Annotated in this window: 90 protein-coding genes, 1 tRNA gene and 1 pseudogene (1 of these 92 only partly in view); 55 read left to right on the top strand and 37 right to left on the bottom strand. The window is 71.5% G+C overall.

Annotation, left to right across the window (positions count from 1 at the left end; all coding sequences use genetic code 11):
* The coding region (locus tag Aau02nite_RS01770; RefSeq protein ID WP_369076746.1) for an SAP domain-containing protein at positions 1-252 on the bottom strand (252 nt) is incomplete at its 3' end.
* 260 nt (positions 253-512) lie between these two features.
* Positions 513-1,850, bottom strand: coding sequence for an MDR family MFS transporter (locus tag Aau02nite_RS01765; protein WP_212986500.1), 1,338 nt, complete (start codon positions 1,848-1,850; stop codon positions 513-515).
* 135 nt (positions 1,851-1,985) lie between these two features.
* Here Aau02nite_RS01765 and Aau02nite_RS01760 point away from each other — a divergent pair, with 135 nt between their 5' ends.
* A complete protein-coding gene (locus Aau02nite_RS01760) occupies positions 1,986-2,744 on the top strand; it encodes a phosphoglyceromutase (RefSeq protein ID WP_246594817.1) in 759 nt (252 codons plus the stop codon).
* Between the two features lie 64 nt (positions 2,745-2,808).
* On the opposite strand, the gene phoU is transcribed toward Aau02nite_RS01760, so the two are convergent.
* On the bottom strand, positions 2,809-3,456 hold the full coding sequence (gene phoU / locus Aau02nite_RS01755) for a phosphate signaling complex protein PhoU (RefSeq protein WP_212986498.1): 648 nt from the start codon (positions 3,454-3,456) through the stop codon (positions 2,809-2,811).
* Between the two features lie 315 nt (positions 3,457-3,771).
* Between phoU and Aau02nite_RS01750 the strand changes: the two genes are divergently transcribed.
* The 3 genes from Aau02nite_RS01750 to Aau02nite_RS01740 all read left to right on the top strand — a co-directional run bounded on the left by Aau02nite_RS01750 (position 3,772) and on the right by Aau02nite_RS01740 (position 6,195).
* Positions 3,772-4,971: a sensor histidine kinase gene (locus Aau02nite_RS01750; protein WP_438841089.1), complete on the top strand. Its 1,200-nt coding sequence runs from the start codon at positions 3,772-3,774 to the stop codon at positions 4,969-4,971.
* 30 nt (positions 4,972-5,001) lie between these two features.
* Positions 5,002-5,685 (top strand): response regulator, encoded by a 684-nt coding sequence (locus tag Aau02nite_RS01745; RefSeq protein WP_212986497.1) that lies wholly within the window; start codon positions 5,002-5,004, stop codon positions 5,683-5,685.
* A 102-nt stretch (positions 5,686-5,787) separates the two neighbouring features.
* Positions 5,788-6,195 carry a hypothetical protein gene (locus Aau02nite_RS01740; protein ID WP_212986496.1) on the top strand — a complete coding sequence of 136 codons (408 nt, stop codon included), beginning with the start codon at positions 5,788-5,790 and terminating at the stop codon, positions 6,193-6,195.
* Positions 6,196-6,235: 40 nt separating this feature from the next.
* Here Aau02nite_RS01740 and Aau02nite_RS01735 read toward each other — a convergent pair whose 3' ends face one another.
* Positions 6,236-7,303, bottom strand: a complete 1,068-nt coding sequence (locus tag Aau02nite_RS01735) for a right-handed parallel beta-helix repeat-containing protein (RefSeq protein WP_212986495.1) — start codon at positions 7,301-7,303, stop codon at positions 6,236-6,238.
* Positions 7,304-7,341: 38 nt separating this feature from the next.
* On the bottom strand, positions 7,342-8,187 hold the full coding sequence (locus tag Aau02nite_RS01730; RefSeq protein ID WP_212986510.1) for a DUF3109 family protein: 846 nt from the start codon (positions 8,185-8,187) through the stop codon (positions 7,342-7,344).
* 141 nt (positions 8,188-8,328) lie between these two features.
* Here Aau02nite_RS01730 and Aau02nite_RS01725 point away from each other — a divergent pair, with 141 nt between their 5' ends.
* Entirely contained in the window at positions 8,329-9,150 is an 822-nt protein-coding gene (locus Aau02nite_RS01725) for a sugar phosphate isomerase/epimerase family protein (RefSeq protein WP_212986494.1), read from the top strand.
* Here Aau02nite_RS01725 and Aau02nite_RS01720 read toward each other — a convergent pair.
* A complete protein-coding gene (locus Aau02nite_RS01720; protein WP_212986493.1) occupies positions 9,137-9,673 on the bottom strand; it encodes a CGNR zinc finger domain-containing protein in 537 nt (178 codons plus the stop codon). The two genes, Aau02nite_RS01725 and Aau02nite_RS01720, sit on opposite strands and share 14 nt — an antisense overlap.
* 79 nt (positions 9,674-9,752) lie before the next feature.
* Here Aau02nite_RS01720 and Aau02nite_RS01715 point away from each other — a divergent pair, with 79 nt between their 5' ends.
* From Aau02nite_RS01715 to Aau02nite_RS01695, 5 genes are all read left to right on the top strand, one after another.
* Positions 9,753-10,673 (top strand): proline dehydrogenase family protein, encoded by a 921-nt coding sequence (locus tag Aau02nite_RS01715; protein WP_212986492.1) that lies wholly within the window; start codon positions 9,753-9,755, stop codon positions 10,671-10,673.
* A 187-nt stretch (positions 10,674-10,860) separates the two neighbouring features.
* The gene (locus tag Aau02nite_RS01710) at positions 10,861-11,073 is read left to right on the top strand and encodes a helix-turn-helix domain-containing protein (RefSeq protein ID WP_125803603.1); all 213 of its coding nucleotides are present in this window, start codon (positions 10,861-10,863) and stop codon (positions 11,071-11,073) included.
* A 177-nt stretch (positions 11,074-11,250) separates the two neighbouring features.
* Positions 11,251-11,352, top strand: coding sequence for a 30S ribosomal protein bS22 (locus Aau02nite_RS01705; RefSeq protein ID WP_007465623.1), 102 nt, complete (start codon positions 11,251-11,253; stop codon positions 11,350-11,352).
* 69 nt (positions 11,353-11,421) lie between these two features.
* Positions 11,422-12,510, top strand: a complete 1,089-nt coding sequence (locus Aau02nite_RS01700; RefSeq protein WP_212986491.1) for an NAD-dependent epimerase/dehydratase family protein — start codon at positions 11,422-11,424, stop codon at positions 12,508-12,510.
* Positions 12,507-13,535 carry a lysophospholipid acyltransferase family protein gene (locus Aau02nite_RS01695; protein ID WP_212986490.1) on the top strand — a complete coding sequence of 343 codons (1,029 nt, stop codon included), beginning with the start codon at positions 12,507-12,509 and terminating at the stop codon, positions 13,533-13,535. The genes Aau02nite_RS01700 and Aau02nite_RS01695 overlap by 4 nt, the downstream gene beginning before the upstream one ends.
* 67 nt (positions 13,536-13,602) lie before the next feature.
* Here the strand turns inward: Aau02nite_RS01695 and Aau02nite_RS01690 are convergent, their stop codons facing one another.
* Together Aau02nite_RS01690 and Aau02nite_RS01685 are read right to left on the bottom strand one after the other, a co-directional pair.
* Complete coding sequence (locus Aau02nite_RS01690; RefSeq protein WP_212986489.1) at positions 13,603-14,757, bottom strand: DUF5667 domain-containing protein; 1,155 nt, start codon at positions 14,755-14,757, stop codon at positions 13,603-13,605.
* A 181-nt stretch (positions 14,758-14,938) separates the two neighbouring features.
* Positions 14,939-15,886: an ECF subfamily RNA polymerase sigma factor, BldN family gene (locus Aau02nite_RS01685; protein WP_212986488.1), complete on the bottom strand. Its 948-nt coding sequence runs from the start codon at positions 15,884-15,886 to the stop codon at positions 14,939-14,941.
* Between the two features lie 309 nt (positions 15,887-16,195).
* Here Aau02nite_RS01685 and Aau02nite_RS01680 point away from each other — a divergent pair, with 309 nt between their 5' ends.
* The 8 genes from Aau02nite_RS01680 to hemB all read left to right on the top strand — a co-directional run bounded on the left by Aau02nite_RS01680 (position 16,196) and on the right by hemB (position 24,558).
* Positions 16,196-17,707 (top strand): AMP-binding protein, encoded by a 1,512-nt coding sequence (locus Aau02nite_RS01680; protein ID WP_246594816.1) that lies wholly within the window; start codon positions 16,196-16,198, stop codon positions 17,705-17,707.
* Positions 17,704-17,952, top strand: a complete 249-nt coding sequence (locus Aau02nite_RS01675; RefSeq protein ID WP_212986486.1) for a glutaredoxin family protein — start codon at positions 17,704-17,706, stop codon at positions 17,950-17,952. The genes Aau02nite_RS01680 and Aau02nite_RS01675 overlap by 4 nt, the downstream gene beginning before the upstream one ends.
* Before the next feature lie 9 nt (positions 17,953-17,961).
* A complete protein-coding gene (locus Aau02nite_RS01670) occupies positions 17,962-18,603 on the top strand; it encodes an HAD family hydrolase (protein WP_212986485.1) in 642 nt (213 codons plus the stop codon).
* A gap of 257 nt (positions 18,604-18,860) precedes the next feature.
* Positions 18,861-19,601, top strand: a complete 741-nt coding sequence (locus Aau02nite_RS01665; protein WP_212986484.1) for a redox-sensing transcriptional repressor Rex — start codon at positions 18,861-18,863, stop codon at positions 19,599-19,601.
* Positions 19,598-20,893, top strand: coding sequence for a glutamyl-tRNA reductase (locus Aau02nite_RS01660; RefSeq protein WP_212986483.1), 1,296 nt, complete (start codon positions 19,598-19,600; stop codon positions 20,891-20,893). Before Aau02nite_RS01665 ends, Aau02nite_RS01660 begins: the two co-directional genes overlap by 4 nt.
* The gene (hemC, locus tag Aau02nite_RS01655; RefSeq protein WP_212986482.1) at positions 20,890-21,819 is read left to right on the top strand and encodes a hydroxymethylbilane synthase; all 930 of its coding nucleotides are present in this window, start codon (positions 20,890-20,892) and stop codon (positions 21,817-21,819) included. Before Aau02nite_RS01660 ends, hemC begins: the two co-directional genes overlap by 4 nt.
* Positions 21,816-23,402, top strand: a complete 1,587-nt coding sequence (locus Aau02nite_RS01650; protein ID WP_212986481.1) for a bifunctional uroporphyrinogen-III C-methyltransferase/uroporphyrinogen-III synthase — start codon at positions 21,816-21,818, stop codon at positions 23,400-23,402. Before hemC ends, Aau02nite_RS01650 begins: the two co-directional genes overlap by 4 nt.
* A 166-nt stretch (positions 23,403-23,568) precedes the next feature.
* A complete protein-coding gene (gene hemB / locus Aau02nite_RS01645) occupies positions 23,569-24,558 on the top strand; it encodes a porphobilinogen synthase (protein WP_212986480.1) in 990 nt (329 codons plus the stop codon).
* Between the two features lie 12 nt (positions 24,559-24,570).
* Here the strand turns inward: hemB and Aau02nite_RS01640 are convergent.
* The 3 genes and pseudogenes from Aau02nite_RS01640 to Aau02nite_RS01630 all read right to left on the bottom strand — a co-directional run.
* A pseudogene (locus Aau02nite_RS01640) lies at positions 24,571-26,913 on the bottom strand (DUF8508 domain-containing protein); the annotation flags it as partial.
* A gap of 92 nt (positions 26,914-27,005) precedes the next feature.
* Positions 27,006-28,049 carry a GNAT family N-acetyltransferase gene (locus tag Aau02nite_RS01635; protein ID WP_212986478.1) on the bottom strand — a complete coding sequence of 348 codons (1,044 nt, stop codon included), beginning with the start codon at positions 28,047-28,049 and terminating at the stop codon, positions 27,006-27,008.
* Positions 28,050-28,109: 60 nt separating this feature from the next.
* A complete protein-coding gene (locus Aau02nite_RS01630) occupies positions 28,110-29,303 on the bottom strand; it encodes a lytic transglycosylase domain-containing protein (RefSeq protein WP_212986477.1) in 1,194 nt (397 codons plus the stop codon).
* Positions 29,304-30,321: 1,018 nt separating this feature from the next.
* Here Aau02nite_RS01630 and Aau02nite_RS01625 point away from each other — a divergent pair.
* Positions 30,322-30,543 carry an FmdB family zinc ribbon protein gene (locus tag Aau02nite_RS01625; RefSeq protein ID WP_212986476.1) on the top strand — a complete coding sequence of 74 codons (222 nt, stop codon included), beginning with the start codon at positions 30,322-30,324 and terminating at the stop codon, positions 30,541-30,543.
* A 1,338-nt stretch (positions 30,544-31,881) separates the two neighbouring features.
* Complete coding sequence (locus Aau02nite_RS01620; protein WP_212986475.1) at positions 31,882-34,722, top strand: winged helix-turn-helix domain-containing protein; 2,841 nt, start codon at positions 31,882-31,884, stop codon at positions 34,720-34,722.
* Positions 34,723-34,904: 182 nt separating this feature from the next.
* On the opposite strand, the gene Aau02nite_RS01615 is transcribed toward Aau02nite_RS01620, so the two are convergent.
* A complete protein-coding gene (locus Aau02nite_RS01615) occupies positions 34,905-35,408 on the bottom strand; it encodes a phospholipase (RefSeq protein ID WP_212986474.1) in 504 nt (167 codons plus the stop codon).
* 187 nt (positions 35,409-35,595) lie between these two features.
* Here Aau02nite_RS01615 and Aau02nite_RS01610 point away from each other — a divergent pair, with 187 nt between their 5' ends.
* Entirely contained in the window at positions 35,596-36,612 is a 1,017-nt protein-coding gene (locus Aau02nite_RS01610) for a potassium channel family protein (protein WP_246594814.1), read from the top strand.
* Positions 36,613-36,666: 54 nt separating this feature from the next.
* Here Aau02nite_RS01610 and Aau02nite_RS01605 read toward each other — a convergent pair whose 3' ends face one another.
* Both Aau02nite_RS01605 and Aau02nite_RS01600 read right to left on the bottom strand, forming a co-directional pair.
* A complete protein-coding gene (locus Aau02nite_RS01605; RefSeq protein ID WP_212986472.1) occupies positions 36,667-37,713 on the bottom strand; it encodes a 2-oxoacid:ferredoxin oxidoreductase subunit beta in 1,047 nt (348 codons plus the stop codon).
* Positions 37,706-39,484 carry a 2-oxoacid:acceptor oxidoreductase subunit alpha gene (locus tag Aau02nite_RS01600; RefSeq protein ID WP_246594821.1) on the bottom strand — a complete coding sequence of 593 codons (1,779 nt, stop codon included), beginning with the start codon at positions 39,482-39,484 and terminating at the stop codon, positions 37,706-37,708. Before Aau02nite_RS01600 ends, Aau02nite_RS01605 begins: the two co-directional genes overlap by 8 nt.
* A gap of 275 nt (positions 39,485-39,759) precedes the next feature.
* On the opposite strand from Aau02nite_RS01600, the gene ndhC reads away from it, so the two are divergent.
* The 5 genes from ndhC (at position 39,760) to Aau02nite_RS01575 (ending at position 42,644) form a co-directional block, all read left to right on the top strand.
* A complete protein-coding gene (ndhC, locus tag Aau02nite_RS01595) occupies positions 39,760-40,137 on the top strand; it encodes an NADH-quinone oxidoreductase subunit A (RefSeq protein ID WP_212986470.1) in 378 nt (125 codons plus the stop codon).
* An 83-nt stretch (positions 40,138-40,220) separates the two neighbouring features.
* Positions 40,221-40,781, top strand: a complete 561-nt coding sequence (locus Aau02nite_RS01590) for a DivIVA domain-containing protein (RefSeq protein WP_212986469.1) — start codon at positions 40,221-40,223, stop codon at positions 40,779-40,781.
* Positions 40,778-41,275 (top strand): SRPBCC family protein, encoded by a 498-nt coding sequence (locus Aau02nite_RS01585; RefSeq protein WP_212986468.1) that lies wholly within the window; start codon positions 40,778-40,780, stop codon positions 41,273-41,275. Before Aau02nite_RS01590 ends, Aau02nite_RS01585 begins: the two co-directional genes overlap by 4 nt.
* 33 nt (positions 41,276-41,308) lie before the next feature.
* On the top strand, positions 41,309-41,899 hold the full coding sequence (locus tag Aau02nite_RS01580) for a DNA-3-methyladenine glycosylase I (RefSeq protein ID WP_212986467.1): 591 nt from the start codon (positions 41,309-41,311) through the stop codon (positions 41,897-41,899).
* A 187-nt stretch (positions 41,900-42,086) separates the two neighbouring features.
* A complete protein-coding gene (locus Aau02nite_RS01575; protein ID WP_212986466.1) occupies positions 42,087-42,644 on the top strand; it encodes a hypothetical protein in 558 nt (185 codons plus the stop codon).
* 62 nt (positions 42,645-42,706) lie between these two features.
* On the opposite strand, the gene Aau02nite_RS01570 is transcribed toward Aau02nite_RS01575, so the two are convergent.
* The 3 genes from Aau02nite_RS01570 to Aau02nite_RS01560 form a co-directional block, all read right to left on the bottom strand.
* Entirely contained in the window at positions 42,707-43,504 is a 798-nt protein-coding gene (locus tag Aau02nite_RS01570) for a S1 family peptidase (protein WP_212986465.1), read from the bottom strand.
* Between the two features lie 128 nt (positions 43,505-43,632).
* Positions 43,633-44,433, bottom strand: a complete 801-nt coding sequence (locus Aau02nite_RS01565) for an enoyl-CoA hydratase-related protein (protein WP_212986464.1) — start codon at positions 44,431-44,433, stop codon at positions 43,633-43,635.
* Between the two features lie 29 nt (positions 44,434-44,462).
* Entirely contained in the window at positions 44,463-45,275 is an 813-nt protein-coding gene (locus Aau02nite_RS01560) for a PaaX family transcriptional regulator (protein WP_212986463.1), read from the bottom strand.
* Positions 45,276-45,567: 292 nt separating this feature from the next.
* Between Aau02nite_RS01560 and Aau02nite_RS01555 the strand changes: the two genes are divergently transcribed.
* Both Aau02nite_RS01555 and Aau02nite_RS01550 read left to right on the top strand, forming a co-directional pair.
* A complete protein-coding gene (locus Aau02nite_RS01555; RefSeq protein ID WP_015625691.1) occupies positions 45,568-45,735 on the top strand; it encodes a DUF3117 domain-containing protein in 168 nt (55 codons plus the stop codon).
* Between the two features lie 76 nt (positions 45,736-45,811).
* Entirely contained in the window at positions 45,812-47,245 is a 1,434-nt protein-coding gene (locus Aau02nite_RS01550; RefSeq protein WP_212986462.1) for a leucyl aminopeptidase family protein, read from the top strand.
* Positions 47,246-47,326: 81 nt separating this feature from the next.
* On the opposite strand, the gene Aau02nite_RS01545 is transcribed toward Aau02nite_RS01550, so the two are convergent.
* Positions 47,327-47,935 carry an O-methyltransferase gene (locus Aau02nite_RS01545; RefSeq protein ID WP_212986461.1) on the bottom strand — a complete coding sequence of 203 codons (609 nt, stop codon included), beginning with the start codon at positions 47,933-47,935 and terminating at the stop codon, positions 47,327-47,329.
* A 260-nt stretch (positions 47,936-48,195) separates the two neighbouring features.
* Between Aau02nite_RS01545 and Aau02nite_RS01540 the strand changes: the two genes are divergently transcribed.
* Complete coding sequence (locus Aau02nite_RS01540) at positions 48,196-49,461, top strand: S1C family serine protease (protein WP_246594813.1); 1,266 nt, start codon at positions 48,196-48,198, stop codon at positions 49,459-49,461.
* Positions 49,462-49,539: 78 nt separating this feature from the next.
* Entirely contained in the window at positions 49,540-49,980 is a 441-nt protein-coding gene (locus Aau02nite_RS01535; RefSeq protein ID WP_212986460.1) for a twin-arginine translocase TatA/TatE family subunit, read from the top strand.
* 3 nt (positions 49,981-49,983) lie between these two features.
* Here Aau02nite_RS01535 and Aau02nite_RS01530 read toward each other — a convergent pair whose 3' ends face one another.
* The 3 genes from Aau02nite_RS01530 to Aau02nite_RS01520 form a co-directional block, all read right to left on the bottom strand.
* The gene (locus Aau02nite_RS01530) at positions 49,984-51,132 is read right to left on the bottom strand and encodes an Mrp/NBP35 family ATP-binding protein (RefSeq protein ID WP_212986459.1); all 1,149 of its coding nucleotides are present in this window, start codon (positions 51,130-51,132) and stop codon (positions 49,984-49,986) included.
* Between the two features lie 62 nt (positions 51,133-51,194).
* Positions 51,195-51,719, bottom strand: a complete 525-nt coding sequence (locus Aau02nite_RS01525) for a DUF1003 domain-containing protein (RefSeq protein ID WP_212986458.1) — start codon at positions 51,717-51,719, stop codon at positions 51,195-51,197.
* Positions 51,716-53,023: a magnesium transporter MgtE N-terminal domain-containing protein gene (locus Aau02nite_RS01520; protein WP_438841088.1), complete on the bottom strand. Its 1,308-nt coding sequence runs from the start codon at positions 53,021-53,023 to the stop codon at positions 51,716-51,718. The genes Aau02nite_RS01525 and Aau02nite_RS01520 overlap by 4 nt, the downstream gene beginning before the upstream one ends.
* Positions 53,024-53,056: 33 nt before the next feature.
* On the opposite strand from Aau02nite_RS01520, the gene Aau02nite_RS01515 reads away from it, so the two are divergent.
* Positions 53,057-53,929, top strand: coding sequence for a PhzF family phenazine biosynthesis protein (locus Aau02nite_RS01515; protein WP_212986456.1), 873 nt, complete (start codon positions 53,057-53,059; stop codon positions 53,927-53,929).
* A 58-nt stretch (positions 53,930-53,987) separates the two neighbouring features.
* On the opposite strand, the gene Aau02nite_RS01510 is transcribed toward Aau02nite_RS01515, so the two are convergent.
* Both Aau02nite_RS01510 and Aau02nite_RS01505 read right to left on the bottom strand, forming a co-directional pair.
* Positions 53,988-54,485 (bottom strand): hypothetical protein, encoded by a 498-nt coding sequence (locus Aau02nite_RS01510; protein WP_212986455.1) that lies wholly within the window; start codon positions 54,483-54,485, stop codon positions 53,988-53,990.
* Positions 54,486-54,557: 72 nt separating this feature from the next.
* Positions 54,558-55,256, bottom strand: a complete 699-nt coding sequence (locus Aau02nite_RS01505) for an HAD family hydrolase (RefSeq protein ID WP_212986454.1) — start codon at positions 55,254-55,256, stop codon at positions 54,558-54,560.
* Positions 55,257-55,381: 125 nt separating this feature from the next.
* On the opposite strand from Aau02nite_RS01505, the gene Aau02nite_RS01500 reads away from it, so the two are divergent.
* Together Aau02nite_RS01500 and Aau02nite_RS01495 are read left to right on the top strand one after the other, a co-directional pair.
* Complete coding sequence (locus tag Aau02nite_RS01500; protein WP_212986453.1) at positions 55,382-56,323, top strand: DMT family transporter; 942 nt, start codon at positions 55,382-55,384, stop codon at positions 56,321-56,323.
* 64 nt (positions 56,324-56,387) lie between these two features.
* Complete coding sequence (locus tag Aau02nite_RS01495; protein ID WP_212986452.1) at positions 56,388-57,023, top strand: hypothetical protein; 636 nt, start codon at positions 56,388-56,390, stop codon at positions 57,021-57,023.
* 4 nt (positions 57,024-57,027) lie between these two features.
* Here the strand turns inward: Aau02nite_RS01495 and Aau02nite_RS01490 are convergent, their stop codons facing one another.
* Entirely contained in the window at positions 57,028-57,519 is a 492-nt protein-coding gene (locus tag Aau02nite_RS01490; protein ID WP_212986451.1) for a DUF4190 domain-containing protein, read from the bottom strand.
* 160 nt (positions 57,520-57,679) lie between these two features.
* On the opposite strand from Aau02nite_RS01490, the gene Aau02nite_RS01485 reads away from it, so the two are divergent.
* Positions 57,680-58,627, top strand: a complete 948-nt coding sequence (locus Aau02nite_RS01485; protein WP_212986450.1) for an SDR family NAD(P)-dependent oxidoreductase — start codon at positions 57,680-57,682, stop codon at positions 58,625-58,627.
* Between the two features lie 45 nt (positions 58,628-58,672).
* Here the strand turns inward: Aau02nite_RS01485 and Aau02nite_RS47230 are convergent, their stop codons facing one another.
* The 4 genes from Aau02nite_RS47230 to trxA form a co-directional block, all read right to left on the bottom strand.
* Positions 58,673-59,182, bottom strand: a complete 510-nt coding sequence (locus tag Aau02nite_RS47230; protein ID WP_212986449.1) for a DUF4190 domain-containing protein — start codon at positions 59,180-59,182, stop codon at positions 58,673-58,675.
* Between the two features lie 89 nt (positions 59,183-59,271).
* Positions 59,272-59,679, bottom strand: coding sequence for a CoA-binding protein (locus tag Aau02nite_RS01475; protein ID WP_212986448.1), 408 nt, complete (start codon positions 59,677-59,679; stop codon positions 59,272-59,274).
* Positions 59,680-59,707: 28 nt separating this feature from the next.
* Positions 59,708-61,696, bottom strand: coding sequence for an intein-containing Rv2578c family radical SAM protein (locus Aau02nite_RS01470; protein WP_212986447.1), 1,989 nt, complete (start codon positions 61,694-61,696; stop codon positions 59,708-59,710).
* 126 nt (positions 61,697-61,822) lie between these two features.
* Positions 61,823-62,185: a thioredoxin gene (trxA, locus tag Aau02nite_RS01465; RefSeq protein WP_212986446.1), complete on the bottom strand. Its 363-nt coding sequence runs from the start codon at positions 62,183-62,185 to the stop codon at positions 61,823-61,825.
* A gap of 464 nt (positions 62,186-62,649) precedes the next feature.
* Here trxA and Aau02nite_RS01460 point away from each other — a divergent pair, with 464 nt between their 5' ends.
* The 7 genes from Aau02nite_RS01460 (at position 62,650) to Aau02nite_RS01430 (ending at position 67,775) form a co-directional block, all read left to right on the top strand.
* Complete coding sequence (locus Aau02nite_RS01460) at positions 62,650-63,360, top strand: TrmH family RNA methyltransferase (RefSeq protein ID WP_246594811.1); 711 nt, start codon at positions 62,650-62,652, stop codon at positions 63,358-63,360.
* An 87-nt stretch (positions 63,361-63,447) separates the two neighbouring features.
* Positions 63,448-64,128 carry a DUF6758 family protein gene (locus Aau02nite_RS01455; protein ID WP_307857828.1) on the top strand — a complete coding sequence of 227 codons (681 nt, stop codon included), beginning with the start codon at positions 63,448-63,450 and terminating at the stop codon, positions 64,126-64,128.
* A gap of 129 nt (positions 64,129-64,257) precedes the next feature.
* On the top strand, positions 64,258-64,416 hold the full coding sequence (locus Aau02nite_RS01450) for a hypothetical protein (protein ID WP_015625668.1): 159 nt from the start codon (positions 64,258-64,260) through the stop codon (positions 64,414-64,416).
* 9 nt (positions 64,417-64,425) lie between these two features.
* Complete coding sequence (locus Aau02nite_RS01445; RefSeq protein WP_212986444.1) at positions 64,426-65,289, top strand: PH domain-containing protein; 864 nt, start codon at positions 64,426-64,428, stop codon at positions 65,287-65,289.
* Between the two features lie 42 nt (positions 65,290-65,331).
* A complete protein-coding gene (locus Aau02nite_RS01440; protein ID WP_212986443.1) occupies positions 65,332-66,183 on the top strand; it encodes a PHP domain-containing protein in 852 nt (283 codons plus the stop codon).
* A 51-nt stretch (positions 66,184-66,234) separates the two neighbouring features.
* Positions 66,235-66,852, top strand: a complete 618-nt coding sequence (locus Aau02nite_RS01435; protein ID WP_212986442.1) for a MarC family protein — start codon at positions 66,235-66,237, stop codon at positions 66,850-66,852.
* An 89-nt stretch (positions 66,853-66,941) separates the two neighbouring features.
* Entirely contained in the window at positions 66,942-67,775 is an 834-nt protein-coding gene (locus Aau02nite_RS01430) for a RecB family exonuclease (RefSeq protein WP_212986507.1), read from the top strand.
* Here the strand turns inward: Aau02nite_RS01430 and Aau02nite_RS01425 are convergent.
* Positions 67,767-68,627 (bottom strand): oxygenase MpaB family protein, encoded by an 861-nt coding sequence (locus Aau02nite_RS01425; RefSeq protein WP_212986441.1) that lies wholly within the window; start codon positions 68,625-68,627, stop codon positions 67,767-67,769. The two genes, Aau02nite_RS01430 and Aau02nite_RS01425, sit on opposite strands and share 9 nt — an antisense overlap.
* A 39-nt stretch (positions 68,628-68,666) precedes the next feature.
* On the bottom strand, positions 68,667-69,089 hold the full coding sequence (locus Aau02nite_RS01420; protein ID WP_212986440.1) for a Fur family transcriptional regulator: 423 nt from the start codon (positions 69,087-69,089) through the stop codon (positions 68,667-68,669).
* A 205-nt stretch (positions 69,090-69,294) separates the two neighbouring features.
* Here Aau02nite_RS01420 and Aau02nite_RS01415 point away from each other — a divergent pair, with 205 nt between their 5' ends.
* On the top strand, positions 69,295-69,774 hold the full coding sequence (locus tag Aau02nite_RS01415) for a DUF2231 domain-containing protein (protein WP_212986439.1): 480 nt from the start codon (positions 69,295-69,297) through the stop codon (positions 69,772-69,774).
* 254 nt (positions 69,775-70,028) lie between these two features.
* On the opposite strand, the gene Aau02nite_RS01410 is transcribed toward Aau02nite_RS01415, so the two are convergent.
* Positions 70,029-70,361, bottom strand: a complete 333-nt coding sequence (locus tag Aau02nite_RS01410; RefSeq protein WP_212986438.1) for a translation initiation factor 2 — start codon at positions 70,359-70,361, stop codon at positions 70,029-70,031.
* A gap of 56 nt (positions 70,362-70,417) precedes the next feature.
* Here Aau02nite_RS01410 and Aau02nite_RS01405 point away from each other — a divergent pair, with 56 nt between their 5' ends.
* The gene (locus Aau02nite_RS01405; RefSeq protein ID WP_212986437.1) at positions 70,418-70,600 is read left to right on the top strand and encodes a hypothetical protein; all 183 of its coding nucleotides are present in this window, start codon (positions 70,418-70,420) and stop codon (positions 70,598-70,600) included.
* 1 nt (position 70,601) lies between these two features.
* Here Aau02nite_RS01405 and Aau02nite_RS01400 read toward each other — a convergent pair whose 3' ends face one another.
* From Aau02nite_RS01400 to Aau02nite_RS01390, 3 genes are all read right to left on the bottom strand, one after another.
* Entirely contained in the window at positions 70,602-71,165 is a 564-nt protein-coding gene (locus Aau02nite_RS01400) for a hypothetical protein (RefSeq protein WP_212986436.1), read from the bottom strand.
* Positions 71,166-71,620: 455 nt separating this feature from the next.
* Complete coding sequence (locus Aau02nite_RS01395) at positions 71,621-72,004, bottom strand: FmdB family zinc ribbon protein (RefSeq protein ID WP_212986435.1); 384 nt, start codon at positions 72,002-72,004, stop codon at positions 71,621-71,623.
* A gap of 68 nt (positions 72,005-72,072) precedes the next feature.
* On the bottom strand, positions 72,073-72,678 hold the full coding sequence (locus Aau02nite_RS01390) for a 5-formyltetrahydrofolate cyclo-ligase (protein WP_212986434.1): 606 nt from the start codon (positions 72,676-72,678) through the stop codon (positions 72,073-72,075).
* Between the two features lie 82 nt (positions 72,679-72,760).
* Between Aau02nite_RS01390 and Aau02nite_RS01385 the strand changes: the two genes are divergently transcribed.
* The 12 genes from Aau02nite_RS01385 to Aau02nite_RS01330 all read left to right on the top strand — a co-directional run bounded on the left by Aau02nite_RS01385 (position 72,761) and on the right by Aau02nite_RS01330 (position 84,383).
* Positions 72,761-74,881, top strand: coding sequence for a diguanylate cyclase (locus Aau02nite_RS01385; protein ID WP_212986433.1), 2,121 nt, complete (start codon positions 72,761-72,763; stop codon positions 74,879-74,881).
* 51 nt (positions 74,882-74,932) lie between these two features.
* Entirely contained in the window at positions 74,933-75,847 is a 915-nt protein-coding gene (locus tag Aau02nite_RS01380; protein WP_212986432.1) for a UTP--glucose-1-phosphate uridylyltransferase, read from the top strand.
* A complete protein-coding gene (locus tag Aau02nite_RS01375; protein WP_212986431.1) occupies positions 75,844-77,154 on the top strand; it encodes a molybdopterin molybdotransferase MoeA in 1,311 nt (436 codons plus the stop codon). The genes Aau02nite_RS01380 and Aau02nite_RS01375 overlap by 4 nt, the downstream gene beginning before the upstream one ends.
* Positions 77,151-77,792 carry a GNAT family N-acetyltransferase gene (locus tag Aau02nite_RS01370; protein ID WP_212986430.1) on the top strand — a complete coding sequence of 214 codons (642 nt, stop codon included), beginning with the start codon at positions 77,151-77,153 and terminating at the stop codon, positions 77,790-77,792. Before Aau02nite_RS01375 ends, Aau02nite_RS01370 begins: the two co-directional genes overlap by 4 nt.
* Before the next feature lie 153 nt (positions 77,793-77,945).
* Positions 77,946-78,713, top strand: coding sequence for a divisome protein SepX/GlpR (sepX, locus tag Aau02nite_RS01365; RefSeq protein WP_212986429.1), 768 nt, complete (start codon positions 77,946-77,948; stop codon positions 78,711-78,713).
* 80 nt (positions 78,714-78,793) lie between these two features.
* Positions 78,794-78,867: transfer RNA gene (locus Aau02nite_RS01360), tRNA-Ala, on the top strand.
* A gap of 376 nt (positions 78,868-79,243) precedes the next feature.
* Positions 79,244-80,218 carry an ice-binding family protein gene (locus tag Aau02nite_RS01355; RefSeq protein ID WP_246594810.1) on the top strand — a complete coding sequence of 325 codons (975 nt, stop codon included), beginning with the start codon at positions 79,244-79,246 and terminating at the stop codon, positions 80,216-80,218.
* Positions 80,219-80,779: 561 nt separating this feature from the next.
* Positions 80,780-81,295, top strand: coding sequence for a hypothetical protein (locus tag Aau02nite_RS01350; RefSeq protein WP_212986428.1), 516 nt, complete (start codon positions 80,780-80,782; stop codon positions 81,293-81,295).
* 168 nt (positions 81,296-81,463) lie between these two features.
* Positions 81,464-81,766: a GNAT family N-acetyltransferase gene (locus Aau02nite_RS01345; RefSeq protein WP_212986427.1), complete on the top strand. Its 303-nt coding sequence runs from the start codon at positions 81,464-81,466 to the stop codon at positions 81,764-81,766.
* 104 nt (positions 81,767-81,870) lie between these two features.
* Entirely contained in the window at positions 81,871-82,632 is a 762-nt protein-coding gene (locus Aau02nite_RS01340) for a phosphodiesterase (protein WP_212986426.1), read from the top strand.
* 77 nt (positions 82,633-82,709) lie between these two features.
* Positions 82,710-83,075, top strand: a complete 366-nt coding sequence (locus tag Aau02nite_RS01335; RefSeq protein ID WP_212986425.1) for a VOC family protein — start codon at positions 82,710-82,712, stop codon at positions 83,073-83,075.
* Between the two features lie 84 nt (positions 83,076-83,159).
* Positions 83,160-84,383 carry a GAF domain-containing sensor histidine kinase gene (locus tag Aau02nite_RS01330; RefSeq protein WP_212986424.1) on the top strand — a complete coding sequence of 408 codons (1,224 nt, stop codon included), beginning with the start codon at positions 83,160-83,162 and terminating at the stop codon, positions 84,381-84,383.
* A 60-nt stretch (positions 84,384-84,443) separates the two neighbouring features.
* Here the strand turns inward: Aau02nite_RS01330 and Aau02nite_RS01325 are convergent, their stop codons facing one another.
* The 3 genes from Aau02nite_RS01325 to Aau02nite_RS01315 form a co-directional block, all read right to left on the bottom strand.
* Positions 84,444-86,879, bottom strand: a complete 2,436-nt coding sequence (locus Aau02nite_RS01325) for a bifunctional polysaccharide deacetylase/glycosyltransferase family 2 protein (protein ID WP_212986423.1) — start codon at positions 86,877-86,879, stop codon at positions 84,444-84,446.
* Complete coding sequence (locus Aau02nite_RS01320) at positions 86,876-87,817, bottom strand: hypothetical protein (protein WP_212986422.1); 942 nt, start codon at positions 87,815-87,817, stop codon at positions 86,876-86,878. The genes Aau02nite_RS01325 and Aau02nite_RS01320 overlap by 4 nt, the downstream gene beginning before the upstream one ends.
* Positions 87,818-88,359: 542 nt before the next feature.
* A protein-coding gene (locus Aau02nite_RS01315; protein WP_212986421.1) for a dolichyl-phosphate-mannose--protein mannosyltransferase crosses the window boundary here: on the bottom strand, positions 88,360-89,396 show its 3' portion. It continues 610 nt past the right edge of the window; the window shows 1,037 of its 1,647 coding nt (coding positions 611-1,647); the start codon falls outside the window, past its right edge; its stop codon occupies positions 88,360-88,362.

The raw sequence follows: 89,396 nt of genomic DNA, 5'->3' as shown, positions 1-89,396 counted from the left end.
CTTCTTCGCCGCGGTGCTCTTCGTGCTCTTCTTGGCCGTCGAGCCCTTCTTGGTCGCGGCGACCTCGGCCTTGATGAGTCTCTGGACCAGCTCGGGCTTCTTGAGCTCAGCGGTGTCCTTGACGCCGTGGGTGCGCAGCTTCTGCCGCAGTTCGGCGACCTTCATCTTGGCGATCGCACCCTCGCGCACGTCAGGGGTGTTCGGGGAGTCGTTGTGCGCCGTCGGATTCTTGGCGGTCCTGGTGGCTGCCACGCGGTGTCATCCTCTCGAGTTCCGTTGTAGAGCTGCGTCGATCGGATACCCGTACCCCCGAACGGCTTCGCGGACACCCGGGTGCGCCCGATCAAGGTCAGGAGCTGGATGTCGTGCCTGGTTGCAGGGTGCTGACCGGCGCTCCCGCCGAGACCGGGCGAGGGTGACCATTCGCCTGGCGGGCTCATGAGCGGCCACCCTCACCCTGCCGGCTGATTGCACGGCCGAACCCCGGCAGGCTCCAACCGGCGAGCCGGCGTCTAGTCCCGGTCCGGGACTTTGATCGGTGCCGGAGGTGTCGTGTCTTCCTCGTGGCGGGTTTCGCCGGTGGACGGCGGCGCTCCGGCCGGCATCGGTGGCTCCGAGGGTGCGGTCGGCATCGCCGCTCGCAGGGCCGACGCGCGGCGTTCGCGGGCCGGCCCCGAGGCGATCTGGCCCGCCGCCACCACGACGCCGATGCCGGCGCAGCCCAGCCACAGGACCGTGCTGCCCAGATGCTGCTGCACGACGCCGCCCACGATCGGGGCCAGGGCCGAGCCCGCCGACCAGGACAGCGAGCTCACTCCCTGGTAGCGACCGCGCAGCTCGGCCGGGGAGAGTTCCGCGATCAGCGCCGAGTTCGACGGCGACTGGAGCATCTCGCCGAGGGTCCAGATCACCACCGACAGGGCGTAGAGGGCCACGGTGCCGGCGAAGGCGTTCAGGCCGAAGCCCACGCCCATGATCAGGGTGGCCAGGGCCAGCACCCGGGTGCGGTCGTGACCGTCGATCAGCTTCGGGACGAAGAGCTGGCCCGCCACGATCATCAGGCCGTTGATGGCGATGACCCAGCCGAAGGTGGCCGGGCTCAGGCCGTCTGCGGTCATCGAGATGGGCAGGGTCGACATGTGCTGCATGACCACCAGCACGACGAAGAAGTTGAGCACCAGGAAGGCGAGGAACACCCGGTCGCGGAAGACGGTGCCCAGACCGGGGCCGCGGGCCGCTCGCCCCCGCTGCGGCCGGGCGGCGGTGCGCGCCGGGCGGGTCTCAGCCAGGAAGATCAGGCTGATCACGGCGGTGGCCAGGGTGGTGGCCGCGTCGACGACGAACAGCAGCAGGTAGTCGAACTGGGCGGCGAAACCGGCCAGGACGGCGGCGCTGGCGAAGCCGAGGTTGATCGCCCAGTAGTTCAGCGAGTAGGCCCGGATCCGGTCCCGCTCCGGCACGATGTCGATCATCATGGCCTGGAACGCCGGGCGTACCCCGTCGGCGAAGACGCCGAGCAGCAGGGCCCCGGCGGCGAGCTGCCAGAAGCCCTCGGCGAAGCCGAGCGCGAGCATCAGAGCGGCCGCGCCGAACTGGGCGGTGAGCAGGGTCGGGCGCCGGCCCCAGCGGTCGGCCAGCACCCCGCCGGTCATCGTGCCGATCGCGCCGCCGACCCCGTACGCCCCCAGCACCAGACCGGCCTGGCTCTGGCTGAAGTCCAGCGCCTGGGTCAGGTAGATGGCCAGGTAGATCACGACGAAGGCGCCCAGCCGGTTGATCAGCGTGCCGGTCCAGAGGAACCAGAACTGTCTCGGTAGACCGCCCGTCGCCTGCTGTAACCACCCGCGCACGCGTGCACCCCCGTAAGCACCGGCAAACCCTTGCAGCCTTACAACGTACTGATCGCGCCCTGACCCCGCAGCCGGGTTTCCACGTGGTGGTCGCCACTGAGGGTCGCCGCACGGGCCGGCCGGGGCTGCGGCAGGATGGAGGGCATGACTGTGGGGACCCTTGTGCTGCTGCGGCACGGCGAGAGCGAGTGGAACGCCAAGAATCTGTTCACCGGCTGGGTCGACGTCGACCTCACGGCCAAGGGTGAGCAGGAGGCCCGGCGGGGCGGCGAGCTGTTGAAGGAGCACGGCCTGCTGCCCGACGTCGTGCACACCAGCCTGCTGCGCCGGGCGATCCGCACCAACGAGATCGCGCTGCACGCCGCGGACCGGCACTGGATCCAGGTGCGCCGTTCGTGGCGGCTCAACGAGCGCCACTACGGCGCACTGCAGGGCAAGGACAAGAAGCAGACCAAGGAGCAGTACGGCGAGGAGCAGTTCATGCTCTGGCGCCGCTCGTACGACACCCCGCCGCCGCCGATCGACGACAGCGACGAGTATTCGCAGTTCGCCGACCCGCGCTACGCCCAGCTGCCGCCGGAGCTCAAGCCCCGCTCCGAGTGCCTCAAGGACGTTCTCCTGCGCGCCCTGCCGTACTGGTACGACGCGATCGTGCCGGACCTGCTGGCCGGCAAGACCGTCCTGGTGACCGCGCACGGCAACTCGCTGCGTGCGATCGTCAAGCACCTCGACCAGATCTCCGACGAGGCGATCGCCGGGCTGAACATCCCGACCGGCATCCCGCTGCGCTACGACCTGGACGAAACCCTGCGCCCGGTCACCGCGGGCGGCGCCTACCTCGACCCCGAGGTGGCCAAGGCTGCCGCCGCGGCGGTCGCCAACCAGGGCCGCTGAACCGCCACGACACCGGAAAGGCCGGGACGCCCGCCAGGGCGTCCCGGCCTTTCGTGCGGGTGGGTCAGTTGATGACCGGCTTGCCGGTGATCAGGTAGATCATCTGCTCTCCGGCGTTCACCGCGTGGTCGGCGTACCGCTCGTAGAAGCGGCCCAGCAGCGCGCCGTCGATCGCGGTCTCCGCCCCGTACGGCCAGTCGTCGTGCAGCAGGACCTTGAACAGGTCGCGTTCGAGGTCGTCCATCGCGTCGTCGTCCTTCTCCAGCTCCGCCGCCAGGTCGGCGTCGGGGCTGGCCAGGACCGTGGTGATCTTGTCGGCCATCCGGTCGGCGACCTCGGCCATCTGCCGGAACACGGGCCGCAGCTCGGCGGGCACCGCCGGGGAGGGGTGCCGGCGCAGGGCGGTCTTGGCCACGTGCTCGGCCAGGTCACCCATCCGCTCCAGGTCGGCCGAGATGTGCAGGGCGGTGATGACCATCCGCAGGTCGGACGCGACCGGCGCCTGCCGGGCGATGGTGTCCGCCACCTTGGCCTCGACCTGGCGGTAGATGTCGTCGACCTCCGCGTCACGCGCCACCACCGCGTCGGCGGCCTCCCGGTCGGCCTTGAGCAGGGCGGTGGTCGCCTTGCGCATCGCGGCGCGGACCGATTCCGCCATGGTCACCAGCAGGCGACTGACCTCGGTGAGGTCGGCCTGAAACTCCTCGCGCATGATTTCGTCCCGGGGTTCGGGGCTGCCGGCGAACCGGTGGCAGCCGGGTTGAGCTGGACTCGCGGGGCCCAGGCTAGGCGGGTGCGGCGGCCTGGACATGAACGGCGGTGAACGACGCCGGGCCGGGTGGTGAACATTATTCGAAGCGCGCCGGATTTGTCCGATTAGACGTACGGTCCAGGTAAACAATGACCCTACGATCGCAGCGTGGATCCGGTGTTCGGCACAGCCCTCGTTCTCGTCGCACTCGCCGTCGGCGTGGCGGCCGGGTTCCTGCTGTCCCGGTACCGCCGGACCGGGCCGCCGGTCACCGCGGTGCCGAAGCCGGCCGCGGCCCGGTCGACCGAGGGGGGACGAAAGATCGACATCGACGAGGAGCGCCTCGGCAAGCACGGGATGAAGGGTCTGGGCCGCAAGGGCCTGGACTCGCTGCGGGTCGGCGTGGTGGTGCTCGACGCCGAGGACGAGCCTGTGCTGGTCAATCCGGCGGCGCGGGCCATGGGGCTGCTGCGCTCCGGTGGGGCTCCCGGGACGATCGCGGCGCATCCGATCCTGCGTACCCTCGCCGGCCAGGTCCGCCGCACCGGCGTGCGTCGCGAGGTCGAGCTCGATCTGCCGCGCGGCCGCGCCGGCGGGGCCCAGGCACCGCTCGGGCTGCACCTGCGCGCGGTGGCCCTGAACTCCACGCATGTCGCCGTCGAGGCGGCCGACGTCACCGAGTCGCACCGGCTGGCCCGGGTCCGCCGGGACTTCGTCGCCAACGTCAGTCACGAGCTCAAGACCCCGATCGGCGCGCTGCAGCTGCTCGCCGAGGCCCTGCTGGACGCGACCGAGCTGCCCGAGGCCGAGCTGGCCGACCGCTCCGAGGACCTGATCGCGGCCCGGCGGTTCGCCGAGCGCATCCACCACGAGTCCGCCCGGATGGGCCGGCTCGTCAACGAACTGCTCGAACTGACCCGCCTGCAGGGCGCCGAGCCGTTGCCCGCCCCGGAGCCGGTCGCCCTGGACTGGGTGATCGCCGAGGTCGTCGACCGCACCCGCACCACGGCGTCGGCCAAGGGCATCGACGTCGTCTACACCGGCCCCAAGGGCGCAACCGTGTACGGCAGCGACACCCAGGTCGCCACCGCGGTGACCAACCTCGTCGAGAACGCGATCGCGTACTCGGGCGAGAACACCGAGGTCGCGCTGACCATGCGCCAGGACGACGACTGGATCGAGATCGACGTCACCGACCAGGGCATCGGCATCGCCCCGCACGACGTCGACCGGATCTTCGAACGCTTCTACCGGGCCGACCAGGCCCGCTCCCGCTCGACCGGTGGCACCGGCCTCGGCCTGGCCATCGTCAAGCACATCGCCACCAACCACGGCGGCCGCGTCGAGGTCTCCAGCACACTCGGTGGTGGCTCGACGTTCACCCTGCGCCTACCGGCGCGCCCCCCGGAAACCCCCCTGCCGTTACCGGCGGCGATTGAGATCGAGTCCGGCGCGGCCGGGCTCCCTTCGGCCTGACCAGGCCGCCCTTCAAGGAAGGAACCCCCATTGGCTCGCGTGCTCGTGGTCGAGGATGAGGAGTCGTTCTCCGACGCCCTGTCGTACATGCTGCGCAAGGAGGGCTTCGAGGTGTCGGTCGCGGCGACCGGGACCTCGGCGCTGACGCAGTTCGACCGGACCGGCGCCGACATCGTCCTGCTCGACCTCATGCTGCCCGAGATGTCCGGCACCGAGGTGTGCCGGCAGCTGCGGCAGCGTTCCGCCGTACCGATCATCATGGTGACGGCCCGGGACAGTGAGATCGACAAGGTCGTCGGCCTGGAGATCGGTGCGGACGACTACGTCACCAAGCCGTACTCGCCGCGCGAACTCGTCGCCCGGATCCGCGCGGTCCTGCGCCGGCAGGGCGCGGAGGCGGCGGAGGTGACGACACCGACGCTGGCGGCCGGCCCGGTCCGGATGGACGTGGAACGGCACGTGGTGACGGTGGACGGCTCGTCGGTGCAGCTGCCGCTGAAGGAGTTCGAGCTGCTGGAGCTGCTGCTGCGCAACGCGGGCCGGGTGCTGACCCGGGGCCAGCTCATCGACCGGGTCTGGGGCGCCGACTACGTGGGCGACACCAAGACCCTGGACGTGCACGTGAAGCGGCTGCGCTCCAAGGTCGAACCGGAGCCGTCGGCGCCCCGGTTCATCGTCACGGTCCGGGGTCTGGGCTACAAGTTCGAGCCGTAGGCCGCTGGCACGAACGTGCGATGTGGAGGCTGTGACCAGCCGACAGCTTCAGGTCACCACGGCGGGCGAGCACGCTGCGCCGGGCCTGAACCGAGGTGTCTCATGAGCTCCTTCCCTTCGCGGCGGACCGTGCTGTCGACCGCCGTCGCTGGTCTTTTCGGCGTATCCGTCGCTGCCTGCGGCGGTTCCGGCACCGGCTCGTCGTCCGGCGCTGCACCGACGGCCGTGGCCGCCACCACCGGGGCGGCGGCCACGCCCGCGGGAGACAGCAAGACCGTCTCGGCCACCGACCTGTGCGCCTTCCTCGAGAAGAACGTGTCCCGCTGGAAGGCGGCGGGCGGGGAGTTCGCCGCGATGACCCAGGTCACCGTGGAGTTGTCCAGCTTCTACCAGGAGCAGGGCCTGGTCCCGCCGGACGCCGAGCTCGACGTGCAGACCAGGGCGGAGTGCCCGGACGTGCGCACCGAGGTGCTGAAGACCATCGGGTTCGACAACTTCACCGAGCTGTGAAGCGACGGGCGCCGGCCTGGCGGGGCCGGCGCCCGTGCCGTCACGGGGTGACCGCGATGTTCGTCAGGCCGCTGGCCGCCCCGGTCACCGTGTTCGAGGCGTGGACCACGTTCAGGTTGCCCGCGCACTTGGACGTGGACGTCACGTTGATCGCCCACCTGCCGGCGCCGCCCAGGTCGCTGTGGTTGTCGCGCCAGACGTTGCCGCAGCCGGAGCCCGCTGTCGGGTGGTGCGTCTCGTAGCCGTTCGCGAAGACCCCGGGGGCGCTGAAGCTGCCGGTGTTGCTCTCGATCAGGTAGTTGCTGCCCTTCACGTCCAGCCACGAGTCCGCCGAGTTCTGGCCCGCGATGCCCTGCCCGTTCCAGGTGTTGCCGCGGATCACGCCGCCGGCCGTGCCCTCCTTCACGTCCACGTGCTCGGCCGTCACGCCCGGACCGACCCGGTTGTTCAGCACCTGGATCCGGTCCGAGGCGTCGATGCCACCGGTGTTGCCGTGACAGGACCAGTTGGAGTTGGCCGAGCCGAGGTAGATGCCCTCGCCGTACTGGGGCTGGGCCGTGCCGGTGCGCTCGATCCGGGAGTTGCGGATGACGCCGTCCGCCGAGGAGCGCCGGAAGTGCACGCCCTCGTCGCCGATGTCGTGCACGAAGACGCCGTCGATCGTGACGTGCGGAGAGGCGTCGATCATGATGCCCTTGGCCGCGCCGGTCACCGTGAAGCCGCTGAGGTTCCAGTGCGCGGCCCCGTACAGCCAGAAGCCGTAGCCGGGGTCGAAGCCCGCGGCCGGCACCGAGCAGCCGGGGTTGGTCCCCGAGGTTTCGGGGTTGGTCAGGATCGCCGTGGGCGGGCCGGTCAGGGTGATCGGCGCGGCGGCCGTGCCGGCCGCGCGGCTTAGGAACGCGCCGCTGTAGGTGCCGGGCGCCAGCCGGATCGTCTGGCCCGGCCGGGCGGCGGCCAAGGCGGCACTGAGCTGGCCGGCGGTGCCGACATCCACGACGGGACCGGTCGCCGGCGGCGTGGGCGGCGGGGTCGTGGGCGGCGGCGTCGGGGCGGTGCCGCCCGCCACGAGGGCAAAGATGCAGACGAGCAGGGGAACTTGGGGGGACATTCAGTTAGTTAAATTAACTGATGGACTCCCGTCAATGGTCAGCTCGCCTGCGGCGGGGTAGCCGGCTCCCGTCCGCCGCGCTTCTTCGGCGCCCGGGCCGCCTCCGCGGCGACCGTCGCCGGATGCGGCGCGATCAGCTTGGACTGCAGGCGGATGTCGCACAGCCGGGCCAGCTCGTCGTACGCCTCCTGGCCGACCAGCGCGATCAGCTCGGGCGCGTACGACTTGTACATCGGCTCGGTGCCGACGTGCGCGTCCGGTGAGGACGTGCACCACCAGTCCAGATCGTGCCCGCCCGGACCCCAGCCGCGCCGGTCGAACTCGGTGAGCGTGGACAGCAGGTACTTCGTGCCGTCGGGCCGCTTGGTCCAGTCCTGCTCGCGGCGCACCGGGAGCTGCCAGCAGACGTCCGGCTTGTAGGTCAGCGGGTGCACCCCGTCGCGCAGCGCCTGGGCGTGCAGCGCGCAGCCGCCGCCCCCGGCGAAGTCGGCGTCGTTGAGGAACACACACGGCCCGTCCTTGGACTGCGTCGCCGTCCGGCGGGCGGGCTTCTCCCCGTCGATGGTGTCCATCGCGGTGTAGTTCCTGAACCCGCGGCGGTAGTGCTGCCAGGTCTCGGGCGTCAGCTTGGCCGCGGCGTTCTTGGTGCGGGCCTCGTCGTCGGCGTCGGTGAAGAAGGCGCCGTGCGAGCAGCAGCCGTCCTGGGCCCGACCGGCCACGATGCCGTGGCAGGCGGAACCGAAGACGCAGGTCCACCGGGACAGCAGCCAGGTCAGGTCGGCCCGGACCACGTGCTGGTCGTCGGCGGGGTCGGTGAACTCGAGCCATTCCCGGGGGAAGTCGAGGGGAACTTCGCGGGCACGGGCGGCGGCCGCCTCGTCCATCACGATGCGTATCTGGGTGCGGCGACTCACCTGCGACAGCGTACGCGTGCGGGTGGTGAACCCCGGTGCGGCGGAGCGTTTCGCCCCCGTATATCCCGACTGGGAACTGGCGTGTGTGCCGGACGGGTCTACGCTTGAGCGGTGACTTCCCGCGTCCCCGTACTCCTGTCCAGCTCGTCGGTCTTCCCCGAGCCGACCGCTGCCGCGTTCGAGATGGCGGCGACGGTGGGTTACGACGGTGTCGAGGTCATGGTCTGGACGGATGCCGTCAGCCAGGACGCCGGCGCGCTGCAGGGTCTGGCCGACCACTACGACGTCCCGGTGCTGTCCGTGCACGCGCCCTGCCTGCTGGTGACCCAGCGGGTGTGGAGCCCGGACCCGTGGGAGCGCCTCGACCGCGCCGCCCAGCTCGCCGAGACCCTGGGCGCGCCCACAGTGGTCGTGCACCCGCCGTTCACCTGGCAGCGTGACTACGCCCGCAACTTCGCCGGCGGCCTGGCCGAGATGCAGACCCGCCACCCGGACGTCACGTTCGCGATCGAGAACATGTACCCCGTACGGATGGCCGGCCGGAATTTCGTGCCCTACGTGCCGGGCTGGGATCCGACCGAGGCGGGCTACGACGCGTACACGCTGGATCTGTCGCACGCCGCCGCCTCGCGGACCGACTCGATGGACCTGGCCGACCGGATGGGCCGGGGGCTCAAGCACGTGCACCTGGGCGACGGCACCGGCGAGGGCCGCGACGAGCACCTGGTGCCGGGGCGGGGCAATCAGCCGTGCGCCGAGCTGCTGCAGTCGCTGGCCGGGCGCGGTTTCCGGGGCTCGGTGGCGCTCGAGGTCTCCACCCGCAAGGTGGCCAGCCGGGCGGTCCGCGAGGCCGACCTGCGCGAGTCGCTGGCCTTCGCCCGGCACCACCTGGCGCCGGCCGCCACGGCGACCGCGGCGGTTACGCGGGGGTGAGGGTCGCGGCGCGCTTGCGGGCCCGGTGCGCGGCCACGTGCGAGCGGGTCGCGCAGCGTTCCGAGCAGAACCGCCGGCAGTTGTTCGACGACGTGTCGAGGTAGACGTTGCCGCAGCGCTCGTCGGCGCAGATGCCGAAGCGGGCGCTGCCGTACTCGCAGAGCCAGACCGACAGGCCCCACACCGCGCCGGCCAGGTATTCGGCGCTGACCGAGGCGCCGCGGCTGGTGACGTGCATGTGCCAGTCGGACGCGTCGTGCCCGGAGATGCGCGGCTGCACCGGGTACGCCTCCAGGAGCGCGTTCAGCTCGGTGACGGCGTCGGCGTCACGCCCGGTGGTGCCGTACTCGAAGACGTCACGCAGCCGGCGCTGGGCGCGGCGGAAGACCCCGAGGTCCTTCTCGGCGACCTCGTCCCGCATCCAGGTCTGGTCCTCGCTGAACAGCGCCCGGAGACCGTCGAGGTCGGCGAGCCCGGCGTTCACCAGCTCGACGGCCGTACGCGCGTACGCATCGAAGTTCACCCGACAACCGTAGCCGCACCGTGAAGCACAAAGACAGCTCTACCGAGAGGGTTGCGAGGACGGGCGATACGCTCGGCGCATGCTCCGTTCCGTCTTTCTCGCCGCCGCCGGGTCGTCCCGGATGGAGCGGCTGATCTCCTCCGCCCCGGTCAGCAAGGGGGTCGTCCGCCGGTTCGTGGCCGGCGCCGGTGTCGACGACGCCCTGCGCGCCAGCCGGGAGCTCGCCGACGACGGCCTCGCGATCAGCCTGGACTACCTGGGCGAGGACACGCTGACGGCCGAGCAGGCGACCGCCACCCGCGATCAGTACCTGACCCTGCTGGGCCGGCTCAGCGGGGCCGGCCTGACCCCGGCGGCCGAGGTCAGCGTCAAGCTGTCCGCGCTGGGGCAGAAGGTCGACGACCGGATGGCGTTCGGCTACGCGCAGGAGATCTGTGCCGCGGCGGCCGCGGCGGGCACCACGGTCACGCTCGACGCCGAGGACCACACCACCACGGACTCGACCCTGGAGATCCTGGCCGAGCTGCGCAAGGACCACCCGGGCACGGGGGCGGTCCTGCAGGCGTACCTGCGCCGTACCGAGGGGGACTGCCGGGAGCTGGCCACCACCGGCTCGCGGGTGCGGCTGTGCAAGGGCGCGTACGCCGAGCCCGAGTCGGTCGCGTACCAGTCGGCTCTGGACGTCGACAAGGCGTACGTGCGCTGCCTGAACATCCTGATGTCGGGTGACGGCTATCCGATGATCGCCACCCACGACCCGCGGCTGATCGCCATCGCCGAGGACCGGGCCCGCTGGTTCGACCGCTCGGCCGACGAGTTCGAGTTCCAGATGCTCTACGGCGTCCGCCCCGAGGAGCAGGCCCGGCTGGCCGCCGCCGGTCACACCGTGCGCGTCTACGTGCCCTACGGCGACCAGTGGTACGGCTACCTGATGCGCCGCCTGGCCGAGCGCCCGGCCAACGTGGCGTTCTTCGGACGGGCGCTGACCAGCAAGAAGTAAGTCACCTTTCGGGGGAGAACCCGCCACAAGGGGCGTGTCGGCTTGACTTTTTGTGGTTATTTCACGGAACGCATCGTCTTGATCACAGGAGTCTCGATACCGTACTGATGACACGCGCGCCCGCCCGTCGCGGAGCACGGCCTGACGGCCGCGGCGGAGGCGCCTGCGAAAGGATCGGTGCGAGGAGATGACGGGTCCAGCCCAAGCCGAGGAGCGCCTCGCCGAGGTGCGCTTCCTGACCGTGGCCGAGGTGGCCGCCCTCATGCGGGTGTCCAAGATGACCGTCTACCGGCTCGTGCACGGCGGCGAGCTCAGTGCCGTACGGGTCGGTCGTTCGTTCCGCGTGCCGGAGCACGCCGTGCACACGTACCTGCGGGGAGCCTTCAGCCAAACGGCGTGACCGTGGGGCCGTGTTGGTCCCGGCGAGGCCGGGCCGCTACGCTGGAGCGGTTCGCCCCCGTGACACCTGCGCGCTTCTCATCCGGCGCCGGTGCGGGGCGAGCCGCCGTCAAGCTCGGTCGGGTGTGCCTGCGGGTGCGCAGGGACCGGCCCCACATGGTTTCGAGAGGCATTTCGTATGGGCTCCGTGGTCAAGAAGCGTCGCAAGCGTATGGCGAAGAAGAAGCACCGTAAGCTGCTGCGCAAGACCCGCGTTCAGCGTCGCCGTCTCGGCAAGTGAGGTCCGGCCGGGCGTGACGCCCGGCCCGGTCACTTGCCTTCCCCACCGCCGCATGCGAAAGGCGCGCCCGTGGTGACGTCTTCTCCCGCGGCCCCGCCGAGGGTCGTCGTGGTCACCGGGGTCAGCCGATTCCTCGGTGCCCGGGTCGCCGCCCGGCTCGCCGCGGACCCCCGTGTCGAACGTGTCATCGGCCTGGATCCGCTCGATCCGCCGCCGGCCCTCGCGGGCCTGCTGGCGGACGTCGAGCTGATCCGGGCTGATGCGCGCGCCGCGAGCGGTGCCATCGCCGAGCTCGGTGCCGAGGCGGTCGTGCATCTCGCGGTCACCAGCGCGCCCGACCCGAACAGCGGTGGCCGCGCAGCGATGAAAGAGCAGAACGTCATCGGCACGATGCAGCTGCTCGCCGCCGCCCAGGGCGCCGACCGGCTGCGCAAGCTGGTGGTGCGCTCCTCCACGGCGGCGTACGGTGCCTCGTTCCGCGACCCGGCCGTCTTCACCGAGGAAACCGAGCCCCGGGCCGTCCCGCGTGGCTCCTTCGCGCGCGACATCCTCGACATCGAGGGCTACGTGCGCGGGTTCCGCCGTCGCCGGCCCGAGGTAGCCGCCACCGTGCTGCGGTTCGCGCCGTTCCTCAGCTCCACCGCGGAGACCTCGCTCACCCGCTACTTCGCGCAGCCGGTGATCCCGACCGTGCTGGGCCGCGACGCCCGGCTGCAGTTCGTGCACGTCGACGACGCGCTGGAGATCCTGCACCGCTCGGTGGTCGAGGACCACCCGGGCACGTTCAACGTCGCCGGTGCGGGCGTGCTCGCACTCTCCCAGGCCGTCCGCCGGGCCGGGCGGATCTCCGTGCCGCTGCCCGAGGGCACCCTGTCCTCGGTCGCCGCACTGGCCCGCAACGTCGGCATCGGCCAGATCGGCCTGGACCAGATCGACCTCTTCGTGCACGGCCGGGTCGTCGACACCAGCCGGCTGGTCAAGGAGTTCGGCTTCAGCCCGCGCACCACCGCGGCCGCGTTCGACGACTTCATCCACGGTCACCGCACCGGCCAGGCGCTGAACGCCGACCGGCTGGCCGCCGCCGAGCGCGCGATCCTCGACGGCATCCGCCGGGTCCGCGCCGCCGCGACGCAGGACCAGGAGCACGCATCCTCATGACCCAGGACGAGTACCACGCCGCGCTGCCCGGGCACGCGGACTTCGAGCTGCCCGCCGCCCGGGCGCCGAAGCCCCTGAACGGCAACCGGCCGGGCCGGCGCCGGGTCCTGCCCGCCGCCAACGGTCCCGCCCCGGCCCAGGTCGAGGCGGCCGCGCCTGAGCCCGACCGGCAGCGGGATCCGGTCGACGTCTGGGATCAGCGGGTCGCCGCCGGGCTGGCGTTCCTGCGCCGGCGGCTGGCGGGGGCGTACGAGGTCGACGAGTTCGGCTTCGACGCCGAGCTCACCGACGCGGTCTTCCAGCCGATGCTGAAGGTGCTCTACCGCGACTGGTTCCGCACCGAGGTGTTCGGCGTCGAGAACGTGCCGGACACCGGTGGCGGGCTCATCGTCGGCAACCATTCGGGCACCGTGGCGCTGGACGCGCTCATGCTCACCGTCGCCCTGCGCGACCAGCACCCGAGCGACCGGCATCTGCGGCTCCTCGGCGCCGACCTGGTGTTCCGCCTGCCGGTGCTGTCCGAGCTCGCCCGTAAGTCGGGCGCCACGGTGGCCTGCAACCCGGACGCCGAGCGGCTGATGAGCGAGGGTGAGCTGGTCGGGGTCTTCCCCGAGGGCTTCAAGGGCATCGGCAAGCGCTTCTCGGACCGGTACAAGCTGCAGCGCTTCGGCCGGGGCGGCTTCGTCTCGGCCGCCCTGCGGACCGGCACCCCGATCGTGCCGGTGGCGATCGTGGGCGCCGAGGAGATCTATCCGATCCTGGCCGATCTCAAGCCGCTGGCCCGGCTGCTCGGCATGCCGTATTTCCCCGTCACGCCGACGTTCCCGTGGCTCGGGCCGCTGGGCCTGGTCCCGCTGCCCAGCAAGTGGCTGATCGAGTTCTGCCCGCCGATCCCGACCGCGCACCTGACCGAGTACGCGGACGATCCGATGGTCGTCTACAACCTGGCCGATCAGGTCCGCGAGACGATTCAGGCCACATTGCACACTCTTCTGGAGAAGCGTCCGGACCCGTTCGGCTTGTAGCATGTGCAGTGAGGGGCGGCCCCGACTCTTGCAGTCGGACACCGCCCCTCGCCACGTTCAGGACCGTTCAGCTTCCGAAGAGGTTCCCCAGCAGCCCGCCGAGCAGACCCTTGTCCTTCTCGTCGGGGACGACATCGGCCGGATCCTCGGTGAGCAGCGGCTCCGGGGTCTCCGTCGGGGTGTCGGTCGCGGGGAGCTCGGTGTCGGGCTGGACCGCCTGGCCGCCGCGGGTCGGGTCGGTCGTCGGTTCCGCGGTTTCCTTCGGCTTCGCCTTCTTGTCGGCGTCGCCCTTGTTGCCGCTGCCGGTCGTTGCCTCCCGCTGGACCTGGCCCGACGGCTGTTCGTCGGGGGCGCCGGTGGCAGCGCCGGTCGTGCAGTCGCGCAGCTTCGGACCAATCGCGTCGCCACCGGACTGGGTCACCGTGTCGCAGGCGAGCCCGGCGCGCAGGTCCTTGGCCCGCTCGTGCACCGAGTCGAGCAGCTTGATCGAGGTCAGCGCCCGTTCGCGGTTGTCCGGGCTGAGCCGGTCCAGCCGTGGGTTGAGCACCCGGCGCTGGTTCTCGACGAAGGAGTCGACCGAGGTCAGCGGCGTCCTGTCCTTGCGCGCCACGGCCGCGGACGTGAGCAGCTTGACGCCCTGGCGGGTGTCGTTGTCCATGTCACCGAGGACCTGACGGAACCTCGGGTTGTCACCCTTCATCGCGGCCGCCTCGGCGAGGCGGTTGCGGGCGAAGGTCAGGGACAGCTGACCCCGGGTGACGTCGGAGCCGGCCATGGCCAGCTGAGCACGTTCGGTGGAGCGCTTGACCCCGTACAGGGCGTCGCCCGGTGCGGCGTTCTCGCTCGCTGCGGAGATACCAGAGACGGCCATGGCACCGGCGGCGACGCCGATGACGATCGCACCGCGGGCACGGATCCGGCGGCCGGTCTTGCCGAGCATCTTGCGGACCGGCTCGGCCGGCTCCTGCTCGGTGGCTGTGGCGGTCGCCCCGATACCGTCCCGCTCGGCCGTGGCCACGAGCATCGCTCGCAGGCCCGTCCGGAACTCGGGGTCCACCTGGACCCCGGACCGTGCCGCGGAGAGGCTGTGCCCGATGGCGACCAGCTCGGCGAGTTGCTCGTCGGCCTGCCCCCGGGTGTGATGGCGACGGCCGCCGTTGGTCTCGTCGAGCAGCTCCGCGAAGCGCTCGGCGCTCCGGCGATCGAAGATGTTCAAGTTCACCGCGGGCACCTCCCTTCGCTCGTGACTGAAACGCCTGCGAAATTGCCGGCGGTCGCGACGGAACCGGCGGGCCGACGGCCCACCACTGGTCGCATCCGGACAAACGCGCGACGGGCGGGCCCGGTTACGGGTGTCAGCTGGGCGGCGAGGCCCACAGAGATCGACATACGGTGAATTGCCGTCACCACTGGAACCCTTCGGGCAGCAACCGGGCCAGTGCCCGGACGGCCCGGTACTGCAGTGCTTTGATGGCACCTTCGTTCTTGCCCATGGTCTGCGCGGTCTCGGCCACCGAGAAGCCCTGTAGGAAGCGCAGCACGATGCACTCCTGCTGCTCGGGGTTGAGCTGCTTGACCGCGGTGAGCAGCGCCACGTTGGTGATGTGGTCGACGACGGCGGCCTCGGGGCTGCCCTCGGGACCACGGTCCTCGCGGTCGGCGTCCAGCACGTCGCCGGTGGTCACCTCGAGCCGGTAACGGCCCGACTTGAAGTGGTCGGCGACCAGGTTGCGGGCGATGGTGACCAGCCAGGCGCCGAGGTCACGGCCCTGCCAGGTGAAGCTGCCGATCCGCTTGAGCGCCCGCAGGAACGTGTCGGAGGTGAGGTCCTCGGCCAGCTGACGGTTGCCGACCCGGAAGTAGACGAACCGGAAGACCGTGTCGACGTACCGGTCGTAGATCAGGCCGAAGGCGGCCGACTCGCCCGCCTGGGCCCGCTCGACCAGCGCCCACACCTCGGCGGCGGCGTCACCCGGGTCGGGACGCGCCGGATACTTCGGTGGTTCGGCCTCGCTCGGTGGCCCGGTGGTGCTCTGGGTCGGCACCACGACCGTTTCGTCGGTCGTTCCGGCCCGGCGGTCCGGGCCGGCCTGCTGCGGGGGCTGCGCGGGCCGGCCCGGTACGGCCACCCGCCCGCTGCCCGGCTTGGCGTTCCCCGTCGGCGGCAGGTGCCGGCTCGGGGACTCGTTGATGTGCGGCCGGTTCCGGGTCCGCTTGGGTCCGTCGCTGCGGATCGCGTGCGCGATCGTGCCGTCGATGCCCCGGCGGAGGGCGCTCAGGCCCTCCGTGAGCGCGAGACGCGCCGCGAACACATCACGGCTGTACGGATCGCCGGCGTACACATGACTCACTGCGCCTCCTTGACCCGGCGGGCCGTCGATGAGGGGTGTCCAGAACCGGATCCACAACAAAAGGGGTGGGGCGGCCGTAAAAGGGCAGGCCCGCCTCACCCACGGATGTGGACTCCGTTACACAGACGGGAAGTATTGCGGAGCTTGACCACGGGCAGTCGCACACTGTGTGCGCTGTGCGAAATTACTCCGAAGTGGCGCAGAGTGCACATCAGGAACATCTGTCACCATGTAGGACACCTCGAAAGGGTGCCCGGACCTGCTGTCCGGCCACCCGATCGAGGGGCTTCTGTGCCAGACTCGGGCGTCGTGGAGAACAGCGCGCGTGACCCGGTCCGCACATCCGCGCGGCAACGCCCCGACGCCCCCGCCCTGATCGCCGGCGATACCGTCGTCGCCTGGGCTGACCTGGACGAACGCGTGTCGCGGGCGGCCGCTCGGCTGGCCGCCGGCACCAGCGCGGGCGATCGGGTGGCCCTGGTGCTGGGCAACACCGTCGAGTTCGCCGTCGCCTACTTCGCGGCGCTGCGGGCGGGTCTGGTCGCCGTGCCGCTCAATCCCGGCTACACCGCTGACGAGCTGACCTTCGCGCTGACCGACAGTTCGGCCGCCCGGGTCGTCGCCGACGATGCGGTGCTGGGCCGGTTGCGGTTGTCCGAGGGTGTAGCCGTACCTGTGGGGGAGCTGGTGTCCGGGCCACCGGACGCGCCGCACCCCGCACCGGCCGCCGACGACCTCGCGGTCCTGCTCTACACCTCCGGCACCAGCGGGCGGCCGAAGGGCGCGATGCTCACCCACCGTGCCCTCGCCGCCAATCACGACCAGCTCGCGCTCATCGAGCCACCGGTGCTGAGCGCCACCGACGTGGTCCTGCTCGCCATCCCGTTCTTCCACGCCTACGGGCTCAACACGGGCCTCGGCGCGATCGCCCACTACGGCGCCTGCGGCGTGCTGGTGGACCGCTTCGAGCCGGCGGCCACCCTGTCCCTGATGGCAGAACACCAGGTCACAGCGGTCATCGGGGTGCCGTCCATGTATGCCGCCTGGGCGCGCGAGCCGGCCGCGCGCGAGGCGCTGGCGGCGGTGCGGACGGCGGTATGCGGTGCGGCGCCGCTCGATCCGGCCGACGCCGCGGCCTTCACGGCCGCGACCGGGAAGACCGTGCTGGTCGGGTACGGCCTGACCGAAGCCGCCCCGGTGCTCACCACGACCGCGGTCAGCGACCGGGAGAAGACCGGCTCGATCGGCCGCCCGCTGCCCGGGGTGTCGCTGCTGCTGCGCACGGCCGACGGGCAGGTGCTGTGGCGCGACGGGCTGGTCACGGACGCCGAGGAGGATGCCGAGCTGGACCTCGACCTGGAGGTCAGTGCCGGCACCGACCCCGGGGAGATCGTCGTGCGCGGCGCGAACCTCTTCTCCGGATACTGGCCGGACGGCGCCGACGGCCCGGACGCCGACGGCTGGTGGGGCACGGGTGACATCGCGTACGCCGACGCGGACGGCGACCTGGTGCTGGTGGACCGGATCGGTGAGCTGATCCTGGTCAACGGCTTCAACGTCTATCCGGCGGAGATCGAACGGGTGCTCGACGCGCACCCCGGCGTGGCCGAGGCGGCGGTGATCGGCATCGCGGACCGGCTGACCGGGCAGGCCCCGTACGCCTACGTCGTGCCCGCCCTCGACCCTCCGCCCACCCCGGCCGAGCTGCAGGTCCACTGCGCCGCCGAGCTGGCCCGGTTCAAGCTGCCGGCCGGCATCGAGCTGGTCACCGAGCTGCCGCACTCGGCCATCGGCAAAGTACGCAAGGGAGCACTGCGATGACCCGGATCACCCTGATCAGCCGGGACGGCTGCCACCTGTGCGAGGTGGCTGAGCAGACCCTCGACCGGATCGCCCCCGGGCAGTGGACCCGGGTGGAGATCTCGGACTCGGTGGAGCTGGAACGCGACTACGGCGACCGGGTGCCGGTGGTGCTGCTCGACGGCGAGGAGCACGGCTACTGGCGGGTCGAGGAAGACCGCCTGGTGCGAGATCTCGGTAGACCGGCGGGTACCCCGCGCCTGTAATCTCGCGCGGTGGCTCGCAATCACCTTGTCTGGGACTGGAACGGCACCCTGCTCGACGACCTGTCGCTGGTCGTCTCCTCGACCAATCACACGTTCCGAGTGGTCGGTGGGCGCAGCGTCGACAGCGACGAGCACCGGCAACGTTTCCGCCGGCCGGTCGCCGACTTCTACGCCGAGATCCTCGGGCGGGCCGTCGACGCCGAGGAGTTCGAGGAGCTCGACCGGATCTTCCACCAGGCATACCGGGCCGGGCTGACCACGACCTCGCTGGCCGCCGACGCCGAGGCCGCGATCAAGGCGTGGCCGGGCAGCCAGTCGCTGCTGAGCATGTGGTTCCACGACGAGCTGGTCCCCGCTGTGCGGACCTACGGGCTGGCCGGCATGTTCACCCGCATCGACGGACGGCCCACCGAGGTCGACGGCGGCCTCAAGGCCGGCCACCTCGCGCGGCACCTGGCCGAGCTCGGCATCCCCGGCGAGCAGGCGGTGCTGATCGGTGACTCGCTGGACGACGCCGAGGCGGCCGAGTCGGTCGGCGGCGCCTGTGTGCTGTACACCGGGGGCTTCACCGACCCGGCCCGGTTGCGGGCCAGCCGCCGTCCGGTGGCGGACACCCTCGTCGATGCGGTACGCCTCGCCGGACAGCTGTGATACTCGTCGTCGGAATAACGACGTCATTGGCATACCGGGGTGGCTACCGGTAATACTCGGCAGAGGGCCGGCGGGTAACACGCCGACTCGATCTTTGTCCAATTCCGCTATCAAGATCGCGATTTGTGCACGCCTTCACAAGCGCCTACTCTGTGACTTCGACGAGCCCCGCTATCACAGCCGGTCCACGCAGGCGTCACCGGTCCAGGACCTGCAGCAGGGCTCACCGTAGGTTCGCCTCGTCGGCACGGAGTCAGATGAGTCAGCAGCGTCAAGGAAGCACGCCGGCCACCACCGGCGCAGTACCGGCCTTCCCGGATCTTCCGGAGGCGACGATCGCGCGGCTACCGGAATACCTTCGCGCCCTGCACAACCTCGCCGAGACCGGTTCCGAGACGGTCTCCAGCGAAGGCCTCGCCGCGGCGGCCGGGGTCAATTCGGCCAAGCTGCGCAAGGACCTCTCCCACCTGGGGTCGTACGGCACCCGGGGCGTCGGTTACGACGTCGCGCTGCTCATCGACCAGATCGAGTACATCCTCGGCCTGGACCAGCGCCGCGCCGTGGCCCTGGTCGGCGTGGGTAACCTCGGCCACGCCCTGGCCGGCTACGACGGTTTCGCCAGCCGCGGGTTCCGCATAGTGGCCCTGTTCGACGCCGATGCCGAGCAGGTCGGCAAGCCGCTCAACGGGCTCACCGTGCGGCACATCGACGAGCTCGGCCAGGCCGTCGTCGAGGAGGGCATCACCATCGGCGTGATCGCCACCCCGGCGGGCGCCGCGCAGGCCGTCGCGGACGATCTGGTGGCTGCGGGGGTCACCAGCATCCTCAACTTCGCGCCCTGCGTGCTATCCGTCCCGGCGGGCGTCGACGTGCGCAAGGTCGATCTCGCCATCGAACTGCAGATCCTGTCGTTCCACGAGCACCGCAAGGCGTCGCTGACGGCGATCCCCGGCGGGCGCTCACCGGAGGCAGGCAACCAGGAGGCGGTCGGGTCGTGAATCTCCTCAGCGTCGGTGCGTCCTACCGGACGGCCGGGGTCGACACCCTCGGACGTCTGACCATCGCCGGGTCCGACATCCCGGCCGTACTGGAGAGGCTCGTCGCGCAGCCGTACGTCGGCGAGGCGGTGGTGCTGTCCACCTGCAATCGCGTCGAGGTGTACGCGGCTGTCTCCGGCTTCCACGGCGGCCTCGGCGACGTCTGCAACGTCCTCGCCGAGCACTCCGGCATCGGCGCCCAGGATCTCGCCTCTTACCTCTACGTGCACTACGACGAGGCGGCCGTGCGCCACTCGTTCCGGCTCGCGGCCGGCCTCGAGTCGATGGTCGTGGGCGAGGCGCAGATCCTCGGCCAGCTCCGCGACGCGTACCACGCGGCGACCGAGACGGACACCGCCGGCCGGCTGCTGCACGAGCTGATGCAGCAGACGCTGCGGGTCGGCAAGCGGGCGCACGCCGAGACCGGCATCGACCGGGCCGGGCAGAGCGTCGTCACCGCCGCCCTGGAGGTGGCCGCGGCCACCCTCGGCGGCGAGCTGTCCGGGCGCACCGGCCTGGTCATCGGGGCCGGCTCGATGGGGGCGCTCTCCGTGGCGACCCTGACCCGTTCCGGCGTCGGGCCCCTGCAGATCACCAACCGCGGCGCCGCCCGGGCCGACCGGCTCGCCGAGGCCTACGGCGCCACGGCGGTCCCGTTCCGCGCGCTCGACCAGGCGATCGCCGCGGCCGACATCGTGGTCTGCGCCACCGCGTCGACCGAGCCGGTGCTCACCGCCGACATGCTGATCGGCCGGGAGCAGCCGCTGGTCGTGCTCGACCTGGCCGTGCCGCGCGACGTGGCCCCCGGGGTCGGCGAGCTGCCCGGCTTCACCGTCGTCGACATCGACAGCCTGGCCGCGAGCCGGCGCACCCTGCCGGCCGCCGCCGAGACAGCCGCGGTCGAGCAGATCGTCGCGGCCGAGGTCGAGCACTTCCTCTCCTGGTTGCGCGGTGCCGAGGTCGCGCCGACCGTCGCCGCCCTGCGCACCCGGGCCGAGGACGTGGTCAGCGCCGAGCTGCGCAAGCTGTCCGCGCGCCGGCCGGAATTCACCGATGAGCAGCGGGCCGACGTTTCCCGTACCCTGCACCGGGTCGTCCAGCAGCTGCTGCACTCGCCGACCGTGCGGGTCCGCCAGCTCGCCGCCGAGCCCGGCGGTGACCAGTACGCGGCGCTGCTGCGTGAGTTGTTCGACCTCGACGTCCCGCACGCCACCCAGGCCGACGCCGTACCCGAGATCGGAGGACAAGCGTGAGCACACCGCTGCGCCTCGGCACCCGGGGCAGCGCCCTCGCGCTCGCCCAGTCCCAGCTGGTCGCCGACTCGCTGACCGCCGCGACCGGCCGCCCGGTCGAGCTCGTGCGCATCGTGACAGCCGGTGACCGCTCCGGCGCGCCGGTGGCCCAGCTCGGCGTCGGGGTGTTCGTCTCCGCGCTGCGCGACGCGCTGACGGCCAAGGAGATCGACTTCGCCGTCCATTCGTACAAGGACCTGCCCACGGCTCCGCACCCGGGCCTGCACATCGCGGCCATCCCGCAGCGTGAGGACCCGCGTGACGCGCTCATCGCGCGGGACAACCAGACGCTCGCGGAGCTGGCCCCCGGCGCCACGATCGGCACGGGCGCGGTGCGCCGAATCGCGCAACTGCATGCTTTGGGCCTACAGTTGCAGGTCACGCCGATCCGCGGCAATGTCGACAGCCGCATCGCGAGGGTGCTCGGTCCCGGGGCCGACCTCGACGCGGTTGTCCTGGCCCGGGCCGGCGTGGTGCGTCTCGGCCGGGCCGCCGAGATCACAGAGACGTTGGACCCGATGCTCATGCTGCCCGCCCCCGCCCAGGGTGCGCTGGCGGTCGAGTGCCGATCCGACGACGCAGACCTGGTCGAGCTGCTGGCCGCACTCGATCATGCACCGTCCCGCGCCGCCGTCACGGCGGAACGGGCGATGCTCGCCACGCTCGAGGCCGGTTGCTCCGCACCGGTCGCGGCACACGCCGAGCTCGCCGAGGGTGAGCAAGGCGACGAGATCTACCTGCGCGGTGCGGTGATCAGCCCGGACGGGGCCCGAGCTGTCCGGCTGTCGCGCACCGGAACGCCCGCCGACGCGGCGGAGATCGGCAAGGCGCTCGCCGCCGATCTCCTCGACAACGGCGCCGACACCCTGATGGGGAGCACAGAATGACCACCCGCACCGCCCGCAAGTCCGCAGGGCGTATCGCTTTCGTCGGCGCCGGACCCGGCGATCCCGGCCTGCTGACCCGCCGGGCTCACGACACCCTCGCCGACGCCGACCAGGTCGTCTACGACCGTGGCGTGCCCGAGTCGCTCCTTGCGGCCATCCGGGCGGAAGCCAAGGGCGACACCCAGTTCAGCCCGGCCGAGGGCGCACCCGGCGACGTCGCCAAGGTGCTGCTCTCCGCGGCCAAGTCCGGCCTGTCGGCCGTGCACCTGGTCGCCGGTGACCCGTTCGGTCACGAGGCCGTCGTCAAGGAGGTCCAGGCCGTCGCCCGGACCGCCGTGCACTTCGAGGTCGTGCCGGGCCTGGGCCAGGCCGAGGGGGTGGCCACCTACGCGGGTGTGCCGCTGCCCGGCGTGCGCACCGCCGCCGACATCGACGACGTCACCGCCCTGGACTTCGACGCGCTGGCCGCGGCCGCGGTCAAGGGGTCGTTCGCGGTCGCCGTCGACGCCGGTGACCTCGCCGCGGTCCGCGACGGCCTGCTGGCCGCGGGCGTCGAGCCCGGCACGCCGGTCGGCGTGACCGGCGACGGCACCGGCGAGACGCAGTACACGACCACCTCGTCGGTGGACAGCTTCGTCGCGGCGGCGCTCGGCTTCACCGGCCGGGTCGTGCTCACCGTCGGCGCGGAGGTCGCCCAGCGCGACAAGCTGAGCTGGTGGGAGAACCGCCCGCTGTACGGCTGGAAGGTCCTCGTCCCGCGCACCAAGGAGCAGGCGGGCGCGATGAGTGCCCGGCTGCGGGCGTACGGCGCCATCCCGTGCGAGGTGCCGACGATCGCCGTCGAGCCGCCGCGCACCCCGGCGCAGATGGAACGCGCGGTCAAGGGCCTGGTCGACGGCCGGTACGCCTGGGTGGTCTTCACCTCGGTGAACGCGGTCCGCGCGGTGTGGGAGAAGTTCGCCGAGCACGGTCTGGACGCCCGCCACTTCGGCGGCGTCAAGATCGCCTGCATCGGTGAGGCCACCGCTGACGCCGTCCGCGCGTTCGGCATCCAGCCGGAGCTCATCCCGGCCGGGGACCAGTCCAGCGAGGGCCTGCTGGCCGAGTTCTCGCCGCACGACGAGATCCTCGACCCGGTCGGCCGGGTGCTGCTGCCGCGGGCCGACATCGCCACCGAGACGCTGGCCGCTGGCCTGATCGAGCGCGGCTGGGAGGTCGACGACGTCACGGCGTACCGCACGGTCCGCGCGGCCCCGCCGCCGGCCGACATCCGCGACGCGATCAAGTCGGGCGGTTTCGACGCGGTGCTGTTCACCTCGTCCTCCACGGTCCGCAACCTGGTCGGCATCGCGGGCAAGCCGCACGCCCGCACGGTCGTCGCGGTGATCGGCCCGAAGACGGCCGAGACGGCGACGGAGTTCGGCCTGCGCGTCGACGTCCAGCCGCAGCACGCGTCGGTCCCCGACCTGGTCGAGGCCCTCGCGTCGTACGCGGTGGAACTGCGCGAGAAGCTGGCGGCGATGCCGGCCAAGCAGCGCCGCGGCTCGAAGGTCCAGGGCCCGACGGCCCTGCGCTTCCGCTGATCTCACGCGGACCGGCCCGGTGACGGGCCGGTCCGCTGCACCACCGGGCCGGCTCCGCGCCGGCTGGTTTTCGCCGGACCGGCACTGTTGCCGGCCTGGCCGGGGCGGTTGTCCGACCGGCCCGGTTCCGCCGGCTCACGCGGCCGGCCTGGCTGAGGGAGTGAGCATGGCGTTCCCCGATGTGCGTCCGCGGCGGCTGCGCCGTACCCCCGCCCTGCGGCGGCTGGTCGAGGAGACCCGGGTCGCACCGGCCGAGCTGATCCTGCCGATGTTCCTCAAAGAGGGCCTGACCGAGCCGCGGCCGATCAGCTCGCTGCCCGGCGTCATGCAGCACTCCCGGGAGTCGCTGCGCAAGGCCGCCCACGAGGCCGTCTCGGCCGGCGTCGGCGGTCTCATGCTCTTCGGCGTGCCGGAGACCGCCAACAAGGACGAGACCGGCTCGGCCGGGCTCGACCCGGACGGCATCCTCAACGTGGGCATCCGCGACCTGGTCGCCGAGGTCGGCGACGCCACCGTGATCATGGGCGATCTGTGCCTGGACGAGTTCACCTCGCACGGGCACTGCGGCGTCCTGGCCCCGGACGGCACGGTCGACAACGACGCCACCCTGGAGATCTACGGCCGGATGGGCGTCGCCCAGGCCGACGCCGGGGCGCACGTCGTCGGCCCCTCCGGGATGATGGACGGCCAGGTCGGCGTGGTCCGCAAGGCCCTCGACCAGGCCGGTCACCAGGACGTCTCGGTGCTGGCCTACTCGGCGAAGTACGCGGGCGCCTTCTACGGCCCGTTCCGCGAGGCCGTCGAGTCGAGCCTGCAGGGTGACCGGCGCACCTACCAGCAGAGCCCGGGCAACGTCCGCGAGGCGCTGCGCGAGGTGGAGCTGGACGTGGCCGAGGGCGCCGACATGGTCCTGGTGAAGCCGGCGCTGCCGTACCTGGACGTGATCGCCGCCGTGCGGGAGCGGGTCGACGTGCCGGTCGCCGCCTACCAGGTCTCCGGCGAGTACGCGATGGTCGAGGCGGCCGCGGAGAAGGGCTGGATCGACCGGGAGGGCGTCATGCTCGAGACCCTGACGTCGATCAAGCGCGCCGGCGCCCAGGTCATGCTTACCTACTGGGCCACCGACGCCGCCCGGCTGCTGCGCGAACGGTACTGACCGCCGTACCCGTCAGTCGTCGTTCTGGATCGTGCCCGTCGCGCGGGCGTCCGCGAGCCGGATGCCTGCCAGGCCCGCCACCACCAGCGTCAGCTTCTCGTCCGGTTCCTTCCACCGGTCACCCCGGACCTGCACCGGGAAGGTGAGGCCGGTCGCGCCCGCGGGCACGACCCGGCAGCCCAGGTACGGCGTGAAGTCGGCCCCCACCCACGCGGACCCCGGCAGGGTGCTCGCGCAGACGGTCACCGACCGGCTCAACGGCCGGGACAGCACCACCGGGAACACCAGCGAGGTGGTGCCGCTGTCTCCCTCGGCGACGCCCGCGTCCGCGACCGACAGTGCCGCCCGGGAGTGGAAGCGGGCGACCTGGGGATCGTGGTCGCTGGAGCCCTTCGAGCCGTTCGCCTCGTCGGCGGCGGCCCAGTCGGCGTTGAGGTGGGCCGCCCGCATCTCGATCAGGTCGCCGTGCAGGGCGTCGTTGACGAAGAGATGGTCCAGCGTCTGCGCCGAGCCGTCGAAGACGTACGAGTACGCCGACGAGGGCGCGTCCGCCACCAGGTCGTCCCACAGGTTGTGCAGGCCGGCCTCGTACAGCGGGCCGAGCTGGTCGCCCGGAGCCGCGGGCACCGGGTCGTCGGGGCGCGGGAAGACGTTCAGGTCGCCGCCGTACGCGATCCGCGCGTGCGCGTCGTGGTCCCCGATCGCGGTGGCGATCGCCGCGCCGTACGCGGCCTGCTCGGTGCGCTGCCCGACCCGGGTGTCCGGCCCGGACGAGTAGTGGTTGCTGACCGCCCAGAGCCGGAACCGCTCCACCGCTCCTGGCGCTGCCTTGACGTCGAAGAGCGCCACCTGCGGCGCCCGGGTGTAGACGTTCGGGCCGTCCACGCCCGTCGACCTGTCCACGTCGGCCGGCAGCACCGCGTTCAGCGTCTTCGGATTGGACACGTCGGCGTTGCTCGCCAGCGGTGTGCCGCGGTAGGTCACCTGCGGTGCCGCGCCCAGCACCGGGTCGGCCGCGGTCGCGGGGACGAGCGAGAGCCGGTCGGTGCGGTAGAGGAACGCGGCGGTGATCCCGCGGGCGTCGGCGCCGGTGCGGTCGTACGCGGCCGCGTACGCCGGACCGCCGTTGCCCTTGATCGTCAGGGCCAGCTCCTGCAACGTGTCCGGCTGCCCGTCCGCGTCGTTGATATCGCCGCAGGTCAGAGCTCCGCCGGTGACCGTGCAGAGGTCCTGGTCCTCGGCCTCCTGGGCCAGGATCAGGTCCGGTGAGTGCAGGCCGGCGACGATCTGGTCGGCGAGGTCGGCCAGCTTCTCCCGGTACGCCGCCTCGCTCGCCGGGACGTAGTCGAAGGGCGGGTTCACGCCGGGGCAGCCGGTGTCGCCGGTGAAGTCGCAGCCGTCGAACGGGTCGTCGCGGAAGTCGTACAGGTTCTCCACGTTGTACGTCGACACGGCGAACTCGGTGCCGCGGGCGGCGGCCTTCGGCGGGTTGTTCCGGGACGGGTCCGCGCCGGGCGTGAACGCGGCGGTGGCCGGCTGGACGCCGTACTTGTTGAAGGAGTAGGAGAGGCCGCCGACCGCGTCGCCGGACAGCCGGTCGAAGGTCTTCGCCGGTGGCAGCAGCGCGCCGCTGTCACCGGCGGTCGCCTTCACTCCCGTCGTGCCGAGCAGGATGCGGTCGCCGTTGCCGTCGTCGACCGGGCCGGGCAGGTTGTCCAGCGGATGGGCGTCGCGGAAGACCCGCCGGGCGTACGGGTCGGCCCGGTCCAGCAGCGGATCGTCCCGGTCGATGACCCATATCTCGGAGTCGGCGGTGCCGCCGAAGACGTTGCGGCCGGCGACGACCCCGGCGCCGTCGCGGACCCGCAGCTGCATGCCCTCGTGCCGCTCCCAGAAGCGGTCGGCGGCGGCCAGCTCGCCCGGCGGCCTCGCGTCGTCGACCCGGACCTCACTGAGCGGCACGCCCTCGGCCAGCCTGGTGACCAGCGTGGCGCCGGAGAGCTGAGTCATCGAGAAGAACTCCGAAACCCGGGCCCGGACCACGATCTCGTCGCCCACGGTGGGCACGTAGCCGCCGATCAGCGAGGTGAAGGCGCCCATGAAGACGAAGATGCCGTCGGAGCTCGCCGGGTCACCGTCGTCGGCGCCCGCGCGGCTCTGCAGGAAGAAGCCGTGCTGGTCGGCGCCGGCGGACGTGCGGGCCAGGGTGCGCTGGGTGACGACCCCGCGGACGTCGTACAGGATGCTGCTCGTGCCGTTGCCCGACGGGTTGGCCAGCGGCGACCGGTCGGTGCGCGGATTCTCGGTGTCCGTGGTGGTGCCCTGCACGGCGCCGACGGTCAGCGGCTCGTCGGCCGCCCGCGCGACGCCGGGGAACAGGGCGGCGGTCAGCAGCGGAACGGTGAGCAAGGGCAGGAAGCGGCGGTAGCGCACGGAGCCTCCACAGCTCAGTCGGTGGGCTCGAGTCTGTGCACCAGCTGGGCCACGTCCACGCCGTACTCGTACCAGTCGCGGTCGGACTGGAAGCCCAGCTCGGCGTTGACCTTGAGCATGGACTCGTTGTGCTGCGCGTTCCAGGTCTGCACCTCGCGCAGGCCGGGCTCGGCCGAACGCAGTTCGAACAACATCCGGGCCTTGATCGCCCGGTCGATGCCGTAACCGCGGTGCTCGCGGACGACGATCGTGTCGTACTGGTCGGCGCGCTCCGGATGCTGCGCGGGCACGACCACCTCGGTCAGCCCGGCGACGGCACCGGAGGCCTCGTGGATGGCCAGCACGATGTACGGCTTCAGACCCCTTCGGTGCAGCGTGTTCAGGCTGTCGCGCAACCGTTGCGGATCGGACGAGCTCGGCCGCAGGTCCAGGTCGTTCTCGTCGCCGTCCTGCCCCTCGAGCTTGGCCTGCGCGTACGGCTCCAGCAGCGGGGCCGGCGGCCCACCCGGGTGGTACTCGACCCGGTAGCCGGCGCTGATGCCGTTGGCCATGGCGTGCAGGGCGTTCCAGTCCACGCTGGACAGCGTAAGGACGCTGCGGGTCTCCACATACTCCTGCTCGAAGCCCAGCGCCTGGTAGAACGCGATGGCCGGGGTGTCCCCGATGGCCTCGACGCCGATGGAGGAGAAACCCTCGAGATAGGCGCGGCGGGCGGCGACCCCGACGAGCTGCTGGCCCAGGCCGCGGCGGCGCAGGTCGGGATGGACCAGCACCTCCAGCACGCCGATGTCGCCGAGCAGCAGGACACTGACGTGGCCGTAGATGGTGCTCTCACCCTCGGCGAGCCGGTCGTCCTCGGCGACCCAGCTGATCCGGCGCTCACCCGGCATGGTCTCGGCCAGGTAGTCGACCACCTGGACGTCCTGCCACGGTGGATCGTCGGGGAGATCGGCGGCCAGCACCGCGTTGTACGTCTCCACGAGCGATCGGATCTCCCCCGCCGACGCGGTCCGGGGATCCCACTCACGCACCCTCACCCGTACAGCTTGCCGGTACATGGACCTTCAGGGAAGTGCCGGGTGGACAAATGTACGCGACCCGTCACTGTGGGTTGTCGATCAGACCCGGCTGCGCTGCCCGTATTCGTTGGCCGCATCGAACACCTTCTGCGCGTACGGCCGCACCGCGTTGTACGACAAAATGGCGTCCCACCAGGCATCCGGCCGGGCGAGGTCACGCCCGCCCTGACACAGATACTTGGCCGCGGCCAGCGACGCGTCGTCGATGTCGTTGGGATCGGAAACACCATTGTTGTCGGCATCAACACCATTGCCGACGGAGATCGCATTCCACGTCTGCGGGATGAACTGCAACGGCCCGAGGGCCCGATCGAACTGGGCGTCCCCGTCGAGCGCACCCTGATCGGTGTCCCGGATCTCCTGCCGCCCACCCTTACCGTCCAACGGCAACCCGAAGATCGGCGGCGCGACGGAGCCGTCGACATTGAGCACAGCGCCGTTGGCACTGCCGTGCGAGGACTCCACCTTGGCGATGGCGGCGATGGTGGTCCAGCTCAGATGGCAACTCGGGGTGGTCCTGGTCACCACCAGCTCGGCGTAGCCGTACGCCTGCACGGCAACGACCGGAATGCCGGCCCGGGTGCCGGTGTCCTGCGCCCAGGAAGCCAGCACATCGGCCGGCCGGGCGCCACCGACCGCGCCACCGACCGGAGGCTGGGTGCCGGGCACGACGCCGCCGACGGGGGCGGAGGCGCTGGGAATCCCGCCGAGCCCGGGCACCGGCCCGGCGGGCCCGGAGGGACCCCCGGCCGAGGCGCCGCCATCAAGCCCGAAATCGGGCGTCACGCTGGGCGTCGGCATAGCCTCCAGAGCCCGGGGTACGAGGTAGGCACCGGCCGTCCCGGCGGCGCCGAGGAGCAGGACGGCGATGATGGCGGGGAGGATGAGCCGGCCGCTGGGGCGTTTGGCCCAGGCAGAGGTGCTGCGAGCGGTGCTCCGGGCGACCCGGACGGGGTTGGCTCGGCGCAGCACCCGGGTGGCCCGGCCCTGGGACGCGGCGGCTGCTGTGCTGGGGGCCTTGTCCCCGGGCTTGCTGTCCCCGGCTTTGTCCTTGTTGTCGTCCCCGGCTTTGTCCTTGTTCGGGGCCCCGTCTTTGTTGTCGGCCTTGCCGTCGGTGGCGGTCTTGTCCGGGGGAGTGCTGCCCTTGTCCGTCTTGTCGCCGGGAGTTGCCTTGTCGGTCCCGGTGGCTTTGTCACTGCCGGCGGCCTTGTATCCGGGCTTGGTTCCGTCCACCGGCCCGTCGCTGCTGAGGGCGCTAGCCGTTGCAGTGGCGTCAGCGGGTTTCTTCCCGTCTGGCTTGGCCTTGCCGTCCTCGGCAGGTCCGAGGGCTGCCGCCTTGCCGTCTGCGGACTTGTCGTCGGCGGCAGACCTCGGGGCGGTCTTGCTGTCTGTGGCCTCGCTGTCGTCGGCCGGTCCGGAGGCTGCCTTGCTGTCTGTGGCGTCGCCGCCTGCGGCAGGCCCGGGGGCCGTTTTGCTGTCCGCGGCCGGTCCGGAGGCTGCCTTGCTGTCTGTGGCGTCGCCGCCTGCGGCAGGCCCGGGGGCCGTTTTGCTGTCCGCGGCCAGCCCGGGGGCCGTCTTGCCATCCGCAGCCGACCCTGGGGCTGCTTTGCTGTCCGCTACCTTCGGCTCTGGCTCGGCCTTCCCATCTGCCTTGCCTGCCGTCTCCGCCGATGCCCCAGCCGCAGCGCCCGCAGCGCCGGCAGCTGATGCGGCGCCACCGCTCGGCGGTGCCGTGGAGCCGGCGGCCCCTTCGCCCTCAGCGGTCGCATCGTCGGTAGATGTTCCCGGCCCGGCCCCCGCAGCACTCGCGGCGCCGGTGGCCACAACGCTCGGCTCGTAGGTGCCACCCGAGGCGCCGGTTGTCAGAACACTCGGCTGGTATGTGCCACCCGGGCCGTCAGGCAGTTTCTCGGCGGCCAAGTCCGACTTATCCGTGGCCTGGTCGGACGTGGCCGCTCCGGAGCGTGACCCGCCGGACCGAGCCACCGACGGCGCGGCATCATCGCCCACTGAGCCCGCCGCCGGGATCGCCTCCTCGGGCGCCGCGCCGGAGCTGCCGAGGGGCCCGTCGATATGCGGCGCCGGAGGTCGCTGCCCGCGCCGCTTCGGGGATGTGTCCTGCCCGTCCGCCACTCGAAAGACACTACCGGGCGACTGCGACACTCGGCGCCCACGGAACTCGCCCGATACGTTCTCCACAGGCTGGGAACCAGGGCGGCGAAACGTCACAGCCGAGCCATACGCTGTCTCCATGCCGCGCTATGACTTCCGCTGCCGCGCCTGCGGCGACACCTTCGAGCTGAACCGGCCGATGGCCGAATCCGCCGCCCCCGCGACGTGCCCCCAGGGCCACGCCGACACCGTCAAGTTGCTGTCCACAGTCGCCGTCACGGGCCGAGGCGCAGCCATGCCCGCGCCCCCGTCAGCCAGTGGCGGCGGCGGAGGCTGTTGCGGCGGTGCCTGCGGCTGCTGACACGCTGACGCTCGGCGCTGGCAGACGTGCACGCTCACTGCCATGCAGCGCCTGCGGGCCAGCATGTCCAAGCCGACCCTGCAAGTGCGGGCGAGTGCTGGCTGACCCCGCGGGTGCTGGCTGTGCGGGCGGTGCTGGCTGTGCGGGCGGTGCTGGCTGTGCGGGCGGTGCTGGCGGTGCTGGCTGTGCGGGCCGTGCAGGCGGGCACTGGCTGATCTGGTGAGTGCCGGCCACTCCAGCGGTGCCGGCCGGTCCAACGGGCAGCCTGACCAGCCAATGCCGGCTATTCGACCGGGCCCGACCCTGCAGGTGCTGACGCCTACGAAGCCGCCGGCTTAGCTGCAGAGCCGACAGCTTCGGAACCGGACGTGCATCTGCACAACTGTCGCCTGCAGATCACCTTGCTCAACCGTTAGCCCAACGGTCGGCGATTGTGAGAAGGCCGGTGACGGCTGGGCGCACGGCGCCCTAGGGAAGCAGGTGCATCCAGTTGATGCTCACACGGTGGATCGCCGGCGGCGAACAGGCGGCATCCCTCGTCAGGATTGCGCCGACCCACTGGGTCGGCAGTGGATGCATCGACCCAGCGGTCGCGCTCCGCGTGACGGCGAGACGCATCGACCTAGCGGTCGCCCTCCGCGTGAAGGTGAGATGCATTGACCTAGCGGGCGCGCTCCGCGTGACGGCAGATGTATCGGATCAGCGGTCGCGGTCCGCTCGATGGCGAAGATGCATCCGGGTCAGCGGTCGCGGTCCGCTTGATGGCGAAGATGCACTGGACCAGCGGTCGCGGCCCGCGTGACGGCAAGGATGCATCCGGCCCACCGATCCGCATCCCGTGGCATCACGCAGGACAACCACCACCCGACCCACATCCGGAAAACTCAACAACGGCGCAAATACGGTGACGACGACCACAACCCGATCCCGCCGACCGACCCGCGCGGATGAAGCTCGGGGCGGATGTATCACCGGGACCCTCTCGGGGATCTCTTGTTTCAGTCGACTTCGGGTGCCCGTCAGTCGACTGTGGGCGGTCGTTTTCGGTGACACTGTGGTGATCGTCAGGTGACCTGACGCAGTCGCACAAAGGGTTACTCGTGCGGGGCCGTACGAACGGGTCGGTGGAATTGGCCGACTGCGGCGCAACTCGAACGTGAACCTCGTCGTTACGTCACGCGTAGTGCCGTGCGTGACCGTCGATGACCCCGACCGTGGGTCGCCCTTGCGGGGTCGGCCGTGGCGGGAGGACGGTTACCGACCGTTCTTACGATGTGCCGTGTGATTGCGGTACGGCAGCATGAAGCGCGACTTCCCAAGGGGGCGGAGGTTCTCACCGTGTCGGGACGGACCGAGCTGCCGAGCGGGCTTGTGACCTTCATGTTTACGGACATCGAGGGGTCCACGCGACTCGCCCGGATGCTCGGCGAAGGTTATGGCCGTGTGCTCAACGCCCATCGTGGCGTCGTGCGCGCAGCGCTGAGTAATTACGCCGGCGCCGAGCTTTTCACTGAGGGTGACTCCTTCTTCGTCGCGTTCCGGGACGCGGCATCCGCTGTCTCGGCGTGTGTGGCCGCACAGCGCGCACTCGCGGCGTACCCGTGGCCGAGCGCCGACGTGGCGCCCCGGGTCCGTATGGGTCTGCACACCGGCTGGGCCGTCCCGGTCGCCGGTGAGTACACGAGCGCCGAGGTGCACCGCGCCGCCCGGGTCGCCGCGGCAGCACACGGCGGTCAGGTCCTCTGCTCCGAGGCGACCGCACTGGCCGTCACCACCTGGTCCCCCTCACTGTCTCCGCGCGACGCCGACTTCTCCCTGGCACCGAGGGAGGCGGGGTTGACGCTGGCCCCGCGCGAAGCCGAGCTCGCCCTGCGCGAGGCGGACTCCTCGCTCGAAGCCAAATTCGCGCTGGCGCGACACAGCGCCGACCTCACGCCGGCCCCCCGCAGCGCCCAACTCGTAGGCGTCGGCGCCGGCCGGACCAGACAACAGCACCGGGAACGCCGACCGTCCCAGGCCCCGCTGATCGAGAGCATCGACCTGCTCGACCTCGGCCCGTTCCGGCTGCGCGGCTTCGACGACGACGAGCGGCTCTTCCAGCTCGTCGCCCCCGGGCTGGAGCGGGACTTCCCCCGCCCGCGCACCCCCGATGCGCCCGTCGACAACCTGCCCGCCGCCGTCACTCCGTTCGTCGGCCGGCAGAGCGAGATCGCCGAGCTCAAGGGTCTGATCTCCACCCATCGCCTGGTCACCGTGGCCGGGACGGGCGGTGCCGGCAAGAGCCGGCTCGCCGTTGCCGCCGCCGAGGAGCTGCGGGCGGCGTACCCGGACGGGATCTGGCTGGTCGATCTGGCCGAGGACCATCCGGCCGAGGCGCTGGCCGCCGCGATGGGCGTACGGCGGGAGCCCGGCCGTCCGCTGCTCGACAGCCTCATCGAGCGGTGCGCCGAGGGCCGTGTCCTGTTGATCCTCGACACCTGCGAGGCCCGGCACCACGCCGCCCGGGAGCTGGTCCGGCGGCTGCTGACCAAGTGTCGCCGGCTGGACGTCCTGGCGACCTCGCGCACCTCGCTGGGCGTACCCGGGGAACTGGTCTGGCGGATCCCGCAGCTGGCGCCGGCCGATGCCTATGCCCTGCTGGCCGCCCGGGCCACCGCGGCGCGGGGCGGGCGGCCCGGTCCGGCCGGTGAGTCCACCGACCTCGCCCGGATCGCGGCGAAGCTGGACGGCGTCCCGCTGGCGATCGAGCTGGCCGCCGACCGGCTGCGGCTGCTCTCCGCGGCGCAGCTCGCCGGCCGCCTCGACGATCCGATCGCCGCGCTCGATGCCGGCCGCTCCGAGCCGGGCCGGCACGGCAGCCTGACCAGCAGCCTCGACTGGTCCTACCACGGACTCAGCGACAGTGCCGCCGGTCTGCTGCGCCGGCTGGCCGTCTTCGCCGGGCCGGTCGAGCTCGGCACTGTGGAGTGGTCCGGCGAGGACGCCTTCGGCGCCCTGTCGGAGCTGGCCGACCGATCCCTGGTGGAGGTCGTCACCGGGCCGCGCTACCAGATGTCCGAGCAGGTCCGGGCGTACGCGACCCGCCGGCTCGCCGCCGCGGGGGAGGAGCGGGCGGCCCGGGACCGGCACGTCGACTGGTCGTTGCACACCCTCGACGGTGTGGCCGTGGACACCGACGGGCAGCCGCGGACCGTGTCGCTCACCGAGCTGGCCCCGTACGTGCAGGAGTGGCAGGCCGCGCTGCGCTGGTCCGCGACCGGCGGCAGTGTCGGGGCCGGGCTGCGGCTGGCCGGAGCGCTGGCTCCGTGGTGGCGCGAGTACGGCCGGGCGCGTGATGGCCGGGATCTGCTGTTCCGGCTCTACCGGCGGATCGACGAGGATGGCGCCGAGCCGGTCGACCCGGTGGAGCTGGCCTCCGCGTACCTGGTCCACGCCGGACTCGCCGACGACCGGGAGGAGCGCACCCGCTTCCTGGACCGGGCCGAGGACATCGCCCGCCGGGTGGGTCACTCGGCGCTGCTGGTCCGGGCGCTCGCCGGGCAGCGGCTCTCGCTCGTGGAGGCCGGCCGCACAGCCGAGGCCGAGAAGCTGTGCCGCGAGGTCATCGCCCGCGCCGAACGCACCGGGGTCCCGGCGGCCGCGCTGCCGGCCGTGGTGACCCTCGCCGAGCTGCTGTGGCGGCGTGACGCCCTGGACGAGGCGGCGGAGCTGCTCGGCAGTGCCCGCCAGCTGGAGGCGGGACGGCCGGAGGACCGGGGCAGCCGTACCGTGGACTGGATGTTGGGCATGGTGGCCCTGCGCCGCCGTGACCTGGTCGCCGCGCACGACCATCTGGTGGTCGCTCTGCGGTCGCGGTTGCGGCACGGCTTCCGGGGCGCCGCCGCGGACGCCGTCGCGGCGATCGCCGTCCGGTGTGCCGTCGGCGGCGATCCGGGCACCGCGACCGTCCTGTTCGGGGGCGCGGAGTCGGTGCGGGGTGCGTGCCGGGCCACCCACTTCGGCGGGTTCTGGTCCGGGCAGCAGGCCGCCCTGCGGCGGATGCTCGGCGACGCGGCGTTCGACGCGGCCTACGCCGACGGGGCGGAGATGGGCTTCGGCCGGGCGGTGGCGATCGCGCTGGCTGTCGAGCACCCGGACCTCGAGCACGGGTCGGCCCGCTTCGCCCAGACCCTGGGCTGACCGGCCCCGCGCTGGCGGGCCCCGCGCTGGCCGGCCCCGCGCTGGCCGGCCCCGCGCTGACCGGCCCGGGCTGACCGGCCTGCGGGGGACCGGCCTGCGCTGACCGTCCTGCGCCGACCGGCCTGGGCTGACCGGTCAGCGCGGGACCGGCCCGGCCCGATCAGCGCGAGGCGGGCCGGGCCCTATCCGACCAGCGTGCGGGCCCGGTCGATGTCGGACGGGTTGACCGCCTCCAGTGACCCGAAGATGCTCACGGCCTGGTAATACGTCCAGGCCAGGCTGTAGCAGGCCGGCCGGGTGACCGCGCTGTACGTCGCGCACTTGCGCTTGAGGTCGGCGTAGAACATGTCGTCCAGCCGGTCCTTGTTGGCCGCGAACGTGCCCACGTCCTTGTAGTTGCGGTAGCCGAAGTCGTGGCGCCAGCAGGACAGGCTGAAGTTGAAGCCGAGCGGGCTGTCCGGGCTGGACGAGCAGTAGTCGGTGGTCCAGTCGAAGCCGTAGCTCGTCCACGGTTCGCGGTTGACGCGGGCGTCGTTCCAGGCCGTGCTGCTCGACACGGCGGTCTGGGTCCAGCGGGCGAGGACGGTGGTCTTGCTGTCCGCGGCGGCCGAGGCCGCGGCGGGGGGAGCCAGCAGGGCCACTGCAGAGATCAGGACGACGAGGGTACGGCGGACGGACCGTTTCATCGAAACCTCCAGCGGTAGGCCGCCAGTCTTGGATCGACAGCTTTCTAGATACAAGACGATCAATGGAGTTTTCCTTAACGATGCCTCAACTTACCGGTGGGTATTCCGCGGCGGGCCTGTCGTGTGCTGTCCTGGAATGGCGTGTGGGACCCGGCCGCTATGGTGTGAACGTGCAGGCGGCCGTTCAGTGATCCGATTACCTCTGGTCCGGCAGGGACCACTGCGGGCGCTCGCCGTTCGGGTGACCGCGGGCTTCACCATCGTGCTGCTCACCGTGCTGGTGATCTACATCGACCGCGATGGTTACCGCGACCTCAACGAGGACGGGCTGACCCTGCTCGACTGCTTCTACTACGCGGTCGTGTCGCTCTCCACCACCGGCTACGGCGACATCACCCCGGTCACGCCCGACGCGCGCCTGGTCAACATCGTGTTCATCACCCCGGCGCGCGTGCTGTTCCTGATCATCCTGGTCGGCACGACCCTCGAGGTGCTGACGGAGCAGTACCGCAAGAACATCAGGGTCACCCGGTGGAGGCACAAGTTGAAGGACCACGTCATCGTCTGCGGCTACGGCACCAAGGGCCGTGCCGCGGTGAGTGCACTGCTCGAGACGGGCTACGACAAGTCCCGCATCGTCGTGGTGGAGAGCCGCGACGAAGCCCTGCGCCAGGCCGGCGCCAACGGCCTGGTCGCGATCGAGGGCAACGCCACCCGTTCGGCGGTCCTGCTCGAGGCGGACGTCAAGAACGCCAAGTCGGTCATCATCGCCACCGACAGCGACGAGGCGTCCGTGCTGATCACCCTCACGGTGCGGCAGCTGACCGCGGGCCAGGTGCGGATCATCGCGGCCGTCCGCGAGCAGGAGAACGCCGCCCTGCTCAAGCAGAGCGGCGCCCACCACGTCATCGTGTCCTCGTCGACCGCCGGCCGGCTGCTCGGCCTGACCACGACGACCCCGCCGCTGATCGACGTGGTGGAGGACCTGCTGACCCCGGGCCAGGGCATGGCGCTGGCGATGCGCTCCGCGGAACGCGACGAGGTCGGCCGTAACCCGCGCGAGCTGCAGACGCTGGTGGTGGCGCTGATCCGCCGGGGCAAGGTGCTGCCGCTGGGCGGCCACCAGTCGGTCACCATCGACACCGGGGACATGCTGATCTACATCCGGGACGAGGAGAACAGCGGCGTCGGCGTAGCCGTCTGACGCGGATCGGCCCAGGCCCGCGGGCCTGAGCCGATCTCGAGACGGGAGCCGGAGTTACAGGATCGTCCAGGTGTCGCCGGCGTTGAGCAGCTCGCTGAGCATCTCGTCCGGAGTGCCCGTGACCTGGGCCTTGGCGTCCTCCAGCTGCTTCTGGATGAGCTCGTCGTAGGACGGGCGCGCGACGTTGCGGAACACGCCGATCGGGGTCGTGCCCAGGTCCGAGCCCGACAGCCGGCTCAGCGCGAAGGCGTACGCCGGGTCGTCCACGGTCGCGTCGTGCACGACCGGGGTCTCGCCACCGAGCTCCGCGCTCTCGCGCACCGACAGGCCGAAGGCGCCGGCCGGGTGGACCACCGAATACTGGCCCTGGGCGCCGAAGGTGATCGGTTGGCCCTGCTCCAGCCGGATCAGGTGGTCGTCGCGGGTGTCCGGGTCTTTGAGTACTTCGAACGCGCCGTCGTTGAAGATGTTGCAGTTCTGGTAGATCTCCACGAACGCGGAGCCTTCGTGTTGGGCTGCCGCGCGTAGCACTGATTGCAGGTGTTTGCGGTCGGAGTCGATGGTGCGGGCTACGAAGGTTGCTTCTGCGCCCAGGGCCAGTGACAGCGGGTTGAATGGTGAGTCCGCGGAGCCGGCCGGGGTCGATTTGGTGATTTTGCCTAGTTCGGAGGTCGGTGAGTACTGGCCTTTGGTCAGGCCGTAGATCCGGTTGTTGAACAGCAGGATTTTCAGGTTGACGTTGCGGCGTAGTGCGTGGATGAGGTGGTTGCCGCCGATCGACAGGGCGTCGCCGTCGCCGGTGACGACCCAGACTGACAGGTCCGGGCGGGAGGCGGACAGGCCGGTCGCGATGGCCGGGGCGCGGCCGTGGATCGAGTGCATGCCGTAGGTGTTCATGTAGTACGGGAAGCGTGACGAGCAGCCGATGCCGGAGACGAAGACTGTGTTCTGCCGGGCGATGCCCAGTTCCGGCATGAACTGCTGGACCGCGGCCAGGATCGCGTAGTCACCGCAGCCGGGGCACCAGCGGACCTCCTGGTCGGATTTGAAGTCTTTGGCTGTCAGCTTCACCGGCGTCAACGGGATGGAGGTGCTAACCATTTTTGACCACGTCCTCGAGCATGTTCTCCAGCGTGGCGGCCGTGAAGGGTAGGCCGCTGACCTGGTTGAAGGGAACCGCGTCGATCAGGTACCGGGCCCGGATGACGTGGGCGAGCTGGCCCAGGTTCATCTCCGGGATGACCACTTTGTCGTATGCGTGGAGGATTTCGCCGAGGTTGCCCGGCAGGGGTGCCAGGTGCCGCAGGTGGGCCTGGGCGATCGGTAGTCCGCGCTGGCGTAGGGCCCGGCAGGCGGCACCGATCGGTCCGTAGGTCGAGCCCCAGCCGAGCACGAGCACGCGGGAATTCTCGTCCGGGTCTTCGATGTCGATGTCGGGAACCGGGATGGACTCGATGCGTTCCGCGCGGGTGCGCACCATGAACTCGTGGTTGGCCGGGTCGTAGGAGATGTCACCGGTCTTGTCGGCTTTCTCCAGGCCGCCGATCCGGTGTTCCAGGCCCGGCGTGCCGGGGATGGCCCACGGCCGGGCCATGGTCTGCGGGTCACGCAGGTACGGCAGGAAGCGCCCGTCCTCGCCGTTCGGCTCGGTGGTGTAGGCGACCGAGATGTCCGGCAGGTCGTTGATGTCGGGCAGCAGCCACGGTTCGGAGCCGTTGGCCACGTAGTTGTCCGAGAGCAGGATCACCGGCGTGCGGTACTTCAGGGCGATCCGCGCCGCCTCGATCGCGGCGTGGAAGCAGTCCGACGGTGACTTCGGCGCGATCACCGCCAGCGGTGCCTCGCCGTGCCGGCCGTACAGGGCCATGTTGAGGTCGGCCTGCTCGGTCTTGGTCGGCATGCCCGTCGACGGGCCGGCCCGCTGCACGTCGATGATGACCAGCGGCAGCTCCAGCGCGATGGCCAGGGAGATCGTCTCGCCCTTGAGCGCCACGCCGGGACCCGAGGTTGTGGTGACGCCCAGCGCGCCGCCGTACGCCGCGCCCAGCGCGGCCCCGATCGCGGCGATCTCGTCCTCGGCCTGCATCGTGGTGATGCCGAAGCGTTTGTGCTTGCTCAGCTCGTGCAGGATGTCCGACGCCGGGGTGATCGGGTACGCACCCAGGAAGACCGGCAGCTTGGCCCGTACGCCCGCGGCCACCAGGCCCAGCGCCAGAGCGGCGTTGCCGGTGATGTTGCGGTACGTGCCCGGCCGCATCTTGGCCGGCTTGACCTCGTAACGCACCGAGAAGTCCTCGGTCGTCTCACCGAAGTTCCAGCCCGCCTGGAACGCCGCCTTGTTCGCCGCGACCAGATCCGGGCGCTTGGCGAACTTACGCTCCAAAAACCGGATGGTGGAGGCGAACGGGCGCGAGTACATCCAACTCAGCAGGCCCAGAGCGAACATGTTCTTGGCCCGCTCGGCGTCCTTCTTCGCCACCCCGAGCTCGGCCAACGCGCCGATGGTCATCGAGGTCAGCGCCACCGGATGCAGGGCGTAGCCATCCAGCGAACCGTCCTCCAGCGGGCTCACCGCATAGCCGACCTTGGCCAGATTACGCCTGGTGAACTCGTCGGTGTTGACGATGATGTCCGCGCCCGGCGGCAGATCACCCAGATTCGCCTTCAGCGCCGCCGGGTTCATCGCCACCAGCACATTCGGCGAATCGCCGGGCGTCAGGATGTCGTAATCAGCGAAATGCACCTGGAAGCTCGAGACGCCGGGCAGAGTCCCGGCAGGCGCGCGGATCTCCGCCGGGAAGTTCGGCAGTGTCGAGATGTCGTTGCCCAGCTGTGCGGTCTCCGAGGTGAACCGGTCACCGGTGAGCTGCATACCGTCACCGGAGTCACCGGCGAACCGGATCACCACACGATCGAGCTGCTCGACACGCTTCGCGGGAGCGCCCACGTTTCCAACCTCCTGAAGGAGCCGGCCGGCGGGTACGCACGTCGATGAGCCGGCCCGCAATAGTCACTTCCAGCCTACGTCGGCACTCCTTACCGTCGTGGGGACCGGGGCGTGTCCGACTTCAGACCGTTGACCACAGTAGCCAGGTAAGGCTTGCCTGAGCCACCCGAGCCCACTCTTCGGTTCGCTAGGCTGCGGCCGTGCAGGGCTATCTGGGTTCGTACGCGACGCTGGGGCTGGTGCTGGCCGCCGGTGTGCTGGTCTTCGTCGGCGCCTTCGGGGCGAACAGGCTGCTCAGACCGGCCCATCCGGCGGAGCCGGCGGGCAAGCGGCTGACCTACGAGAGCGGCGTCGACCCGGTCGGCGGCGACTGGGCGCAGGCCCAGATCCGCTACTACGTGTACGCGTACCTCTATGTGCTCTTCGCCGTCGAGGCGGTCTTCCTGTTCCCCTGGGCGGTTGTCTTCGACCGGCCCGGATTCGGTCTGCTGACCGTGGCCGAGATGGGGGTCTTCGTGGCGGTTCTGGCGCTCGGCATCGTCTACGCCTGGCGCAAGAAGATCCTTACCTGGACCTGACGCCCCTCGATCGCCGGGGGCGTTTCCCGCCCGGCGGGGTGGCGGGCTCGCACAGCCGCAGCCGTCGTGCCACGATCGTGCCCATGGGCCAGCTTCTCCTCTTCGTCGTCGTGGCGCTCGTGGTCGCGGCGATCGTCTTCGGTGTGACCGTCATGGTGAGCGGAGGCGACCCCGGCCTGACGCCGGTCGAGCCGGACGGCAAGTCGCTGCCGCTGCCCAGCGACCGTCCGCTCGGCGAGGAGGACGTGTTCCGGACCAGGTTCGACACCGCGTTCCGCGGCTACCGGATGTCCCAGGTCGACCAGGCGCTGCAGCGGGCCGCCTACGACATCGGCTACAAGGGTGAGCTGATCGGCGTGCTGGAGGCCGAGGTCGCCGCGCTGCGCGAGGGCCGTACCGCCGACGCCGACGTGCTGCGCCGGGCCCGGGAGGCCGCGGTCGCCCCGCCGCCCGCCGAGCCGGCCGTGGTCGTCCCCGACGTGACGCCGCCGGACGACAAGCCCGCTGCCACCACCGCCCCCGCTGCCACCGCCCCCGCTGCCACCGCCCCCGCTGCCACCGCCCCCGCCGCCGGGGAGCAGCCCGCCGCGGAGAAGGCGCCTGCCCGGCCGGCGGGTGACGAGGAACCGGCGGAGAGCCGGTGAGTGCGCCGGGGCCGGTCGACGGGCTCGGCGACGCCGCGATCCCCGGCACCGGGGAGGTCACCGCGACCGTCATCGTCAACGCGCCCGCCCCGCGGGTCTTCGCGGCGTTCACCAACTGGGAGCGGCAGTCCGAGTGGATCCCGTTCACCAAGGTGCGGGTGGTCGAGGGGGACGGCGGCGAGGGCAGCCTGATCGAGGCGATCACCGGCGTGGGCGCCGCCGGGCTGCGCGACGAGATGCGGGTGGTGCGGGTCGACGCGCCGTACGAGGTCCGCGTGGTGCACTGCGGCAAGGTTCTGCGCGGCCCCGGCGCGATGCGCTGCACGGCGATGGCCGGTGACCGCACCCAGGTCGTGATGCACGAGTGGTTCCACCTGCCCGGCGGCGCGGCCGCCAAGCTGGCCTGGCCGGTGATCTGGCCCGGTTCCAAGCTGAGCCTCAAGGGCGCCCTGAAGAGGTTCGGCCGCCTGGTCGAGCAGGGCCGTCTGTCCTGACTTTCTGTCAGAGGGGCCTCGTACGGTTCCGGCATGACTGATGTGACCGCCGCGGGCCTGGTGGTGAGGGCGGACGGCCGGGCCAGGTGCGGATGGGGCGGCAGCACGCCCGACTACCTGCCCTACCACGACCTCGAGTGGGGCCGGCCGGTGCACGGCGACGACGCGCTGTTCGAACGGCTCACCCTCGAGGCCTTCCAGTCCGGGCTCTCCTGGATCACCATCCTGCGCAAACGCCCGGCCTTCCGGACGGCGTTCGCCGGCTTCTCGATCCCCGCGGTGGCGGCGTTCTCCGAGGCCGACGCCACCCGGCTGATGGCCGACCCGGGCATCGTCCGCAACCGGATGAAGGTCGACGCGGCCCTGCACAACGCCCGGGTGGCCGCCGATCTGCCGGAGGGACTGGCCGCCCTGCTCTGGTCCTTCGCGCCGCCGCCGCGGGCGCGCCCGGCGACCGTGGCGGACGTCCCGGCGACCACGCCGGAGTCGGTCGCGCTGGCCAGGGAGCTGAAGAAGCGCGGCTTCAAGTTCGTCGGCCCGACGACGGCCTACGCCCTGATGCAGGCGACGGGCATGGTCGACGATCACCTCGCCGGTTGCTTCGTCCCGCCGTCCCGCCCCTGACGACCGGTCCCCGGTCAGCTCGTCTCCGCGGCTACCGCGCCCCGGGCCGGGCCCCGAGGTCGGCGCGGCGCCGACCGGCCGTCAGCGGACCGCTCAGGCCCTCGCGCCGGCGTCCTGAGTGCCGGGCCCGTCACGCCCACCCGAGCCAGCGCCGGGCGGTCCGGCCGCTCGTGATGTGATGGTGCGCATGGCGCAGTGGGCGGTGATCATTCCGGCGGATCGGTGGGCGACCGAGCGGTTGTTCCATCACGACACCCTGACCGTGGCCGGCCTGGCCGGCGTGCGGCCGGCGGCCGGCGACAGAGTTCTGCTGGTCGCGGACGAGCAGGCGCCGCAGGTGGTGGCGCTGGGTGTGGTCGGCGACGGGCTGGCCCGGCGGGGCGCGCACGGCGTTGAGGAGCTGACCGTCACCTACTCCCGGCGGTCCTTCGACGCGCCGGTGCCGGCCGGCGAGCTCAAGCTGGCCGAGCCGGTCGCCGAGGTCGACGAGGAGCAGTACGAGCGGTTCGCCGTCCGGCTGAACGCCGGCCCGGACCGGCAGACCTGGCTGGTCAGCCTGGACCTGCCGATCGAGGCGGCCACCCCGGCGGAGGCGGTGCGGCAGTTCTGGTCGTACGCGCTGGAGCTGGGCCCGGCCGAGCTGCCGACCTTCGTCTCGCCCGCCGGCGACGAGCTGGCCATGCAGGCGTTCGTGCTGGGTGAGCAGGCCAACCAGGATCCCGAAGAGGACGAGGACGACGACTAGCCACCGGCAGCGCAACGGGCCCGGAGCGGCAAGCTCCGGGCCCGTTCGCGTGCCTTGCCGGGTCAGCCGCCGAGGCTCGAGGCCGCCGAGGCGATCGTCGCGGCGAAGTAGCTCACCTGGGTGTAGACGCCGGGCTTGTTGCGCCGGGCGCAGCCGTCGCCCCAGCTGACGATGCCGACCTGGACCCAGGCGTTGGCCGCGTCGCGGCGGAACATCGGGCCGCCGGAGTCGCCCTGGCAGGTGTCCACGCCACCGGCGGCGTAGCCCGCGCAGATCTCGTTGCTGGCGATGACCTGGCCGTTGTACATCGCGCTGGAGTTGCAGGTGGCGTCGCTGACGAACGGCACGGTCGCCTTGCGCATGTAGCGCTGCTGGCCGCCGCCCTCGGTCGCGGCACCCCAGCCGGCGACCGTGAACGTGCCCGAGTCGTACGCGGTGGTCCTGGCGATCGGCAGGGTGGCGAAGCCGGTCACCGGGCTGGCCAGGCGGATCAGCGCCCAGTCCTTGCCGTTGCCGTTGTAGCCGGGGGCCCGGTACACGTAGTTCGACCGGCGGGTGACCTTGCTCGTCGACTGGAGGTCGACGACCCCGATCGTCGCGGTGATCGACGTGTTGGTGCCGGTGCCGTTCACGCAGTGGGCGGCCGTCAGCACCAGCGTCGGGCTGTAGAGCGCGCCGCCGCAGCCCATCGACAGCCGGACCATGAACGGGAACTCACCCTGCGTGGCCGTGGTGCCGCCGACGACCCGGTCCGGGCCGTCGGGGGCGGCCGCCGCGGGCGACGACTGCATCAGGCTGCCCATCGCGGCCACCGTCAGAGCGGCTGCCGCCCCGCTCAGGATCCTGCGCCACCTTGCCATCCAGACCTCCCCAGCCCGAGATGCGCCCTGCGGCTGCACCTCATCTCGATGGGGGAAGTCAAACATTTACCTGCATTGATGCGGGTATCCCGAAATGCTCATACCGTCGGCGCTACCCGCAGGAAGAATCACCGGCCCTCGAAGACCGGCTTCTCCTTCGCCACGAACGCCGTCACCGCGGCCTGGTGGTCGGCGGTCCGCCCGCAGATGGCCTGCGCCTGGGCCTCGGCGGCCAGCGCGTCGGAGAGCGAGCCGGCCGTGCCGATGGACAGCTCGCGCTTGATGGCCGCGTACGCCACCGTGGGGCCGGCGGCGAGCCGGGCGGCGAACTCCTGCGCGGTCGGCAGCACCTGCTCGTCGTCGGTGACCAGCTGGGTGAGCAGGCCGTAGTCGAGGCTCTCCTGGGCGCGTACCGGCTGGGCCAGCAGCAGCAGCTCCAGCGCCCGGGCCCGGCCCACGATGTGCGGCAGCGACCAGGTCACACCGGTGTCCCCGGCCAGCCCGACGTTCGAGAAGGCCATCAGGAAGGTGGTGCGCGGGCCGCCGATGCGGAAGTCGGCGAGCAGGGCCAGCGACGCGCCGGCACCCGCCGCGGTGCCCCGGACGGCGGCGACCACCGGCTTGGGCAGGCTGGCCAGCCGCTGCGCGATGGGGTTGTAGTGCTGCCGCACGGTGTCCAGCTCGGTGGCGCCCTTGTCCAGGTCGCGGGCGTGCTCACGGAGATCCTGGCCCACGCAGAACGCCTTGCCCGCCCCGGCCAGCACGACCGCCCGGATGGACCGGTCGGTCTCGATCGACGCCAGCGTGTCCCGCAGGGCCTCCTTGAGGTCCACATCCAGGGCGTTCATGGCGTCGGGCCGGTTCAGGGTCAGGGTCACGACAGCGTCGGTGCGGTCGACAAGCAGGGAGTCGGTCTTCAGCCCGCTCATGGGCGGCGGGTGGGGCGGTTGGATGGCTGTCATGGTTCTGAGAATCCCACACGTCCACCGCGAGACACGGACGCCAGGCACCTCTCGACGTAGCGGTCGGCGGCCGGCCGTAACCGGGCGGCGTGCCGGTCGAAGAACGTCGCCGCGCTGGTGCCGGGCCAGCGGGCGGGCAGCAGGGAGGCGGGCAGCTGCGGGTCGCGGAACAGGAACGAGCGCCAGGCGTGCACCAGCTGGAAGCGGGCCGCGTACGCCTCCTCGTCGGAGCTGCGGGCGTTGACCGCCGTGACGATCGGGCGCTGGGTCGCGATGAAGTCCTCGTACGCCCGGCCGATCTCGGTGAGGTCCCAGGCCCGGCCGACCACCTCGGCCGCTCCCGGCGAGCCGGCCGCGTGGCTGGCGCTGAACCGTTCGTAGCCGACCCCGGCCTCGGCCAGGACCGTGTCCACCTCGTCCGTGGCGCGCGGGGCGACCCAGGCGAACTCGCCCAACATGCCGTAGCCCAGAAAAGTCAGTCGTTTCGCTTCCCGGCGCGGGACCGGGGCCCGGGTCAGGACCAGATCGAAGCGCCCGTCCCAGCCGTTGCGCCCGGTCCGGTAGATCCGGGCCGCCGCCTCGTCGAGCCGGCGGGCGGCTTTGGGAGTGAGTAGATAGCCCGGGCCGGAGACCAGTCGCATAGGGTGCAACCAGCCCTGACGCACCATCCGGGAGACCGCGGTGCGGACCGCGGGGGGCGCGATGCCGACCGGCGCGAGCAGTTTGACGAGGGCGGCGACCGGCGCGCGGCCGCCTCTCGGGCGCAGATAGTCGCCGTAGAGGTCGAAGAGTGCCGACCGCGCCTGCATGACCGCACATTGTGACAGCCCGAAAGGCGATATGCTAGACGCTGTCACATCAGCCCGGGCTGGGTTTGGGTTCGCCGGTGTTCATCAGGGAAAATGTTTGATCGGCACGGTGGGCCACGTCGCGTGACGTCGGGCGAGGCTCGCAGCGCTGCGGTCTCGGGTCGGTCCAGCGGGGGCGACTCCGCCGGTCGGATACGAGGTACGGCGCACCGTGGGGCTGAGCACGGCGCGTTGACGAAGTGGCTGTGGGGTAACCCACCGCGACCCTGATGTAGGTCTGAGGGGAGACAAGATGGCGGCGATGAAGCCGCGGACGGGCGATGGTCCGCTGGAGGTCACCAAGGAAGGACGCGGGATCGTCATGCGCGTCCCGCTGGAGGGTGGTGGCCGTCTCGTCGTTGAGATGACTCCGGACGAGGCCAACGCGCTTGGTGACGCGTTGAAGGCGATCGCCGGCTGACGTTTCACGTGGCCCGCCGGTACGGTACCTGCCGTACCGGCGGGCTTTCCATGTCTTGCGGAAAGGTCATCCTCCAGTGTTCGCGATCAGGCTGACGTCCGGGCCCGCCGACGATTCCACCCGCGTGCTCGCGGTCGGTGCCGACGGCCTCCCGACCGCTGCCGACGCCGCGGACGCCGACCTGCAAGCCGAGGTCACCGCCCTGCTGAGCAGCGCGGATGACCCTGGACGACCCGGTGCGGTGCAGGTGCTGCCGCGCCCGACGCGGCGACCCGCGAGAGTCCTGCTGGCCGGGGTGGGCCGCGGTGACGAGGCCGGCTGGCGAGCCGCCGGCGCGGCGATCGCCCGGGCCGTCCGCGCCGAGGAGCCGGTGCAGATCCAGCTCGGCGCCGAGGTTCCCGCCGAGGCGCTGCGCGGGCTCGCCGAGGGCCTGTGGCTCGCCTCCTACCGCTTCCGGGAAGCCCCCACCGGCCCCCGGAGCGCAGAGATCACCATCCGGGTCGACGACCCCGGAAGCCTCGCCCAGAGCCTCGAAGTGGCCCGCGTGACGGCCGCCGCGACCTGGCTCGCCCGCGACCTCGCCAACATGCCGGCCTCGGTGAAGAGCCCGGCCTGGTTCGCCGCCCAGATCGTCGCCGAGGCGGCGACACGCCCGGGCCTCACCGCCACCGTCCGCGAGCCGGAGCAACTCGCCGCGGAGGGCTTCGGCGGCATCCTGGCCGTCGGCGGCGGCTCCGCGAGCCCGCCCCGGCTGCTAGAAGTGAGCTGGCAGCCGGCGGCCGCGTCCCGCCATGTGGTCCTCGTGGGCAAGGGAATCACCTTCGACACCGGCGGCATCTCGATCAAGAGCCGCGACGGCATGAAGCTGATGAAAAAGGACATGAGCGGCGCGGCCGCCGTCGTCGCGGCCATCCTGGGTGCCGCGGACCTGCACCTTCCGGTACGCATCACCGCGCTCACGCCACTGGCGGAGAACGCGATCAGCGGCTCGGCCTACCGGCCCGGCGACGTCATCACCCAGTACGACGGCACCACCACCGAGACCACCAACTCCGACGCCGAGGGCCGGCTGGTCCTCGCCGACGTCCTGGCCTACGCGGTCGCCGAGCTGCACCCGGACGTGGTGGTCGACCTGGCCACCCTGACCGGCGCCAACGCGGTCGCGCTGGGCAAGCGCACCGCAGCCCTCTACAGCCACGACGACGAGCTGGCCGCGGCGCTGACAGCCGCCGGAGCCGCCGCCGGCGAGGGGATGTGGCGCCTGCCGCTGCCCGGGGACTACCTGGAATATCTGCACAGCGACATCGCCGACCGGCACAGCTCACCGGCGCGCGGTGCCGGCTCGGTGGTGGCGGCGCTGTTCCTGAGCGAGTTCCTGGGCGACCGGCTGGACCGCTGGGCGCACCTCGACATGTCGGCCCCCAGCTGGGCCGAGGCCGACGACGGCGAGCTCACCAGCGGCGCCACCGGCTGGGGCGCCCGCACTTTGTTGCGCTGGTTGAGTTCATAGCCACGCCCCCGGTGCGGATTGCGCCCGACCTCAAGGGGCGCAATCCCGCCGAGCCGAAGGCGAGGCCATTAGACACAGCTCTCAGCGTTTGACGGCGGTCAGGAGGCCGCCGCCGGCCGGGATCAGGGCTGGGATCCATTCTTCGGACTCGCGGACGGCCTTGACCGTCTCGCGGATCGTGATCGTGTCGACGTCGCGGGCCGCCGGGTCGCTGATCCGGCCGCCGGCCAGGGCGCCGTTGACCACCAGGATCCCGCCGCGGCGCAGCAGCCGCAGCGCGGCGTCGGCGCAGGCGCCGAATTCGGTGGCGTCCGCGTCCACGAAGACCAGGTCGTAGACGCCGTCGGCCAGGCGGGGCAGCACGTCCAGCGCGCGGCCGGTGATGATCCTGGTCCGGGACGCGGCGAAGCCCGCCTCCTGGAAGATCCGGCGGGCGATGCGCTGGTGCTCGTTCTCCACGTCGATCGTGGTCAGGACGCCGTCGGTGCGCATGCCCCGGAGCAGCCAGACGCCGCTCACGCCCGTACCGGTGCCGATCTCGACGACCGCCTTGGCGCTGCCCGCCGCGGCGAGCACGCTCAGCACGGACCCCGCGCCGGGCGAGACGGCCGCCAGGCCGACCTCGTGGGCGAGGCTGCGGGCGGTCTGCAGGACGATGTCCTCGGCGGCGTAGGCCTCGGCGAACTGCACCGACTGCGCGGTCGGGGCGCCGAACGATCGGGCTGCGGTGACGATGACGACCTCCGTCTGGAGCGGGGATGCGCGGTCCGGAACCGGTGCACATCGGGTATGAGCGTAGAGCGATGCTCACCCTTCGCGCACCGGGACTTCGGCGGCGCAAAGCGGCGGGGCCGGACCCGCGGTCCCACTGACCGGATGATCTCCACCGATCCGTGTCATCCTGGATGCCGGAGCCCGGCGCTCCGGTACCGACCAGGGGAGGCACCGACGTGACCGACGGCTGGAACTGGCGCCAGCCTCAACCGCCGCCGTCCGCCGCGCCTGGAGCGTCGGCGGGGTCGCCGTGGTGGTCCGACGCATTGACCGATCCGTGGCGCGATCCGTACGCACCGTCGGCGGTGGTCGTGCCCACCGCCCCGGTGAGCACCGGCCCGCAGCCCGAGCCCGTCGTCGATCCGGACGCGCCGCGCCGGTCGATGACCCCCGTACTGCTCATCTGCCTGGTCACCGCCCTGCTGGCCGGCGGCCTCGGCGGCACTCTGGGCTTCGTCTTCGCCACCCGCAGCGGGGTCGGCGGCGGCACCCAGCTCGGCGGCACGCCGCTGGCGGCCCCGTCGGCAGCCCAGCGGGCGCCCGACTCGCTGGCCGGCGTGGCCAAGCAGATGCTACCGAGCGTGGTCACCGTCCGGGTCACCGGAGCGATCGGCTCGGGCTTCGTGATCTCCCCGAACGGCTACGTGGTGACCAACGACCATGTCGTCGAGGGGGCCAACGACTCCCTGTCGGTGTCCTTCAGCGACGGGTCCACCGCGTCGGCGACAGTGGTCGGCCGGGACCCGGAATCGGACATCGCCGTGATCAAAGTCGCAAAGAAGAGTGTGACGGCTGTCTCACTTGGCGACTCCGACTCCATTGCCGTCGGTGATCCCGTGCTCGCATTCGGTTCACCGCTGGCTCTGGTGAACACAGTGACCTCCGGCATCGTGAGCGCGCTGGACCGCACCATCCAGGCCGGCGAGCCGGGCGGCACCGTCCGCTACTACGCCGCCATCCAGACCGACGCGGCGGTCAACCAGGGCAACTCCGGCGGCCCGCTGGTCGACGGGGCCGGCCGGGTGGTCGGCATGAACTCGGTGATCCGGTCAGTGGGCGGCAGCGACACCGAGGCCGGCAACATCGGCCTGGCCTTCGCCATCCCCATCAACCAGGCCATGCGGGTCGCCCGCGAGATCATCGACCACGGCAAGGCTCGTCGCACGGTGATCGGGGCCGAGGTCTCCACCGGCGGCACGTCCGGCTCCGCAGGCTCGTCCGGAGCCCGGCTGCGCTCGGTTCAGCCCACCGGTCCGGCCGCCACGGCCGGGCTGAAGTCCGGTGACGTGATCACCAAGATGAACGGTCACCTGCTGGAGGACGGCACCGACCTGATCGCCCTGGTCCGCAAGTACGCCCCGGAGTCGGTCGTCGCGGTCGAATACCGGCGCGGCACCAAGACCCAGACGGCCTCCGTGACGCTGGCGGCCGACGCGAAGTGAACCGCCTCATGGGCGGGCAGCGCAGGCAAGGAGTGCGTGCGTACTCTTGCTCAGGTACGCGACGAGGGAGGTCCGCGCGTGTTCGAGAACCTCAACTGGTGGGAGATCGGCGCCCTGCTGATGCTCGCGCTGCTGATCTTCGGTGAGCGCCTGCCCAAGGTGATCGGCGACGGTCTGCGGATGCTGCGCGGCCTGCGGGCGATGGCCCAGAACGCCACCACCGACCTGAGCCGTGAGCTGGGCACCGACATCCAGCTGCAGGACCTGCACCCGAAGGCCTTCATCCGCAAGCATCTGCTGAGCGAGGACGACGAGCAGGCGATCCGCAAGCCGCTGCAGGGCCTGTTCGACGACGTCAAGAACGACCTGAACGGCGTGAAGTCGGACCTGGACGAGGTCGCCTCCGCGGCGGACCTCAAGGCGCACCGCGACGACGTCAGCTCCACCGCGAACAGCAACGGCGCCGCGGTGGAGAAGTCCACCCCGGCGCCGCGCAGATTCGATCTGGACGCTACGTAAGCCCTACTTGCGGGCGTTGACCAGCAGACCGAGCGGCTTGCCGACCAGCGACTCACGCCGGATGGCGAGCCGGTCCGCGACCGCGTCCAGGGCCTTGGCCGCCGGTGCCTCCGGGTCGGCCAGCACGACCGGCGTGCCGGCGTCGCCCGCCTCGCGGACCCGGGTGTCCAGCGGGATCTGACCCAGCAGCGGCACCGAGGCGCCCATCGTCCTGGTCAGCGAGTCGGCCACGGTCTGGCCGCCACCGGCGCCGAAGACCTCCATGCGGGTGCCGTCGGGCAGCTCGAGCCAGGACATGTTCTCCACCACGCCGACGAGCCGCTGGTGGGTCTGCAGCGCGATCGCCCCGGCCCGCTCGGCGACCTCGGCGGCGGCCGTCTGCGGCGTGGTGACGACCAGGATCTCGGCGTTGGGCAGCAGCTGGGCCAGCGAGATGGCCACATCACCGGTGCCCGGCGGCAGGTCCAGCAGCAGCACGTCCAGGTCGCCCCAGAAGACGTCCGCGAGGAACTGCTGCAGGGCCCGGTGCAGCATCGGCCCGCGCCACACCACGGCGGCATTGCCCGAGGTGAACATGCCGATCGAGATGACCTTCACGCCGTGCGACTGCGGCGGCATGATCATGTCCTCGACGCGGGTGGGCCGGCCCTCGACCCCGAGCATGCGGGGCACCGAGTGGCCGTAGATGTCGGCGTCGACCACGCCGACCGACAGGCCGCGCCTGGCCAGGGCGGCCGCCAGGTTGACCGTGACGCTGGACTTGCCGACACCACCCTTGCCGCTGGCCACCGCGTACACCCGGGTCTTGGAACCCGGCTGGGCGAACGGGATGACCGGCTCGGCCGTCTCGCCGCCACCGCGCAGCGTGGCCTGCAGGGACTTGCGCTGCTCCTCGGTCATGACGCCGAAGTCGATCTCCACGGTGGTGATCCCGGGGATCGTGGTGACCGCGGCGGTGATGTCGTTGGTGAGCTTGTCGCGCAGCGGGCAACCGGCGACGGTGAGCAGCAGCTCGACCTTCACACCGGACCCGGCGACGGTGAAGCCCTTGACCATGCCGAGCTCGGTGATCGGGCGGCGGATCTCGGGATCGTCGACGGTGGCGAGGGCCGCCTGGATCGCGTCCTCGATGGTGGGGGCTGGTGCGGACATGACGACCATGCTACGTCGGTCTCAGACATCGAATTTGCCTGGGTTTTCCGCCGCGGGTCGGCTCAGTTCCGTTCCTCCTCCCACTCCTTACGTTCCAGCTTCTGCCGGCGGTGGGCCGCCTCGTCGAGTTCGTCGGCGAGCCGGGCCAGCTCGGAGCGCAGGAAGTCGCGGGTCGTGACCTCGCCGACGGCGATCCGCAGCGAGGCGATCTCGCGGGCCAGGTACTCGGTGTCGGCCTTCTGCATGGCCGCGCGCCGGCGGTCCTCCTCCATCGTCAGGCGGTCCCGGTCGGCCTGGCGGTTCTGCGCCAGCAGGATGAGCGGCGCGGCGTAGGACGCCTGCAAGGACAGGATCAGAGTCAGGAACGTGAACGTGTACGGGTCGAAGCGCAGATCCTTGGGCGCCAGGGTGTTCCAGGCGAACCAGGCCGCGATGATGATCGTCATGTAGACGATGAACTTCGCGGTGCCCATGTACCGGGCGATGCTCTCCGACCAGCGTCCGAAGGCCTCCGGGTCGAAGCGGGGCAGGCGTACCCGGCCCGGCTCGATCGGCTGGTCCAGCCGGTCCCGGCGCGGCTCGGTCATGAGCCCATCTCCGTCCGGGCCTGGCGCAGCAGCGCGTCGGCCTCGTCCCGGGCGTCCTGGGCGTCGCGGTCACGCCAGTCGCGGGGCAGCGAGTGGTCCAGCACGTCGTCCACGGTCACCGCCCCGACCAGCCGGTACGCGCTGTCGACCACCGGCATCGCCACCATGTCGTAGGTCGCCATCCGCCGGGTGATCTCGGTGAGATTCGTCTCGGGCTGCAAAGGATCTATGTCCGTCTCGATGAGCCCGCCCAGGATCGACGAGGGCGGCTCGCGCAGCAGCCGCTGGAAATGGACCATGCCGAGGTACTTCCCGCTCGGCGTCGCCGACGGTGCCCGCGCCACGAAGACCTGCGCGGCGACGACGGGGGACAGCTCCGGCTCGCGGATCCGGGCCAGCGCCTCGGCCACCGTGGTGTCCGGGGTCAGGATCACCGGCTCCGAGGTCATCACCGAGCCGGCGGTGCCGGGGGTGTAGCTCATCAGCTGCCGGACCGGGGCCGCCTCTTCCGGCTCCATCAGGTCGAGCAGGACCGCCTGTTCCGCCTTGGGCAGCTCGGCCAGCAGGTCCGCGGCGTCGTCCGGGTCCATCCGTTCCAGGACGTCGGCGGCGCGTTCGCGGTCCAGCTGGATCAGGATCTCCACCTGGTCGTGCTCGGGCAGCTCCTCGAGCACGTCGGCCAGCGTCCGGTCGCTCAGCGCCGCGGCGACCTCGTTGCGCCGCGCGTCGGCCAGGTCCTGCAGGGCGTTGGCCATGTCCGCGGGCCGCATCTGCTCCAGCAGCGCCACCAGATTGGACGTGCCCTGGGTGTCGGTCGGCCCGACCAGGCCGCGGATCCGGTCGTACTCCACCTGGTACGTGTGCCCGCGCCGGGCCAGCCGGCCGGTGTGCTGGCGGACGGCGACCCGGGTGATCAGCCACTCGTTGTTGCGGTTGAGCTCCATGCCCAGGTCGACGACCGTGCCGGTGGTGCCGGGACCCTGCCGGTCCTCGGGCTCGACCGTGACCCGCCGGTCCAGCACCTCTTCGAGCACCAGCAGCTCGTTGGGCCGCTTCTCGAACCGGCGGAGGTTGAGCATGCCGGTGCTGAGCACCACGGCCTCGGCGTCCATCGAGGTCACCCGGCCGATCGGCAGGAAGATCCGGCGGCGCAGCGCCATCTCGGCGACGAGACCGACGACCTGCGGCGGCCGGTTGGTGGTGCGCAACCGCAGTACGGCGTCGCGTACCCGGCCCACCCGGTCGCCGTTGGGGTCGAAAACGGGCAGCGCCGCGAGCCGCGCCAGATAAACCCTGCTCCCCATGGTCACCGCACCAGCCTAAGTTAGCGTCGAACCATGTCTACCGTGGCGTACGAGATCGTCGACGTGTTCACCGACCGCCCTTTCGCCGGAAACCCGCTGGCCGTCGTCTTCGGCGCCGAGTCCCTGGCCGGTGACCAGATGCAGACACTGGCCCGGGAGTTCAACCTTTCGGAGACCGTCTTCGTGCTGCCGTCGGCCGCCGGGGCGACGTACCGGGCGCGGATCTTCACCCCGGAGACGGAACTGCCGTTCGCGGGCCACCCGAGTGTCGGGGCCGCGGTGGTCTCGGTCCGGCGGGGCCTGGCGCAGCCGGGACAGGTCGTCCAGGAGTGCGGCGCGGGGATGCTGCCGATCACAGTGGGCTCGGATGTGGCCACGCTGACCGGTGGCAAGCCGACGCTGGGTGCCCCGCTGCCGGTCCGGGACCTGCTGGATCTGGTGGGCCTGACGGCGGAGGACTTCGCCGGGGAGGCGGCGGGGCCCGCGGCGGCCGGCTGCGGGCTGGAATTCGTGATCCTGCCGGTTCGCCGTGAAGCGCTGGCCCGCGCGTGGGCCGATCCGGCGCGGGCCCGCGCGCTGGGCGTGACGGGTATCAGCGTCTTCGCCTGGGAGGCGGCCGAGCGGACGGCGTACGTGCGGGTCTTCTGCCCGGGGGTGTCGGTGCCGGAGGACCCGGCGACCGGCTCGGCGGCCCTGGGCCTGGGCGTGTGGCTGGTGGGACAGGGCTGGCTGCCCGGGGAGGGGACGACGTCGTACACCGTGCACCAGGGCATCGAGATGCACCGGCCTTCGCTGCTGGAGTGCACGGTGACGGCAGCGGACGGCGCCGCCACGGTGGCCACGGTGTCCGGCCACGTGGTCCCGGTGGCCCAGGGCGAGATCGCAGTGCCGCCGTTCATCGGCTGACCTGCTTGGTTTCCGGCTCTTGTCGCATGCAGCCGGCAGGGTGGGTCGCGCGGTCCGGCTACGGCTTGCGTTTGCGGACGCGGTGCAGGCGGAACGGGCGGCGGACCTTGACGCGGGCCGGGGTCTCGCGTGGGGGCTCGGCCTGCGAGGCGGTCGGCAGGTGGGGGGCCGCGATCGGCTCGTCCACCGGCGTCAGGCGCAGGACCGCGCAATCGGATTCGGCCCAGCGGGCCACCAGCTGCTCGGCGGTGCCGGTGGCGTTGAGGCGCTTGCCGGCCAGCTGCGGGGCGATCTCGGTCCACTCGTCGCTGCCCGGTGTGAGCCGCTCGACCTGCGCTTCGACGATCACGATCAGGCCGCCGTTGTCGCCGCGCAGGCGCACCGAGGCGCGGGTCGCCTCGGCCAGGCCGGGCGCGGCCTGCTCGCCGGGGCCGCAGACCAGGAGGAGGGCGCCGTCGAGCGGCATGACCCACAGGCCCAGGGAAGGGCCGCCGGGCGCCTCGATCCAGGCGATGCCGGCCTTCTTGATGGCCTCAGCCACGAGCTCGGTCGTCACCCGGTCATCCTCGCACGCGGCCCGGCCGGGACCGGGCCGCGTGGGCGAGCCGATAATGCATCCTGCATGGGCTCAGGCCAGCGCGGGTACGGGATCCAGCAGATCCAGCACGGCGGTCAGCGACGGCACGCTCAGGCCGGCGAAGTCCTCGTCCGCGTCGAACACCAGATGGTCGGCCAGGTCGGGCGCGGCCAGCCGGACGGCGGTCATGCCGACGGCGGCGGCGCCGGTGAGCTCGTGGCTGCCGCCGTCACCGACGTAGAGGCAGTCCTCGGGGGCCACCCGCATCCGCCGGCAGGCTTCCAGGTAGATCAGCGGGTCCGGCTTGCACCGGCCGACCTCGACGGAGAAGACGTTGACGTCGAGCAGCGGGGCGATCGGCATGCTCGGCAGGAAGGCGGGCAGTTCGTGGGTGCAGTCGCTGATCAGGGCGGTCCGCAGGCCGCGCTGTTTGACGGCGCGGAGAACGCTCTCCGCGTCGGCCCGCAGCCGGGTGTCGGCCTTCAGTGCGTCGACCCGGGCCGGCACCGCGGCCTGCAGCTGGGCGGCGCGCGGCCGGCCACCGGCCTGCTCGGTGACCCACCGCAGGGTGGCCTCGGCGGACCCGAGATCACCCCGGGCCCGGATCTGGAACGTACGATCCAGGACGCTCAGCACCGCGTCGGGATCACAGCCCAGCGCCCGAGCGATGTCGGCGTGCTGGGGTCCCCTCCGCACGGAACGGGTCAGCGTGCCGAAAAAGTCGAACACGACCGCTTGGAACGCGGGCATCGAAAACCACTCTCCTGAGGGATTGACGGAAATGCATCGGCGGCGAGCGTAACGACTGCCTCACTTTCCGTTCAACTCAGGTCGACAAACTGTATGCATACAGACGCACAAAGCGACGGCGAGGGATGAATATGCAGTCACCCCGCGAACGGCCCTCCTGGCTGACCGGGGCGGCGCTGGCCGTGGCGGTGCTCGCGGTCTCGACCTCGGCCCCGCTGATCGCCTTCGTGGCGGCTCCGGCGCTGGCCGTGGCGTTCTGGCGCAACGGGCTGGCCTTCGCGGCGCTGACCCCGATCGCGGCCGGTCCGCGCCGGGCCGAGCTGGGGACGCTGCGCAGCCGTACCGGGATGTTCGCCGTCCTCGCCGGCGTCGCCCTGGCCCTGCACTTCGCGACCTGGATGCCCAGCGTGCAGCTCGGTTCCGTGGCGACGGCCACGGCGCTGGTCGCGACCCAGCCGGTGTGGCAGGGCCTGATCGCGGCGGCGCAGGGCCGGCGCCCGTCGACGGCCGGCTGGGTCGGTATCGGCCTGGCCGTCGCCGGCACGGTCTGGGCCACCGGCCTGGACATCGGCGTGTCGGCGCAAGCCGTCTTCGCGGACGTCCTGGCCCTGATCGGCGCGATCGCCGCGGCGATCTACACGGCGTTGGGGGAACGCGCGCGGGCCCGGCTGAGCACCACGACGTACACGTGGGTCTGCTACGGCACCTGCGCCGCGATCCTGCTCGTGGTGTGCCTGGCGGCCGGGGTGGATCTGCACGGCTACGACGGCCGCACCTGGGCGGCGATCCTGGCCCTCGTGGTGGGGGCGCAGCTGCTGGGCCACTCGATGTTCAACTACGCGCTCGAACACACCACGGCCACCAGGGTCAGCGTGCTGATCCTGCTCGAGGTGCCGGGGGCCGCCCTGCTGGCCTGGATCTGGCTGGGGCAGACGCCGCGGCTCCTGGCGCTGCCGGGGCTGGCGCTGCTGGTGCTCGGGGTGGCCGTGGTGGTCCTCGGTGGCAGCCGGGAGCGGCGCCGCGCCACCGCGTCGCTGGCCGACGCGGCGGATCCCACCCCGCGCTGACACCCCGTTCCTCTCGTTGAACCTTGGCGAACTACCGCCCCGCGCGGTAGAGAGGTGGGATGAGATGCGCCGCTGTCGATATCGACTCTGCTGTCTGCTGCTCGGGGCGGTGCTCGTGACCAGCTCGTGCGGTGAGCCCGAGGTGCCCGAGGAGGGCCTCACCGGGGGCTGGACCACGGCCGGGTGCGAGTTCTCCCGCCGGCCCGCGACCGTGACGATGGGCGGGCGGATCCTGCCGGCGACGCCCCCGGCGCTGGAGGCCGCGATGGCCCGCATCGATGCCGGTGGCCGGGCCGACCACGCCGGCAGCTACGCCGGGCTCGAGGTCGACCAGGAGCGGGTACGCGCGATCGTCTACCGGGTGCCGTCGGCCGCGTTCGACGACTTCATCCGGCTCAGCGCGGAGGACACCTGCATCGTGGTCCGGGACGCGGCGCACAGCCTGGCCGAGCTGGCCGGCTGGAACGACCGGATCGTCGCCGACCTCGACGCCTGGCAGGCGAACGGCGTGCGCATCTCCAGCGTCGCGGCCCGCCACGACGGCGTGGGCGTGGAGATCGGCACCCGCGACGTCGAGCGGGCGCGCAGCGCGATGCCGCAGCGCTACGGCCGCTCGGCGCCGCTGATCTTCGTCGAGCAGGGCCCGGTGATCCCGCTGGGCGAGCCGGGAGTGCCGACCGCGCCGCAGCCGGGCGGCTGAGCCGTCAATAGGTGGAGCCGGAGTCCGCCACCAGGACCGACACGAAGATCGCGACGAGCACCGCCGCGAGGCCGGCGACGACCCACCCGACGATGATCCCGGCCAGCGCCAGGCCGGCACCGCCCGCACCCGTGGCGCGGATCCGGCGCCGGGCGACATGACCCAGGATCGCGCCGACGATGCCGAGCAGCCCGCCGATCCCCCACAGGCACAGCCCCGCCACCCCGGCGCAGGACACGACCAGCGACGCGATCGCCAGACCCTCGGTGGGCCGGGCCTGCGGGTAGGGATGACCCGGATGGGCGTACGGGCTGCCGGGGTTGCCGTAGTCGTAACCCGGCGCGGGCGGGAACCCGTACCCCTGGACCGGGGGCGCGGGATGGTCGTAGCCGTACTGCTGCGGGTTGGCCGGCAGCGGCGGCTGGTACGCCTGGATGGGCGGATCCGGCGGCGGTGGATAGATGCCGTCCGGTCCGGGCGGTGGTGGATACGTCATGACTTCCTCCGTCCGGCGTTGCCCTCGCGCTCGTCAGGATAGGGGGCGTTGTCACGGCGTCGCGCACGCCGTGTGCCTGCTTGTGCGCGGTGCGAGGTTGCCGCGCGCCACGGTTGGTCCGATGTTTGCCCCGGCCCGCGGGAGCGGGCAGGATCGCCGCATGGTCTTCGACGCCCGCACCGCCAGCGGCAGCCGCTCGAGGCGGGACGCCACCCGCCCGGCGGCCGGCCGCCGGCCCCGGTCTGCCGCGCCCAGTTCCGAGCCTGAGCAGGACCTGGGGCCCGATCCGGTCGCCGAGTCCGGCCACGCCCAGGACGACCCTGTGACCGAGCCCGAGGAGGGTCCCGTGACACTGCGGCTGGACGGAAAGGTCGCCCTGGTCACCGGGGCCGGCAGCCCGGACGGCATCGGGTACGCGACCGCCCGCCGGCTGCGCGACCTCGGTGCCCGGGTGGCGATCGTGTCGACCACGCGGCGCATCCACGAGCGCGCGTCCGAGCTGGGCGTCACCGGCTTCGTGGCCGATCTCACCGACGAGGCCGAGGTCGGTGCGCTCGCCGACGCGGTCGTCGACCAGCTCGGCGACGTCGAGGTGCTGGTCAACAACGCGGGCCTGGCCAGCCGGACCAGCCCCGAGGTGCTGCGCCCGGTCGCCCAGCTCACCTATGACGAGTGGCGCGCCGAGATCGACCGGAACCTGAGCACCGCGTTCCTGTGCAGCCGCGCGTTCGTGGGCGGCATGTCGGAGCAGGGCTGGGGCCGGATCGTGAACCTGGCGGCGACGGCGGGCCCGATCAACGCGCTCCCGACCGAGGCCGCGTACGCCGCGGCGAAGTCGGGCGTCGTCGGCCTGACCCGGGCGCTGGCGATGGAGCTGGTGGCCGACGGCATCAACGTCAACTGTGTGGCGCCGGGCACGATCTACACGGCCGCGTCCACCGTCACAGAGATCAAGCAGGGCCTCGGCACCCCGATCGGCCGCCCGGGCACCCCGGACGAGGTGGCGGCGGCGATCGCCTTCCTGTGCTCGCCCGCGGCGTCGTACATCACCGGGCAGATGCTCGTGGTCGACGGCGGCAACAGCGTGCGCGAGGCCGAGTTCCGCTGAGCCGTACCCGCCCGGTGGACCGCTGTCCACCGGGCGGGCCGTACGTCAGTAGGTGCTGCTGCCGGACGAGCCGATCGCGAAGATCGCCACGACGATGTAGAAGGCGCAGAGCAGCACGTAGATGCTGGTGAAGATGTAACCCAGCCAGAGGCCGGCGGTGGCCAGGCCCTCGCCGGACTCGCCGGTCTGCCGGATCTGCTTCTTGGCGACGTGGCCCATGACGATCGCGGCCGGCGCGAACACGAAGGCGAAGACCAGAGCCAGGATGGCCATGGTGTTGGTCGGCGCCTGCGGGGTGTAGGGCTGCTGCGCGTACGGCTGGCCGTAGCCGGGCTGCTGCTGCCCGTACTGCTGCTGGCCGTAGGGCTGTCCGCTGGACGGGGCACCGTAGGGCGGCTGCTGCCCGTACGGCTGTCCGCTGGACGGCGCGCCACTGGCAGGAGCCGCATAGGGGTCCTGCGAGTAGGGCGACGCGGGGTCGTAACCCGGCTGCTGCCCGTAGGGCTGCTGGGGCTGATATGGATCCGGCGTACCACCGGGCGGCGGGTAAGTCATCAGAGGTCCTCCTCGTTCACCCCGGCACGGTACTAGTCGAGGCGTAGTCAGGGGGACCCGACGCAGGGTATCCGGCCTGCCGGCCGAGCTCAGGGCAACTTACTGAGCTGACCGACGGCCCGTTCGACGGCCAGGCAGCGGTCCTCGACGTAGTCGATGCCGGCCTCGGTGGCGATCCGGCGCGCCTCGGCGGAGACGATGCCGGTCTGCAACCAGACAGCGGGCGCCTTGATCGCCACGGCCTGCCGAACGATCTCCAGGGCGTCGGCGGCGGGCCGGAAGATGTCGACGAGATCGACGGGCTCGTCCAGATCGGCGAGCGTGGGCACGGTGCGCACCCCGAACACCTCGTCGACGAACGGGTTGACCGGAATGATCCGCCACCCGTACCGGAGCATCTGCAAGGGCACGGTATGCGACGGCTTCCGCGGATCCCGCGAGGCTCCGACCACGGCAATGACGTCCGCCTCGGCCAAGATCTGCTGTGCGCTCCTCATCCCCCGACTCTATCCACGCGCGATCGGGTCACAGCAGGGTCAGTTGCTGAGGTTCGGATTCGCGGGTGGTGGTGCCCTCGCGTGCGTTGTCGGTGACGTCGGTGTCCGCGTACGCCGTTGCCGGTACCCCGTTGGTGCCTGCCGCCCGCGCCTCGCCCAGCCCCGCCCGGTACAGCCCGTGGCGGCGGGCTGCCATCCGGACCCGGGCGCCGATCTCCTTCTGGAAGGACTGCGGTGCGTACGAGCCGGCCCGGAACAGTTCGCGATAGCGCGGCGCCAGCTCCGGGTGCTCGCGGGTGAGCCAGGCCGCGTACCACTCGCGGGCGCCCGGGCGCAGGTGGAGCGTCAGCGGGGAGACACTGGCCGCGCCGGAGGCGGCGATGGCCGAGACCGTTTCCTCGATGGACTCGTCCGAGTCGGTCAGGCCCGGCAGGATCGGGGCCATCAGGACGCCCACCGAGAAGCCGGCGTCGGTCAGGCGGGCCACGGCGTCGAGGCGGCGGCGGGGGCTCGGGGTGCCCGACTCGACCGCGCGCCACATCCGTTCGTCGACGAAGCCGATCGACATCGACAGGCTGACGTCCGTGACCGTGGCCGCCTGTCGCAGCAGCTCCAGGTCCCGCAGGATCAGGGTGCCCTTGGTCAGGATGGAGAACGGGTTGGCGAAGTCGCGCAGGGCGGTCAGGATCGGCGGCATCAGCTGGTACCGGCCCTCGGCCCGCTGGTAGACGTCCACGTTGGTGCCCATGGCGATGGGGGCGCCGGACCATCGCGGGGCGGCCAGCTCGCGGCGCACCAGCTCGCCCGCGTTGACCTTGACGACCACCTTGGAGTCGAAGTCGTGGCCGGCGTCCAGGTCGAGATACGTGTGCGTGTTACGGGCGAAGCAGTTGTGGCTCACCACGCCGTCGGCGATGAAATCGCCCGTGCCGGTGGTGATGTCGTAGAGCGGCAGGGTCAGGCCGAGATCCTCGATGTCGGCCACGGTCAGCTGGGGCTCGCTGCGCACGCCGACCCCGGCCGCGTCCAGCGGTGCCGCGCTGACCCCGGTCAGGTGCCGGAAGCGCAGGGCGGCCCACAGGTCCCGGGCGACCTCGACGGAGTAGACCTCGCCGAGCTGCGGGTGGGGCGGGCGGCGGCTGGGCAGGCCCAGGTGGGTCAGGGCGTCCGTGATGCGGTCCAGGAAGCCCTGGTCGCGGCTGGTGAAGACGACGGCCAGCCGGTCCGCGTAGCCGGTCGCGCCGAACGCGCCGGCCAGGAAGCCGCGGTACCACCCGCCGGACGGGAGCTCCGGCCAGCGCAGCGCCACGTGCATCGGGATGTCTTCGAGATAGGAGTCCGCGCGGATCCAGGCGTCGCTCTCCCGCGCGCCGGCCGGGGCGCCGGCGTCGCCGCGGACCAGCCCGCAGAGGTAGCCGGTGCGGTAGTCGGGGGACTCCTTCGGCGCGTCGGCGAAACGCCCCACGCCGGACAGCCGGTCGCCCACCGCCAGGGCCGGGAGGCCGGCCTCGGCCGGGCTGACGTGCCGCCAGCCGCGGTCGGTGAGGAACCGGTGGTCCCCGCTGGACACCAGGCGGGTGCCGTCGGCCAGGGTGACCCGGAAGGCCGGCTTGCTGATGGTCCAGTGGTCGAGCACCGTGGTCGGCACGTAACGCCGGTGCGGCCCGGCCCCCATCGTGCCCAGCACCGCGTCGCCGACCTGCACCTGCGACAGCGGGCGGGTCGAACCGTCGGCGAGCAGGATGGGCGTGTCGCCGCTCAGGCAGTAGGAGCAGGCGTGCGAGCAGCCCCGGTACGGATTGATGGTCCACTCGAAGGGCACCCGCGACGCACCGGGCACCCTGTTGATCAGGGACTTGGCCCGGATCTCGTAGAACGTCATACCGGCGAACCCGGGCGTGTCGAAGGTGCGGACGGTCGCGCCGGGCAGCGCCAGCGGCAGGGGTGGAGCCGCCGGCGCTGCCCTGTCCGGGAGCGAGTCGTCGCCGGCCGGGGCCGACAGGTGTGACCATCGCATGGCGAAGATTCGAACACATGTTCGATCCACTGTCTACCCGGACCGGCGAGCCGTACCGGAAAGAGGTCGGCCCGACGCGGAAGCGCCGCGGACCCGATGGGTCCGCGGCGCCGGTGACCTCGCGGGTCAGTGGTTGTGCGCGGCCAGCTGCTTGCGCACGTCGTCCATGTCCAGCTTCTCGACCTGCTCGATCAGGGACTCCAGCGCGGACTCGGGGAGGGCGCCGGGCTGCGAGAAGACGATGACGCCGTCGCGCACTGCCATGATCGTCGGGATCGAGCGGATGTCGAACTTCGCGGCCAGCTCCTGCTGGGCCTCGGTGTCGACCTTGCCGAAGGTGATCTCGGTGTGCTTCTCCGAGGAGCGCTCGTACGTGGGCGCGAAGCGGACGCAGGGCCCGCACCAGCTGGCCCAGAAGTCGACCAGGACGATGCCGTCCTTGCCGGTCACCTCGTCGAAATTCTCTGTGGTCAGCGCAACGGTCGCCATGATCTCTCCGTCCACGGGAAAAAGGCCACGGGAAATTGGCCTACGTGCGGTCCAACCTGCTCCAGGTCCCTCTGATTCCCGTCGCCGGCGCCGGTGACACGTGGTCTGGGGCACCTTTTGCGACCGCGGTGTGGACCTTGGGCTACCCAGCGTAACCCAAAGTAGGGAGAGCGCTCTCAGTTGTGAACAACCCGGTGTCGTCCAGTTTGCGCATCAAGCTGCCTCGATAGGTGGTCCGGACGTGCTCTATCGCAGCCCGATAACGACGAGGTAACCACCGAAGGTAATAGGTAACAAAGTTAAATGTGACGTGGGTCACTGTTGGGAATCCTTCACATGGATACGGAGGGTAAGGCAAACTCTTCCTCAACAGAGCGTGGGCGGCGGGTGCCGGGGAGGGCCCCGCCGCTCATTGCGTCTCCCCCCAGGTGCGGCCCGCGGGCCCCTGGTTAGCCTCCTGCACCATGACCGCCGATGAGTCCTCGACGCCGGTTGGCCCGGTCCGGTCCACCGGCCCGGCTGAGCCCGTGAGCCAGGCCGGGCCCGACGCGCCGGCGGAGCCCGAGCTCGAGGTCGGGGTCGGTCCCTGGCCCGGCGAGTGGCCCCGGGACCATCATTACGACCCCGAGCTGCTCGCGCAGGGCGATCGGCGCAATGTCGTCGACCGGTACCGCTACTGGCGCCGGGAGGCCATCGTGGCCGACCTCGATCTGCGCCGGCACGGCTTCCACGTGGCGATCGAGAACTGGCAGCACGACTTCAACATCGGCACGGTGGTGCGCAACGCCAACGCCTTCCTCGCCGCGGAGGTCCACATCGTCGGCCTGCGGCGGTGGAACCGGCGGGGCGCCATGGTCACCGATCGCTATCAGCACGTGCGGCACCACCCGACGATCGAGGAGTTCGCCGCCTGGGCCGCGGCCGCGGGGCTGCCGATCATCGGCATCGACAATCTGCCGGGCTCGCGGGCGATGGAGACGGTCACCCTGCCACGGGAGTGCGTCCTGATCTTCGGCCAGGAGGGACCCGGGCTCTCCGACGCCGCCCGCGCCGCGTGCAGCGCGTTGTTCTCGATCGCCCAGTACGGCTCCACGCGCTCGATCAACGCCGGCGTGGCGAGCGGCATCGCGATGCATTCCTGGGTGCGCGCCCACGCGGGTCCCCCGCCCGGGTGATCGTCGCCGGCCGCGGGCGGGCGAACGGGTCGGCCCGGTTCTGCCGATTCGCTTGACGGCGACCCTGCCGGGCCCCACCTTAAGAGGGTGGGTGTCACAGTGAGTTGCCCCCGTTGTGCTGCGCAGGTCCGGCCGCCGGACCTGATGCACAGTGATTGGCGCTGCGACGACTGTGGCGACGTCGCTCCCTTCCACGTCGCGGAGCACATCAGCTCCGAGATCCTCGACAGTGTGCGGCTCCGGACCGCGCCCACGATCGACCACATGCCGCTGTGGTGCCCGTGGCCGTTGCCGCCCGGCTGGATGGTCACCGGTGTCGGCTGGGCGGGCGACGATCGTGCCGGCGTCCGCGCGACCGCTCTGTCCTGCAGCGGCCCGGACCCGCTCGGCGGTGGCCCGGCCGACCTCGTGCTGATCGCCGAGCAGCCCGGCGTGGGTCTGGGGACGCGTTTCGCCGGCATCCCCGGTATCGACCCCGGGCACCTGGTCACCGAGGCGCTGGGCGAGTGTGACCGGGGTGGACACGCCGGTCCGCATGCCAAGATCAAGGTCGGCGGGCATCCCACTCCACTGTGGTGTGTGAAGTCTCCGGAAGATCGCAGCGCCTATGTGAGTGAAGCCAAAGGAATGTGGCTCTATGCGGTAGCGTGGCCGGCAAGCGCGGGCTACTTCCTGGCCGAGCATGTCGTCCTGCACGACCTGTCCGACGGGGTGCCGCCCGAGCTCGTGTACGGAGCGCCGAGCCCGTACCTGCACGGCAAGGCCTGAACTCGAAGGCCTGACCTGCGGGAACGCCATCGGCTTTTCGGGCACAATGTTCACAGAGCGCAGTTGAACTGATACCGTGAGTGTTGCCGCGGCGATGACCGTCACCCGCAACGGAGGAGAAGGCCCGCCATGATCAAGAAGGTTCTCACCTGGCTTGGCATCGCATTCTTGATCTTCTTCATCGCCTTCAACCCGAACTCGGCCGCCGCGGTGTTCGAGTCCCTGGGCGACACCATCGGGGACATCGCCCGTGGTTTCGGAACGTTCTTCACCAACCTCGTCGCTTAACATCACCTGATGGGTCCTGGCGAGCCGCGGCAACCTGAAGACGAGGGTGCGCGCCGCCCTCGCGACGACGACGACACCTTCGGCTACAACGATCCGGCGTTCGACGACGACGGTCCCGAGTATCGCCGGGGCGTGGCCTCCGCCGGTCCCGGCTATTCACCCGACACCGGCTATTCGCCGAGCGCGGGCTACGCGAGCGACCCGCGCGACGAGGAGTACCGGGACCCGGGGGAGTACGACGCCCCGGTCTTCACCGAGGAAGAGCTCCAGGGCCTCGCCGGTGACGGCTCCGGTGTCCCGGGTGGACCCCGGCGGGTGCTGCCGCTGGAGGACGAGCCGACCACACTGGTCTCCCGCTATCTCTTCCCGACCGAGCGCTACCGCGGCGAGTGGAAGCGGCACTGGATCCATCTGTCCACTCCGCTGCTGGTCGGCATCGGTTCGACCCTGCTGCTCGGCTACCTCGCCGGCTTCCTGACCCGTCAGGAGATCGACGGCCTGGTCACCGCGGCCGTGCTGATCTGGCTGGGCGTGATGGGCTGGGTCGCCTGGAAGGTCGGCGACTGGTATTTCGACCGCTTCATCCTGACCAACAAGCGGGTCATGGTGGTCAACGGCATCATCACCCGCAAGGTCGCCATGATGCCGCTGCTGCGGGTCACCGACATGAAGTACGAGCAGTCCGCCCTGGGCCGCATGCTCAGCTACGGCACGTTCGTGCTGGAGTCGGCCGGCCAGGACCAGGCGCTGCGCGAGGTCAAGCACCTGCCCAACCCGAACGAGCTGTATCTGCGCGTCGTCGAGGAGATGTACGAGCCGCAGGCGGTCGAGGCCCGGTTGGGCAAGGACGGTGACTCGGGCGACGACGCCTGACGCTCCGCAGGATCCGTGGCGGCCACCCGGTAGCGTCGCCGGGTGACCAGAATCGACCTGCACTGCCATTCGACCGCCAGCGACGGCACGCTGACCCCGGCCGAACTGGTGGCCGCGGGCGCCCGGGCCGGCCTGGACGTGATGGCCATCACGGATCACGACACCACGGGTGGCTGGGCGGCGGCCGAGGCGGCGCGCCCGGCGGGTCTGGCTCTGGTCCGCGGCGCCGAGCTCTCCTGCCGGTGGTACGGCGTGGAGCCGGCGATCCCGCTGCACCTGCTGGCATACCTGTTCGATCCGCACCACCCGGTGCTGGCCGCCGACCTGATCCGGCTGCGCACCGATCGTGAGCAGCGCGCCGAGCGGATCGTCGAGCTGCTCCGCGCGGACGGTGTGGACATCACCTGGTCCGAGGTCAGCGGGTACGCGGCCGGCGGTTCGGTGGGGCGCCCGCACATCGCCCAGGCGCTGATCCGGGCCGGGCTGGTCGGCACCACGAGCGAGGCCTTCGCCTCCCGGTGGCTGGGCGCGCGCTACTTCGTACCCAAAGCGGATCTTGATGTTTTCGAGGCCGTGCGGACCGTCCGGGCCGCCGGCGGAGTGCCGGTCTTCGCCCATCCGAACGCAACCGTGCGCGGCCGGATCGTACCGGACAAGCTGATCGTCGAGCTCGCCGCGGCCGGTCTGTTCGGCCTGGAGGCCGACCACGAGGACCACACGGTCGCGCAGCGCGCGCACGTGCGCGCGCTGGCCGGGGAGCTCGGCCTGGTCGTCACCGGCTCGTCGGACTTCCACGGCACGCACAAGACGGTCCAGCTGGGTGCCTTCACCACCGACCCTTCGGCGTACGAGCAGATCGTCGCCGCCGCGACCGGCGTCCCCGTGGTGGGGTGACGGTCGCCGCAGTTCAGGGCATCGGTGAGCACGGGAGCCTAGGTTGATCCCGTGAATCTGAAGTTGTTCGGCGAGGTCTTCGTGACCCTCCTGGTGATCGTCGACCCGCCGGGCATGGTGCCGGTGTTCCTGGCCCTGACGGGCGCGATGCCCGCCAAGGAGCGCACCCGGGCCGGCACGCAGGCGGTGCTGCTGGCGCTCGGCGTGATCGTGATCTTCGCCGTCGCCGGCCAGACGCTGCTCGACTACCTGCACGTCCAGCTGCCGGCGTTGCAGGGTGCCGGCGGCCTGCTGCTGATCCTGGTCGCGTTGCAGCTGCTGACCGGCAAGACCGACGAGCCGTCCGCGCAGGGGGGCACCACCAACGTGGCGCTGGTGCCGCTGGGCACGCCGCTGCTGGCGGGACCGGGTGCGATCGTCGCGACCATGCTGTTCGTGCAGCGGGCGGACGGGCTGAACGACTACACCGTGATCGGCCTCGCCATCCTCGCGGTCATGATGACGGTCTGGCTGGTGCTGCGCTTCTCCGGCGGCATCGTCAAGCTGCTGCGCCCCGGCGGCATCGAGGTGCTCACCCGCATCGCCGGCCTGCTGCTGGCGGCCATCGCGGTGCAGCTCATCGCGGACGCGGTGGCGGCCTTCGTAGAGTTGTACACCGCCGCGGCCTGATTCTTGTCGCAGGGTGCTGGCAGGATTACCGGGTGCCCAGGACTTCCCCCCGATCGGCCGCGGTGCCCGAGCAGTTGGGCTTCGCCGGCATGCCCGAGCGGCTCTTCGTCTGCACGCCGAGCAAGCTCGGCTCGTATGCGGACTGCCCCCGGCGTTACCGCTACACCTATGTCGACCGCCCGTCCCCGCAGAAGGGGCCGCCCTGGGCGCACAACTCCCTGGGCGCGAGCGTGCACACGGCCCTGAAGAACTGGTATGCCGTGCCCCCGGACAAGCGGGTCCGCGAGTCGCTGCCGACCCTGCTCAAGTCGACCTGGGTCCGCGAGGGCTACCGCGACGTCGAGCAGGAGCGGATCGCGTACCGCAAGTCCCTCGACTGGCTCGACACTTATGTGGCCGGCCTCGATCCGCTGGACGAGCCGCTGGGCGTGGAGCGGGTGGTGGCGACCAAGACGGCGGTGCTGGCCTTCAACGGCCGGGCCGACCGCATCGACTCCCGGCCGGGCGAGCAGGGGCCGGAGGCGGTCATCGTCGACTACAAGACCGGCCGGTCCGGGCTGGACGCCGACGACGCCCGCGGATCACAGGCGCTGGCGCTCTATGCGTACGCGGCGCAGCGGGTGTTCCGCCGGCCGTGCCACCGGGTCGAGCTGCACCACCTGCCGACGGGCACGGTCGCGGTGCACGAGCACACCGAGGAGTCCCTGGCCCGGCAGGTGGCGCGGGCGGAGGACACCGCCCGCGACATCATCGCGGCGGAGAAGGCGGTGGCGGCCGGGGCCGATCCCGACGCCGAGTTCCCCACCAATCCGGGCAGCCTGTGCGGCTGGTGCGACTTCCGGCGTACGTGCCCGGCCGGGCAGCAGGTCGCGGCCAAGGAGCCGTGGTCCGCGGTCGAGCACCTCGAACGGGCGTCAGGCTAGGCCGACCCGTTCCAGCGCCGCGCGGCGTTGCGGAGCCATCTTGTACTGCTCCGGGACGGTGGCCAGGACGCCGGCGAGCAGCAGACGCAGGCCGCGCACCGAGAGGTCGGCGGACAGGTCCGTGGTGGGCAGGCCCAGGCCGCCGTACATCTTGCGGGCCCAGGCCGGCAGCAGGGCGACTGCCGTGCCCGCGACGCCGAAGTAGGCCCAGCGGGCCGGTCCGAGGTTCAGGCCGAGCCGCAGCGCGCGGTTGCCCCAGAAATCGGGCAGTGGCGGCACGGTGAGGAAGAGTGCCGTCTCGGCGGCCTCGCGGGTGATGCCCAGCTGCGGGCGCATCTCCTCGTAGTAGGCCGCCACCTCGGCTGCCGTGCCCGGGACGGTCGCCGGGTCCAGGCCCACCAGCTCGGCCGCCTTGAGCTGCTCGGTGTAGTAGCCGTCGACCTCCTCGTCGGTGAGCTTCAGGCCGGCGCGGCGGGCGGTGGACAGGAACGACTCCACCTCGGCGACGTGCACCCAGCGCAGCAGCTCCGGCTCGTCGATGCGGAACCGCTCGCCGGTGCGCGGGTCGGTCGCGGTCATCCGGGAGTGCATGCGCCTGATCCGGCTCGCGACCCGTTCCACCTCGTCGGTGCTGCCGTAGAGCACCGTGCCGACGTACTCCGAGGTCCGGTTGAAGCGACCCCAGGGATCCGCCTTGTAGCCCGAGTTCTGCGCGACGGCCGCCACCGCTCGTGGGTGCAGCGCCTGCAGGTAGAGGGAGCGGAGGCCGCCCATGGTCACGATCGGTTCGTTGTGCACTTTCCACGTGACCGAATCCGGGCCGAAGAGTCCGATGTCCGGGCTGCTGTCCATGCCTCCAGCGTGCCACGCAAAAGGCGAAGTTGAACAGGTTCAGACAGAACGTTCCGGCCGGCAGGCGGGGCACAGGCCCCAGAAGGTGAGCTCGGCCTCGTCGACCTCGAAGCCGTGGCTGACGTTCGGGCCGAGGCAGGGCCGCTCGCCGATGGCGCAGTCGACGTCCTCGATCGTGCCGCAGCTGCGGCAGACGACGTGATGGTGGTTGTCGCCGACCCGGGCCTCGAACCGCGCGGGGCTGCCGGCCGGCTCGATCCGCCGGGCCAGCCCGGCCCGCGACAGGGCGCCGAGCACGTCGTAGACGGCCTGGGTGGACACCGAGTCGAGGCGGTCGCGCACCTGGCGGGTGATCTCCTCGACCTCGAGGTGGCCCCCCTGGGTCAGCACGTCGAGCACCGCCACCCGGGGCCGCGTGACCCGCAACCCGGTCGCCCGCAGGAGTTGCTCACCCTTCGCCATCACACCATGACAGCACGGGAGGCGCCCGTACTCAACCGGTTCATCTGCCGGGGCGGGTAGCGATTCATGTTTTCTGGACACCGGGGCCCGCCGGCGTGAACCGGAATGGTCCACTGCGCGTAGGCGCACACAGGGGGGATGTTTGCGTCGTCAGATAGTTTCGGTCTGGCGGGCCGGATCCCGTGCGACAAAAGAGGAGGTGACCGTGTTCGATCAGATCAACGGCTTGCCCGTACACGCTCTCGTGATCCACGCGGCGGTGGTCTTCGTGCCGTTGCTGGCGCTGGCGGCCATCGTGTACGGGGTGGTGCCCCGCTGGCGGTCCCGGGTCGGCTGGGCTGCGGTGCTGCTCGCGGTCGCCGCGCCGGTGACGTCGTGGGTGGCGACGCGGTCGGGTGGCGCGCTGCGCGACCGGATGGTGGCTGACGGCCTGAGCGGTCCGCCACTGGCGAAGATCGACGACCACATGGGGTACGGCGACCTGACGTTCTACTTCTCGCTGGGCCTCGGCGTCGTAACGCTGATCATGGTCTACCTGACCCTGCGCCGCACCGATCGCCCACTACCCCGCGCGGCGGACCTGGGACTCACAGTGATCATGGTGGCGCTCGCGGCGGTTTCCGGCTATTACGTGTTCATGACCGGGGATTCCGGGGCTCAGGCAGTGTGGGGCTCGGGGTCCTGACGGGTCTGCCGCTCCGGCCGCCATGTGGGGTGGTGGCCGGGGCGGTGCCCGCTCTTCGGCACGACCCCGTCTTTCGACTGACCTGGCCTTCGGCCGGCCCGGTCTCGGCTTCTCTCTGCCCTGGCGCGGCCCGGTCTTGCTCAGCCCATCCCTGCCATGCCCGGCACCGCCCGGCTACCCGGCCCGGCTGTCCCCGGCCAAGCCCGGCCCTGGCCCGGGCTGCCCGGCCGTGTCGGCTCGGCCGGTCTCCCGGCTCAGAAGAGGACGCGGGCGCAGAGCAGGCACATCAGGATCAGAGCGATCGCGCCGACGACCAGGCCGATGCCGTAGGTCACCGTGCGGGCCGAGCCCTCGGACTCGTCGAGGGCGTCCATGTTCTGCGCCGGCATCGTGCGCGGTGGCGGGGGCTGCTGCACCACCGGTGGTTGCCAGTGCGGTGATGGTGGTGGGGTGCGGGGCGGGCCTTGGTAGGTGGGGGTGGGATCGGGCGCCGGGATCGGGCGGCCGGCGCCGAAGGGCTCCGGCTCGGCGTCCGGGCGCTGCCAATATGCGTCGTCGTCGGAACCGGTCGGGGCGCTCACGCTCATCGACGCTACATCCCTCGGGTACCGACAGCGCGCGCGACGCGGCTTACCCTCTTACCGTGGACATCTTGGACGAGCCTGAACGTGATGCCGACGCGGAGCGCACCGTCGACTTCGAGCCCGAGGAGACGCCGCTGCTGCCCGAGCAGACCCGCGATGACACCGAGCGCGGCTGGGGCGTCAGCGTCGACGACTCGAATGACGATCGCCTGCTCGAGGACCGGCCGCCGCACTGGGGCTGAGCTACCCGTCCGGGCGGATGAGAACGGCGTAGCCACCACCGGGCGCGGTGACGGTCCGCCGGGCTTCGGCGGGCGTCAGTGCGAGGAGCAGGCCGCCGCTGGTCGGATCGTCGGCTCCGGTGACATCGAGCACCAGAGCCGCCGTGGCGATGGCCTGTGGGCTCTCGCCGGCGACGGGCACTCGGAAGACGTCGACGTGGTCACCGGGGTGGATGAGCCCTAGGGCGGTGGGCTCGGCCAGCCGGATCGGCACGCCGATCGAGCCCGGGGGCACGGCGATCGAGCCTCCGGGCCCGGCGGACCCGCCGGGGGCCGCGGTGACGCCCGGTGGAAGGTCGGCCTGGCTACGTGGCGGCGCGCTTTCCGCGATCTCGGCCGGGCGACATCCGCTGACGCTCACGGCGCGTGGCTGAGAACGGTCGGCCACGCCGGGCTCCGGACCGTCGGCCGGTCCGGGCTCCGGCTCGCCGGCGGCATCGGACTCGAGGGCAGAGGCGGTGGCCGGCTTGGCCAGGCGCAGATGAGAGCCGCGGGCGAGGGCTGGCTTGGCGTCATCAGCGGTCACCAGGATCAGGCCGTCGGCCGGGTCGGGCTGCGCATCGGCAGGTGTGCCGGCTCGTGGGCCATAGGGCGGGACCGACCTCGGACCATCGACGACGCTCGGCTTGAGATCGACGGTCGTGCCGGGCGGGGAAGGAAGGCTCGCGCACGGCGCGCAGTCAGCCCGGCCAGGCTCGCAACCGCCAGGCCCTGTCCACATCACCGCCGCCGCCGTCGCGATCAGGCCGGCTACGACCGCCGATCGGAGCAGTGCCGACCGTCCCGGCCGGCGCCAACGGACCGGGTCCAGCCGGGGTTCCCGGCGGGCTCTGCCGCGCATCGCCGCCTCCTGAGACTCCCGGGGCGCCGTCGGGACCGGCGCCGGGGATCAGGACGATAGGCGGGACACGACGAATCCCGGGGCCGTCCCTGTGGACAACCCCGGGATGTGGACAGCCGCTCGGCTGCGTGCCGGTCGTGCTACGAGGAGGACGTCGCGGTCTTCGCGGGGCTCGAGCCCGACGAGCCGTTGGAGCTGGAGCCGGACGAGCTGGAGCCTGAGGAACCCGAGCCCGACGAGCCCGAGCTCGAGCCGGCCGCGGCGGGCGTCGAGGCGGGGGTCGACGACGAGGAGTCCGACTTGCTGTCGGCGGCGGGCGCGGCGGACTTCTCGGCGCTCACGTTCCCGGCGCGGGAGTCGTTGCGGTAGAAGCCGGAGCCCTTGAAGACGATGCCCACCGAGTTGAAGACCTTGCGGAGTTTGCCGCTGCAGTTCGGGCACTCGGTGAGGGCCGGGTCGGAGAAGGACTGCACCGCCTCGAGCTGCTCACCACACTCGGTGCAGGCGTACTGGTACGTGGGCACTGGTCCTCCGTGTTGCTCAATGGCTTGGCACTCGCCGTCTAGGAGTGCCAATGCTCCGTCATCGGAGTTCATTTCGTCCAGTCGGCAGTGTCGCTGAGACCCTCGGCCGGTGTGATGACAGCGTGCACGCGGCGGTCGTGCGGCTCGGCCGGCACCGTCGGCAGCAGCTCACCGTCGTGCAGGAGCGCCACCGTGTACGCCCGTCCGGCGCGGGCCAGCGCGCGGTCGTAGGAGCCGCCGCCACGGCCCAGACGCATCCCGGTCCGGTCGACGGCCAGCGCGGGCACGATCAGCAGCGTGGCTTCGGCGACCGCGTCGACGCCGAGGCGGGGTCCGGACGGCTCGCGCAGGCCCAGGCGGCCTGGCCGGAGCGTGTCCGGGCCCGCGTAGCGGACCCAGTCGAGGTCGTTGTCCGGCAGCAGCACCGGGAGGATGAGCCGGTCTCCGAGGACTTCGGGCAGGTCGGGCCCGCCGGGCTCCGGCCCCAGGGGGACATACCCCGCGATCATCGTGGGCGCCTGTGCGCGTAAGAGATCCTTCAGGGCGGCTTGGACCGCCGCCGCGGCTTTCGCGCGGTCTTGGGGGGTCAGTAATCTACGGGCTGCGAGCAGTTGATTGCGCAGTGCAATCTTCCCGGGCTGAGATTTTTCCGCTCCACTGGCGAAATCCGGCATGCAACACCCCCTTTCAGAAACCGGCAAACGGCGCACACTATGTCAGCATCGCTGGAAAAGAAGGCCACTTCCAGGAGGACGTGTGACTCTGCGTGGCCGACTCACTACTGCCTTCCTGGTGGTCGTGCTGGGTCCGGTTCTACTCGGGTCCTTCTTCGTCGGTATGACCGTCGCCACAGTGAGCCGGGACCGGACGGTCGAGCGGCTCGATCATGCCGCGACGACGGTGCGTACCGCCATCGGTGCCATGTGCCGGCAGCTCCAGGCCGCCGCCGACGCGGTCACCGTGCTGCCGGAGGCGGACCGGCGACCCGCCGCGGACCAGCTCGTCACGCGTGGGCTGGCCTCCGAGATCCGGATCGGCGCGAGCGACCCGGGCGGTCAGCGCGACTGCCAGGCGCCCGCCACCGGCGGCAGCGTCACCGCCATCGTGGCGCGCGCCCGGCAGGGACAGGTCACAGTGGCGGCGGCGCAAGCGCTGGACGCGGGATTCGTCGCCCGGCTGGCCGCGACGTGCGGCGCGGAGATCACCCTGCTGGCCGGCGACAGCCCCGGCGCCGGCCCGGCGCTGAGCTCCGAGTCGGCCGCCGTGAGCCGGGCCGTGGCCGCCGCCCTGCCCGGTGATGTCACCGCGCGCGGCCACCACTACCTGCGCGCGGTCCCCGTCGAGCCGGGCCAGCCGCTGCCGCTCGTGGTCTCGGTGCGCCAGAGCAACTCCGTCGGCCTGTACGCGCTGCTGCTCGCCGGTGTCGTCCTGGTGGCCGGAATGGCCATGATCGTCGCCCGCTGGCTCGCCCGCTCCACCACCCGGCCGCTGGAGGAGCTGGCCCTGGCCGTCGCGAAGGTGGCCGACGGTGAGCTCGGCACCCGGGTCCCGGTCGGCCGCGACGACGAGCTGGGCCGCCTCGCCGGCACCTTCAACCGGATGACCCGCGAGCTGCAGGCGTACGTGCAGGCGCTGACCGCCAGCCGCGACCAGCTCCGCGGGCACCTCGCCATCCTCGGCGACACCCTGTCCAGCACCCACGACCTGCACCGGATCCTGCAGGTCATCCTGCAGACCGCGCTGTCGGCGACCGGTGCGCGGGCCGGCGTCGTGCTGCTCATCGACCCCGGTGACGGCCGGCTCGTGGCCCGCTGCGCCGAGGGGCTGACCGGTCGCTGGGACGTGCCGGAGGCCGAACTGCCCGCGCTGCGGGTGCCGCTGGGCACCGGCATCCTCGGCGCGGTCGCGGCCGGCGGGGAGCCTCGGCGCGGCCGGTGCGGACCGGACGGGGGAACGCTCGACGAGCCGGCCTGCCGGACGTACGTGGCCGTGCCGATCTGCGCCCCGGCCACCGTCGGCGACCCGCTCGTGCCCGGCGACACGCTGATCTCCGGGCGCCCGGCGACGCTGGGTGTGCTGGCCCTGTACGACCGGCTCGGCAGCGACGGCTTCGACGACGCCGACCTGCTCACCCTGCGGACCTTCGCCGGGCAGGCGGGGGTGGCGGTGCACAACGTCCGGATGCACGAGGAGGCGCAGCGGCTCTCGCTCACCGATCCGCTCACCGGGCTCTGGAACTACCGCTACCTGCGGGAATCGCTGCGCCGTGAGGTGGAACGGGCCAGCCGCTTCGGCCGGATGCTGACCGTGCTGGTGCTCGACCTGGACCATTTCAAGGACGTCAACGACACGTACGGGCACGCCGCCGGGGACACGGTGCTGCGGGAGTTCGCCCGGCGGATCCGGATCGGGCTGCGCGAGGTGGACGTCGCGTTCCGCCAGGGCGGCGAGGAGTTCGTGGTGCTGCTGCCCGAGACCGACGCGTACGGCGGGGTGATCGTCGCCGAGCGCCTCGGCGCCGCGGTCCGGGAGATCCCGGTGCCGATCGATCCGCGCCGGCAGGACGCCGCCACCGGGCAGCCGGTCGACCGGGTCGCGATCAGCGTCTCGATCGGCATCGCCGTCTACCCCGAGCACGGCCCGACCGCGCAGCAGGTTCTCGATGCGGCTGACGATGCGCTCTACGCGGCGAAGAATGCGGGACGGGACACCTACCGGCTGGCCGAGTCCGCGCCGGTGCCCGCGCCAACTGTGACGGAACCGGTGGTTTCGGCGGGCGTACCGGAGGGGCATTTTGATCATGCGGCGGGTCCTGACGTCGTGCCGCCGGGCACGCCCGGCGGGCCACAACCGCCGCGACAGGCCCGTGGCCGATAGTCTCGCGGCATGTCCGGGCACGAACTGAGCGAAGGTGCGGTGACCCCTCAGATGACGACAGAGGCCCATACGAGCGGCCGCCGGGCGGTGAAGGCTGTCATTCCGGCAGCCGGCATGGCGACGCGGTTCCTGCCGGCCACCAAGGCCGTACCGAAGGAACTTCTGCCCGTCGTGGACCGCCCCGTCCTGCAGTACATCGTGGAGGAGGCCGCTGCGGCGGGGATCTCCGACGTGCTGCTGGTGACCGGCCGGGGCAAGACGGCCATGGTCGACCATTTCGACCGGCGTCCCGACGTGGAGGCCCGGCTCGAGGAGAAGGGCGACGTCGAGCGGCTCGCCGCGGTCCGCCGGAGCAGCGAGCTCGCCGACATCTACACCTGCCGCCAGGGCGAGCCGCTCGGCCTCGGCCACGCGGTCGGCGTCGCCGCCTCGCACATCGGTGACAACGCCTTCGCGGTGCTGCTCGGCGACGAGTTCGTCGAGGAGGACAAGCCGCTGCTGCCCGCGATGCTCGACCTGCAGGCCCGCACCGGCGGCATCGTGCTGGCCTTCATGGAGGTCAAGCCCGAGGAGACCTCCCGCTACGGCATCGGGTCGGTGCGGCCGTCCGATCTGGGCGAGGACGTCGTCGAGGTGACCGGGCTGGTGGAGAAGCCCTCGCCGGCGGACGCGCCGAGCAACCTGGCCGTGCTGGGCCGCTACATCCTGCCCGCCACGATCTTCGAGGCGATCGCCAACACCAAGCCGGGCAGCGGTGGCGAGATCCAGCTGACCGACGCGATGGCCGCCCTGCTGGAATCCGGTACGCCGGTGCACGCCATCGTCTACCGCGGCCACCGCTACGACACCGGGATGCCGCTGGGCTACCTGCAGGCCGTCGTGGAGCTGGCGGCCAAGCGCGAGGACCTGGGCGAGGAGTTCCGCGCCTGGCTGGCCGAGTTCGTCGCCGGCGGTGCCAAGGGATGACCGCTACGGCCGATGCCGAGGCGGCCGCCAACGAGCTGATGCCTCTCGCCGAATACCTGGGCAGCGTGCTGCGCAGGTTGCGGGCGCTGCCTCCGCTCGACCTCGACCTCACCCAGGCCCACGGCAACGTGCTGGCCAACGACGTGCTGGCCCCGCACCCGTACCCGGCCTTCGACCAGGCGGCCATCGACGGGTACGCGGCCCGCTGGGAGGACCTGGCCGCCGCCGGGCGGATCGGGTCGCACCCGTCCTTCGGGGCGTTCGAGGGCGGGCCGCGACCGGTCCGCCTCAACGTCGTCGGCGACCTGGGTGCGGCCAGCTGGCGACCGGTCCGGCTGACCCCGGGCACGTGCTTCTCGGTGGCGGCCGGGGCGCCGCTGCCGATCGGCGCCGACGTGGTCGTGCCGGTGCACTGGACCGACCAGGGCATGGCGGCGGTGGAGATCCTGCACGCCCCGAAGCGGGGCTCCGGCGTCCGGCGGGCGGGCGACGAACTGCCCGTCGGCCGGGTGCTGGCCCCGGCGGGGTCGTACGTGACGCCGGCGATGGTGGCGGTCTTCGCGGCGTCCGGGATCGGGCACGTGGTGGTCCGGCCCAGCCCGCGGGTGGTCGTGGTGGCCACCGGCGACGAACTCGTCGACGTGGGCCGGCCCAGCCAGCCCGGACAGGTGGTCGACGCCAACTCCCACGCCCTGACCGCGGCCGCCGTCGAGGCCGGTGCGCTCGCGTACCGGATCGGCATCTGCGACGACGACCCCGAGGGCCTGCGCGGCCTGCTCGAGGACCAGACGCTGCGGGCCGACCTGATCATCACCACCGGGGGTACGGGCACCGGCCCCGGCGACATGCTGCGCCGGGTGCTGTCCCGCCGCGACCACGGCCGGGGCACGGTGGAGTTCACCGACGTCGCCCTGTGCCCGGGCGCCACGCTGGGCTTCGGCACGGTCGGCGGCGAAGAGGTCCCGGTGGTCTGCCTGCCCGGCGAGCCCGGCGCCGCGCTGATCGGGTTCGAGGTGCTCGCCCGGCCGGTCATCCAGCTGCTGGCCGGCTCCGAACCGGTGTTCCGCCCCAGCGTCAAGGCGCACCTGCTGGAGACCGTGTCCTCACCGGGCGGACTGCGCGAGTTCCGGCCGGCGCACGTCGCGGAACGGCGCGGCGGTGGCCACACTGTGCAGCCGCTCGCCGGAGGGCCGTACACTCTGTCCGGCCTCGCCGAGGCCAACGGTCTGCTGGTGCTCGGGGAGCGGGTCACCGCGGCGGCAGCCGGGTCGACCGTCGACGTGTTGCTGCTCGACCGGAGGCGATGATGCTGGGGTCCACGCCCGGATGGCCTGCCGTCCTGGCGGAGGGATCCGTGCTGCTCAGGCCGTACCGCCGCAGTGACGCGCGGGCCTGGTCCGAGGTCCGGATCGCCAACCAGGCGTGGCTGAGCCCCTGGGAGTCGGCCCCGCCCGGACCCTGGGCGGAGATGAACTCCACCCGCGCCTACCTGTACGTCTACCGCGACATGAAGCGGGCCGCCCGGCACGGCGACAGCATGCCGTTCGCGGTCTGCCTGCGCGAGGACGGCGGCGAACGGCTCGTCGGGCACATCAACCTGGGCAGCATCGTGCGGCGGGCATTCAGCTCGGCGTACGTGGGCTACTGGGTGGACTCGCGGGTGGCCGGTCGTGGCGTGATCCCGACCGCGCTCGCGCTGGCGGTGGATCACGCGTTCGGCGCCGGCGGCCTGCACCGGGTGGAGATCAACATCCGCCCCGAGAACGGCCCCAGCCGGCGCGTCGTGGAGAAGTTGGGCTTCCGCGAGGAGGCGTACCACCCGCGCTACATGCACATCGACGGTGCCTGGCGCGACCACCTCGGCTACGCGATGACCAGCGAGGAAGTCGCGGCCGAGGGCGGTCTGGTGGCCCGCTGGCGCCGCTTGCGCGCCACCGCGCAGTAGCCCGCCGAAAGTTATTTGATCATCGCGACGGTACGTCCCCGGCGCGGCGTGCCGTGAAATCGCAACTCCCGTGCGTAGCCTCGGGGAGATTGGGACTTTTGTGTGCCCGGCGCCCAGCGGCCCGGGCGCCACAGGCTGACGGGAGGGGTGAGGGTGCCGACCTCGGTGCTCCTCGCCGTCCTCGCCGCCGCCGGGTTGCTCGCCCTCGCACCGGCGCTCGTACGCCGGTACGACGCCACCGAGCGCCTCGCGGCGGAGCGGGCGTCGTCGACGGCTCGGGTGCTGCAGCGCCGCCGTCGGCTCCGCACTGTGCCCGGACGCCGACCGGTCAACCCCGGCCGCCAGTATCTGGTTACGTCGCGGACCCTAACGGGTGACCCGGCCCCGGTCTCGCCCGCCCCCGTGTCGGCGCCGCCGGCCCGCAGACTCCGCCTGGTGCCGGCCCGCCGGCCGGTTCGCCGGCCGGTTCGCCGCCAGACCCCGGCGGTCGTCCGCCGCCGGCGGGTCTTCGCGGCGTTGCTGCTGCTCAACGTGATCGAGCTGGTCGGCGTCCTGGCGGTCGGCCCCGGTTTCTGGATCAGCTTCGCGGTGACCGGCACGCTGCTGGCGATCTACCTGGTGCACCTGCGCAACCGGGCGATCGCGGACCGGCACCGGCGCCGCGTCGAGGCACGGGAAGCGGCCTGGCTCGCCGCCCGGCAGGCAGAGGTGCGCCGCGAGCAGGCGCGCCGGGCTGCGGCACGCCGGGAAGCACAGCGCCGGCTGGCGGCCCAGAAGGAAGCCGTACGGCGGGCCGCGATGGGGCTGGACCGCGATCCGTCGGACCTGCCGGCGGCTGTCAACGGTGGCTCGGTGTCGTACCGCAGGGGTGGTGGGCTGCGTGGGCGGCCGTACGAAGCGGGCGGCCGCGGCCTGAAGTGATCTTCCCCGGCGCGCCGGGGAGGGTGATTCGCAAGCCGCAGGACGGACCTGTTAGCCTTGCTGCGGTCCTACGGGGCCGGGGGGCTGTGGCGCAGTCTGGTAGCGCACCTCGTTCGCATCGAGGGGGTCTGGGGTTCAAATCCCCACAGCTCCACCTATTAAGGCCCTGACCAGCAAACATCGGTCAGGGCCTTCACTTTTCTCTATGCGATCTGTATCGCCCCCGAAACCTACAACGTCCGAGGGCGACCATGTTCGTCGCGTGAGTGGCATTTCTGAGAACTCCACCCCGCTGCGCCTCTCCTTCGTGGCGCGTCAGTCCATCACTCTCAGGTGGTCGTAAAACCCCTAATCATCCAAAAACTACTTTGGATCATGGAACAGTGTGGATCACGGCACTGCCATCTGTGTTTCGACGCGGACGGTTCCATGCCTCCGCAGCAGGACCCCCAGAAGGGCACAGCGTGAAAGTCCACCACCGGAGCTACCGTTGGCGCGCCGGCCTGGGGTCCGCCGCCGCGGTCGCCGCCTTGAGTTTGCTCCTCTTCGGCTTCGAGCCTGCGTACGCGGCCGAGAGTCCGGTCAGCCTGAACACCGCGGCCGACTTCTCCGTACTCGCCGGATCGGCCGTCAGCAACACGGGCGCGACCACGCTCGCGCAGGGCCTGGGCGTACACCCGGGCTCCGCGGCGTCAGGCTTCCCACCCGGAATCGTGGCCGGCGAGATCCATCTCGCCGACGGCGTCGCCCTGCAGGCCCAGAGCGACCTCACGGCCGCGTACGTCGATGCCGCCGGCCGGACACCCTTCACCAGCCTCCCGGCCGAACTCGGCGGCAGCACGCTGGCCCCCGGCGTGTACCGGATCGGCGCCGCCCAGCTCACCGGGCAGCTGACCCTGGACGCGCAGAACGACCCCGCAGCCGTCTTCATCTTCCAGATCTCCTCCACGCTGATCACGGCGTCGAACAGCGATGTGGTCTTCACCAACGGCGCTTCACCGTGCAACGTGTTCTGGCAGGTCACCAGCTCCGCGACGCTGGGCACGAACAGTGACTTCACCGGCACCATCATGGCGCTGACCTCGATCACCATGAACACCGGCGCTACTCTGGCCGGCCGCGCGCTTGCCCGCAACGGTGCGGTCACGCTCGACGACAACGTCATCACCGAACCGATCTGCGCCGCGGCCACCACTGCGCCGGCCACCACTGCGCCGGCCACCACGCCTGCGACGACACCGGCCACCACGCCTGCGACGACACCGGCGTCCGCTACGACACCGGCCACCACGCCCGCAGTGGGCTCCTCGACTGCCGGTCCACCCGCCGCCGGTCCACCGAGCGATGTGACACCGACCCCTACCGAGACCTCGTCGGGAAGTCCGCCGCGACTGCCGACAACCGGGCCCGGCCTGGTGCCTGCGCTGTCGGCCACCGGGTTCGTGCTGATAGCCCTGGGCATCGCCATCGTGCTGCGGTATCGGAGGCGCAAGATCGGCCTTTGACCCGCCACGGAGTCCGACGCGCCTGATCTGCGGCGATGACCGACTGCCGACCCGGGCTGCGGGGTGGCGACGTCCTCGACCACGACGGTGGCCGGGGAGCAGAGCGCCGGGAAGGCCGGGCGCCGGGCTCGTGCGAGTCGCCGCGATGACGACGGCGGTGTCAGCGACCACAGCGGGATTGTCCTGGGCCACGGTGGGGACCTGCGCTGTGGTCTGCGCTCAGCAATGAGTTTCCGGGCACGGGTAGTGACGCCTCAGCCTGCCTTCCTCGGCCTGATTCGGGTTTCTCGCCACGGTGAGCTATCGCCGCGACAATTTCGGTAGGGGATCGGGCCTGTCGCTAGGGACCCTTGTTCGGGGGTCGGCTTCCTGCTTCGTTTGCACCGCAACAGAATCGCTCCGCACGTGATAACCCTAGGTAGGCTTGTCGTAACGTGCAGTAGTGGGCTGGATGTCACATAGAGTAATCAGTCCTTAATGCCGCCAATGGTGACAATCTGTAACCCTCACCACCGCGGTCACCGGGAGCTCGACATCTCTGCACTCAAAAAGTTCACCACGATGCTCACCCTCGTGATCGCTGCCCTCACCGTCACCACGGTCGGCGTGGCCTCGCCGGCCTCGGCTGCCACCGCGTCGACGTCGCGGGCCAACAGCGCCCTGCAGTCGGTCATCCCGGGCGCATGGCGCAAGGCCATCCCCGATGCCCGGGCCACCAGACTGATCTCCGGAAAATCGAGCACCTCCGCCTATCGCCAGGGAATCTGGGTAAGCCGGTTCCACGCCGCCAAGCCGGCGCGTCTGCTGCGGCACACCATGGCGCACGAGTTCGGTCACCACATCGCCTTCTTCTACGGCAGCCAGGCGATCTACGGAGCCGCACCGACAGGATTCCCTCAGGGCGTCACCTCCGTCGAGACCTGGGCGGACTGCGTCGCCGCGGCACTCAGCGGAGTCGACAAGCACGGCACGAACGTCAGGAAACACTGCAGCAGAGCAGGCCTGCGGTGGACGAAGGCGTGGCTGAAGAAGGGCCCCGCCGCGCACCCGCGCACCGACGCGGCGATCCACTGGTGACATCGGAACCATCCGCCCGTGACGCCGGCCCTCGACCCGGCAGCGCTCGCACTACCGAATGGCGCGATCAGGCGGTACGCGTGGCGTACCCGCAACGGGTGGCCACCGTCGCCATTCCGCTTCGGCGGCACCGGTGGCACCCCGGGAAAGCCGTGCTTGGATATCGGGATGACGTTCACGGTGACCGACGTGCCCGAGCGGGAGCGCTTCGAGGCCCATGACGAGGCGGGCGCGCCGGCCGGCGTGCTCACCTATCAGCTGACCGGCGGCATCGTCGCCTACACCCACACCAAGGTCGATCCCGAGTTCGAGGGTCAGGGGGTCGGATCCCTGCTGGCGCGGGCGGCGATGGACGACGCGCGTAGCAAGGGCCGGACCGTCGTGCCGATCTGCCCGTTCGTGAGCGGATGGCTGGAGAAGCACCCGGAATACGAGCCGATCGTGGCCCGGTCGACCCGCAAGGTCAAATAGTCCGCGCAGGCCGGCCGCGGTGTGGCAGGGACGTCCGCTTTCTGACGCTGTAGGAGTTACGACCGTTCGGTTGCCCGGCGCCGGTTGCGCCGGATCATGAGCGGATGACGACCTTCATCGCTCAGCTCAGCGACTCGCACATCACCACCGGGCCGCTCGGCGCCGGGCCCGCCGCCGGTCTGCAGCTGGCTCTGGCCCGGGTCATGGGGCTCGATCCGCGGCCCGACTGTGTCGTCATCACCGGTGATCTCACCGATCACGGCCGGCCCGACGAGTACGCGGCGCTGCGGGAGATCATCGGCGACTTCCCGCTGCCGCTGCACCTGGTGACCGGCAACCACGACTGCCGGGGGCCGATGCTCGACACCTTCGGCGGAGAGGCGCACTACGCGGTCGAGTATCCGGAGTTCACCCTCGTCGCGCTGGATTCGCTGGTGGAGGGCTCACCCGCCGGGCGCCTCGGCGGTGCACAGCTCTCCTGGCTGGACGGCGTGCTGCGGCGGCGGCCCGGCGTGCCGGCCATGATCGGCCTGCACCATCCGCCCATGCCGGTCGGCATCCGGTTCCTCGACGGCATGCGGCTGCTCGACGGTGACGCGCTGCGCGAGGTCCTCGCCGCCCACGGCAACGTCGCCCGGGTGATGGCCGGGCACGTGCACCGGCCCATCACCGCGGCTTTCGCCGGCAGCGTGCTGACCGTGGCGCCCAGCCTGTGGCGCCAGACCGGGCTGCTGCTCAATTCCGACGCGCCGCCCGGCTACCTGGCCGAGCCCACCGGGTTCCTGCTGCACATGATCGACGGAGATGACTGCGTTACCCACACCGTGCAGGTCAGTCACGCCGCCGCTCTGCTCGGCGCATACTGAGTGCCGCTCGGCGCACGAGATCAATGAATGTCGTACCCCGGAGATACGGTCTAGGTGGGCTGGGAGAGGGGCTGACCATGATCGACCATGTTGTCCTCGGGGTGCACCACATCGACGACAGCCGGCATTTCTACGAGAACGCGCTGCGCCCGCTCGGGATCAAGGTCCTGGTGCAGGAGCCGGAGCTGATCGGTTTCGGCGACGACAGCGGCAAGCCGTTCTTCTGGCTGGCCCTGCGGGAGCCGTCGCACCGCGTGCACGTGGCCTTCTCCGCGCCGGACCGGGCGGCGGTCGACGCGTTCCACGCCGCCGCGCTGCATTCCGGCGGGGTCGACAACGGGCCGCCGGGTCTGCGCCCGCAGTACCACGAGAACTACTACGGAGCCTTCGCCTTCGACGCGGACGGCAACAACATCGAGGCGGTCTGCCACCGTCCGTCCTGAGCCACCCGGGAGCGGAAGCTGGCAAAAAGGGCGCATTGCTACTTTCGGGTGGTATTCCTGGAGTGTCTCCAGGAGGTGACAGTCATGCCAGCACCCCTGCCCGGCAACGAAGCCGACCGGCTCGCCGCCCTCTATGAACTGCACGTGCTCGACACCGCGCCCGAGAGCGACTTCGACGACATCGTCAAGCTCGCCGCGACGGTCTGTGACGTGCCGATGTCCCTGGTCAGCCTCATCGACATCGATCGCCAGTGGTTCAAGGCCAAGATCGGCACCGATCTCACCGAGACGCCGCGCGACCTGTCGTTCTGCGGTCACGCCATCCTCGGCAAGGACGTGCTCGTGGTGCCCGACGTCCGCGAGGATCCGCGGTTCGCGGACAACCCGGCGGCCGGCGCGGACGACGGGATCCGTTTCTACGCCGGGGCGCCGCTGATCACGAGCGACGGCTTCGCGCTCGGCACCCTGTGCGTGATGGACTCCCGGCCCCGCAAGCTCGACGTCGAGCAGGTGCAGGCGCTGCGGGCGCTGGCCCGGCAGGTCACCTCGCAGCTGGAGCTGCGCCGGTACGCGAGCGCCCTGGCCAACACCACCGCCCGCCTGCAGGAGCTGGAACGCCGCAAGGACGACCTGGCCGGGCTCGTCGGCGGGGAGCTGCGCGCGCCACTGCGGCTGATGCGCTCGTACCTGGCGGACCTCGGCAACACCGGTCACCACGACGCCGAGCTGGCCGATCTCGTCGGCCGGGCCACCGCGGCCCACGTGCGCGGGTTCAGCGACCTGCTGGACCACCTGGGATCGATGGCCGAGGTGGGCAGCGGTGCCGACAGCCTGCACATGCGCCAGATCGACCTGACCCGGCTGACCCAGCGGGCCGTCGAGGCGATCCGGCCGATCGCGGCGACCAAGCAGATCTGGATCCTCAACCAGGCCGGCGGCCCGTCGCTGCCGATCATCGCCGATCCCGTACGCCTCGAGCAGGTCCTCATGCACCTGCTGTTCGCGGCGGTCAAGTACACCCCGGCCGGTGGCCGGGTCCGGGTCGGCACCGAGATCGAGTCCGGTCCCACCGTGCGGCTCGACGACATGGACATGCCGGACGGGATGCGCCCGGACCTGTTCCCGCACCTCTACTACGGCGCGATCGCCAACCCGGCGGCCCTGCACGGCCCGGACCAGGGGCTGGCTGTGGCCAAGCGGGTCCTGGACGCCCACCACGCGACGGTGGCGCTCTCCGACCGTCCCGGTGACGGGACGTCGCTGCACGTGGTGTTCCCGTTCGCCGAGCGCGAGCTCATCGACGCCTGACGAACGACGCGGGCCCCGCACCCGCCCGGCTGCAGTTCGGGCGGGTGCGAGACCCCTTTCTCAGGCCCCGCGGGTAACCACAGGGCCGGAACCGCCGCCCGGGGGCGAGCCGGCTGACGGCATGTCTTCGGGCTCGTACGGCGCCGGTGCCTGGCTCGGCACCGGGGGACGTGCCGTGGCGCGGCCCGTCGCCGGGTGGGCCGGGTCGTGCACCTGACCCAGCACCGGCGGCCAGGTGTCGACGGCGGGGGCGATGCCCTGGCTGGGCACGCCGGACGGGATCAACGGGATCATCGGAGCCTCCGCGGCGAGGTCGCGCGCGCCGGTGAGCCCGGCGCGGTGCAGCTTGTGCCACCGCAGCCGGCCGCCGGTCATGGCGGTCACCGCGGACTGGATCAACACCAGGTACATCAGCTGCCGGTACGCGAACTGTTGCAGCGGCAGGCGCCAGAGCGGGCGCAGCGACTCGTGGTCGAAGCGGAACGCCACGGCCGCGGTGAACAGCTGCAGGGCCAGCATCAGCCCCCAGGCGGACATCGTCGCGCCGAGCTTCCAGAACACCAGGCCGTACAGCAGCATGATGTCGATGACCGGGGCCAGCAGCGGCAGCGCCACCCCGAACAGGGCGAGGAACGGCAGCCCGACCCGGCCGAACCGGCCCGAGTCGCCGGAGTCGGTCAGCGCCCGGCGGTGCTTCCACATCGCCTGCATGGTCCCGTAGCTCCACCGGTACCGCTGGCGGTAGAGCTGCTCCAGCGTCGTCGGCGCCTCGGTCCAGGCCTTGGCCCGCTCCTCGTAGACGACCCGCCAGCCGGCCCGGCACAGCGCCATCGTCACGTCGGTGTCCTCGGCCAGCGTCTCGTCGCTGATCCCGCCGACCTGGTCGAGCGCCGCACGGCGGAACGCGCCGATCGCCCCGGGCACGGTCGGCATGCAGTTGAGCACCTCGTACAGGCGGCGGTCGAGGTTGAAGCCGATCACGTACTCGATGTGCTGCCAGGCCGCGACCAGCGTCTGGCGGTTGCCGACCTTGACGTTGCCGGCCACCGCGCCGACCGCCGGATCGGCGAACGGCTGCACCAGCATCCGGATCGAGTCCGGCTCGAAGATGGTGTCGCCGTCGACGGTGACGATGAGGTCGTGGCGGGCCAGCGCGATCCCGGTGTTCAGGGCGTTCGCCTTGCCGCCGTTGGGCACCCGGATGACCCGGACGTTGGGCAGTCCGAGCCGCTCCACGATCGCGGCGGTGCCGTCGGTGGAGCCGTCGTCGACCACCACCACCTCGACGTCCGGGTAGTCGCCGCCGGCCAGCGACCGGACGGCGGCCTCGATGCCCTCCTTCTCGTTGTAGGCGGGCACGATGACCGAGACCGGTTCGGTGACCGGCGGTCCCCAGGACCAGCCGGGCCGGCGGCGCTGCCGGGCGTGCCGGGTGGCCAGGGCGAGCAGCAATGCCGTACGGCCGATGGTCAGCAGCCCGACCACCAGGAACAGTCCGGCCAGGGCCCAGACCAGGCCGTCGGCCAGCCGTACGGTCCACAGCAGCCCCGCCCCGCGCAGCCGGTCCGTGTTGCCGGCCTCGGGGTTCACCGGCAGCAGCGGCACCGCCGCGGCGCTGTCCTTGCCCTGGTCCGCGATGGACAGGTTGAGGCCCTCGGTGACGGTGGTGAACCGGTAGCCGCGCTCCTTCATCATCGGGATGAACACTCGCAGCGCCGCCAGCGTCTGGGACCGGTCGCCACCCGCGTCGTGGAACAGGATGACCGCGGAGCTGTCGGCCGGTGGGGTCGCGTTGCGCACGATCTGCGCGACGCCGGGCCGCTGCCAGTCCTCGCTGTCCAGGTCGTTGACCACGACCAGGTAGCCCTGCTTGCCGGCCTCCTTGACGATGCGCCAGTTCACGTCGTCGATGGCCTGCGGTTTCGACGAGTACGGGAACCGCACGAGGTTGGTGCGCACGTTCGCGGCGCGGGCGATGGCGACCTGGGTCTGCGACAGCTCGAAGGTGCGCCGCCACGGGGCCAGCCGCTGCATGTTCGGGTGGGTGAACGTGTGCAGGCCCAGCTCGTTGCCGTCGGCGGTGATCTTCCGGGTCAGCTCCGGGTTGCGGGCCACCTCGGAACCGACGACGAAGAACGTGCCGTGCGCGTCGTTCTCCTTGAGCACCTGGAGGACCTGCGGCGTCCACTCCGGATCGGGACCGTCGTCGAAGGTGAGCGCGATGGTGCGCTCCGGCAGCCGGTTGGAGCTCTCCTGGCCGCCGGTGGTGTTGATGATCGGCCCGCCGCTGCGGATGGCGGCCGGGACGCCGGCCTGGTCGCCGACCTCGGACTCGACGTGGTCGCCGGTGAACTCGGCGTTGATGTAGGCCTGGACCACCAGCACGCCGACGAACAGGCTGATCAGCAGCGTGCCGAGCAGGACCCGGGGGCGCGGCAGCAGCCGGCGGCGCGAGCGGCCGCGGTTGCGGTTACGGCGGACCGGTGGGCGCGTCATGCAGCGTCCCCGTCGCTGGGCTCCGGCTCCTCGGTGGCGTCGGCGCCGGCGTCGGCCGCCCCGACCCGGACGGTGACTGCGGGCTTGCCGGCCACCGGGACGGAGACCTTCACCGGGCTGGTCACGGCGGGCGGGACCGGCTCCTCCCGGGCGGGTGCCTCGGGCGCCTTGGTGTCCGGCTGCTCGTCCGCCGAGCCGCCGCCCTGCCCGCCGCTCCCGCCGCCGCCCGGCTCGCTGTCGGTCTGCCCACCGCCGCCCTGTCCGCCGCCGCTGCCTTGGCCGCCACCGTCTTGGCCGCCGCTGCTGCCCTGGCCGCCGTCGGTCTGTCCGCCGCCACCCTGGCCGCCGCCGGCCGGAGGAGCTGGTGGCACCGGGGGGACCGGCGCGATCGGCGGAGGCGTGGGTTCGGTGGAGGTCGGGGTGGTCGTCGGCGTCGTCGGCTTGGTCGTGGCCGACTCGACCGGCTTGGGCGTGGTCGTCGTGGGCTTCTTCGTCGTCGGCCGGGGCGCCGGCGTGCGGGCCGGCCGGGAGGACGCGGTGGCGCGCGGTGTGACCGCGCGCTCCTGCCGTGGCTGGGCGACCGGCAGCCCGCGCCGGGGAAGCACCTCCAGGATCGGCGGGGTGCTGGTGCGGGCGGCGACCGGCTCGGGAGCCGGGCTCGGCCGGGCCACGACCAGGTCCTCCTCGTCGCCGTCGGCGAGGTCGGGCAGGGGCAGGACGGCGCTCGAGCTGACCGGTCCGCCGGCCAGACTGACGCTGACGAGTCCCCCGTAGACCATGCAGAGGGCACCGAAGCCGTACGCGACCCGGCGCAGCATGCGGCTGCGGCGGCCGGTCGAGTCCACGAACACCGGCGAGGGATGCGCGACGACGATCACCTCGGTGTCAGGCATGTCGACGTCGGCGATTGGCGGGTTTTGGGGCTCCTGCAATGTCACGCGGCGAGCTTAGAAACATCTACGGCGATCTTGACGGCAGTCACCGGAACTGATGACCGCCGAACGTGGGACCGGAATCAGCCGAAACGGTGAGGCTTCACGTTTGACCTGCTGGAAATGGTGTGCGTGACATTTTCGCGAGCCGCGCTGACCTGCGGGCAATGGCGCCGAAGGCAAAGGTTACGCCGTTTTCGCCGACGAATTGCTGTCGCATTCCTGACTGTCGTCCGAGCCATTATCCGAATGGCTTTCACCAGGGGATAAGTAACATTAAAACCAATATAGCGCTTTGCCCCTTTTGTCAGTGGCGGACGCGACGTACGCGCCTGGTCACAGTCTGATGACGAGCCGCGGCAACTTTCCCGGCAACTGAGTAAGTCCACCCGTTGTGTCCGCCATCGGCTGTCGTTAAGCTTCTTCATGCGCGCCTCTATCGCCCGCTTCCCCCGTGGCAGGCGATCGGGGCGCGCACCTTGTCTCAGGAGTTGTTCCACGAGAAACGCCCGCCGCTGACCGCGACGGGCGTTTCGCGTATCCGGTCGCTAGATCCAGCGGCCACCGAGCCACATCCGCGCCGACCAGTCGGCGTAGGGGATCAGGTGGCCCACGAAGATCGGATAGAAGTACGCGAAGCAGAGGGCGACCAGCAGCACGTAGACGCCCGCCACCACCGTGCCGACCAGCTGTCTGTCCGTACGCCCGGCGCCCGTGGCTATCCCGTCCGGTGGCGTCATGATCGCGCCGAGCACGTACACGACGGCCAGGATCAGGAACGGCAGCGCCGGCAGCACGTAGAACGCGAACATGGTCCGGCCGTCGGCCAGCGCGAAGTAGAACCACGGCAGCAGGCCGGCCACCACGCCCGTACCGATGGCGAAGGCCCGCCAGTCCCGCCGGGCGATGCCGAACCAGACCAGCGCGGCCAGCGCGGGCAGGAACGACCACCACAGGACCGGCGTGCCCAGCAGCAGAATCTCGGCGGCGCAGCTCGGCGCCCCGCAGCTGCCGTTGCCGTTCCAGTAGAACGCCACCGGACGGCCCAGCAGCAGCCACTGCCAGGGCCAGGACTGGTACACGTGCCGGTCGGTCAGTCCGCTGTGGAAGTTGTACGCCTCCGAGTGGTAGTGCAGCAGGTTCAGCAGGGGCCCCAGGATCGGCGGCTCGCTGAGCCCGTTGGCCTCCCGGTAGTGCCGGAAGTACCCGGTGTCGGTGACGAACCAGCCGGTCCACGAGGCCAGGTAGAAGATGATCGTCAGGACGAAGCTCAGCACCAGGTAACCGAGGTCGCCGAGCAGGCCGCGCCGCAGAGGCCGGCGCACGCCCGCCGAGCGCCGCGCCTGGGTCCGCCACACGATCACCAGCAGGCCGTAGAAGGGCGCGAAGAACAGCGCACTCCACTTGACGCCGCAGGCCATGCCGAAGAGCACCCCGGCGGCGAGCAGCCACCACGGGAACACGCGGGGCAGGCCGCGGGCGCTCGCCGGGTCGTAGCCGTTCTCCAGAGCCCGGAGCCAGCGCCGGCGGTAGTGGTCGCGGTCCAGCACCAGCGCCCCGAAGGTGGCCAGGATGAACAGCCCCA

The organism is Actinoplanes auranticolor (assembly GCF_018332655.1).
In the GTDB taxonomy this organism is placed as follows: Bacteria; Actinomycetota; Actinomycetes; order Mycobacteriales; family Micromonosporaceae; genus Actinoplanes; species Actinoplanes auranticolor.
The sequence above is the reverse complement of the archived record's forward strand: the minus strand, read 5'-3'. Positions and strand labels throughout refer to the sequence as shown.

Bases quoted from the DNA above. Each gene is read 5' to 3' on its own strand.
- Aau02nite_RS01760 (WP_246594817.1), top strand. From the start codon at position 1,986: ATGGAGGGCATGACTGTGGGGACCCTTGTGCTGCTGCGGCACGGCGAG.
- phoU (WP_212986498.1), bottom strand. From the start codon at position 3,456: ATGCGCGAGGAGTTTCAGGCCGACCTCACCGAGGTCAGTCGCCTGCTG.
- Aau02nite_RS01740 (WP_212986496.1), top strand. From the start codon at position 5,788: ATGAGCTCCTTCCCTTCGCGGCGGACCGTGCTGTCGACCGCCGTCGCT.
- Aau02nite_RS01735 (WP_212986495.1), bottom strand. From the start codon at position 7,303: ATGTCCCCCCAAGTTCCCCTGCTCGTCTGCATCTTTGCCCTCGTGGCG.
- Aau02nite_RS01730 (WP_212986510.1), bottom strand. From the start codon at position 8,187: ATGGACGAGGCGGCCGCCGCCCGTGCCCGCGAAGTTCCCCTCGACTTC.
- Aau02nite_RS01715 (WP_212986492.1), top strand. From the start codon at position 9,753: ATGCTCCGTTCCGTCTTTCTCGCCGCCGCCGGGTCGTCCCGGATGGAG.
- Aau02nite_RS01710 (WP_125803603.1), top strand. From the start codon at position 10,861: ATGACGGGTCCAGCCCAAGCCGAGGAGCGCCTCGCCGAGGTGCGCTTC.
- Aau02nite_RS01705 (WP_007465623.1), top strand. From the start codon at position 11,251: ATGGGCTCCGTGGTCAAGAAGCGTCGCAAGCGTATGGCGAAGAAGAAG.
- Aau02nite_RS01695 (WP_212986490.1), top strand. From the start codon at position 12,507: ATGACCCAGGACGAGTACCACGCCGCGCTGCCCGGGCACGCGGACTTC.
- Aau02nite_RS01675 (WP_212986486.1), top strand. From the start codon at position 17,704: ATGACCCGGATCACCCTGATCAGCCGGGACGGCTGCCACCTGTGCGAG.
- Aau02nite_RS01665 (WP_212986484.1), top strand. From the start codon at position 18,861: ATGAGTCAGCAGCGTCAAGGAAGCACGCCGGCCACCACCGGCGCAGTA.
- Aau02nite_RS01650 (WP_212986481.1), top strand. From the start codon at position 21,816: ATGACCACCCGCACCGCCCGCAAGTCCGCAGGGCGTATCGCTTTCGTC.
- hemB (WP_212986480.1), top strand. From the start codon at position 23,569: ATGGCGTTCCCCGATGTGCGTCCGCGGCGGCTGCGCCGTACCCCCGCC.
- Aau02nite_RS01635 (WP_212986478.1), bottom strand. From the start codon at position 28,049: ATGTACCGGCAAGCTGTACGGGTGAGGGTGCGTGAGTGGGATCCCCGG.
- Aau02nite_RS01625 (WP_212986476.1), top strand. From the start codon at position 30,322: ATGCCGCGCTATGACTTCCGCTGCCGCGCCTGCGGCGACACCTTCGAG.
- Aau02nite_RS01615 (WP_212986474.1), bottom strand. From the start codon at position 35,408: ATGAAACGGTCCGTCCGCCGTACCCTCGTCGTCCTGATCTCTGCAGTG.
- Aau02nite_RS01605 (WP_212986472.1), bottom strand. From the start codon at position 37,713: ATGGTTAGCACCTCCATCCCGTTGACGCCGGTGAAGCTGACAGCCAAA.
- Aau02nite_RS01600 (WP_246594821.1), bottom strand. From the start codon at position 39,484: ATGCAGCTCACCGGTGACCGGTTCACCTCGGAGACCGCACAGCTGGGC.
- Aau02nite_RS01590 (WP_212986469.1), top strand. From the start codon at position 40,221: ATGGGCCAGCTTCTCCTCTTCGTCGTCGTGGCGCTCGTGGTCGCGGCG.
- Aau02nite_RS01580 (WP_212986467.1), top strand. From the start codon at position 41,309: ATGACTGATGTGACCGCCGCGGGCCTGGTGGTGAGGGCGGACGGCCGG.
- Aau02nite_RS01575 (WP_212986466.1), top strand. From the start codon at position 42,087: ATGGCGCAGTGGGCGGTGATCATTCCGGCGGATCGGTGGGCGACCGAG.
- Aau02nite_RS01570 (WP_212986465.1), bottom strand. From the start codon at position 43,504: ATGGCAAGGTGGCGCAGGATCCTGAGCGGGGCGGCAGCCGCTCTGACG.
- Aau02nite_RS01565 (WP_212986464.1), bottom strand. From the start codon at position 44,433: ATGAGCGGGCTGAAGACCGACTCCCTGCTTGTCGACCGCACCGACGCT.
- Aau02nite_RS01560 (WP_212986463.1), bottom strand. From the start codon at position 45,275: ATGCAGGCGCGGTCGGCACTCTTCGACCTCTACGGCGACTATCTGCGC.
- Aau02nite_RS01555 (WP_015625691.1), top strand. From the start codon at position 45,568: ATGGCGGCGATGAAGCCGCGGACGGGCGATGGTCCGCTGGAGGTCACC.
- Aau02nite_RS01530 (WP_212986459.1), bottom strand. From the start codon at position 51,132: ATGTCCGCACCAGCCCCCACCATCGAGGACGCGATCCAGGCGGCCCTC.
- Aau02nite_RS01525 (WP_212986458.1), bottom strand. From the start codon at position 51,719: ATGACCGAGCCGCGCCGGGACCGGCTGGACCAGCCGATCGAGCCGGGC.
- Aau02nite_RS01520 (WP_438841088.1), bottom strand. From the start codon at position 53,023: ATGGGGAGCAGGGTTTATCTGGCGCGGCTCGCGGCGCTGCCCGTTTTC.
- Aau02nite_RS01515 (WP_212986456.1), top strand. From the start codon at position 53,057: ATGTCTACCGTGGCGTACGAGATCGTCGACGTGTTCACCGACCGCCCT.
- Aau02nite_RS01505 (WP_212986454.1), bottom strand. From the start codon at position 55,256: ATGCCCGCGTTCCAAGCGGTCGTGTTCGACTTTTTCGGCACGCTGACC.
- Aau02nite_RS01500 (WP_212986453.1), top strand. From the start codon at position 55,382: ATGAATATGCAGTCACCCCGCGAACGGCCCTCCTGGCTGACCGGGGCG.
- Aau02nite_RS01495 (WP_212986452.1), top strand. From the start codon at position 56,388: ATGCGCCGCTGTCGATATCGACTCTGCTGTCTGCTGCTCGGGGCGGTG.
- Aau02nite_RS01490 (WP_212986451.1), bottom strand. From the start codon at position 57,519: ATGACGTATCCACCACCGCCCGGACCGGACGGCATCTATCCACCGCCG.
- Aau02nite_RS01485 (WP_212986450.1), top strand. From the start codon at position 57,680: ATGGTCTTCGACGCCCGCACCGCCAGCGGCAGCCGCTCGAGGCGGGAC.
- Aau02nite_RS47230 (WP_212986449.1), bottom strand. From the start codon at position 59,182: ATGACTTACCCGCCGCCCGGTGGTACGCCGGATCCATATCAGCCCCAG.
- Aau02nite_RS01475 (WP_212986448.1), bottom strand. From the start codon at position 59,679: ATGAGGAGCGCACAGCAGATCTTGGCCGAGGCGGACGTCATTGCCGTG.
- Aau02nite_RS01470 (WP_212986447.1), bottom strand. From the start codon at position 61,696: ATGCGATGGTCACACCTGTCGGCCCCGGCCGGCGACGACTCGCTCCCG.
- trxA (WP_212986446.1), bottom strand. From the start codon at position 62,185: ATGGCGACCGTTGCGCTGACCACAGAGAATTTCGACGAGGTGACCGGC.
- Aau02nite_RS01460 (WP_246594811.1), top strand. From the start codon at position 62,650: ATGACCGCCGATGAGTCCTCGACGCCGGTTGGCCCGGTCCGGTCCACC.
- Aau02nite_RS01450 (WP_015625668.1), top strand. From the start codon at position 64,258: ATGATCAAGAAGGTTCTCACCTGGCTTGGCATCGCATTCTTGATCTTC.
- Aau02nite_RS01445 (WP_212986444.1), top strand. From the start codon at position 64,426: ATGGGTCCTGGCGAGCCGCGGCAACCTGAAGACGAGGGTGCGCGCCGC.
- Aau02nite_RS01430 (WP_212986507.1), top strand. From the start codon at position 66,942: ATGCCCGAGCGGCTCTTCGTCTGCACGCCGAGCAAGCTCGGCTCGTAT.
- Aau02nite_RS01425 (WP_212986441.1), bottom strand. From the start codon at position 68,627: ATGGACAGCAGCCCGGACATCGGACTCTTCGGCCCGGATTCGGTCACG.
- Aau02nite_RS01420 (WP_212986440.1), bottom strand. From the start codon at position 69,089: ATGGCGAAGGGTGAGCAACTCCTGCGGGCGACCGGGTTGCGGGTCACG.
- Aau02nite_RS01410 (WP_212986438.1), bottom strand. From the start codon at position 70,361: ATGAGCGTGAGCGCCCCGACCGGTTCCGACGACGACGCATATTGGCAG.
- Aau02nite_RS01390 (WP_212986434.1), bottom strand. From the start codon at position 72,678: ATGCCGGATTTCGCCAGTGGAGCGGAAAAATCTCAGCCCGGGAAGATT.
- Aau02nite_RS01380 (WP_212986432.1), top strand. From the start codon at position 74,933: ATGACGACAGAGGCCCATACGAGCGGCCGCCGGGCGGTGAAGGCTGTC.
- Aau02nite_RS01375 (WP_212986431.1), top strand. From the start codon at position 75,844: ATGACCGCTACGGCCGATGCCGAGGCGGCCGCCAACGAGCTGATGCCT.
- Aau02nite_RS01370 (WP_212986430.1), top strand. From the start codon at position 77,151: ATGATGCTGGGGTCCACGCCCGGATGGCCTGCCGTCCTGGCGGAGGGA.
- Aau02nite_RS01350 (WP_212986428.1), top strand. From the start codon at position 80,780: ATGCTCACCCTCGTGATCGCTGCCCTCACCGTCACCACGGTCGGCGTG.
- Aau02nite_RS01345 (WP_212986427.1), top strand. From the start codon at position 81,464: ATGACGTTCACGGTGACCGACGTGCCCGAGCGGGAGCGCTTCGAGGCC.
- Aau02nite_RS01340 (WP_212986426.1), top strand. From the start codon at position 81,871: ATGACGACCTTCATCGCTCAGCTCAGCGACTCGCACATCACCACCGGG.
- Aau02nite_RS01335 (WP_212986425.1), top strand. From the start codon at position 82,710: ATGATCGACCATGTTGTCCTCGGGGTGCACCACATCGACGACAGCCGG.
- Aau02nite_RS01330 (WP_212986424.1), top strand. From the start codon at position 83,160: ATGCCAGCACCCCTGCCCGGCAACGAAGCCGACCGGCTCGCCGCCCTC.
- Aau02nite_RS01325 (WP_212986423.1), bottom strand. From the start codon at position 86,879: ATGACGCGCCCACCGGTCCGCCGTAACCGCAACCGCGGCCGCTCGCGC.